We start from the raw sequence: 115,343 nt of genomic DNA, 5'->3' as shown, positions 1-115,343 counted from the left end.
AGAATAATACGCGTTAGTCTGGTCGGGAATATCGGAAAAGGGGATATAATCCTTGCAATTTACGCAATTATAGAAGCCTCCCCCTACCGTGGAGAGGAGCACGATCCTGTCAATTCCCTGCTTCATGGACTGAAGATTAACAAGCAGTGCTTCAACCCCTCCCTGCAGTTCGAACTGAGCCAGGCGCTCGCGCTCCATTAAAAACCGCTGAATCGTCTCATTATAAGCGATATTAGGCAAAATGCGGTTAATGGAGTCGGCGTTATCCGCGATATTTTTCTGAATCGTTGATATCAGCTCCAGTGTATATTCGCTGTTCCGTTTATAAGTGATTCCCCGCATTTGGTCGTAGCTCCATAGAAAAGTTCCGAACAATAACAACAGCATGGCTGCACCGATTGTAAGCAGCTGAACGCGGATGGAATACTTCCGAAGTAAAGTGATCACGCGTGCTCCTTTCGTTTCATGGAAGATATTTCCCTGCAAGCGGAGGAGAACCCGCTTATTAGGATTACGGAACCTATCCCTTTTCAATTCAGTATTCTAGCACATGCTAATCCTTTACCATATATATCATAAGGTTTATCTTCCCCTGTGCTGAAAGCAACATCCGAAGGGAAAACGAGTTCCTGCTGATCAAATCGATCCACTAGCCTGCCCGTTAGTTGAACAAAAGCAGCTGATCACGTTTGGCCAGCTGCTTTAATGGTTTTATTAAGCTACCGTTACCGGTTAGCGTAATGATTTCTATTCCCAATGATTAATACCTCATGTTGCTACAACCAGGTCTTCTCGATTTCGGCAAGCGTTATTGTAGTCGAGCCCTCGTCCGAAGGGTGAATTCCATCCGGAATAAGCCGGTCGAATTCGGAGGGGTTCTCGTCTAACATTCTCCGCCAAACCGGGTAATGATCTATGAGCAAAAGTCCGCGCAAGCGAGCCGTAACTCTGTACACCTGATAATATTGCTCAATCAGAGGACGAATTTCTAGGTGTTCCCGAACCGGCGGATTCATGGTCATCAACAGAATTTCGCAATTCTTGTTGGCAGCACGTAATCGATCAATAAGAGCATTCAGGTTTTCACCGCATTTCGTAATGCTCGTCTGATAAGGCAAATAAGAGTCATTTATAGCGAATTCCAGAAAAACGGCGTCGGGAGCGAAAGCGATAACACGTTCCTCCAAATGTTCGAGTCCCCAGCCCGACCATTGTGCAGCTTTGGCACTGTTGGTCAACTTAACTTGCCCCGGAAACCGGCGATCCAGAATTTCCTTTAATCCGCTGACCCAAGCGCCGCCTTCGGTTAGGCTGGTTCCATAAACGACGATGTGCTGATGTTTGCCGTTTTCCAAATTGCTGATTGTTGCCGATAGGCTCATACCGCTCAGCTCATCCTTCCATTTCTGATTAGATAAATTTTTTTTTGCTTATTCTATTCGCCCTTGAGTCACGCAATCCTGCCCGTTAGAGTGAGTTCCTGTAAATACGAATCAGCTTCGCTTCCACTCGCATCTCATCTCCAAGCATCCATCTTGGAGCCTAGCAGTCAATCGCCCGTTCATCTTTAACATGAGACTATAGGCAATGGATAACCCCAAACCAGTTCTTCGGCTCGATCTTGACCGATCCGCTGTGTAGAAGCGATCAAACAGTTTGTCTATGTCTTGCTCACTTAAGTTGTCCGCTTGATTCTTGATGATAAGCAGAATATTCCCTTCATTCTCCTTCAAACCAATCGCTACAGTGCCTGTCGTATGACGGATCACATTACTGATTAAATTTTCGAATACACGTTTGACTGCAGACGGATCCACGTCGGCAATGAGCGGTTCCTCCGTTATTTGTAGGTCGGGTTCTATTTGGTTCTCAATAAATTGATCATAAAAACCGGTCAGCACCTCCCACAACAATGCATTCATTTGCACCGGTTCAAGCTTAAGGTGATACTCTGTAGATTGCACAAGAGACAACTCGAAAAACTCATGCAGTAAGGTATGTAATCGATCAGCAGTGGCTCTGATAATAGACATATACTCCTGTCGTTTCTCGTCCGTGACAGAACTGACTTCCAATAATTTGGTATATCCGATAATAGCCGTTAGCGGTGTTCTCAAATCATGGGACATATTAGCGATCGCTTGTCTCAATTCGCGATCACTGCGTATTCGATCCCTGTTCGACTGGACCGCCAGATCGATTAATTGATTGATATTTCCAGCGAGCTCTTCGATATCTTTGTCCAGTAAAGCAATATCGACCTTCTTCCCGCTCAAGCCTTGATGAAAACGTCCGACCTGGGCCGATAAACGTCTCATTTCTTTCTTGATCCATACAAGACGAAGGAGAAAAATGAACATAAGCAGAACTGCAGTGATCGTTACATAGATCATTTTTCTCCACCTCACGGCCTTTATTTAATCTCTTTCCTGTTAAACACCAAATTCCCGCACAACATCAGAACTAGAAGGGTGCTTATTCCAACCGACAAAGACTGGATGATATCAGCGTCGGACATCCTGATTCGGAAGGAATCAATAAGATGATGGAATATTGAATAATGATACAATGTTTCCAAGATCCCCGGCAGCGGTCTCAGAACTTCTGCTACGGAAATGAATAATGCGATTACGACGGAGATAATTATGGTTTTCCCGCTATCTTCCACAAGCAGCGCGATCAGCATCAACAAGGCAACGAGGGCCATCAAATGAATGAGGAACAAACCCAGTGCTCTTGCCAAGTAGCCCAATGACGACGGGTTTGTCATTTCGCCAAATCCAAACAATAGCTTTCCGCCCATGATTACAATTAACGGGCACACCACAGCCAGAATCACGGAACCGAGTGCCAATATGACGAGCTTAGCTAAAAAGATATGACTTCTGCGATTCCCGCTCATGACCATGTTCTTGACGACCCCTATCGTAAAGTCATTCGCAACAAAAAATCCGGCCAATGTGCACAAGAATAACATGAAGTAGAACGGGGTTGTAGCCAGCGCAAGGGATGAGAACTGCTCCAGTCCCGCATCCATGAACAAGTTATTCATCTTCCACCATCCGATGGTGATTAAATAGTGCATGAGGGCAAAAACAACGGTTACCGTGATGGTCAGTGTCCAGAATACTTTATTCTTGCTGAGTTTGAACAGCTCCGCACGTAATAAATTAATCATGAAGTTCTCCCCCGACCCGTTTGGTAAAATAACTTTCCAAGTCATCCCCGCCTGGCGCAAAATATTCGATGACCAGACCGCTGCTTGTCAAAGCCATTGATACCCTTCTGACATCGTGATCGAGGCTGTAAAGCTTGATCGTGCCATCCTGCAAAACTTCATAATCGGGTGTGCCCAGTTCCATTTCGAGAACCGTTGCTGCCTTGCTTGGATCATCGACCCGGATACGAAGATGCTGTCTGCACTTCTCATTTAAATCTTCATGGGTCAATTGCTCTAACAGTCTGCCTCTATGAATAATGCCGTACTTCGTTGCCATCTGATGAAGCTCGCTCAAGATATGGCTGGAAATCAGAATCGTTAGTCCCATCTCGCGATTCAGCCTCTTGACCAGCTCTCTAAGCTCCACGATGCCTCCTGGGTCAAGGCCATTTGTCGGTTCATCAAGTATAAGCAGCTCCGGGTCACCCAACAAAGCGATAGCCAACCCCAATCGCTGCTTCATGCCGAGTGAAAAGTTCTTTACCTTCTTCTTCCCCGTATCCTGCAGTCCGACGAGCGCAAGCGTCTTCGCTAAGCACGCCTTGCCAGGGATCCCCCGGAGCAATCGATGGACTTCCAGATTATCGTGGGCCGACATATCGGGATGTAATGCCGGGCTTTCAATGATCGCTCCTACGCGCTTTCGGGCTTCAATCAACCCCGCTTCATTGCTTTCCCCGAACAAGCTGACGGTTCCGCTCGTTGGCCGGGCCAGCGCGGTCACCATGCGCAGCAACGTACTTTTGCCTGCCCCGTTCTGCCCGATAAAACCGTATATATCACCTTTTTCGACAACCATGTTAACACGTTCAAGGGCGGTCTGTTCTTTGTATTTCTTTGTCAGGTCGATCGTTGTCAAAACAGATTCCTTCACTGGGAGATACCCCCTCTGATCCGATGATACATTCGTGTCCCGGTGATGGACACGGCACATAGGAAGATGACGAACAATAGAATCGCCAAGGCCGGCCACAGGCGGAATACATCCAGGATCGTCGTACTGTTATCCTGTAATTCCGGGACGATAAACAGTAACCAACCGATCCCCGCGATCGGAATGATTTGCGGGATTAACCGCAGATAATAGCGTAGAGCTGAATAGTGTCGGCGTCGATCGGACCACTTCTTGCCGCGCAGGATCCCCCTGATTCCCAAACCAGCATACAGCAACGTCAGTAATCCAACGGAGAAATCAATAATTGTCGGTATTGGTGTCTTCACTGTGGGCGCTTGTCCTTCGGTGAGTCGGATAATGCCGTCGCTTATCGCATACGCATGCTCGAAAGTGGTGGTGAAGCTATTAAGCATGACCGCTACTGCATAACCGCTCTCTGGTACGATGGTTTGTTGAGCCTGATAGCTGGATAAGGCTCCGCTATGCTGCACGCGTTTCGGCGCGATATCCGAAGCGCTGAGCGACCAGCCTAGTCCATAATGCTCGCTTCCGGGTTGCGGGGAATAGGAATCGTCCAGCAAGGATTCGGATAATAATCTTTCTCCGGATGCGCTTACGCCGTTACGGGTGTGCATCGCAAGCCATTCTCCCATATCCGCCGCTGTCGTTACGATTCCCCCCGAACCGGTGAACATTTGCTCCATTTCGGATATGGAAATTGCCGTTCCGAAGGCCGTAACATACCCGCGCGGCAGCCCGGGAACCGAATCGCCAGAGTTCACGGGCGAGAGGGAATCGTCCATGCCGAGCGGAGAGAACACCTTCGTGTCTAGATACGCAGCGAACTCCATGCCGCTTACGTTCTCCACCAGCCATGCCAGGATCCAATAGTTCGCATTGCTATAGGAGTACCGCTCACCAGGATCGGACTGGAGCTGCCACTGGTGCACACGCTTGACGCCTTTTTCCAAGGTATCCGCCTTGGACACGATGGTCGGGGTGGATATCCCGGAAGTATGGCTAAGCAGATGGCGGATGGTGACTTGCCCGAATCTTTGGTCGTTCATCTTCAGATCGGGCAAATGCTGGACGATCGGATCGTCCAGTCCGAAAGCTCCTTCATCTATGAGCTGCAGTACGGCAAAGGCGGTAAATGATTTGGAGACGGAACCGATTCTTAGTAAGGAATGCTCCGTCAGGGGTTTTCCTTCGGAATCATGCCCATAGCCTTGCGCATGGGCGATCCCGCCATCCTTGACGATAACAATCGACGCGCCTGGCAGCCCGTTTCGATTCAAATAACGTTCAACATAGTCGTCCACTGCGCCCTTGTCGAGAACAGACGCGGCATGGGTTGACGGAGGAAGATACAGAAACGGGGCCAAAAGCGCTATTGTTGCTATTATTGCGATTAAAATCTTTTTCATTGCACATTCTCCTATACGATATGATGTTCTTTCATTCTAAACATCAGATCCTAATAGGATATTAACCAACATCTTAAGAAATCATTAATTCATCCTCTCAACCGATATCCCATTCCCCAGATAGTCTCAATATACTCGGCCTCCGGGTTTGCCTGCGCTAGCTTCTTTCTTAAGTTGCTCATATGTACCGTAATTGTGTTGTCATCACCCAAATAGGCGTCCCCCCACACCGCTTCAAATAGATTCTGCTTTGTAAATACTTTCTTCGGATAAGACATGAGGAGTTCCAGCAATGTAAATTCCCTCGCAGTCAGCACCACATCGGAACCGTTAACCGTGACCGCCTTCGTATCGCTATCCAAATGAATGTCCTTGTACGTCAATTGACGGATCAGATCGGGTTCTGCTGCACGTCTATATCTGCCGAGATGGATGTCGATTCTGGCCGCTACCTCTTCCACATCAAATGGCTTAGTAATGTAATCGTCCGCTCCCATTCTTAGAACGGCGACTTTGGACTGCTGCTCGTTTTTGGCCGATATAATGATAACCGGCAGGCGGCGATCCGGTCCCAACTTCCGAAGGATTTCTTCCCCGGCAAGACCGGGAAGCATCAGATCGAGCAATACCATGCTCCACTCCCGATCATTGGCCAAATACAACAAAGCTTCTGTGCCGGAAAAAACCGGCTGCGGTACGTACCCGCTATTGGTTATGATCTCGCATAATAACTGATTAATTTCATTATCATCTTCGATAACCAATATTTTTATTGTTCCATTCATAGCATTCACTCCATTAATCGAGACTCTTTCCGATGGTTTCGAGATGTTCTCCTTGACCGTGCCGAATACGTATGATTTCCCTTAACCGTCTGCCTAACATCAAATCGATATTAGTATTCTATGATTATATAGTTCGATCACTTTACTTGAAATCCCCCCATATATCTTCTCTATTATGTAGGATAAACCATGCAGGACCTCAGAAACGAGAGACAAAGCGGCGTTGCCAAGGCGTCTCAACAGCACGCGGTGTGTAGTGCTGGCGAATATAGTCGATAGCTTTATGATTTGGTAAGCCATCAATCACAGCGAGACAGGCTAATGCAGTACCCGTTCGTCCAACCCCTCCCCCACAGGCGATTTCAACCCGTTCAACTTCAGAGCGAGTCCATGCTTCGCGAAGCGCGTCGGCGGCTGCAAGCTTGTTTTTTGGCAGCCAGAAATCCGGCCAAGGAATCCAGCGGCTTTCCCAGGTAACGGGCGCTGGTGGTCGCCCGAGCAGATAGAGTGCAAAAGTGGGTTGAAGCCCTTGGGGAAGAGGATGTCTTAGTGCTCGGCCGCGGACAAGTCGACCTGAAGGAAGGCGCAGCACGCCTGGCGATTCGGGGTTCCATGTATCATTCATAATGTCACGCTCCTAAGGTAAAATTTTAGAATCAGGATAACATCTTCTTTGCTTAAGGATTAATAAGTTACACGTTTAATCACAAATATACTTTCATCAAACAGTCCACTTGTAATTAGATGTGGCGGACGTTTGGAACGAATTTCTGGATCCGGATGTTGTTTTGAACCAAATGTAAACTCTACAGGCTGATTCCCTTTAACTTCTACAAAGACATCCAAACCTTGTTTTGGAATACCTGCTTGTTTGTAATAAAAAGTTTCCATTGATTTAGCTATGGTAAAGGATTCTTCACCAACTTTTATTTTTTGAACACGACCACCAGGTATGGACAGATACATGTTTTGCACATCGGTTCCACCTGTAAATCGAAAATGAATGATTTTATTTCCTTGTTTTGTCTCTGTCTTTACTAGCTTTATTTATGGCATTTGTAATATATTGGTTGTTAGTCATAATTGATCCCTTCTTAATGTTATTGGCTTGCTTTTTACATGCGATTTGCTATGAAGCAAACGATTAATTTTTTGAATGTAATACGCCTTCAGAAGGGAATTGGGTACAACTCAGTTCCATGGTTGTAAATATCATATTGAATAAGAAAAAAACAAACCAATGGTTCATCTTACATTTACCTTACTTTACGGTAAGGTAGGTTATTTAGAAAAAAGTACGCACTGTCGTCCCTTTGCCAATAAGGAAGGTCCTAATTAAAATTTTAAGGGTCAAGCGTGCGCCCACAGGCTGAAGCCCGGGCAACCGGCACGCCGCCGCTCCCTCATATCCGGACGGAGATCCGCGTAAAAAAAGACAGCCCTAATGGGCTGCCTTCATTCCCTCGCTATGAGACTCTTACTTTTAAATAACGCTTCTCGTTATGTCTAGCGAATCTGTTTAAACGAAACTACCGTTTGGGCTAGTAGCCGAAAAGAGTTTTGATCAAATTACAATACAGGATATATCCGACAAAGCTAATGTAGGTCGAAGACCTCCTAATCATGAGTAATATCTACGTTCGATTTGTCGCTCGTAGCATCCCATGTTCATGAACACTTAGCAGTTAGCTATATTTCTAAACGTATTATATTATTCTGCCCGTTAGTTTAATAAATGGGCGTCTACCGTCGTTGATGAAAAATGTATCGAGAATGTTATTCCGTTCTTGTCTTGTTCTTGACAATTAGTGAATATGAGGCAGAACCCCCTCCAGATAAGGGCAGTCAGCTCAATACAATTGCGGATTTGCTGAACAGGAAGCGATATTGACTACAGTCATCGTTCATCCTTCCCATTCGAATGGATCGTGATAGCTACTGCGAGGATGGATGGATCAGCATGGATTTGAGAGGCACCATCGAATCCTGCGGAACGTAATAATTGAATTTGTTTTCGCTGATCTGCCCAAGCAGCTGGCGGCGTATCGGATCGGCGTCCTTCAGCAGGCTCTCAGACGCCGAATGATAGTCGATTGGACGCATCCAGATCGGGCTGTAGCCGAGGAACAGCTGTCTTCTTGTGAATGCGGAACGATTCGGCGAACCAGCATGCCACAAGTTTTGGGCGAACACGAAGACGTCACCTGGTTTTCCGCACACTTGTACCTCCCCGTCAAGCTGCTGGCGCACATCCTTGTGATTCGGGTTGTACGGCTGCTTGTGACTACCCGGAATCACTTTCGTATTGCCGCGATCCGGCTCCGACATATCGCTCAAAATATAGCAAACCTTAATATAATAGGTTGCTGTCAAGCCGTTAATGACAGGAAACTGCGGATGCGGACCGTCTTGATGCCAATCGATAAAGCTGTGCGTGGCCGTTTGGGCTTCGCTTGGATTCGGTTGTCTGATCGTGAGGTGGGAGATGTGGAGCTGAATGTTGTGGCCAAGCAAATTAACGATTAATGGAAGAATGGCAGGCTGATCGATTAATGCAGCGATCTCGGCATGGCGTTCTACGCTGTTATAAATATTATGTGAAAGCGCTTCTGGTTCCATCAAGACAATTTCGTCGATCGCGGCATTCAGCCGACTCACCTGTTCCTGCGACAAAATATCTGGTATAACCAAATACCCCTGTTCATGAAATTGCTCCATTAATTTCGGTATTTCCAAATGGGCTGTCTTCATCCTTTATACCTCCTACTTGTATTTTATTTAATTATATTTGGCGAACCATCATGTTATAATGTAAGAAAAATCGATTTTCCTTGTATATAATTTCAATCTATGAAAAGGTGTTGTCATGCAATGGAGTTCAGCCGATTTCTGGATCCCGATCTGCAATACCATGTCTACGTGAAGGATACCCCTCAATTTCAGAAAACGCATGATACGTATGATCATTGGGCGTTGTTCATCGTCGAAGAAGGCGCTTTTAATTACAGAATGGGCAGCCAAAGCGGAAGGGCGGTCAAGGATGACATCGTGTTATGCCCGCCCGATCTAACCTTCTACCGGCAAACGGATGGTTTATCGTTCCATCTCATGGGGTTTCAATGGATCAATTCCCTAGAGGAGCCGCCGCGAGCGGCGGACTTTCCGACTTTCGGCAAACTTCGGCTATTGAACAACAAACGCTTCCAATCCACCCTCTCTCAATTTCGCGAAGCCCAATACTTGCATGCAGGGATTGGTCATACGTACAAGAAACATCTTCTCAGGGATCTGCTCTATTTGCTTCAGATCGAGCAATCCGAGCAGCATACGATGACCTTGTTCAGCGAGGATCCGACCCTTGGGCGAGCCCTGCATCTGCTTCAGCAGCAAGCAGAATTCGGCCTATCGTTGAAGTCGGTCGCTGTGGAGCTTGGTCTTACCCAGGTTCAACTGACAAGACTGTTTACACGCGAGTTCCGCATAACGCCAAGCGCCTACGCGACTAATCTTAGAATGGACAAGGTGAAGCAGCTCCTTGTTTACTCTTCGCTTACCCTTGCTCAAATCGCTGAGCACTGCGGATTTACCGACGAACATCATTTAAGCAAAAGCTTCAAAAAACTGTGCGGCGTCAATCCTTCGTCGTACCGAAAAACACATAGCGTATGATGAACAGGCCGACCTGCATCGAATGAGGTCGGCCTTTCGTTCCCGTTATTTAGCCCCCGTAACCGAGCGCCTTAAGCTGTTCCATGGCGCTGTCCACTAACGCTTTGTAGTTCATAGACGTTTCCAGCGTCTTGATAAAGTCATCGTATTCGGTCAATGGACGTTTATCGTAGATAAACTTCGCGATCTCCTCTTCCATGTACCGGTTCGCATCGGCTGGGTTATACCCTTCCGGATTGTCGACAAATCCGTTCAACGCTTCAATACGGGGTTGATTGTTCGCGAATTCGATTGCAGCCGATTGTGCGGCGAACTTCGCTTGCAAATACTCCATTTCCGGTCTGCCGGTGAATTGGTACAGCCAGGAATGGCCAACCTCGCCCGCTTTGTCCGTCATCTTCGGCTTGCCGTCCTCAAGTGTGAAATGCGTATCCTTCACCCCGAACTGCACGAGAAGCGAGCCTCCGTCCGGATTCGAAATATAGTTGAGCAGATCGAACACCCGCTGCAGTTTCTCAGGGTCTTTCTCAAGCGCTTTCGGAATGGCATATCTCCCAGGCGCCGCGCCGATATCCCATGAACCGTCGAATTGTCCTCCTGTACCCGAAGGAGCGGCGATTTGCAGCCATTCCGCATTCGGATTAACGGTTTTGATTTGTTCCACGAACTGCTCCTTCGTCATGTTCGGCCAATCAATATAGACGATGCCTGCCTGCCCTTTGATCGCCTTCTCTTGATGCTGCAATCCGCTATTGGCGAGCAGCTCCGGATCAACCGATCCGGATGCGATCATGTCCTTAATAAAGGCCAAAGCATCCTTCATTGCCGGTTCATGCAGCGCATTGACGACTTTGCCGTCCTTCTCGTAGAAGTTGCCTGGCATTCCGACGCCGAAGGCTCCGAAAACGGTCGAGAATGCGCTCAGCTTGCCGCCCGTTAGACCGAAGGTGTCCGGCTTGCCATTTCCATCCGGATCGTTCTTCGTGAACGCTTCCGCTACGGAAGCCAGCTGCTCCACGGTCGTCGGCACTTCCAGCTTCAGCTTGTCGAGCCAATCCTTCCGGATCCATAAGGTGTTGTAAGGGATTTGCGGAGATTTGGAGATGCTATATACTTTCCCGTCGACCATCCCCTTCTTGACGCTGTCCTCCCCTATGAACGCTACCGTTTGCTCCAGCTTATCCATATACGGCGTCAGATCGAGCAGCAGCCCTTGCTTGGAAAATTGAATTAGCTGCTGCCGGTCGACCATGAACAGGTCGGGAAAGTTCCCCGAGGACATCCGAACGTTTAGTTGATTGTTGTAATCGTCCGCTGCTGGATACACGGTCAGGTTCAGGTCGATATTCAGCGCCTTATCCAATTCCTGCTTAATCATGTCTTTATCGGGCGACGGAAGATTGTTCCCCGTCTCGATAATGTCGAGCTTAACCGGTTTGCCGCTAGGCTGCTCCGTCGTTTCCGCTCCGGGCTTGGCGGAAACGCCCGAATGGTTTCCCGGATTATCGCTGCTGTTCCCCCCCGAACAAGCCGTAAGCATGGCTCCCGCTAATGAAACGGCTACTAGCAAAGTCCCTAATTTCTTCATGAACTTAACCCCTCTCTGAATGGTTTCATCGGTTAACCTTTAATCGAACCAAGCAGCATCCCTTTTGTAAAATGCTTTTGAAGAAACGGATAGATCACGATGACCGGTAAGCTCGCAATCATGACGGATGCCATCTGCATCGTCTGCGTTGGCATCATATTTTCCGCGTTCTCGAGCGGCTGCTGGCTTTGCATCAGAATTTCCCGGACGACGACCTGCAGTGGATACAGCGTGCGGTCGGTCACATAAAAAATCGCTTGAAAAAACTCGTTCCAATGGCCGACCAGGTAAAACAAGCCAACCGTCAGCAAGACAGGTACGGAAAGCGGTGTAACGATTTGCAGCAGGATGCGGAACTCTTTGGCTCCATCCATTCGGGCCGACTCGAACAGCTCCTCCGGCAGCCCTTCAAAAAAGCTTTTCATAATAAGAACGTTAAAGCTCCAGATTGCATTGGGCAAAATCATCGCCCAGATAGAATCGAGCAGTCCCATCGACTTAACGACCAGATAGGTCGGAATAAGCCCTCCGCTGAACAACAAGGTGAACACGATCATGAGCAGAAAAAAGTTTCTTCCCGGCAAATTCCGGCGGCTGAGCGGGTACGCCATCAGTCCCGTCAAGACAAGATTGACCGCTGTTCCGATCACCGTAATGAGAACGGTTATTTGGAACGCCTTCGGAATATTGGACTCCGTCAGCAGCGTGCGGTAAGCGGAAAACGTAATTTCCTTCGGGAACAATATGAATCCGCCGTTACGCAGCACTTCTCCGAACGGAGTGATGGAAACGGATACGACATAAAGGATAGGAAGAATGGCGACAAGTCCGCATAGTCCGAGAATAACGTATATAATTGTGTTGAAAATTTTATCATCGAGGCCTCTTACCATATGCCCTCACCCCATTTCTTAGCCACACGGTTAGCACCTAGCACAAGGATGAGTCCGATGACCGATTTGAACAATCCGACTGCCGACGCCAAGCTGAAATTAAGCTGCTGCAGACCGGTTCGGTAAACCCATGTGTCGATGATGTCCGCAACCGGGTACACCTGAATATTGTACAGAATGTAAATTTGATCAAAGCCTGCGTCTAGCAGATGGCCAAGCTTCAGAACGAACAGCAGGACGATAATGCTTCTAATGCCAGGAAGCGTAATATGCCAGATCATTCGCATTCGGCTCGCACCATCCACCTTCGCCGCCTCGTAAAGCGTCGGATCGATGCCTGCCATCGCGGCTAAATAGATAATCGCACCCCAGCCGAGATTTTGCCATACCTCCGATCCGACCAGTATGCTGCGGAAATATTCCGTCGAGGTCAGAAACGGGATCGAGCTTCCCCCCGCTTCTACAATCCAGCGGTTGATGAGACCGCCGTTCTGGGAGAAGAGCGTCAAAAGAATGCCGAAAATAATGACCCAAGACAAGAAGTGCGGCATGTAGGTCAGCGTTTGTACGATCGACTTCAGCCAGCGAACGCGGCATTCGTTCAGCAGTACGGCCAGCATGATCGGTGGCAGCGTCCCCCATAACAGCTTGTAGAGGCTGATCAACAGCGTATTGGTCAGCAGCTGGCTGAAGTAAGGCGACTCGTAAAAGCTCTGAAAATGCTTATACCACGGATCAACCCACGAGCTGCCCGTTATGCCGTCCAGGATCGCAAAATCTTTGAAAGCGATAATGACTCCGTACATCGGGAAGTACCGAAATATGACAAAATAAATAATGCCGGGCAGCAGCATGACGTAAAAGGCTTTAAACCGCCAGGCTAACTTTAAAAACATGAGCAGCCTTGTCCGCGGAGATAACCGTATCCGAGGGGCTGGCGTTAGGCTATGATTGGCTTCCATCGTATCCCTCCCTAGTTTGAATGCGCTTCCAATTAAGGTAAGTATAAAGGTCCTGACGTCTCCTCGATATACACAAAAACGTAAAAAATGTAAGCATTTCCTTCATCATCATTAACATCGATCATGGATCCATCTGCATCAATATCAACGATAAATGAGTAAAGGCTGTCACGAATGGTCTGAAGAAACCACGTAACAGCCTTGGTATCGTTTATGGTTAACGCCAAATACCTAATCGTTCGTCGCTTTCCGTCAGGGCGGGCATATCGACGCGGACAACAGTTCCTGCCCCTTCCGCGCTGCCGATCCGCAAGCCGTACGTCTCTCCGTGATGGATCCGAATCCGCTCATGTACGTTCCGCAGCCCGATGCCCGTAAACCGGTACATGGAGCCCTGCCCACCGTCCTGATTTTCCAACAGCAGCCTCCTCCGCTTCTCCTGCCTGATGCCTATCCCGTTATCGCGCACATAGAGTCTCAGAATCCCCTTCCTCAGCCCGCCATTCACGACGATAAGCCCGCCGTGATTCGGCGTTAGTCCATGGAAGAGTGCATTTTCTACGAGCGGCTGCAGCGTCAGCTTAAGGATGCGATACTGCAGAAGGTCAGGATTGATGTCAATCCTAAACCGATATTGCTCCCCATAGCGCACCTGCTGAATATGCATGTACATTCGCAGCCCTTCCAGCTCCTCCTCAAGCGATACGTATTCCGATTGCTTGTCGAAGCTGAAGCTCAACAGCTTGACCAGCGATCGAATCGTATCGCGCAGCTCGTCGATCCGCTGCTGCTTTGCCAAGCTGCTTATGCAGGCAAGGGTATTATAGAGAAAATGGGGTGCAATCTGGCTTCGAAGCATCTTCAGCTCATATTCCTTCTTCTGCTCCTCCGCATTTTTCGTCTTTTGGAGCAGGCTCTGAATCCTCTCGAGCATGGCATTGTAGCTCTGCGTTAGCCTGCCGATTTCGTCCATTCTCGTAACAGGCAGCTTCGCCACAACCTCAAAGTTGTTAAGACGGTCCATCTTCTCGACAAATCGGCGAATCGGATGTGTGAACGATCGGCTGAGCAGATACGCACTGATCAGAAGCATAATGATCCATACGATACTCGCGGTCCGGTAGTTGTTGTTCAGCCTCTGAAGGTCCTGATAGAAATAATCCTCTTCGATGAACGCCGCAAGCGACCAGCCTAGACGGTTTTTGGTCGACTTCACGGCAACGAGCGGATTCAAGGAATCCCCTTCTATGCCGCTTACGCCGACTTTGAGCAAGGCGAGCTGCCCGCGAAAGCTCTCCTCCAGCTTCGGCGGATACGAGGCGGCTTGGAAGGGGAGCAGCTTATCGCGGGAATCCAGCCGATTAATGACGCTGCCTTCCTTCGTGAACAGTATATAAGATTGATAGATCATCGGCGCAATACGCTCCGTGAGCAAATCGAGATTAAGTTCGGCGACGACGACACCCTTCACCTTTTTGCCAGCATCCGCAATAGGCAGTACGTAAGCAAGCGTTCGCCCCGACATTGGCGAATCATAAGGTTCGCTCACGTTAATGGCCCCGTAGTTAATAAGCGCCAGCTCATAGAGCTGATTCAGATTTGGATTGCCGATGATGTCATAAACGACCTGTGAGCTTGCAAATACTTGGCCGTCAGCTCGAATCATGTACAACGTTCTGGCGATGGAGTTGTTAATTCCCGCAAACTTGCGAAGCGTCTCGACGGCTGCCACCTCATTTCCTTCCTCCAGCAAATCGGCGCGGGTCGAGAGTAGCAGCAGCATATTTTCCACATTGTCCAAACTTGCATCGATATATTGATTCGTCCGGCTGACGAGCAGCTCTGCATCGCGAATGACTTGATTCTGAAGCAGACTTTCAGCCTCGTTGAGGTTTCGCCATGCAAGCACTTGAACGAGCAGCAGCGTCACGATGAACAAATAAATAAACTGCTTGGTAGCGAGACCAAGGCTGGCATACCAATGAAACAGTTTCGTCATTATCCCCCTTCTTTCGCGCCCGTTCTCACGCTCCCGTGCTATCAGCCATTCCGTTTATAGTCCGTCGGCGATACCCCAGTCCAATTTCGAAACGTAACGGTAAAATAGCGGTAGCTCGGAATGCCGACCTCTTCCGCGACCTCATATACCTTCTTATTCGAATGCCTAAGAAGCTCAATCGCCTTCTCCATACGAAGACGGGTTATATACTGATTGACCGTACTCCCCGTTTCCTCGCGAAACAATTTGCTGATATAATGTGGGCTCAGCCCTACCTGCTCTGCGATAATGGGCAGCGAAATCGGCTCCTTGAGATGGTCTTTGATCCATTGCACCGCCAAACGAATCTCAAAGCGCGAACGCGACTTCCCTAGCTCGGCAGCTTCCATATCCTGAACCATATTGGCGATCATCTCAGCTAACGTTCCTGCGTCCATTAAAATCCCCATTCGGGCTGCGCTTAACTCAGCGCCCTCTTGCTGCCTGTGCCAATCAACCTGCCAATGGAGTATCCGTTCCTTCAGTTGACTTGGCTTCACTCGCTCTGCGATGCACCAATCCCTGAACTCGCCAAGCAAGCATTCCTTCAAGCTCGCAGGAGACAATGATGCTTTTCTAAGCAGCTCGTTTAATTCCTTCGTTTTCTTTTCCGTCAGATCCGTTAGAGGCAACGAATGCTGCGCGTACACAGCGCTTTCCTCGGGACATCGGTCGTAAAACAGCGCAACTTTCCACTCGTTCGAATAGGCGAGCGCCGATGCAATTTCTTCCTTCGATGTGAGCGGTTGGCTAAATAGGGCACATACTGTCGCGCAGCGCTCCTGCTTGGGCTCTTTCCGATTCAATAGCTCCGTCAAGTGTTGAACGAACGTGCGGAGTGACTCAAGAACAGCATGGGTAGGAGTTCTGCCTTCAAGCAGAACAAAATATTCCCGCTCCCGTACCATCAGCCAAGTCAGCCAGTTTGGATCCCTTTTTTCCTCCTCGGTCAGCCTCTGTTGAACCGTGTCTTTCACAGGCAAATAGCCTAATGGAGGAATGTCTAGCTGAAGTCGTACCAGTCGAATTGGACGATCTACGCTTAGCGTCATCGATTGCCAATCGGAGCCGGCTGGCTCTTGCCCGTGAAGCAGCTTGCCGAATAAGGCGGCTTGCAGCTGCCTCTGTTCCCTTCTCGCATGCTCCTGCACCATGCGCTCCTTGACGACCGCAGCTCTCGCTTTGTCCATCGCCTGCTTAAGCTCTTCTTCCTCCAATGACACCTTCAAAATATATTCAAGCGCTCCAAGACGGAGCGCTTCTTGTACGTAATGAAAATCGCTGTGACAGGTTAACAAAATGATCTGTACGTTCGGGTGCCGCTTCCGGAGCTCCCGAATGAGAGCAATACCGTCCATAACCGGCATCGTAATATCCGTTATCACGACATCTGGCGTGCGTTCAGCACATAGCTGCATCGCTTCCGAGCCGTTGCTCGCTTCCCCTATCCATTCGGCTCCGCACGCCTCCCATGGAAATACCCGAAGCTCTTGCCGCAGAGGAATTTCATCTTCGACGATCAATACGCCAAGCGGCTTTATGGCCATGATATCCTCTCCTTAATGCCCATAAAATGAAAGCGCTGTCAAATATTTTATTCCATTATAGAGCATAGACTCTTATTTCGGCAACCTCCGCGCGTGGTCCTCCATTCGTTTCGTCGATCCATAATCTAATCGTATGTGACATGATGGAACGGCTGAGCTTATGCACTTTTTTGCGCTTATGGTTGTGCTTTTCTTCAGCCAGCGTGACCCATTCCTCACCAATGAGCGCCTCTATCCGATAAGCTCGGACGAGCTCGGGAATCGCTTCGAAAGCGGTGCGATGATGGTGCAAATTTATTAAGTCTTCATTAACGTCGTCGTTAAAGGTGACGTGGACCTCGGCGATCGATTGCACTTCAGCCCACTCCAGCTGCAGCCATTCCGGATTGCCTGGAGACATCGGCTCGGACATCCATAAATGCGGACCGGCGAACGGCCGAATATACCCGTCCGTCACCGCTGCGGCAGCGTACGCTTCCGTATTTGGCGTAACCTGCAAACATAGCGGCTTACGGTTCCAACGGCGCATGCTCCACTGTACGACCGGTTGATCCGGCTGACGATCCTCTAAAAGAGTCGAGACGATCGGCTTTGGCCCTTTCTCAAAGCACAGCACGCCGGTCATCGGAGAATCCGATCCGTGAAGTTGAATCGCTTCGTTTGCTTTAATAATGAGGAATGCATTGCAGGGTGCATTGGGCTGCCAAACTAAGTCCAGCTTAGCCCACTGTCTGGTACCTTCGGCTACTGACACCGATGCTTCAGCCACCATCTGCTTTGGCACGTAATTTTCACCTTTTTCCGTATGCCACAGCTCCACTTCAAGAGTAGCAGCCTTTGCCGCATCGATCAGCAGCGCCACTGATTCAAGCGAGGGATTCACGGGAAACAGGATGCCCAGTTCTTTGTCCAACGGGTGTGTATAGGTTGAGTCCGTCAGCGACACTTTGGTCATGGTGCTGGATGCCGTAATGCGGGCCGATTTGGCGAGATCGTAAGGGTCGTCTGCCGCGATCCCGATAATCGACGCATCCTGCCTGAGCATCGTCTGCTGCAGGTCGTTCATATGGTCACGGTGCAACACACGCGGCGATATCCCTTTCTGCACGCACAGTGCGGCACCGCTTCCGGCTGCTTCGCCGATGACGGCACAGGTTGCCATTACCCTCGTCGTACCGAATGCGACGTGAGTTGCGCTGATATCGCGGCCTGCGAACATCAGATTAGTGACGTTGCTGGAGTACAGACACCGAAATGGAATATGATAGATGCCGTCCGAAAATAAATGCTTTGAACCGCTCTCTGTCGAATACATGCCTTGCGGCGGATGAAGATCTATCGACCAGCCTCCGAAGGCGATGCGATCGGTGAAGGGCACCTGCTCGATAATATCGTTTTGGTTCAACATATAATCTCCTGTGAATCGGCGATACTCCCGTTTGCCAGGGAGCGACCCGACCCATTCCAGCGTCATGCGATCGGCATCGAAATTGCCGGAGTTTTTGATATAATCCCATACCCCGTAAATGACCGACCAGAGCTCATCGCGTATTCGTTCATTATCATGCACCGTATCCAGCTCGCCGCCCCATTCGATCCACCAATAGTGGCAGCCTGAGTCGCCGCTGCGAATGACCCGCTTCATCGGGATCGCCGTTTGCGTAATGTCCTTCGCAAAGCTCGGCGGAATGTACTTGACCGGCCGATCGGCTTCCTTCGTATAGAACAGGAGCGTGCTGCCAAGCGTAATATCGTCCGCCGTCTCCGGTGCCCAGTCCTCGTTGTATTCCTCTGCGGCCTCGCGGCCGATCCGATATTTAGCGCCTGCCAGAAAACCCGCAAGGCCATCTCCTGTACAATCTATGTACATATCGCTTTCAAACCGGATTTTCCGCTCGGAGCCCATCATCCAGCCCGTGACCGACTTAATGATGCGCTCCTCCTCCGTGCCCTCCGCTTCGACCTCGTGCACATCCGTATTGAGAAACAAGGCAATGTTCGGCTCTGCTCGGACCGTCTCGAGTACGACGAGATCCCATAAATACGGATTTCCATCCGGGTTCCGGAATTGATTCTCGACGAACATTTCTCCCATGATGCCGGTTTCTCTCGCGTAACGCTGCGTACCATGCGCCGTAGCACCGCATACCCACACCCGTACCTCGCTGCTAGAATTGCCTCCGAGTACGGGTCTGTTGTTCACGAGCGACACGGTTTGGCCAAGACGTGCCGCTGCAACGGCAGCGCATACGCCAGCCAGGCCTCCGCCAATAACGGTAATGTCGGATTTTACTAATTCAAACTTCAATCGAATCCCCCCATGCCTAGAATTACTATCATCTTAATCGAGGGGGTCGTTATTTAACATGCACTGCGCTATCATATTGGCATATACTTTATTTCATTCTGGAGGCTGATTGCCGTGATGATGTTACATCGAAGCCCCATCCTATATCCTAGTCTAATGCATCATGTCTTTTGGAATCATAAGAAGCAATTTCAATACAGCGTGGACACCTACGGACATTGGGTTCTATTTGCGGTGGAGGGCGGCAGCTTCCGTTATGGGATCGGCGATAGCGAAGGTACGGCGCAGATGGGCGACGTCATCGTTTGTCCGCCGGGCATCGATTTTCATCGCGACGTTATCCATGCGCCGTCCTTTCATTTCATCGGATTTTCGTTAGGCTTTATATCGGGAGAGGCGGTTGAAGGGCAAGAGGCAGTGCAGGACGTCCACCATCGTTTAGCGGCTTCTGCCTACAAGCCCGCCGTCGCGCATAAGGAGAGGTTTGCCGATAATTTGAGATATTTCAAGAGGCAGGACGAAGCTGCCGCGGAGATCGATCAGCGGAGCTATTGGCAAAACCATGCGCTGAACGATATTTGGCTCTTTTGTTTGCAGTCGATAGCGGTCGGTGTGGTTGGCGATGACAAAAAACCTGCCGATCCTCTGATGGAACAAGCACGGCTCTATATCCAGCAGAACGCCTATAAGGACATGAGCTTACTGGTGCTTGCGGACGAGCTGGGCATCAGTCCCGTTCAGCTCACCCGCAGATTCAACCGAAGTGTGGGGATGACGCCTTCACGCTATTTAAGCCATATTAGGCTGGAGCAAGCAAAGTCCTTGCTCGTCGATACCCATCTGAATTTAGAGCAGATCGCATTAGCTTGCGGCTTCAACAATGGGTTCTACCTCAGCCGCGTGTTCACGAAGCTGATGAAAGTCAGTCCTTCCGCTTACCGGAAAACGAACCGGGTCTAATGCCTGCCACTTGACATCTGCAGCCGTCGATGAAGTCATATCGGTAATGTAACATTGTTCTTGTAACGGTACGACACGATTAAATACAAGACGATCACCGGTTCGGAAGAATGCGAGAACGCGGTATATGAAGCGCTGATGGCCGGTATCGCTTGATCGACACCGCCGCCGGTTATCTAAAACGAGGAAGCGGTCGGACGCGCGATCAAGCGCAGCGGCGTACCGCGTGAGGAGCTGTTCATCACAACCAAGCTTTGGGTTCAGGATGCCGGTTACGAGAGTGCCAAGCTGGCGTTTGCCACATCCTTGAAGAAGCTACAGCTCGACTATCTCGATCTATATCTAATTCACCAGCCGTTCGGCGATTACTACGGCGCTTGGCATGCGATGGAAGATCTGTACCGCGAGGGCAAGATCAAGCCGATCGGTGTCAGCAATTTCCTGCCCGATCGTCTGATGGACCTCATCGTGCATTACGAAATCTTGCCCGCGGTCAACCAGATCGAGAGCGTCGCTTTTATGAAAGAGCAGGGAGTGCGGCACCGGTCGTGGGCCCCGTTTGCTGAAGGACTTAACAACTTGTTCGGCAACGAAGTGCTGGCCACAATCGCAGAAAAACATAACAAGTCCGTAGCCCAGGTCGTGCTTCGCTGGCTTGTTCAGCGTGGAGTCGTTGCTATTCCAAAATCGGTGCGCAAAGAGCGGATCGTTGAAAACTTCAACCTTTTCGATTTTTGAGTTGAGCGCAGACGATATCGAACAAATTTCTAATCTCGATACGCGGAAAAGTCTTTTCTTATCATACCGCGATCCGAAGTAGCCAAGATGATGGGCAATTGGAGAGTAGATCTGTAAACCTAGATCGAACCGTAAACTTACTCTCATCTATTAAGAACGGACAGGGCGGGGTCCCCTTGTCCTTTTTCTGTACTTGATTGCAAATTTCAAGAATAGTGAACCTGTATCCTGATCTTAGGCTGCATTAAATCATATACCTATTAAAAAACACAGGAGTTCAGATTGAAAACTTTGCAGTAAAACTAAGTACACGATTTTTATGAACAAATTAGACCATGCGAAAAACTCATTTTGGACCATCAATGCATAATGTAATGATCCAGAAACGTATTTCGAAACTTCCCTATTGGATCGTATCGAAGCAGCAACTGACGGAAATCCGCTAACCGCTCATACCGAGCCTGCATCATTTCCGGTTCCATCGTAAACAGTTTCGCCCAATGTGGGCGTGCTCCAAACGGTTCGAGTTCACGTTCTATAAGCGGAAGTAACTGGCGCACGCGCTCCCAATCCGGCTTCCATGTAAAATGCAAACCAACACTGTCTTGTCGGTAGCATGGACTCATCCAGTAGGTATCCGAGGCAATAGTTCGTATCTCGGAGATGAAAAGCAGAGGCGCAATTCTATCACTAAGTTTACCTAGCGCACGCATCGCTTCGACCGCATGCCGTCTCGGAACGAAATATTCACTTTGCAGTTCGTTGCCCGCGCTGGGGGTAAATTCCATGCGAAAATGAGGCAACCGTTCGTACCATGGTCCAGGAACGCTTAGCTGCTCGCTACAGTTCACCACAGATTGACCAGGTACCATATGCCGTTTTTCCGGAGCTGGCAAAGCCTCGAAGAAATCGGAAGATGCCTCGTCCTCCCCGTTATTTCCCACCTTTCGCTTAACCCACACTTGATTGAATATGGGCTCTGCCCAATCCGTAAACAAGCTGACGCTGTATGCTGAAGATAAAATTTCGTCTATGCCATGATCCAGTGCAGAAAAAGGAAGACGATCATATACGGTCTGACTTACCTGAAACGAGGGTACTAAATCCAGTTTAAGCTTTGTGACGACTCCCAGTCCGCCAAGTCCGACGACCGCCCCATCGAACTCGGGGTCTATCCCCCGCGTGAGGACCGTAACTTCTCCATCCGCTTTCATTAGCTCGATAGCACGTACAGAAGACGCCAAGCTTGCATTAAGATCGCCCGAGCCGTGCGTGGCTGTCGCCACGGCGCCAGCCACGCTTATGTGCGGCAGCGATGCCAAATTATGCAGCGCATAGCCATGATCATCTAAATATCGGCACAGTTCGCCATACCGAATGCCACCATCGACGGTTACGGTTCTCTGTACACGGTCGAGATCGATTACCCGATTCATCTTTCGAAGCGAAAGATGGCAGCCCCCGGTGTCGGCAATCCCGTTAAAAGAGTGACGCGAGCCGAGCACGCGTATGCTTGTACGGCTAACTACCAGGTCCTTAACCTCTTCTAGATTTTTGGGCTCAAGCAACTCCATCGAACAGTAGCGATAATTCCCAGCCCAGTTCAGCTTATCTCCCATATGAACTCTCCTATTTAATATGCTGGTTTTGTCTTAAATCTATTGATCATTGGTTTACCTGATTGTCCAAATACAGTTCTTATCTGTCAAACTGAATCGGTACTCATAAACTTTAATAAACACAGGCTATCGCATCTTTGTGTTGATTTACCAGTAATCAACAGGTAAGTCAACTTAAAACTAGGTATTCGGCATCGTGTTCCGCTTTCCTGCCCGTTAGCTTAATGAAAGTGTATGGAAACATAGCTAGATACTTATCTAATCTCTGATCTTGTAGTTGCAAGCATGTAGGGCATTATGTCGGTTCAACTATAAGTTAGATTGTTTCGGATTGGATTATATTGCTACGGATATTTCAAGAATGAAGAATCGGCTGAACCCCTCACCCCGCTGCACTAGATGTGGAGCAACAGCTCTATCCACCCCGCCTGGCATGCCGCTATGGCTTTTGGATCAAATGCTTTTCCTTGTATTCCTGCGGTGAACAGCCGGTAGCCTTTTTGAAAAAACGAGTAAAAGAGGAGGCGGTTTCGTAGCCCACACGGCGGGCAACTTCACCGATTCGGAGATTCTCGCTATGAAGTAAACGCTTCGCTTGCATAAGACGGGAGGAGTCGATAAACTCCGTCAGATTGTTTCCGGTTTCCTGTTTGTAGATGCGGGATAAATATGACGGATTCAAATATACTTGTTCCGCCAATCGCACCAACGACAGGTCTTCATCCAAATGATTCCGAATGAATTCCTGCAAAAAATCGATGATATGATCCGCGCGTTTTTTCTGCTCTACTTTTTGCATGTCAAACAACACAGACGATAACTCCGTCAAATATAAGGAAGCTTCGCTCCAGCTGTCAAAAAAATCGATCCGCATCAGTCTGTTTTGACCCACCTGAGCTTCAATTTTCTCATTGAGTGCCCATCGATTGATATAGGACATCAAATATAAGGACACGGTGTAATAAATTTCCTGGGCAAAAGCATTATTCTTCGTGCGAACGTCTCTGATAGGAGCAAGAAGCAGCTCCAAGGCTTCAAAATACTTACTCCTTTGTCCTGCCTCCAGATATTGCTCGATAAGCGAAAGATCGTTGGACTTAAGCACCCGCGCAAGCCTTTCTCCTTCGAGATCCTCTTCCTTCAAACCCTGAACATTGCCTGCCTCATCGGGTTCATCATGACTAACCACATCGTCGATCAGAAGAACTGTATTTTCGAGTCCGATCCGGTAATTGAGCAAGTGGTGGAGCGAGTGATACTTATTGGAAACCGTTTCCCACCCATCCGCTTGGCTGCCGATTGTAAAGCTGATCGGAATTCCGATATTTTCCTGGCATGCCGACTGGATGACCTCCAATATTCCTTTAAGGAACGACACTGTTTTATTGAACGTCTGCAGGATCGTCTCCGCATTCTCAATACCGGTAGCGGACAACGACTCCTTAGGCTGAATAAAAATCACGAATCTGCGACTATCATCCAGCACAATCACAAAATTGACACGGGTGGCTAAGTACCTGTGCATGATTTGACGTACGGCATAGATTTGCTGCATCTTCTGCATATAACCGGTAGAGTCGGGGAATTTGTCGATCTTGCCCACGACCAGGGCAACCGGCCACTTAACATTCAGCGGGATCGACAATTCTTCGAACTGTGATTGGCTGGCTTGCAACCCGCGGCTGCCTTTTAACATGCCTAGAAGATAATCTTCTTGAAACAAATTCAGCGCGATGTTTATTTGCTCTTTGGCCTCCCGGATCAGATCTTCCGTTTTAATTTCCTGGCGGATTTTTGATACGGTCTCTTCGACCACTTGAATCACTTTGTCGATATTTTCGGTCTTTAAGATATAGCTGACATCCTGATACTGAATCGCTTTGTACACATATCTGAATTCACTGTGCCCTGTTAAAAAAATAACTCTGCACTGAGGCCAGCTTCGAAAAATCTCTTCCATTAGCTGCAGACCGTCAATATGGGGCATATCGATATCGGTCAACACGATATCAATTCTTGTTCGGTTGAGCCACTCGATGGCTTCTTCTCCACCGTAGGCTTTATAGACATCGAGATCCAAATGGTCAAATCCTCGAAAAATTTCATAAAGATGATTCACTATGATCTCTTCGTTATCAACAATCAGGAGTCTGTACATCCCTTACACACTCGCTTTCGGGTCAAGTTGCAGCGTCACCTTCAAGCCGCCCATTGCGCTTCGTTCCAAAATGAGGCCGTGTTCGTCGCCATATATCAAACGAAGCCGGCGATGAATGTTAATCAGACCTGAGGTCTCGATATTGGTCGAATCGTAAAGGAGCTTTTGGAGCGCGGATAATTTGGATTCCGGCAGATCCGTTCCGTTGTCCTCTACGATAATACGCAAAGCGCGATCGTCCTGCTGAAAGCGCATTGTGATCAAGCCTTTGACTTTGGTTTGTTCCACAGCATATTTGAATGCATTTTCAAGAATCGGTTGAAGAATCAATCTAGGCACCTGTATTTCCTTGACCTCATCCGGAAGATCTTCAAAATGGATCGTCAGCCGGCTCGGAAAACGCATGAACTGAATCTCGCTATAGGTCCGTGCGTGCTCTACTTCCTCACGCAGCGGCAAAAAATCCGAAGCATTTCTTGTAATAAACTGAAAATAATCACCCAGCAGCTTAGTAAAAGGGATTAAATTATCGTCCCCTAGTTTGGCCATCGTGTTAATCAAAAATAAACTGTTATATAAAAAATGCGGACTAATTTGCGATTGCAATTGCTTTAGCTCCGCCCTCTGGTTTAGAATTTTCTGCTTGTATACCTGCTCGATCAATGCAGATACGTTCTGTACCATCGAATTAAAGCCTTGATAAAGATAACCGAACTCGTTTTTGCTGTTTACGTGGATCGAGACGTTAAAATTTCCGCTCTCGACGTGTCGGAACGATCCGACAAGCTTACGCATGGGCTTATGAATTAAGTTATAGGTGTAGATAGAGTAAAACAACATAATCATTGCGCCTGCACCGGTGAATACCCACAGCCAGATATAAAAATCTCGCAACGGCACAAAGATGAGCTCTTGGGGAATATAACGCAGTAAGAGCATATTCAAATAATCCGATTTGACAGACACCACATACATTTTCTGACCGTTTATGTTGCTGTATATGACGTTCCCGCTCTTAAGTTCATGGTAGTTTCCCGCCAAATCTTGTAAACGTACATTTGCATCGTTGCCTTTGCCGCTAATGACGATATCGTGCGTGAGATCAATTAAAAAGGATCCGCTGTTGTCGTAAGTATGAAACTGGCCCAGCGCCTCTTGAAACGCCGTCGTATCGAGTTCAATCTCGATCATGTACTTTTGAGGCAAGCCGGCATTTCCGGTATGTAGAGTGGTTATGTAAAGATTATTTTTGTATTGTACCAGCTGCGCGCCAGTTTCCCCCGCCGGAACGCGAATCTGATCGAATTTGTTCATATCGATCGGACTTACGGTAGCGGTGGAGGAAATGGTTTTTTGAATCGGCAAAATGTGTGCGCTTACATTTGAGGTGTAGGAGCTGCTGTTATGAATAGTGACGAGACGCTGATGGAGCTTTCGCATGCTTTCCATGATTTCATACTCGTCCATGATGGAATACCGTACCGCGAGTTTGCCCAGGTATTCATCTGTCAAGCTTTCGTGTTGCAAAATTTTAATGCGTTCGATCTCCTCCTCCAGGCTTGTAAGATAAAACGAAACCTGTGCAGTCGAAGAATTAATAATTTCATTTTTTACGGTGTTCAGGCTCCAATTGTACATATAGATGCCCAAGAAAATAATTAGGACGATCGCCAATAAGAAGGACGCGATCAATCGTGCGAAAATGCTGTTCTTGATCTGCCCTCCCTCCCTTATTCACGATTATTATTACGGGAAACGAGGTCGGCCTTTCGTGTTTATCCCTTCACGCTCCCGAGTACAATTCCTTTGACAAAGAAACGCTGCAGGAACGGATACACGCAGATGATCGGCAGAGCTCCAAGGAAAATCTGGGCCGAACGCAGCGTCTTATCCGAAATGTCCGCCATCAGCTTGGCCTCTTCCGGCGTCATCGTGGCTAACGAGCGCTGAACGACGATCGTCTGAATGTAGCTCTGGATCGGGTAATGGCTGGGATCGTTCATATAGATTAACCCATCGAACCAGCTGTTCCAGTGCGTGACCAGTGAAAATAGCAGAATGGTCGCAAGAGCCGGCAAGGATACCGGAACGTAAATCTGACACAGCGTTCGCCAATGTCCGGCACCATCGATAAACGCGGCCTCACTCAGTTCCTTTGGTACTGCTCGAAAAAAATTCAACAGCAAAATGACACTGAATACAGGAATCGCAGTTGGGAAGACCAGCGCCCAGATCGTGTCGATCAACCCGAGCTGTTTGACAACCATATACGACGGAATTAATCCAGCCCCAAATATCATTGTAATAAAAAAGGCCCATGAATAAAAGGTGCGCAGCCGGAATTCTCCCTTTTCTTTCGAAAGTGGATATGCGACTGTAGCGATCAAAACGAGATTCAGCGTCCCTCCCAAAGCGATGCGCTCCAGGGAAACGAGCATCGATTGCCAAAAGGCTGAACGATGTGCGACAAATTCATAGGATTTCAACGTAAATTCCTTCGGCCACAAGGTTACGGTTCCTGTTGCAGCGACAGCGCTGGAGCTTAATGACACGGCCAGGATGTGTATCATCGGAATCAGACACAGCATTCCGACTGCGATCAAGAATATACTATTGCACACAACAAACCAATCCAGCCTCTTTTTTACAGGCATATCAGTCCCTCCTTAGAAAATCCTGTAGTCCGCAACTTTATACGCGATGTAATAGGAGACGGACACGAGAACAAGCGCGATAACGGACTTGAATAATCCTACTGCGGTTGCAACCCCGAACTGCGCATCCAGCAGTCCGATGCGGTACACGAAGGTATCGAGAATATCCCCGCTTTCATATACCATCGGGCTGTACATGTTAAAAATCTGGTCAAATCCGGCATTCAGCAAATTACCCAAATTAAGAACCATAAGCAATACAATAACCATCTGCATCCCAGGCAGCGTCACGTGAAGCGTCTGCCTCCAACGGCTCGCTCCGTCGATTTGCGCCGCTTCATACAGGTTCGGATTGATGCTTGTCAGCGCGGCCAGATATATGATGGTTCCGTATCCAAACTCTTTCCATACGTCTGTCAAAATCATGGTGTTTGGGAACCACCGATTGTCCCCAAGGAAAAAGATCGGTTCAATCCCGAACGATTGAAGCGCCCGGTTGACCAAGCCGTCATTCGGTGACAGAATTTCGATAAAAATTCCGCCCAATACTACCCAGGATAAAAAATGGGGCAAGTAAATGGCGGTCTGCACACCTCTCTTCAATGCCATATGCCGGACCTCGTTTAATAGAATAGCAATCACAATGGGCACAAGCAGTCCTAGAATGACTTTCATCATCGCGATATAAAACGTATTCCACATGATGTTATCGAAGCTCGGCAGGTTCATTACATATTCGAAGTTGCGCAGACCAATCCAATCCTGATCGCCGAACAAACCTTTCGCCGGTATAAATTTTTGGAACGCAATAATGATTCCGCCAATGGGAAGGTAATTGAATACTAGCAAAAATAGAAAACCCGGCAAAATCATAACATGCAGAGGCAATTCCCTTTTCCAGCTTCTTTTTTGCATCATAAATCACCCGTTTCTTAAGATGAGAATGAGGAATGGAAAGGATGCCCTTGGTCAATGCAGCATCCTTTCTCATGGTCCTAGGCACTTATTTTACAGATGCGTACCACTCATTGACTTCTTTGGTCATATCGGCTCCCCCAAGCGTATTCCAGTTCTCTACAAACTTGTCGAACTCATCAATCGAAGTGGCGCCCATAATGATTTTGACAAACACCTCGGTTTCCAGTGCTTTTAGTGTGGACTGCTTTTCCGCCATGGTTTGGGTAGGCGGTCCGGCAAACGCCTCAAGCATGAAATGGTCGTTCTCCAGGTATTTCACGCTATGCTGGAACACGCCGTCTTCCCCATAAATTTTAGGCCATCCCCATAAAGTGGTTTCTCCATTGTTGAAGGCTTCCATATTTTTCTGAATCGACAGTGCCTCACCGGTTAGCTGATCCAAGGTTTTATTCTTACGCGCCTCCTCGATTTCCTGGAACGCATTCACGTTTTTAAATGGTGGGTAGGGTTGTACCGGCGAATATTTCCACACGCCTACGCTGTCATTGGCGGAAGGCATATAATAATAATCGAAATCTCCGCTTTCTCCCCAATTCAACTCAATGTGCAAATTAAACATTTTCACCAAGGCTTCCGGATTGGAAAATCCTTTTCTGACGACCCAGAACTCCGATGCAGCAAATTTCTGAGGTGAGAGCACCGGTTCCCCGTCCACCGAAACCAAGGCGTAGCCTTTCCAATCTGCACCCGGATCGTTCTGATAGTTGCTGATGAGCGGGTACATCGGATTCCATTGTTGCCCGAACTCCATGCCCACCTTGCCGGCGGCTATCGTCTCAGCCACCTTGCCGCCGTCCTTAACTCCGAATTCCTTGTCGATTTCACCGGCCTTATACATCGAAGACAGCGCTTTCAATCCCTCCTTTACTTCAGGAAGCGTACTGCCCCAAACCAGATTTCCCGATCCGTCATCGATCCACATGTTCGGGTACGCGTGGTATCCGGCAAAAAATCCTTCCAGCCCCATGGCTCCGCCGTACAGATCCTTCGTAATGGCTAGACCGTAGGTGTCATTGACCCCGTTCCCGTCCGGGTCCTGCGTGGTAAACGCTTTACTGATTGCAATCACATCATCCATCGTTTTGGGCTCTGTAAGCCCGAGTTTCTCTAACCAGTCGGCACGAAGCCAGATAAATACACCGTCTCCGTATACCTCCGGCGGACCAAGGCCCATCATCTTACCATCAACTGTAGCGGCCTGGAGGACCGCAGGCCCTTGCACCGAGTACAATTCCTTTATTTGGTCAGAAGCATATTTGTCCCAGTACGGTGTGAGATCCTCGATCATATCTGCTTCAGCCATCTGTTTCATTTGAGCGGCTGTGACGCGAATCATGTCCGGAATATCCCCAGATGTCAACGTTACGTTAACCTTTTGGGTATAAGCATCCCCACCGCTGACCGTCCAATCGTATTTTACGTTGATTCCTAGTTTTTCCGAGAACGCTTTCAACCAACGGTTGTCTTCCACTGTTTCGCCAGGTGTTTTGGGTATGATGTTATCCTGCATATCGTTGTCTACATCGCGGGCAAATCGAATCGTAAGCGGTTCTTCATATTTGCCGAACGGTCCTTCCGCTGCGGTGGCTCCCCCTTCAGATGATTTGCCTGAACTGCTTCCTGACGGATTGGTCGACTGTGGATTGTTTGAGTCGGAACTACATGCGGCGATCGCTCCTGTTAAAAGTATTGTCGCTAAGATGAGGACGACTTTCGGGTAAACCCTTCGTTTCATGCTAATAACCCCCTTGAAATCGTTTTTGCTTTGAATCACGTTTCATTTTAACCCTGAAATTTAGGGATGAATACAGGCGAGCTGTTACATTTCTAACATTTGTTTACGCATTTGTCCCACCCCATGCTCGCAGTTTTCAACAAGTTTATCATTTTTTTACAACCTCGTTCGGGAGCATGAAATCGGGTTGAACCGTTAAAATGAAAGCGCTATAATGGAACATCGCAAGGAAGTTCACAGGTCTGGCAACATATATTATTCCGAATGGAGAGGAAGGCAATGGCGTTACTGTTCATTGATTCAGGGCGGCAGTACGGAAAAATCAACAAAAATGTTTACGGGCATTTTTCAGAGCATTTGGGACGAGGTATTTATGGCAGCATTTATGTCGACGAAAACAGCCCAATTCCCAATATCCGCGGGTTACGCACCGACGTTGTGGAGGCATTGCGGCATATCCGGGTGCCGGTGCTGCGCTGGCCAGGAGGATGCTTCGCTGAATATTACAATTGGAAAGACGGCGTCGGTGCTGAGCGCAAGCGCATCGTGAATGCAGGCTGGGGCGGCGTGGTAGAGGACAATTCATTTGGCACCCACGAGTTTTTGGATCTATGCGAGCAGATCGGCTGCTCGGCTTATATCGCGGCCAACGTCGGCTCCGGTACACCGAGAGAAGTGAGCGAATGGATTGAATACATGACCTTTGACGGAGACTCGCCAATGGCGAACTGGAGACGCCAGAACGGCAGGCACGAACCGTGGAAGGTTGAATATGTCGGCATCGGTAATGAGAATTGGGGATGCGGCGGGCAAATGCGGCCGGAATATTATGCCGATGTGTACAAGCAATTCAACACTTATGTTCGCAATTACGGCAATCATCGGATTTTCAGGGTTGCTTGCGGTGCCGATGGTAACGATTATGCCTGGACGGAAACTTTGATGCGCGAAGCGGGCACCCATATGAATGGATTGTCTCTGCATTATTACACCATGCCGGGATATTACAAATTTGACGAATATCCCGAGGAGCGCAAAGGTCCGGCTCTGGAGTTCGATAAGCCGACATATTATCGAACCCTGCGCCGGGCGTTGTATATGGATGAATTAATTACCCGGCATAAACATGTCATGGATCGCTATGACCCCAAAGGCGAGGTGTCGATCATTATCGACGAATGGGGAACCTGGCATGAGGTGGAGCCTGGGACTCACCCGGCATTCTTGTTCCAGCAAAATTCGATGCGAGACGCCATTGTCGCCGGGGTGTCCCTGAATATATTTAACGCCCATAGCGATCGGGTTCAAATGGCCAATCTGGCACAGCTGGTCAATGTGCTCCAATCGGTCATCCTGACGGAAGGTGAGGAAATGGTGCTCACACCGACGTACCATGTATTCGATCTCTATAAAGGGCATCAAGATTCGACACTGATCGAGAGCTATATCCAGCAGCAGCTAACGGGTACAACCGATGCCGAGGTGCCGGCTCTGCACGTCAGCGCATCGAAACGGGCGGACGACCGCGTTCACGCCACAGTGGTGAACTTGTCCGCAGATGAGTCACAGCAGCTCCTTTGCGTGTTAGATGGTCAAGCGTTTTCCTCTGCCGAAGTTCGTTACATTTCTGGGACCATGACGAGCCACAACGCGTTCGGACATCCCCCACAGGTCGAAATAAAAAAGATGCCGGTCAATCCAATTAAGGACAACCGTCTGGATGTGCACCTTCCTGCCTGCTGCGTTGCTGAAATCGTTTTGTCTTAATGCAACCATGCTAACTAGTGGCCGAGTTCGTTGATTTGTCGATAGCTCCACTTTCCTACACATGAGACGGTGGTTTCTTACTTGAGTCTTCTGAAAATGCTTGAATTTTGTAATTTATTTGCATCATAAATGCACCCCTAGAATCATCGGAATCGCCAGGAGATTCCAATGTCTATTCTAAGGGGTGCACTTAATGGTCTGATACCGCCTGTGGAGAGGTTGCCCAGAAATTTTGGCCCGTCCGGCATTGTTGATAGCCACAATCACCAACTTGATATGGTCTTTATATGGTCTTTATATGCTGACGTGCTCCTGCCGTCTCCTACCTTCTCTACAGCTTGCCTCCCTGGTTCTGGCCCTGAATACAACAGCCCTACTCCAAGCATGTCCGAGCGGTATCCCGAGATCTTTGTCAGCGTTACGTTGAAATTGCGTTTCAACTGCTCTCGCTTTTCTTTTTCAATTTGAGTGTTTTTAACCCCTTTTCACAAGATCCTCTCTGTTCACGATAGCATCAACAATGCCTTTGGATGCTTTCGAATGATCTCGATGATTGCCATTCACATTTCTTTATATACAAAATAATCAAAATCAGCGTGTTTCCGAGTCCCGCCAAGATCTTGCACGCAAAGACCGATGAAGGTTCCCGTAAACCGGATATATTCAGGGGATTCATCCGACAGATGCGTGATATCGAACCATCCGCCTGCCGGATGCCAGGACGGATCATCATGTAACCCATAGTAAAAACAGGCACGGTCATGATCGATCACAACCTTTAACCGGATCCCGTTCACCGATTTCAACGGGATATCCTCCAGCAGCTCGTCGTATAACCCGTATCGCGACTGAATGATTCCGAGGCACACTCCTTTCTCTTCGTGATACGTTATTCGTAAATAAAGATAGTCTTTCGTATCGTAATACAGAATCAGCCCTGCCATTTGCTGCGGATGGTCCGGTTCAAACTCCAGACAAGTTTCGGCTTCACACGCAGAACCCTGCTGTCTTCGGGCGACCATGCTTTGCCTGTGCGTTGAGCTCATCGACTCCATGCCGCGCAGGCGCAAGTAACCGGAACGTTCCCCAAGGCTCAGCCAAGTCGGATCCGGCGGAATACGAAGCGTATTCCAATCGCTCCGGAGCATGGGTTGATCAAAGTGGTCCATCTCCGGTGCCGGTTCAAAAGGGTGTGGCTTGATTTTCGGCGCAGGCACCTGAACCTCGGGATAACGGTCACCGCTCGCAAGGCGCAGCCAGCCGTCCTCGCTCCAAATACATTGCTGCAGAGCCGTCTCACGGCCAAGTGTGCAAAACTGTACATTGACGGGCCGGCCGACCAGGTGGGCCATGTACCATTCACCGGTGTGCGTTTCGACGAGACTACCGTGACCGGCCTTCTGGAGCTTTAAATCCGGTCGGCCGTATGAAGTCAGAATCGGATTGGCAGGATCGACTTCATAAGGTCCCTCTAACGTGCGGGAGCGTGCTACCGTCACCGCATGCTCGTAACCGGTTCCCCCTTCAGCCGTTATTAAATAATAAAAATCGTTATATTTGTACAGATGCGGCGCTTCCGTCAGCCCTAATTCTGTGCCCTTGAATATGTTAACAGCGGGCCCGATCAGTTTTTGTTCCTTAACGGAAAATTCCTGGAGCACGATGCCCGAGAACCGGTTCTTTCCCTTACGGTGATCCCAAATCATATTGACCAACCACTTGCGTCCGTCCTCATCATGAAATAAGGATGGATCGAATCCGCTGCTGTTCAAATACACCGGCTCGGACCAAGGGCCTTCGATATCCGTTGCCGTCACAAGGTAATTATGGGTATCTTTAAAAGCGCCGATCCGGCTTTTGACATCCGTGTAAACCAGGTAAAACACACCGTTGTCATAGCTAAGGCAGGGAGCCCATACTCCTCCGGAATCGATGTTGCCATCCATATGCAGCTGCGATGTCCGGGTCAGTGGAGATTGTATTGGCTTCCAATGAACCAGGTCCCTGGATTGGTGAATCCGTACGCCCGGGAACCATTCAAAGGTCGACGTGGCGATATAATAATCTTCCCCCGCCCGACATATGGACGGATCGGGATGAAAACCGCGAAGAACGGGGTTCGTGATCATATGCATGAAGCAACCTCCGGTATGAAAATGATGTTTGTACAAAAATGTTTGATTTCAATGCCAGCCCAGTGCTTTTTTACCGGCTTCCAGAGCGGTTATGATCCGCTCCACATCGTACACATTCCCTCTCCATGTTCCTCCACTGACGGACTGCAGCGCAGCCCACAGCCTGGTGTCATCCGGCAGAGCTTCATCAGGCCGCATATCCGGGTGGAAGGGCCTTTGTGCTAAGATGAGAGCTCCCTCCTCTGGCGAAACCTCGATTTCCCCTTCACCGACAAAATTCATGCTGCCTTCCAGCGTGTTGCGATCCACGACAATATCGATCAAGTCACCGTTCCGAAGCTTGCCGATCGGCCCGCCTGCCAGCGCTTCGGGGCCAACATGGCCAATGCACGCCCCGGTGGAAACACCGGAAAACCGGGCATCGGTAATGAGCGACACGTATTTGCCGAATGGCAGATACTTCAGCGCAGACGTAAGCTGGTAAGTCTCCTCCATCCCGGTCCCTGACGGCCCCCGCCCGAGAAGTACGACGACGTCGCCTGCCAGAACACCGCCAGTCTTAATTGCACGGATCGCTTCGCGTTCGGTTGTAAACACTTTTGCTCTTCCTTTGTGACGATACACGCCATGGTTATCCAGTACCGTAGGGTCGATCGACGTGGATTTGATCACAGAGCCCTCCGGAGCGATATTCCCTGTTGGAAATGTCACGGTAGAGGTAATGCCAAGACGCTGCGAATACTCAACGCTCATAATGGCACTGTCCGGATCTATCCCGTCCTTCTCCTTCAGCTGCTTCCGCAGCAGATGACGGCGTTCCGACGATTCCCACCAGTCGAGAACCTCGCTCAGCGTCGTACCTGTTACGGTAAGCACGGACTCATCCAGTACGCCAAGCTGCCTGAGGTGAAGCATCACTTCGGGCACGCCTCCAGCTTGAAACACCCGAATGGTCGGGTGGAAGATCGGGCCGTTCGGCAGGGCGCTGACCAATCTCGGCACATCTTTGTTGACCTGGATCCAGTCCTGCACCGCAGGCACGGTTAAACCGGCTGCATGGGCAATGGCCGGAATGTGAAGCAGCAGGTTGGTAGAGCCGCCGAACGCGGCATGAACAGCCATCGCATTGCGAATCGCCGCATCGGTGACAACGTCCGCCATTCTCAGCCCTTCGGACTCCATCACCATCAGTGCGCGTGAGGATTGGCGCGCCATTTCGATCCAGATCGGCTGCCCGGAAGGCGCAAGCGCGGCATGCGGCACCGTCATACCCATCGCCTCGGCGACGACCTGGGCCGTTGCCGCCGTGCCCAGAAACTGGCAGCCTCCCCCCGGTGTAGAGCATGCCCGGCAGCCAAGCTCCGCCGCCGCTTCAAGCGAGAGTTCGCCGCTGACGTACCGTGCGCCGATCGTTTGAATTTTGCCTGCATCCTCTCCATCGACAGGCGGCAGGGTGACGCCTCCGGGAACGATCACTCCGGGCAGCTTCGGCATGCCTGCAAGCGCAAGCATCATCGCCGGCAGACCTTTGTCGCAGGTGGCGACGCCGATCACGCCTTTGCGCGTCGGCAGGGAACGAATCAGTCTGCGGAACACGAGAGCGGCATCGTTCCGGTACGGGAGCGAGTCGAACATGCCTGTCGTGCCCTGTGATCGGCCGTCACAGGGGTCGCTGACATATCCGGCAAACGGTATTCCGCCGCGGCTCGCTATCTCTTCCGCCGCAGCCTTCATGAGCAGGCCGACCTCCCAGTGGCCCGTATGGTAACCGAGGGCTGCAGGACTGCCGTCCTCATTGCGAATTCCGCCCTGCGTGCTCAGGATCAGAAACTGTTTTCCGTTCAATTCCCCGGGCTTCCAGCCCATTCCCACATTCTGGGACATGCCGAACAAGTCGCCGCTCGGAGCGTTCCGCAGCAAATCATCGGTTAAAGGCAGACGTCCCGATGCCCCGGGAGCTTGCGCTATAATATCGAAACAATTTGAGTCCTTCTCCCCCATAATCGACATAATCGGTTCGTGCATGGCACCCTCCTGCAACTTATGACTTTACGAAGACTGTTTTGATGGTAGTGAAAAACTCGATTGCCGCTTGACCCTGTTCCCTGGAATGCGAGCTTGACATCTTCATCCCGCCGAACGGTGCCTGCAGCTCTACGCCGGCCGTTTCCGCATTGATCCTGACCAATCCGGCATCCATATCCCGGATGAAAGACAGCATTGCCCCGACATTTTGCGTATAGATGGAGGCACTCAAGCCATAGTCGCTGTCATTGGCCGTCTTTATGGCTTCCTCCAGGGAATCCACTACGATCAACGCAAGCACAGGGCCGAAGATTTCTTCCCGGGCGATGGACATATGCGGTTCGACACCCTCAAATACGGTCGGCTGGACATAAAATCCATCTTCAAGCCCTGGACCGTCCGCTCTTTTTCCGCCGGTCAGCAGTACGGCACCTTCATCCTGCCCTTTTTGAGTATAGCTCAGCACCGTTTCGAGCTGTCCTTCGTTCGCGCACGGGCCCATCCAGCTTTCGGATGACATGCCGTCGCCCAATCGGATCTCCCGGATTTGCGACAGGAGCTTTTCTTTAAAGGCTTCATATACTTTTCGTTCAACAATGACCCGGCTGGTGGCGGTGCATTTCTGGCCGGTGGATTTCAAGCCGCCGCTGATGGTGGCATCGACTGCCAAGTCCAGGTCGGCATCTGCCGCGATAATGATCGGATTTTTGCCGCCCATTTCAAGTTGATACTTGGCCCCGCGTTCCAATGCGGCTGCGCCGACACGCTTTCCGACTTCGTTGGAACCCGTGAACGTGATCCCGTTGACATCCGGATGCTCGGCAAGCGCAGATCCGATCACCGATCCTCTGCCGCATACAAGATTGAGAACGCCTGCCGGAATTCCCGCTTCCTCAAAGCATTCCATGATTTTGGCTGCCGTGACCGCTGTTTCCTGTGCCGGCTTTAACACAACCGTATTGCCGTAAATCAAAGCCGGGGCCGTCTTCCAAATCGGAATCGCTACGGGAAAATTCCATGGAGCAATCACGCCCACAACACCAAGCGGTACCCGAGTCGTAAACATCAGTGCTTCGCTGTCCGTCGAAGGAATGACATCGCCGACTTTTCGCATCCCTTCACCGGCGTAATATCTTAGGATCGCGACGCCGCGCATCGTCTCTCCCTTGGCTTCGGCTAGCGTTTTGCCCATTTCCCTCGTCATCGCCTCGGCAACTTCCTCGGCCCGGCGTTCCAGCACATTCGCCGCCTTGAACAGAACATTGCCGCGTTCCGCGCCGGTTAATCTCCGCCAGGCTCGGCCAGCTGTTTTGGCCGCTGCGACAGCACGGTTCAGATCCTCTATACCGGAAACCGGTACATAACCGACTACCTCATTCCGATTCGCCGGATTGATGCTGGGTTCGGTTTCTCCGGACGCAGCCTTTATCCATTCTCCGTTGATATAGTTCCTGTATACTTGCTCTCCCTGAAATGCCGTCATGGAAATATGTCCTCCTTATTAAAAACTAATTTGATAAGACACGGTTCACCAGCGTTCCGATACTGCTGATCGAAATGGCAATCCGGTCCCCGGGCTCAAGCGTAAAATCATTAGGCGGCACAATGCTTGTGCCTGTCAAAAGCACCGTACCATCGAATAAATCGTTGTCCTTTGCCAAGAACGAGACCAGCTCATCCAGCTTTCGGTTTAATTCACTCGTACTCGCCTCGCTCTTAACGACAATGCGACCCTCGCGATAAATCTCGCAGACGATGCTGAATGCATATGGATTCTGTACCGTTTCCGCAAGCCGGATGGCCGGTCCGATGGAACAGGAATTGCGCCATATTTTTGCTTGCGGCAGGTACAGCGGGTTCTCCCCTTCGATATCGCGGCAGCTCATGTCATTGCCGACGATATATCCCACAATGCTGCCGTCTGCCCCAAGCACCAATCCCAGCTCAGGCTCAGGGATCTGCCATGTGGAATCACTGCGCAGCGTGACGGCCTCGTTCGGTCCGATGGTGCGGGCAGCCGTGGATTTGAAAAAGATCTCAGGCCTCTCAGCCTCATAAACTTTATCGTAAAATGTCTCCGCATCCAGTTTTCCATCCGTTGCTTCATAATTTCGTGCTTCGCGGCTTCGTTGATACGTTACGCCTGCCGCCCATACCTCCGGTGCTTCCACTGGCGTGACAAGGTGCAGAGAAGTCCAGTCACCAGCCAACTCATTCACCGGACTAAAAGCGCTTTCAACCAGTTGGACAGGAGAGATCCCACGCTCCCTGGCTTGATGGATCAGAGTCATAAAATCCGGCTGTGGCAGACGATAGACTCTTTCATCATCCGTAACTGCTGCCAGCCGCTTCTGTTGCCCGTCCAGAAATCGAATTATTCTCATTCAGGCTTGCCTCCCATTTCCCCTTTGGGTTGATAGTATTACCTTAGCATCACAGATGGTCCCTGACGATGTGCTAATCATGACGTCGATTTATCCTTTTCACGCATTGTAATTCTGTTAATATAAATGTATCCGTATCTGGAATTCAGATTTTTTCGAGGAGGTTGCTGTGACCAAGCTTTCAGAAGCTGTATATTTAGGCCGTCTGCCCGATGTTCGGATGTCTTTTCAATTATTAGGACTGCACGCAAGAAAGGTGGATTCCCACTGGACTTATCCGTCTCATGAGCATTCCATGTATGAGATCCACTGGTTGATGGATGGCGAGATGAACATGGTGGTCAACGGACAGTTGTACAGACAGTCCGCCGGAGACCTGTTGTTCATCCATCCCGGTATGACTCATTCCTGCACCGGCGCCGGAACGCAGGGCTTCACTTACTTTTCCGTTCATTTCAGCGTACACGATACTTCGTTTTGCAGAGAACTCAACCGCTGCAAGGACATTTATTATTCGGCCGATTCGGCATTGGCCCAGGGACTGTCTTCCTCTCTATCTACATTATTTGATCTGGCCAGAGAGCACTTGTCCAGCTCATTACCGGCCTTCAAACAGATGAAAGTGCATGCAGCCGTCTTTGAACTGCTCGGCACCCTGGTCGGCCAGTTGTCTCAGAACGTATCCGTAACCTTGACAAGAAAAGAAGCCATTGCCCGTCAGGTGGCCGACCAAATAGAGGACTCCGTGCGATATATTCATCTTCATGGTGAAATTCAGGAAAGCGAGCGAACCTGGATCCAGGACATCGCCAAGTCGCTGAATCTTAGTCCCTCCCAGATCAATCGGATCTTTCGTGAAGTGTACGGCAAAGCACCTCGCAAGTTCTTGTCAGAAACCCTTTTGGGCGAAGCTCAGCGGCTGTTAAAGCAAACGGATTTAAGCATGGACCATATCGCGATGATGCTAGGATATAAGACCAATGCGCATTTTAGCCGCCAGTTCAAGCGGTGGACAGGGATGGCGCCCAGTGAATACAGAAACTGAGTCCAGCAACGGTCATTAGCTTATGCCGGATCAGTAACCTCATGAAGAATGCGTATCACGAGCAATAAAGTTAATTGTTGCTCTCTCATCCCTTTTCTGGGTGAACGTGTAAGACCGGCCGGCTTCTCCCGTAAACGAAACGGGGTCAAGTCCAGGAGCTTCCAATCGGCACGGACCGGAAACCGCGCAGGTCACGACCGCTTCAGTTACCTGTCCCTTCGTCCAGGTGAAATTCAAGGTGAAGCCACCTCGTGCCCGCAGTCCTCTGACTTCCCCATCACTCCAGCTGTCTGGCAAGGCGGGCAGCAGCCGGATCCGACCGGCGTGGCTTTGCAGCAGCATCTCGGCAATACCCGCCGTGCCGCCGAAATTACCGTCGATTTGGAATGGTGGATGGTTGTCGAAAAGGTTAGGCAGCGTGGAGTGATGGAGCATTGCTCTTACGTTTTCGTATGCCTTGTCGGCATCCAACAGCCGAGCCCAAAAGTTGATAATCCACGCCCGGCTCCAGCCGGTGTGTCCGCCGCCGTTATCCAGCCTGCGTTCCAGAGTCGTCCGAGCCGCTGCGGCCAGCTCCGGCATGGAATCCACGTTAATGCCTTCGCCCGGATAAAGCCCGAATAGATGGGAGATGTGGCGGTGTCCGGGCTCCACCTCCTCGTAATCCTCCATCCACTCCTGAATTTGTCCATATTTGCCGATCTGCGGTTTGGGCAGCCGTTTCAAGGCGGCAGCGAGCTCCTCGCGGAACGCCTCATCCCGCCCGATAATTTCTCCGCTGCGGATGCAAGCCTTAAACAGGGCTTCGATAATCTGAAAATCCATCGTGGCCCCGGCGCAGAGAACCCCTGTCTCGCCACTTGGCAGCCTGTAGCTGTTCTCGGGGGAGACGGATGGACAAGTTACCAGAACACCCTCGTTATTTTCCACCAAATAATCGAGCAGGAACAACGCCGCCTCCTTCATCGTCTCGTATGCCCGCGCCAGAAAATATCGGTCCTGACCGAATCGGTAATGCTCCCACAGATGCAGGCACAGCCAGGCGGCGCCCATCGGCCAGAAGGAAGCGGGAAGGTACGTATCCTGCGGGGCCGTGTCCGCCCAAATATCCGTATTGTGATGCGCGGTGAAGCCCCGGCAGCCGTACATGACGCCGGCCGTAACCCGCCCGGGCTCCCGCATCCGTTCGATCAGCTCGAACAACGGCTCGTGGCATTCGGCCAAATTGCAGTTTTCCGCATGCCAATAATTCATCTGCGTGTTAATATTGATCGTGAATTTACTGTCCCATGGGGGAGTAAAGCTATCGTTCCAGATGCCTTGAAGATTCGCGGGCAAAGAGCCCGGCCGGCTGGAGGCAATGAGCAGGTAGCGCCCGAATTGAAAATAGGTCGCGATCAGGCCGTGGTCTTCCTCGCCGTGTTGGAACCGCTTCAACCGTTCGTCGGTCGGGAGCGCGGCTTTGTCCGGATTCTCGGGCAGCTTCAGTTCGACCCGTCCGTACAGCTCGCGGTAATCGGCGACATGCCGGGCTAACAGCTCGGCATACGGAACTCGGCTCAACTCCTCCAGCCGCCGTTTGCCGTCAAGCTCCGGGTCGGGATGCCGGAACGTCGTTCCGGCGGCAAGCAGCAATGTGACCGAGCTTGCGCCGTCCACCAGCAAATACTCGCCAAGCGTGCGGCAGACGCCGCCTTCCGGGACCGCCTTCAAGACGGCGCTTAAGGAGCTGCCTCCTTCGCCGCCGCAATCCCCGCGCATGACCAGCCCGCTCGCCTCCCATTTGTCCGTCTTCTCCACGTACCTCCAGTTCCGGCGGTTGAACCGGGCTTTGAACGTGACCGCATCCTGCTTGTCGGCGGTGATGCGGATGACGATCGCCTGATCCGGATAACTGGCAAACAGCTCGCGCGTATACCTGATCCCGCCGATCCGATAGCTGACCCGGGATACACCGCGCTCCAAATCAAGCTCCCGCATGTAATCCTCGGCAAGCTGGCCATGCTGGCCGAACGACAGCAGCAGATCGCCGAGCGGCACATAGTGCCGCTGCGCTTCGGGCAGCCCCGCCATCGTCATCGCCGCCAGCTCCTCCGCTTCCTGCAGCCTGCCTTCCATAATCAGCTTGCGGATCTCGGGCAAATGGGGCAGCGCATCTTCGTTGTTGCGGTCGCGCGGGCCCCCGTACCATACCGAATCCTCGTTAAGCTGCAGCTTCTCCTCGGCCGTACCGCCGAAGATCATCGCGCCCAGCCGGCCGTTTCCGATCGGCAGCGCCTCATTCCATTCGGCCGCCGGTTTTCTATACCACAAGCGATGCTTCAGTTCCATGCCATTCAAACTTGTCATACTTCTCCTCCAATCCGCTATCGCTATTTGAACTAGTTCAGCTCCACCAACGCCTTGATCACCTTCGATTCCGGCAAGAGCCAGCTGTCGAACCTGTCGATCATGTCCTCGAGCGAGCTTCGGTGGGTAATGTAATCGGCGATGTCAATGCAGCCGCCGGTTATGGCCGCAATCACCCGCTCGAAGTCCTCCCGCGTCGCATTACGGCTGCCCTGCACCGTCTTTTCGCGCGCGTGAAAATCGGGATCGTTAAAGGTAATCGTGCTTTTTACCAACCCGACAAACGTCTAGGAACCGCCGTGGCCGACGAGCCCAAAGGCGCTTTCCATCGACGAGGCGCTGCCCGTACGGCCGTTTCGCTTAATTTCAGAGTGAATTCGGTTTCCTCGATCTCGGCGCCGCCTGAACAAGAATCGTATGGCCGATGCCGTGTCTCTGCAAATGCGGTTTGAGACCGGAAGGCAAATGGTCGCGGTAAAGCACCGGAATTTCGGGCGTCATCCATCCGTAATCGTTGCGTTCGATTTTCCAAAAATGCTGATGGGCGTCAATGCGCATCGAACACAACCTCCATTCCACCTTGTTGTAACATCCGATAACCGAATAGAAATTGCCGAATCCCGCATATTTGTACCTTTTTTTGATGTCACGGTCCCAAATCGAAGATCACTTAAACGCCGAACTTTAAAAATAATGAAGACAAGAGCCCCCGCGTTCTGAGCGAAGACTCCTGTCTCCAAGAAGCCGGGCTTATCGGGCCACGGTTTATTTCGATATTGTCGATGAATCGTAAGCAGCCTGCATGATTTCAATATAACGCGGCATGTTCAGACCCTCCAGCCCTTTTACATAATCATCCCAATCCTTATCCAGGCTCTTGCCACCGGTGATGAACAGCAAGGCGTTCTGGTCAATATAGTCCTTGATGTTCGTCTGCATCATGCTGGCTTCGTCGGCAACCAGCGGGTCGACCCATAGCGCCCAGTGCGGGAAGATACCTTGCGGCTCCTTGCCTTCCATCAATAGCGTTGCCTCGTACAGGCGGCGTTCGTAACCGTCATCGGCGTAAATATCTGTGCCCTGAACCTCGGCATCGCGGTATGCCCGGTGATGGTTATATTGGGTTAATGCTCCCCAATTGTCATTGCGGGGCTGTTCCCCGGGTTCAAGCGGGATCGCTTTATAGAGCGGCTCCACTTTATCGTTCAGCGCGATTTCTCCATCCTGCGGCTTGCGCCAGCTTTTGCCTTCTTCACCGAGGTAGGAAAGCATCGCGCCTTCTTGCGTGTAGAAATAGTCCAGCATTTGAATGGCGGCGATTTGGGCCTCTTTGCTCGCTTTATTCGTCAGGACGAAGGATGCGCCCGGATCAATCGGATAGTTGAATGTTGCATAATCGACATGCGGTCCTCGCAAAGGCGGAAGCGGGTTATAGTCCTTGCTGTACGGCGCGTCTTCTCCCGTCGTCAGGAACAAGGCGGGATGCATGCCGGCCCCGGCGCCCAACAGCTGTGCGTCCGCGTTATCCCCGATTTTTTTGTACGCGCCTGCATTTTGCGTAAAGGCTCCCGGGTCAATGAGCCCCCCATCATAAAGCGATTTGATGTAGGCCAGCGCTTCCCGCCATTCCGGTTTGTTCGCGGCGGTGTCTACCTGGCCCTCCTTCATGATGAGATACGTTCTGTCGTCGTTGTATATAAAGCCGTTCATAAGGTACGGGATTACGTGAACGCCGAAATTTTCGACGGATCCGCTGAGCGGCACTTCGTCCGCCTTGCCGTTGCCGTTCGGATCCTGTGTCTTGAAGGCCTCGAGAACCGCTTTGAATTCTTCCGGCGTCGTCGGCTGCGCAAGCCCGAGCTGATCAAGCCACTTCGTATTGATCCACATTTTATTCGGGTAGGAGCAGTGGAAGCATTCGTTTAAGCCGGTCAATCCGTAAATATTGCCATCCGGCGCGGTGTTCATCGCTTTATAATATTCGTTGTTCTCCAGCACTTCCTTAATGTGCGGAGCATGCTCATCGATCAGGTCGTTCAGCGGGATGATCACTCCCTGCTGTCCGAACTTCAATAAGTCCGTCTGCGAGAAACGGTCTACCCATGGAATAAGCATATACAAATCCGGATAGTCCCCGGACGCGAGCGAGATTTGCCGTTTTTCGGCCGCGCCGTCAAACGGAACGGTTGTCCAATTGAATTTGATGCCGAATTGCTCTTCCATTTTTTTCGTAAACTTGTTGGTTTTCAGATCCATATCCGATCCTTGATGGGCAAAAACGTTGATCGTTACCTTCTCGCCGGAGTCCGGCATGCCGCCTTCCTTCCCTGCGCTTCCCGGGTTGTCATTTCCGCCGGAGCATCCGGCAAGCACAAAACTAAGCATCAGTATGAGAACAAGCAGACGAGTTGCTTTTTTTCTCAAATCAATCTCCCCCTCATGAATTGGTAATGCAACATAACGGGCTCTGCCCACGATCAGCCCTTCACGGAGCCGATCAGCATGCCTTGCACGAAATAGCGCTGCACGAACGGATAGATCACCAGCACCGGAAGGCTTGCCACCACAATAAGCGAGTATTTCATGAGCTCGGCCATTTGCTGCTGCTTCACCATCTCCCCGGCGTCCATATTGCCCGTTCCGCTTCCCAGGATGAGAATGCTGCGGAGAATAAGCTGAAGCGGATAGAGCGATTGCGATTTCAAGTAGATCAAGGCATCGAAATAGGCGTTCCACTGCCCCACCGCGTACATAAGCGAGAGCACGGCGATAATCGGTTTGGCAAGCGGAAGAACGACGCTGAAAATGTAGCGGATGTCGCTGCACCCGTCGATGTCTGCCGCCTCGGAAAGCTCATCCGGGATCGAGGTCTGGAAGAAGGTTCTGGCGATAATGACCTGCCATACCCAAACGGCATTCGGAATGAGCAGCGCCCAGCGGGTATCGATCATGCCCATCGATTTGACGACCAGATAGGTCGGGATCAACCCGCCGGAGAACAGCATGGTGAAAGTAATGAAAACCATAAGCGGCGTGCGGCCGAAGAATGACTTTTTCGACAGCGGGTAAGCGACCATGATGGTCAGGGATACGCTGATGAACGTACCGGCAACGGTATAAAACAGCGAATTGGCATAGCCTGTCAGCACCTGGCCGTTTCGGAACACCGCCTCGTACCCTGCCAGCGATACGTCGACCGGCCACAGCCACACCTTGCCTGCAGAGACGGCGCTTGGACTGCTCAGGGACGAGCTTACGATGTAAATAAGCGGATACAGGACGGCAATTAAAACCAAGATCAGCAAGATGTAGGTCACGCTCAGAAAAATACGGTCCCCCAGCGACTCCTTGATCCTCACGCTCCGTCGGCTTCCGGAATGGGCCCGCAATGCGTTCATGTCACTCACTCCTTTTTGTGAAATTTACCAGAGGCTGGTATTGGATGCCCGCTTGGCAATGGCGTTGACGACTAGGAGCAGCACCAGATTGATCAATGAATTGAACAATCCTACCGCCGTGGCGAAGCTGTAGTTCGCGTTCAGCAATCCGATTTTGTACACATACGTGGAAATGATCTCGGACGAGGACAAGTTCAGCGGATTCTGCAATAAGTACATTTTCTCGAAGCCGAGTGCCATGATGTTGCCTACACTGAGAATCAGAATGATGACCGCGGCCGGCAGAATGCCGGGAAGATCGACGTTCAGGATTTTCTGGAACCGATTGGCGCCATCCACTTTGGCCGCTTCATATAATGACGGGTCCACTCCCGCCAGAGCAGCAAGATAAATCACCGCGGAATAGCCCATGGTTTGCCATACGTCGGACAGCACGTAGATCGTGCGGAACATGCCAGGCTCTCCAAGATAATTGACCGCTTCAAAGCCAAGCGCGCCAGCAATGGTATTCACGATCCCAAGACGCGGGGACAGGAACAGCATGATGATGGACACCATGACCACCGTGGAGATAAAATATGGCGCATAGGTGACCATCTGCACGGTTTTTTTGAACCTTGCGCTCTTCACCTCGTTCAAGGCCAACGCCAGCAGAATCGGGATCGGAAACCCGACGATCAATTGATAGAACGAAATGTACAGCGTATTTTTGATCAGTGTCACGAACGCAGGGTTGCGAAAAAACATCTCGAAATACTGTGTGCCGACCCATGGACTCCCCCAAATCCCTTTCATTACGTTATAATTCTTGAATGCTAGCACGGTGTTTGCCATAGGCGAGTACTTGAAGATGATGAAGTACAAGACCGGCGGAATGACCAGCAGATACAGCTGCCAATGTCTTCTGAAGCTTCGATAGGCGGCTCTTCCGATTTCCGAGCGCTTGCCGCTCGGGGCTCTGACCGTTTTGGACTTGGAAAATAGAGTACTCAGTTCCATCCCTCCTTCGATGAGTAGCTGCCAATGAAGCCAGAACTTAATTTGGCAGCGCTTTCTTGTGCGTAATCATAAAATTGCACGCTCGGCTTCGTAAAGGCACACTTTCTCCCTTGCCGTACAATTTCGGAAACGGATGCTTTCCAAGCCTTGATTTTACTAGGTTTTTCATTAGGCGGATTCGATTAAAAAGCGTCCGCCAACACGTTCGATCCCCTTCGATTAAGCAGACGGCTGACCTCCTTTTACGTAAAAGATTGGCGAGATCGCCGTCTCCTTAATCGGCCATTTGCCGGAATGTGCTCGGCGACACGCCGCGAACCCGCTTGAAGGCCCTCCGAAATGAATGTGCGCTGTTATACCCCACCTGCGCGGCGATCTCGTCAATCGTCAATAGGTTCTCCTGCAGCAGCTCGGCCGCCTTGCCGATCCTCACCAGCTCAACGTAGTCCGAAGGATTCGTTCCCGTATGTTCCTTGAACATTTGGGAGATATACTTTTCGGGCTTGCCAATATGCTCCGCGATACGATAAAGCGTCAACTCTGCGTCGGAGTAACGCTCGTGGATATAGCGGATGATCTCACCCACGGTCTCGGCATGCATGTCGCATTTTTTCTTCCGGACGTCCATGCAGATATCATGAATGAGCTTCCCGAATCTGTCCCTGAGCTGATCGACCCCGTCCGTCGTCGTAACGGCCGCGATCTGTTCCTTGATATGGTCGGTCAACGACTCGTCGTGGAATATTTTTTGTTCGGCCAGCTTCAAAAAGGTTCCCTTGAGCTCCGTCACAAACTGCTGCGTCATATCGTACGACAGCTCCCTTTCTTCAAAGTTCCGGCTGAACAGCTGGTCAAGAAGGCGGCTTGTTTCCTCCAGTTCACCCGCCTTAAGCGTATTGAGCATACGCTGTTCGGATTCAATCGGATAATAGTACAGCTCCGTTGCTTTCATCGCATCCTCGAACCGGGTGATGCCGACTGCCCCAGTGTGGACGGCATATTCCAACGCTTGCTGCGCTTCGTTGAACGAGTCAGCTACGCCGTTCCACGCGTCGAACACCGAACCCAGCCCGATCGTGATCGACAATCGATGCTGCCGATATACGGTATCGACCAGTTCGAGCAAACCGGCTTCCAGGCGACGATGTAAATCGTCCAGCGGCTCTCCGGCAAGCGCATGCACGAAAGCGATCTGGTCCGAACCCCAGTCCGTAACCAGCACATCGGGTTCCAGCCGGCTCAAGCCCTGCCGGACGATCAACCTTGCGACGCTGAGTTCCTGGATGATTTCCTCACTGTCAGCGCTGCCATATCCGGCAACTTTTAGAATCCCTGCACGTCCATGCTCGCCGCGGAGGCGGACTCCGGTTTGACCGGAGACCGCCTCGATCTCGCGCAGCGTATAGAAGTCGCCTGTCAGCAGCCGCTTGATAAACGCATCCCTAAGCAGCGGGAGCTGATCGTTCAGTGAAGACTCCAGCAATTCATTGTTTGCGATCAGCGCCGCGATATTGCCGGCCAGAAAATCATACTCGTTACCGATCTTCTCCCGAGAAATGTGGTTTTGCTCGCGAAACACGGACAGGAGCGAATGGAGCTTAGCACTGTGCCGGTACGCGAGCACAAGTCCGATCAGCAAACCGATGACCAGCGCAGCCAGCGTAAACGTCGTCGTGACCCGCTGGATTTTGTCGGCCTTCGTCAACAGCACCTGCTCGGGTATTCCGGCCATATAGGTCCACCCGTTCAGGTCGGACCGGATGGAAATCAACAGTCTGCCGTCGCCCGTTGGGCTGACTTCGCCGTTTTCGTCTCCCGGAGCTTCGGTGAAGCGCTTGGCTTCCTCTTCGCCGATGCCGCGGGACAGGATCAAGCTGCCTTCCCGGTCCGCAACCACCGCCCAGCCGCCGTATTGGTCCACGATGTTTTGCAGCAGGCTGCCCATATGATCTTCATCGATCATAACGCCGATCATCGCCTGTGGATTGTTGAAGCTGTTAAGCGGTATCGACTGGAGAAACGTGACTGCCGGTATTTCGACAAACACCGTATCGCGGATTTCCCGCCTATATTTCTTAAGCGGAATCAACTCATTTAGATGAGGTTTCTTTAATACGGCCTCTTCCCATTCCTCGAACGTCATTCCTTCAAGCCGATTCGCCTCGTAATAATGCTCAGGCCGGTAATAGACGGTGCTCGGCGTAATAATGGCGTTATAATTGCGTATGTAGATGAAGAAATTGGACAGGTAATCGTTCGTGCTGCTGTACATGGACAGACTGCGCTGCATCCTCCCCAAGCCGTAAACGTTGTTGCTGTCGAGCGGCTTGGGATCGGCGATCAGACGATATAAATCCTGATTGATCGCAAGCTGCTTCGTGAAGGCTTCCACCTCCACCAGATGCCGCTCGATGATCTCTTTTCCCAGATTCAATGAACTCAGACTGTTTTCGATCGAGCTTGATTTTGCTACTTCAATCGAAGCCCTGTACGATGCATAACCTGCGATTTGGGGGATTAACAGCACAATCAGGTAGGAAATCAGAAATCTGCGGAACACGGGGGAGAACTTGGACCATAAACGCTGCATATGTACCCTCCTCAATAGAAAGCGTTTTCAAAACTGAAGCAATTCGATGATACACTTGACTGTTCGCAAGAAAAAGGTACAATTCCTTCCTCGGAGTACAATTGCATACGATATGGCAATAGGCTAGGAGCGAAAGGACGCAAATTCCTTTACGAGGCAATATGATCAATCAGAGCTAATATAAACATTAAGGGGTTTGGCAGGAACCACTGCGAGCTGTGTGTCGGCACTTCGTGGATTTCCTTACTGATTACCAGCCCAGAACAAAGAGCTGCCCTTCCAAGTCACCCTTGTGACTTGAAGACAGCCCTTATCATACGCTTTGTTAACAGTACCGTAAACGATGTGTTACCGTCCGAGTACACCCACAAAAGTCGTAACGCTTTGCGCGGGAAGATGAGCCCAGAAATTGCTCCCTGTTACATTGAGAGACGTTCCTGGCTGGAGATTGCTGCTGCTGCTCGTGATCCATCGGGATACCTGCGAAACGGATCCATTCTGAAGGACAAAGTTTTGATTGACCCCGGAGTTGTTCCGGTTTATGGCAACGATAACGATTTTGTTGTCGCCTTTATAGGCTGATACGTAAACGTTCGTTTCTGGATTTTTCGAAGCATCCACCCTGATATAGCCGGGACGGACAAATTTGGAGAAATGAGCCATATTGTAGCCGCGTTTGCTGATCGTGCCGTCCTCTTTCATCGGACCGTAGGATCTGCGGATATACCACCATACGTAAGCTTGAAAATCTCCCTCTACCATCGCGTTGTGGATATGGTAGGACACATCCAGGGCTTCGGGCCAGCGATCTGCCGAGTTGTTTTCGCTGTTCGGGTAGTACACCTCGGTCATCCAGAGGTCTTTTCCCGCTCCTTTTTGTTTGAATAGTGGATACGCGAAATTACTAACTTGGGTACCGTATAGATGAGCGCCAAGAATATCCATATTGGCAAGCGCCTGGGGATCATTTAGAATCGGGTCCGACATATTTTTCAGATATTGGAATGATTCCGGTGCGATCACTCTGCTGTTGATCGATCCGGCATTTTCTTTCATAAAGCGAAGCATTTCCTGCGGCGTCCACCACGTCCAGTCATGCGCATAATCGGGCTCGTTCTGGACGGAAATCGCGTAGAGATTCACGCCATTGTTTCTCATGTAGGTTACGAAATCGTTAAGATGCTGGGCATAAGCGGCATACTTGTCGTAACGAAGTCGCTTTGCCGACGTATCGCCGTTGCGGTTGAAGGTCTCGACCATGTCGGCGGGCGGATTCCATGGCGAAGCGAATACGATAGCTCCAAGGGCAATCGCTCGTTTGGCCGTATCCAGTTCACGGTACCACTGATTTCGGTCTTCGTGCACGTAGATTCTTAATATCGAGAATCCTAACTGGTTGTTTCCGTTTCCGAATGCGGTTTCTCTCTGTGCTGCCGTCAAATCTCCGATCCATGCCGGGTGGTTGATGCCTCCGAAACCGCGTATCACTTGTTTCTCCGACGATACATTCACAACGGCGTCGCTGGCTGCGGCAACATCGCCAGGTGCCGCCATGAGAGACAACGCAAGGACAAGGGCCAAACATGCACTTATGGCTTTCTTATAACGTGAAATCAAGAAACGATTCATGAGACTGCTCCTCCCAAAATTTTTTTTTTGGATTCGTGTCAGGATGCACTCGGTTGAATTCATATCCGACCTTTCAATTCCACTCCATCCCTTCCTCAGTTAGCAATCGCTTTATCGCTTTGGAAGCCTCGACGAATAGTTGGGGATTGGTGAATCCCTCGAACCTTCCAGCGGCCCGCAGATGCGGCTCCAAAGACAGAAAGCCGGAATACCGCCTGCGGCTAAGCTCTTGAAGGAGCAGACGTAGCTCGCCGTCTCCATCGCCTGCGGGCACGACCATCCCCTTCCCCATCATGGCGTCTTTGACATGGATATACGCCGTATAGTCGCCGACCAATGGGTAGGCCTCGCCTACGGGTTTCACGCCGCACTGCACGAAATTCGCCGGATCGAATGCCGCCCGCAAATGGGGGGACGAAACTGATTGAAGCAACTCCAAGCATCGCTCGCCGGTGTCTCCGTAAATATGGCTTTCGTTCTCATGAAGCAGTACAATGCCTTCCTGCTCTGCCAACTGAGCGAGCCGAAGCATGCGCCGTATTACCTCTAGCCGATACTTCTCGTGGTCTCCGTCGGGAATGTAAAAGGAAAACACGCGGACATAAGGCGCCTGGAAATACTTAGCCAAACGAACGGCATGCTTGGCATGTTCGAGATGAGATTCAAAGTCGTCGGTGATTTGGATTTTCCCGATCGGCGATCCGATTGAGGAGACTCCGACCCCCCGCTGCGATAATCGTTCTTTTATGCCAGACAACTCTTCTTCCGTTAACTGCAGCACGTTTTTCCCCCATACGCCTCGAAGCTCAAGATAACGGATGCTTTCGGATTCAAGGACATCCAGCTGTTCCTCCAAATCCTGGGAGATCTCATCCGCAAACCCGGTTAACGTGATCATTCGACCATTCCCTTTCTTAGCTGAAAATTTCGATAATAGCAAGCGGCGATTCCATGGTAAAATTACAATCCAATCACAGGTTGTAAAAGTTCATTAGGACGTTACAATTTTTTTAAAAGGAGGCGATTTTCGCATGGAGCTTGAATATCACCCTCATCTCGTACCGAATATCTTTCTGTTCGTAGACCGTAAATGTTATCCGGATTGGAAAATTCAGAAGTCCCGAATCGGATTTCATGATTTGACGTTCGTTGTTGAGGGCCGGGCAAACTACTACATTGACGGCAAAAAATTTGCAGTCGAAGCAGGCGACCTGGTATACGTTCCCGGAGGAAGCGTACGAGAAGCCCATACATGTAAGGAGTCGCCCATGCATGCGTATCCGTTCAATTTTTTCTGGGCCGATCCGCATAATTATATCCGGCTTCCGTTTGGCGTGGTCACAAAGAAATTGATCACCAAGGAGATTCTTGCCTACATCCGTGAGTTCAACCTCGTGTGGATGAATAAACAACCGTTTTATATGATCCATGCGCGCGCATTGTTCGAACTCATTCTCCATCGGCTGCTCCGCTGCATGCATCGCCAAACGACGATGCAGATGGATCCGCGGATCAAGAAACTGACAGCATTCATCGAAGAGCACTATGCGGAAGACTTGACGTTAAACGATTTTGCCGAGCAGCTCAATCTCCACCCCGTCTACCTTGGAAAACTATTCAAGCTGAACACCGGTTCGACCTACAAGGAATACCTGCAGCGCGTTCGCGTAAATAATGCTGAAATCATGCTGGCGACCGGCAATTGTACTGTTACGGAAGCCGCGGAATGCTGCGGTTTTTATGACCTTTCCTATTTCAGCAAAGTGTTCAAGGAATCGAAAGGCTATCCTCCCTCTGCCATTAAGAGGCATTAATCGAAATCGCTTTCCAACACGAATGGCTTTTCCTGAAGCCGCCCTCCTAATCGAAAGAGGATGCGAGGGCAGCTGTTATGCTTGACGATCCCTGCTCACTTTTTCCAAACCGCATCAATCGCTGACTGGAACGGTCCTTTATATTTCTCGACGACCGTCGAAACCGGGATGCCTTCCATGATTTCCCCTATAAACTCGTAATAAGGCATCGATGGATATCCGCTGTCGGTATCGATCACTTTAATGCTCTCACCGGCCATCTTGGCATTTTCAATATCGTCCTCGTTGCTGAATAAAGTCTCCAGCGTAGATTGTTTCGGATAGTCGTAGATCGAGTCGATATCGTTGATTTTCTCATAAATGTAGACCAGACGTTCGGGATGCTCCACCGCGCTTGGAATCGTCAAGTAGTTTGGGATCGTATTATGTGAATGATAACTTGCTGCGCTTGGCCCTTTCGGGAATGGGAGAAAGCCGATATCGTAATCCGGCATGTCCTTCTTGAAGTTTTCCATTTCATAATCGCTGCCTGCAAACATCAATGTGTTGCCTTGGCGGAAAAATTGGCCCGGCTCGGTCCAGTCTCCCCCTTCCGTTGGTCTCCCGACCGCCTCGGTTGCAAGGCGCGACAAGAAGTTCAGCACTTCCAAGGTTTTAGGATCATCAATGCCTTGCTTATCGAGAATGACCAGATTCGCTTCGTTCGAAGCCATTGCAGGAACCAGCAGGGAAGCGGTTGCAAGACCCCAAATATCCAACTTGCCGTCGTTATTTGAATCTTTGTTCGCTTCTTTCGCGACTTGAATGAACGTATCCCAATTCCATTTGTCTTCGTTCACGTATTCCTGCAACGGCTTCATGCCCAATTGATTCATTAACGTGCGGTTATAGAAAATGCCGGATGACGCGCCGTTGATCCCCGTCCTGAACCCGTAGCCCCTTCCTTCGTATTGGGAGTACTCGTTCGTATACTGCTGGATGAATACCTTCTCATTCTTGGCGTATTCATCCACTGGCGCGAACAAACCTTGATTGACCAGCGTCGGAATCATCCATGGCCTTGCAACCCGGATGATATCGCCGATCGGTTCGCCCGCTACCAGCGAAGCTGTCACCTTGTCCTGATACTCGCCGAAATCCACGGTTACGTATTCCATTTTAAAATTATGCTTTTCCATTAACTCTTCCAAATTTCGTTTCCGATTAATGTTGTCAGGGTTGTCTTCCTGAATGGACTCGTCATACCAGGACACCCATTTGATGGTGCTGCCGCCCATATCAAAATCCATTTCCGGCGTACCGGTTATGTCTTCCTGGCCACTTGGTTGGTCTGCCGGTTCCTCGTCTTTCACTGCAGGCTCGTTGACGGCCTCATTCGCTATGCCGGGTTCGCTCGACTTCAGATCACCGCCCGAACCGCTGCTGCATGCCATCATGAACACCAGAATCAGACTGCAGAACAGCAGGCTGATCTTTCGCATCCACATGCGTTATTCCCCTCCCTTGGTCATGGCTGCATTCATGTTGCAGCGCTTACATTTTGTAGCTACCAAGATCATATAACTGCTTGCGTTAACGGACCAGAGAGAAACTAAACATGATTTGTAATTACTAAAAGTGTTGATGCTCTGGGCAACGCAAAGGGCCGGAAAGTGGAAAGCGCATGAGCGTCGGCTAGACGGTGTGCCCAATCTAAATTCATCATTGGCAAAGGATTAACCTCGGGTCACGTCGTCAAAACGCAAAAGAAGCGCTGCGTACCCGCACACGGGAACACGGCGCTTCTTTTGTTCTTCATGTTCAACAATTCGCACAAACCCAGAAAAGTTGTTGTTCCGTCATCCTTCCACCAATGCTTCCACCTGCACATCCAGGTATACGGACGCAAGCGCTGGATTCAGGTCCTTCTCTTCCGTCAAGCCCAGCATTGGTTCACCGTCAACGTCGAAATGCACGCGACGGAGACCCGAGCAGCGGGGTTGGCCGATGCCTGGACGAGCGTGATATACGCTCCAGATCGTTCCTTCCTCGTCCTTCACATAAGAATTGTGTCCTGGCCCGTATTCGCCCGGCACGCTTCTGGAGGTTAGCAGTGGGTAATTTCGCTTCGTCCATTGGTTCGGGTCAAGCAAATCAGCGTCAGAATTGACGCTGAGCATGCCGACGCAATACGTGGCATCGACCAGAGCACCGGATATCGTCACGAAGATCCTCCGGTCTGTCATGAGTGCAAAGGGCCCTTCCTCCACGAACGTTTGATTGTTCGCCCAGCCGTAATCGGGCTTGGACAGCAGGACAGGCTCCGATATCAGTCTCCACGGTTCCCTCGGATCCGCCTCGGCGATATAGATCCACGAGCCCAGGTCATGCGGTACCAATTCCCTTTGCGCCCAGAGCACATATAAACGGCCTTTCCGCTCTAATACGGTCATGTCCAGCGTTATGCCGGCTTGAAACAGCGGGCTTCCGTCATTCCTGGCGACCCGGATTGGGGTCCCCCAATCCGCAGCCATTCTCGGATTGCCGCCATTCTTTAACCGCATAACATGCGATTGAATGTCTTTGAATTCGCCGCTGCTGCCGGCAAGAAAAATATACAGATCGCCGCCGATGCCATGAAGTTCAGGCGCCCACAGAAATCGCTTCAGATGATCATGCATGCCTGTATCCAGGATTTTGGTTTCTTCTGCCGAGACCAGACCGAATATGGAATCCGCCTCCCGGATCGATATCGTATGGTTGCCGTCGGCATCATTGGTCGCGACAAAATAATACCTTCCGTCCCACTGCGCAATGCAAGGGTCGGCACGGTTCGTCGCCATCGGAAACGTATAGCGATCCTGCCGAATGCTTCCAGAAATGCGATAAGTTCCGGGACGGCTCCAATCGATCTCGGACGCATCCCACTCAATCGGCTTGATCGCGGTTGTGCCATCACTGTATATCGCCGTCACTTTAACGGCTTGTAACTGTTCTTTGGACGTAACGGCCACACGCTCCGGCAGTTCATTGCGCACATGAACCGGTACCGTAAGCTTATGAATCAGCCTCTGAGCCACGCCTCGCGATACACGTATCGCATTGCGGGGCACTGCTCCTTCAATGTCGACGCGTCTCGGGCTTAGCGTGAAAGCTTCGCACGGCTTCGGCTTGGCAGCGTCGTCCGGGCATGTCACGTCCGCCATTTCCCTTTGATAATACCTTCCGTCTTCTTCACGCCAACGAAGGATATACCTTCGGGATGCATGTTCATATTCGCACATGATATCTTGTACATGAAGCCCGTTCGTTAGGTTCAACAGACCGAGCTCCCGATACTGCAGCAAGTCCGGGGAAGTGAACAAAAGCACCGAGCCCTTGCTCTGCTGATCGGGAGAACCGTCCGCTTCCGTCCGAATGGCCAGTACGCCAAAGTTTCCGTCAGCCATGTGGAACAGGTACGGATTCTTCAAACTCTTGGCGGACAGCGTGGCGTTTGAGAGCTCGGCGGCTTTAGCGAACAGCACCCCCGAGTTGTGATTAAGCTCCCGATAACTCATCCCGTCTTCGGTGTAAGCGAGATGCATGCTATATGCAAGCTTCGGGGAATAGATTTCCGGTTCAAGCGGTTCTCTCGTATAGCAGAGAACGCTGAGAATTTCATTTTCCATACGCTGCTCCTTCCCTCCTAACGGATAAGGCTTTTCAAGAATAATCTCTTCCAGCTTTGCAGTCGGCTTCGAGTAATGAATATTCACTCCGATCGTCCCGCCGAACATGAACGTTATATGAGACTCCGACAGCTTACATCTCTCAAATCTCCATTACGGAAATGGCAATTTTACCGATCTCAGTATCCGCCTGTTTGATCGTACTAGTCATCAGCCTAGATCTATCGCAGGAATGGATGTTGATCGGCTGGACACACAGAATATTTTATTTTTCTCTCTTCACTATAATTTTGTACGCGTTACTTTGAAGTAAATTTGATAAGGTTCGTACCCGATATCCCGAATTCGTTTGAACGTGATGGCAGGTTCCTGGTTGACTGTCTTGAAGAAATACCGCCAACTCCCCCATTCACGTTCATTTTCGTTCTCGATAGCGGACGCAATATTCTCATCCCTCATATAGAGCTGCTGTTCTGATTCGCACAAGCCTGCCAACACTTCTGGCCCGTATCGGAAGGCACCTGTTCGTTCGTCGTCCGGTAGCGGAACAAACCGAATGCCGATTGGCAGCATAATCGAGACGGTATCGCCTTCCTTCCATTCTCTGTGAATGTCATAGAAGTTCTCGCTGTCCAGAGTCGTCCCCTGCAGAACGTCATTGACGTACACGGATGCTCCCGCCATGATCCACTCAGGTATGCGGAAGCGGAGCGTGAACGTTGTCGGTGCGGCAGCAGATACGATGAAGTCGTATTTGCGAAAAGTAGGTATATTTTCATTTATCGACGCTGTATCATTAATAGCTTGGTACCCGGCCGTGTTAGACGAGGATAGGAGGCTACCGCTCATTTTGTCCTGCGTCTGTACGATACGTATGAGGGTTCCAGCGATACTTGCGTCCAACTCGGAATCGAAATATTGACTGATATAGACGATATCCCCGTCCTGATAATAAATTCCCATGTTCCAGGCCGCATTCGCCTGAACCATCGTGCCGTGGCAGCAGAAGAAGCTGTCGGTTTCCGTGCTCCACTCCTTGCGCAGACCGGCCTTCATGGGGAGGAAATAGGTCAGCAGGCCGGTTCTAGGATAGTTATGCTGACTACCAGTCAAACCATATTCCTGATAATAGGATTGCGCCATAATGCCATTGTATAGATTGTACTCGATATATTGCGCGTAGGTAGGGTCGCCAGATTGACGAAATAAGAAATCTGCTAGTCGGATCATGTTATAGACAGTACAATGCTCCTGATTTTTGTCACCTAGGCGGGCCTTCATCTTCATCTTCGGCATCCAGACCTCTCCAGCGGTTTGACCGCCTGTCGCAAGGCTTCCCCTTTCCGTTACAGCGCAATTCCAATACGCTTGGACGATGGACAGCCACCTGTCGTCTCCGGTAACCTCATAAGCTCTCGCACAGCCGAGCACTTCCGGTATCGTAGTGTTAGCATGCATATTCGTAAGCGGATCCTTGCCCTCCAGCAAGGGTTGAAACAGCCGACTGCGATAATACCGGTCTAACAGCACACGATATTTGTCCGCTCCGGTTATGTGCAACAGATCGGCCCAAACCTCAAGCATTCCGCCTGTCTCCACATCGAGAATATCGTCGAATTGCTCTCTTGTGAATGTGCCGCTCCATTCGACAAACCAGTCCGCGAACCGATCCACGATATCCAGGGCCTGCCGATTACCGGCATATTGCCAGGCATCGACCAACCCCATTAATATTTTGTGCAAATTGTATTGGGGCGCCCAGATGCTTTTTCCGCTTGCAATCCAGTGCAGATATTTTTCGGGAATCGGACCGACCCACTGACCGCCGTTATCGCGTTGGCATTCATGCAATTCATGCACAATAGCATCCAGTTTGGCCTTTAATTCGATGTCGCCGCTTTTTTCATAATGCAACGCCGCACCAGACAACCAATGACCAAGAAAATGGCCGCGCAATTGGCAGACCGGCGTTTCCCAACCGCCGTGCGCACCTTCGGGAATCGTTCTTCCATGAAATCTTCCGGCCTCCAAATGATAATTAAACAACAGATGACCGCTGTCCAGCTTCATCAGATAGCTTCTGTTCGCTCGTTCCCTGCGAATCAGTTCTTGCTCTTTCAAAATGACCTGTTTGCCTCTCAATGCTTTCATTGAGTTCCTCCTTTCGATATGTCGGAATCTTTCAGCCCGGATACCGCAATGCCTTTAATAAAGTACTTTTGTCCTGACATAAACAGCATAATAGGCGGAACGAGAACCATCGTGGCCGCCGCCATCAACAACTCCCATTGAGCTGTGTAATAGCCAATAAATTGCTGCAGGCCAAGCGCCAGCGTGAACTTAGATTCCTTGTTGATGTAAACAAGCGGGCCCAAAAAATCGTTCGACACACTCAGAAACTGAAACAGCGCAACCACAATGACGGCCGATTTGGATAAAGGAAAAATAACATGCGTGAAAATGTAAAAATAACCTTCTCCGTCAACAAGAGCTGCTTCGTCAAGTGATTTAGGGATCGTTCTATGAACTGCCTTATTAATATAATGTTAAACGCTCCGCCACCGAACCAGGCTGGCAAAATCAAAGGCAAATAACTGTTGGATTCGACCACCATTTGCCGAGAAAAGTCGGGATAAGCGTGACAGCAGCCCTCTAACTTACCCATCGCTCCAGCTGTTACGCAAAACGGACAGCAGACGGATCAAACCAGCGAGGAGTGGTGGAGCATCGCTCTTACGTATTCGTAAGCTTTGTCGGCATCTAAGGGTTGTACCCAGAAGTTGATGAACCACGCTCGGCTCCAGCGGTATGTCCGACGCCGTTAGCCAGCCTGCGATCCAAGTCGTTCGAGCCGCTGCAATCAGCTCGGGCGTGGAATTCACGTTAATACCTTCGCACGGATAAAACGCAAACAAATGAAAAATGTGCGATGACCCGGCACCACTTTCTCATAATCATCCATCCACTCCCGGCTGGCTGGAGGTAATAAGTAAATATCGGCCGAATTGAAAATAGATTCGATCAGCCCGTTATCCTCTCAGCCCTCCCTTAAACCGTTTCAGCCTGTCTCCGGTCGACAGCGTGTTTTTTTCCCAGGCTATCTTGCAGACTTAGGGTCACCCGGATGAACAGTTCAGTGTAATCTTTACTATGTCGGGCAGCAGCTCAGAATAGGAAACTTGGCTCAATTTCTCCAACGTTCATAAAGATCCATCTTTGTGTTTTCCATATCGTCTATTTCACAGTAAGCATCTGGCGGCGTCATACCACCACGGAAGGGTCCCTCTTGCGGGACATGCCGCGCTGGGCGGAGATCAGATTGTAGTAAATTCCCTGCTTCTTCATCAATTCTCGATGCGTGCCGATTTCGGCGATCCGCCCCTTGTCAAGGACGATAAGCCGGTCGGCATTTCGCAGCGTAGAGAGACGATGCGCGATAGCGATCGTCGTGCGATTCTTCGTCACCCGTCTCAGTGCCTCCTGGATGGCCGCTTCCGTCTCGATATCAAGCGAAGCCGTCGCCTCGTCCAGAATGAGGATTCTCGGATCGTTCAGCACGGCCCTCGCGATGGCGATCCGCTGACGCTCGCCTCCCGACAGATTGTTCCCGTTCTCTTGCAGCCTCGTGTCGTAACCGTCAGGCAAGCTGATGATAAAATCGTGCGCGTTGGCGATTTTGGCCGCCTCAATAACCTCTTCCGGCTTCGCGCCCGGCTTCGAGTATTGAATATTCTCCGCGATCGTCCCGCTGAACAGGAACGTCTCCTGCAGCACGACTCCGATCTGCGAGCGCAAATCTTCCTGCCGGATCATCCGGATATCGATATCGTCGATCCGAATCTCCCCTTCGTTCACATCATAAAAACGGGAAATCAGATTGATCGTCGTTGATTTGCCCGATCCGGAATGGCCGACGAGTCCGATCATCTCCCCCGGCTTCACGGTGAGGTTGATTTCCTTCAGAACAGGCTCATACGATCGGTAACCGAAAAAAACGTCGCGGAACTCGATCGAGCCCCGAATCCGGTGGCCCACCGCGTTCTTTGCATCGATGACTTCCGGCTGCTCGTCGATCACCGAGAATACACGATGCATTGATATGACGGCATTCGCGATCCAGCGCGGCATGAACATCAACCAGGAGATCGGCCCGAATATCATTGCGGCGTAAGCGCTGAACTGAATCAGTTCGCCAACGTTCATTTCCCGGCCGATAATCATGTAGCAGCCGATCATGAGGACGAGATATTGGCCGATCTGAATCAAATAATTCGAGATCGGCGATAAAACGCTGTACAATTGCTCGCTCTTGATCGCGGCTGCGGCAAATTCGCCGTTGTATTTCCGGAATCTGCGGATTTCCCGCTCTTCCTGGCCGAACGCCTTCACGACCCGAATGCCGCTTAGAACGTCGTGAAGAAATGAGCTCGCCTTATCGGAGATTCGCCACTGCTTGTGAAACAGCTTGTGCAGCACGTGTCTCCAAATTTGGTAGTGCAGATAAGCAACGAACGGAGCGGGAAGGAGCACGACCAGCGCTAGCCGCCAATCGGCGGTAAAGAGCAGAGCCGCTGACGCAACCAGGATGATCAGTTGGTAGATGGCCGTTGTGCACATCTCCTGAATCAAATGACGGATGCGATCCGTATCGGCCGTCACCCTGTTCATCAGGTCTCCTGCTCGCTGGGACGTCAAAAATCCGAGCGACATGTTCTGAATCCGATCGAATACCGTTTTGCGCAAATCGGCCGCAATGCCCGTACTGACGCTGGCCATGATCCGGTTTTTGGCGATGCCGAGCAGCTCGCCGAAGGCCAGGGCGAACAGCATCCCGGCGAGGGCAAGGAAGAACACCCTAACGTTCGCTTCTTGCCCGGCGGGGGGTAGCAGCGCAGCGTTGACGAGTAACTTCTGGAAATAGGGTCCAGCCATCGCCAGTCCCGAAGCGACGATCAGAACGCCAAGCCCAAACATTAAGCCTCGCCAGTGCCTTCTCGACACGAGAAGCAGTCGTTTGAAAGCGGCTGTTCTGCTCATGCATCGGGGACACACCCGCGTACCCGGGACGAGCGATCGTCCGCAAGCTGCACAAACCGGATCCGCTTCATCATGATAAATACGGATGGGGCGAGCGGCAGCCATGTCATTCAAGATTTGGGCGATATAGCCGTACCTGGCCGCATGCTGCATCGTCACCCGGACGACGATTCGCTTCGTCTCGTTCTCCGTGGCTTCGAGCACTGCATTGCCAACGAACGGCACCAGCTTATAATCGCTGGCGTCCGCGATGTTTCCCTCGTCTCGCACCTGGCCGTCTTGCACATAGGCCCAACTGCCACCGCCGATCGCAAGATAGCCTTCCACCCGCCGCCCTTCCAGCGACAGGTCGGCCGGGACGCAATAAGCGATCTCCGCTCCGACGACTTGCCGTACCGCCGCTAGATCCTGCTCTGAAAGCGTGAAATTCAAATTCATCGATTTTCCTCCGTTACCGCCGTTTACAATCTCATTTCGACCATTCGGTATTCCTTGTCGCTCAGACGGTCCACCTGCGGGATGACGAATCGGTTTCCGTCGACGTCGATAATCAGCAGGCGGTTCTCCGCGGCGAACTTGACGTTGCCGCTGCCGTTTCGCACCGTAAACCGGCACAGTCCGGCAGTCGTTGCAACTTCCCAATAGGAATAGCCGAACTCCTCGGTTACGGCAATAACCTTTGTTATTTCCGGCGTAAAATAGCGGATTATCATCTGCCTTTCAATCAGGGAGGCCGTGCCTTGGGGAAAATCGTCAAGATGGCGGATCATGCCGATCTCCTTGTTATCCGCCGTACGAATCGACAAGAATGAGCGCTGGTTCGTATGCGGAAAGGAACAATGCACGTAAACCGGCGAATGCACTTCGCCCCCGGTACAGACCGATAGCATACGTCCGTTCGTCTTCGTGAAATCCGTATTGCCCGGGGTCAAATATCGGATGCCCGCCGCATCCGCCAGCTCTGTCCCCCGATGTTCGTCCATCGTCGTCATGCGATGATCTCCCCCTTCATTCTGAGCGCTTCGTCATGTTTGCGGACCAGTTCCCTATAGACCCCCTCCATCGCCATCAGCTCGTCGTGTGTTCCCGCTTCGACGATGACGCCTTTATCCATCACAACCAAAAAATCGGCTTGCCTTAACGTGGACAGCCGGTGGGCGATCGCGATCGTCGTCCGTCCTTTGACAAGCGAATCAAGCGCCTGCTGAATTTGCAGCTCCGTCTCCGTATCGAGCGAGGCGGTCGCCTCGTCTAGAATGAGCACCTTTGGGTTGTGCAGCACGGCCCTGGCGATCGAAAGCCTCTGCTTCTCCCCGCCGGACAAGCTGTAACCGCCCGATCCGACCTGGGTATCATAGCCGTCCGGCAGCTTTTCGATGAAATCGTGCGCATTCGCGATTTTGGCCGCATGCAGAATGTCCTAAGCCTGGCAATCGGGATCGGCGTACGCGATATTTTCGGCGATGCTGCCCGAGAACACATAGACATCCTGGGATACGATCCCGATATGACGCCGCAGTGAAGCTGTCGAAAGATCCTTGACATTGACGCCGTCGATCCGGATTTCCCCCTCGGTTACGTCGTACAATCGCGACACCAGATTGACAAGCGTCGATTTCCCCGCACCCGAATGGCCGACAACGCCGATCATCTGCCCCGATCTCGCGTAAAAGGACACCTGCTTCAAAATCGGTTTGTTCGGCTCATAGCCGAACGAAACGTTATCGACCACGATATCGCCTTTCATCGCCGGCAAATGAACGGCGCCAGGACGCTCGGCTACATCCGGCACGGCATCCTGGATCTCGAAGATACGCTGCGCCGCCGCCATGCAATTGGACCACCAGCCGACGATATTGTTCATGAACTGAATCGGCCCGTACAGCATCATCATATAGTTGACGAACGTCAGCACGGCGCCGAACGACATCCGGCCTTGCATCACGTACCAACCGCCGAACGCCCAGATCAAGATCCCGCCCGCCTGCGTCAGGAAATTGAGCACCGGGAACACGGTTCCGCTCAATTTGTTGAAACGCTGTTCGGCCCCGGAGAATGCATCGTTCGCCCGCTGAAAGCGGCGGATCTCCACCTTTTCTTTACCGAATGCCTTGACGACCCGCGAGCCGCGAACCGAATCGCTGATGATTGAATTCAGGGCGCTCACCCTGCGGTGCCTTCGCCAGGACAAGCGCCACAGCTTCGGAAACGCGCTCCGGACAAGCCAGAGGACCAGTGGCATCGGCAGCAGGCAAATCAGCGTAAGCCGCCAATCCATCCAAAGAAGCACGGCGGTGATGCCGATGATGTTCAACGCATTTACTATGAAATAAGAAAGCCCGTCTACGAAGAAATATTGCAGTTCCTGTGCGTCGTTATTCACTCGGGTCATGAGATGACCGGTCTGCCTACGCATGAAAAAATCGAGCGACAACCGTTGCAACGCGGTAAATACGGCCGATTTCAAATCGAATGCGACCTTTGCCGCCAGTTTTGCGATAATGGTGCCGAACAAGACCCCGAATAACAGCGATAGCGTTCGGAATGCGAGAATGATCACAATGACAAGACCGATCTTCCCCGCAAAAGCGCCACTTCCGGCAACCGCCTGATCAAAGAGCACCGTGCCTTGAAAATAAGGAATGACGAGACCGGTCGCCGAATTGAGCAGCATAAACAACACGATAAAAAAGATGGACAGCTTATACTTGCCCGCAAACGACAGCAAACGTGCGAAGACGGCATGCCTCTTCATGCATTTCGGGCAAAATGGCCTGCCTTCTTCAGGGTACATCAATCCGCATGTCGGGCAGGAAGCCTCAACCGATTCCTCCCCATGGTCAAAGTGCTCATACAACTCGTTTTTCTTCAATTTATCGAAGGCTTGCGCAAACCGGACGGCCTGATTCGTTTGACCGCTTGTAAATGCACCGATTATTCGCTCCTCCTGCTCCTTGGCAACGACCATGCCGGAAGCGACCAGATTGACGATGGTCAAGGCTTCCAGTCGTTCGAGGGGAATGCGCTCCCAAGCCCAATCGCCGGAACGATCTTGCCCCGGCTTGCCAGCGTCCTTGCTCCTTCTGGCTGCATAACCCGAAAACGTCTTCTCCTTCGAAATGTTGGTGCCTCGAAAGATGTGGAGATATTCCCGGGACAAGACGAGATAGCTGTCTGCAAATCCGCCGTCCGGCAACCGGTCGCACGCCATCCAGTGCACCAGATCCGCAGCTTCGGTGGTACCGTTTCGGTCCAACATGGACACGATGTCCTTCGGCAGTAACGTCATGATTTTACCCTTTCGTTCATTTTGGCTGAAAGTAAAAAGCCCGGCCAAATAGGCGCAAGGCTTCCTTCAACATTAGTTATCTTTAAAAAGGAGCTGGGAAAAATGATACAAATCGTTCTTCCATACGGGCCAATCGTGCCCCCCGCTTTCCTCAAACCAAATATGAGGAACCTGGTGCTCCGACAAATACGCATGCGTCCGGTCGCTTATAGGCTTAAGATTGTCTTCGTCACCGCATGACAGCCACAGCAATTTAAGCCCTGACGACGTTTCTTCCGGATTCGGGACGAGCTGTTCCGGCGATTTCGTATTCGGAGCCGGAGAAAAAGCGCCAATCCATGCGAAGCGGTCAAGATGCTTCAAGCCGATATTCAAGGATTGCCCTCCGCCCATGGATAACCCTGCAATCGCGCGGTTTTCCCGACCCGTCGATACTGAATATCTCGACTCGATATAGGGAATCAGATCGCTTAGCAGATCGAATTCGAACGTCTCGAACGCTTTTATTTTGTCCGGATCAAACAGGTCCCCTTCCGCCCGATCGTTTGGCATCGCACGGCCATTGGGAAACACGACGACCATGGGCGCGAGTTTCCCGTCCGCATATAAATTATCTAGGATCGTCTGAGGATCGCCATGACGGTACCATTCGGCTTCATCACCTCCGATGCCATGCAGCAAATAAAGAACGTTGTACACGTTGTCTTCCGCATGCCCTGGAGGCGTGTAAATCATCGCCTTTCGATCATTGCCCACCGTTTCGGATGCATATCCCACGGTTTCCATTTTTCCCCTGTCGATATGTTCCCGCGGCCGATCGTATCCAGCCAATGCCGGTGCCGTCTCCTTCATATTCCTCTCCCCTTCTTATTGAATTAGCGCCGGTTAATGTCCAATCAGGCTTACCCTTGGAACTTTAAGCTATCGCAATCCTACGGGACGTAACCGAAGCCCAGAATTGTGAACCGCTTATCCTCGCGCCCTTCCGCCATTTTGATCTCTACCGCATGTTCTTCTGACTTGGACTCGTTGTATAAAATCACGGCGCTGCAATGCGTCCAATTGACGTCATGCGGATCAGCTGTCTTCTTCAGCTTCCCGTCTACCCAGATCTTCGCGGTCCCGAATTCCCGGCTTCCCGAATCTTTATAAACAAGGATAAGACTCATGCTCCGGATGGTCATCTTAAAGCTGTGCTCGCCGGAATCAGCCGTGTGCATCCAGTTATTCGGAAATTGCGGCGTGCCGTATGCATGATCGTCCAGCTCCGCCATTTGCAGATCCATGTCGGTGTCCGAAAAACCGCCAGGATCAATGCGGGCGATGCGATCGCCATTCCTGCGATCGAGCAGCTGCGTTAAGGCGAAGTCATTTCCGATCAGCGGAGGCTGCACATATGTCAGGTCTTCCTCGTCGATGGAGGAACGATCGGTTACTTCAAATAACCAGTCCAAACAATCGGCCATCACCCGATGGCCTGCATTGGTTGGATGATAAATGTCGTAGAAAAACTGTCTTTTCGTAATCACGTTCCCTTGCTCCTTGGTCCATCGGAACTGATCCGTGACCGCATCCTTCACGCTGACCATCGGAAGATTGTAATGCCAACCGACCGGGGCCAGGCGGTCTTGAAGATTCCAGTCGTTCACGAAGACGCTGAACAGCAAAATTACCGCGGGCTTGTGATCGGCGCGAAGAGCCTTGAGCACCAGGCTCTCGTAACAATTTCCTTTCGTTTCGTCGCCGGCGTCGTTGACGGCAAACTCGATAATCACAATATCCGGCCGTACCTCCCCTTCTCGAAGCACATCCCGATCATAGCGGACGATGCCCAGCTCCGACGGCGTGCCGCCTACGCCTGCTTTGACTAGACGAATCGGGCAATCTGCGGCCGGTGCAAACCTTCGCTTGAACAGGTCATAGGATTGGTATGCGTAGCATTGGGAATGGAGCGGGACAGCGCCGGCCCCTTGGGTAATGGAACCGCCGATGTAGGCGATGGTTACGGGCTCGCCTCGCTTCGCTTTTTCGATCGCCGACTTTAATCGTTTGTTATGACCCGGGCTTATGAGCGATTTCTTAATCATCTCTTTGTACGCTTGCGATTCCACATCGACCGGCGGGTCGTCTGCAGCCTCGGGGACTTGGTAACCGTCACGAAGATAGAATACGATGCTGGCCGTTGCCAACACGCCCCCTCGCTCAAACTCGAAGACGAATTTGCCGGGAACATCGTCATCCGGATATCGACCCTCGTCGTCATCCAGAACCAAGAGCGTTTCCGTGCCGTCGGTTGGACAGGTTATGCTCAGCCGGGATCCCGTTTCGTATGGATTCGCTTTCGCTTTTCCCCAATTCCAAAATGTGAACAGAGCGCTCGATACGTCCCGTTCATGCGCATGAACGGATATCCCGATGCAGTCCACCAGCCGGCGAAGACCGCTGCTGCTCTTTAGCAGCTCTAGAATGGCTTCATCCGTCACACCCCCGGTAAATCGGGCTTTATCGACGAGCTGGCTCCCGTCTAGGTATATCTCTTGCGTGTACTTTCCATCGGGACGAATCGTCGCTTCGATCATCGTCTCATACAGGATGTACAGTCCGCGACGTTTGACTGCCGGATCCTGCGGCGCCACAGGACCTTCCGTTCCAATTTCCCTTGGCGTGAAATGGCCTGTCAGGGTTCATCCTCCTCCTCACTTTGCCGGCTCTTTTCATACATCGATCGGCTCCTCTTATTTTGGTTACTTTGCTTATCGCTCGGCTTTTTCGTAGCGGAAATAATCGAAGTCGGCATGACCGCCGATGTGCCCGGTCGCATAATAATAAAGCCCGATGCGGTAACCCATAAAGTGATCCAACGTATAGCGCATGCTCAGCTCCCCTCCGATCGGAATCCATTCCGCCCCGTCGACGGAATACTGAAAGAAAGCCACATCTTTGCTGTCCTCAAAATCAAAATCAATTTTCAAGTGCACATCCCTGCCGCGATAAAGAACCCTTTCCAGCTCTATTTCTTCGCCATTCCCGCCGTTCACGCTCATCACTATGAACTTGTCGCCGCTCTCCACAATTTTGACTGCGATGGTGCCGAAATGGCTTTGCAGCGCAACAAGCCCCGCTTGATCGCCGGGCTTCATCCCCCCCGTGTCCAATAAGACACTTCCCGAGCATGTTGGCCCTTCCGTACGCTGCGTCAGCGTATTCCGCGCTTGAAGCACACTCGATGCCAGGCTCCCCGTTGTCAATCTTAGGAAACCGGGGCGTTCGGTCACCGACCATAGCCGATGATCCGGGTTGTGGTTCCACTGCCAATTCAGCGCCAGTTTATTCGATTCGTATTCGAATTCATCGCTGATTACGAGCGGCTTCGCAGCAGCTTGCGGCAAGTCGACTTCAAACCGTTCCGGCACCTTGCCTTCCCTGCCGAACACCGGCCAATCCTCTTCCCAGACTACCGGCACCAAGCACGGGATTCTGCCGACGGCATCATGATCCTGGAACAGCATCGCGTACCACTTGCCATCCGGCGTATCAAACATCCCGCCTTGTGCGATTCCCTTGTTATGGTAGCCGAGATCATCATCCAATACGATTCTTCGTTCATAAGGGCCGAGCAGTTCCCGTGACCGGTAACAGATTTGTCTGCGCCGGCCGTTGCCGAAACCTGCTTTCGGCCATTCAATGAAAAGTAAATAATAATAACCATTGATTCGATAGGCATGGCAGCCTTCGCAGCGCAGTCCGATGCCCTCCACTTCCGTTTGGAACAGCAGCTGGTGAATTCCGTTCGGCTTAAGGGCCTCTGCATCCTCAGTCAACTCGGTGATGTAAATATCCCCGTTGCCGTAGATCACGAACACCCGGTCATCATCGAATAGCAGGCCCGGATCATGCCGCAGTCCATCGATGACGGATCGCTGCCACGGCCCCTGAATGACGTCATCCGTGCGGTACACATAAAACCGTCCGGTATCGTTGCTGGAGAAGCAGACATAGAATTTCCCCTGATGATGGCGAAGGCTGGCCGCCCAAGAGCCTTGCCCGTATATATTCTTGCCGCCTTCCAAACGATGGGCCTCGTTGTCTTCGAGCGTATCGTATACGTAACCAACGATTTCCCAATGCATCAGATCCTCGGAACTCATGATCGGGCAGCCCGGCATGGAATGCATGCTCGTACTGACCATATAATAGGCGTTCCCTACGCGAATGGCATCCACATCCGGCACGTCCGCCCACATGATCGGATTCGTGATCTGCGTCTTGTTCATCTGATGATTTCTCCTTTCAACCCATGGCGACTGCCGAAATACGACTTACGATCGTACATCTTGGAATGTTGTTTCGGGATTGGCTTCCTTCAACAGGTTCCAATAGGATTCCTTCGGAAGATGGTTCTCGTCGAACACGAACGGCCAATTTTTACGGCCCCTTACCGGAAAATGATCCAGCCAGGTATAATCGTCCGCCGCGCCCCAGAAGGTTACGGAAGCGATGCTGCCGCTGTACTCTTTAAGCAGCCGGAACAATTGTCCGTAACGCTCCGCCTGGCGTTCAAGCATTTCTTCCGTCGGCGCCGCCAGATCGGTCCGCTTATCCTCATGCGCGAAAACGGATACGTCAAGCTCCGTTATATGCAGCATCAGGCCAAGGCTGGCATATCTTTCGATGGCCCTGCGGATATCGTCAAGCGATGGAAACTCCAGATTCCAATGAGCTTGAAGTCCGACGCCGTGAATCGGCACATCCTGCTCCTTTAATGATTTAAGGAGCGCGTAAATCTTCTCCCGCTTCTCGGGTACGGATTCGTTGTAATCGTTATAAAACAGCAGCGCTTGCGGATCTGCCTCGTGCGCGTATTCAAATGCCTTGGCGATAAAATCCTCCCCGATCGAAGCAAGCCACGGGGAGGAACGAAGAAGTTCGCTTCCGCTGTCGGCAATGGCTTCGTTCACGACATCCCAGGAATAAATATCTCCGCGATAACGGCCAACCACCTCATGGATGTGCGCTTTCATCCGCGCAAGTACCAGCTCGCGGCCGGCTTTCCCTCCGGAGCTGTTTTGAAATACCCATTCCGGCGTCTGATTATGCCATACGAGGGTATGCCCTCTCACCGCCATTCCGTTCGACTTGGCAAACGATACGATCTGGTCGGCTTGATCGAATGTATATACCTCTTCCGATGGGTGCAATCGCTCGAATTTCATTTCATTTTCCGCGGTAACGCTGTTGAAATGGTGCGCCAACAATTCCTTTTGGGTCACCATCGTGATCGGATTCACGGCAGCACCGATCTTGAAGCTATTTCCATAGGCTTCATGAAGGCTGGGCAGCCTCTTCACATTTATTCTCATAACTCGGCTTTCTCCTTATCAACGTTTTTTTCAGTAAGCAGCATTGAGCTTTGGGTTTATCCATAACCGTCCGCCAGGCTCTGGGAAGACGTCCATTTATCACTCATTCCTCGCCGCCTCAACAACGGCCCAGAACGCCGGTTTGGGCTGATGTTGTTGATCGAACAGCAAAGGCGCATTTGTGCGTGCGACCGGAAAACCATGAAGCCAGGTATGATCATCGGCGATGCCCCAAAAGACGACACCGCTAAGGATGTCCTTGTTTTGGCGGAATGCCTTAAACAACTCGCCATATCGTTCGGCTTGCAGGTTTAGGATTTCTTGCGGGAGATCTTGGCCGTAATCGCTGCGGTCGTTCCAGGCATAAATGTTCATGTCGAGCTCGGTGACGAGATTGTCGAGGCCAAGCTCCGCGAATTTTCGCATCGACGTGATGATGGAATCCACCGATGGACCATAGATGTCAATATGCGTCTGATGTCCGACACCGTCGATCGGAACACCTTGCTCCAGCAAATCTTTCACAAGCTGAAACAAACGGTCCCTTTTTACAGGGTTATCCGTACCGTAATCGTTAATATAAAGCTTCGCTTCGGGTCCTCCGGCTTCCCGAGCCGCTCGAAATGCCGTTGTGATGTAATCGGTGCCGGCAATTTTATACCATTCGCTCGCGCGCATCCCGTCCGGATCCCCGGGTTCAATGACTTCATTCACCACGTCCCAAGACGTAATCTCGTCCTTATATCGGCCGACGATCGTCCTTACGTGGGTATCCAGGCGTACCAGCAGCAATTTTTTGTTCGCTTCCCGGCGCTTGGGGTCTGTCTCATCCACCATCGGTTTGCCTTCCGCATCTTGAAAAAACCACTCGCCAACTTGGGTATGCCAGACCAGCGTATGGAAACGGACTTGCATGTTGTTATCCTTGGCAAATTCCACGATTCGGTCGGCATTCGTCCATATAAACTGGCCTTCCGATGGCTGGATCGCATCCGGCTTCATGACGTTCTCCGCCACCAGCCAGTTGACATGCTTCTTCAGCAGCTCCGATGATGGGCCGTTGGTCTGATTCGGTTCGATCGCGGCGCCGATCGGAAAATCCTCCTTGTAGAGTTCATGAAGCGAGGGAATATCCCGCCGTACAGACGGTTGTACCTGCGGTTCAGTAGATGCGGGTTTGTTCGTACTGGCTGGCGATTCGGCACTCGTATTCCCGTTCAACGCTTCGGAATCCCCCCTTATCTCCGCTACTCCTTCCTCCAGTGTCCCAGGTGCCAGACTTTCAGCGGCCTGCTTGTCGCGGCTGTCCATATAGGACACGATTAAGAGGAGAACAACAGACGCTGTCACCGCAGCTGCCGCTGCCGTTACCGCCCATCGGCCGCGTTTAGGCATACGATGCAAAGCATTACCTCCTTTCCGCTTCGAGCAAGGAAACATGGATTCGGTACGGAACCCAGCCCGAAATGTCATAACTCCATATTAGCGCTTACATTTTTTTGCAACAACCTGCCAAATTGGGGTCCTTCACCCGTCCAATCTCAGGTTGTCAAAATTTCTTACGCGTTCACATACCGGTTATATTCAGTAAGAAGTAAATATCGGTTAGAAATATAAAGATCGGCACATTGTGATCCAGCCTTCCGTTCACCATAATGTTATCAAACCGTATGTAAGCGTTATTACAAAGAAGTTAGGGGGAAGCATTGTGCATGATATTCTGCTTGTTGATCTGGAAACTCATGATGTAGAAACACCGGGAAGCCCGCAGGATTGGAATGATTTGAGATGCTTGCGGTGCCGCTGCGTCAGGTCCTCCTCATCCGCTATGCAATTCGTTGCCTTGGAGCCTTACACGGTAGTAATTATCCATGCGTTCGGTTCAGATTCCGCAGGCATGGAGTTATGCGAACAAATCCGGTGCGTAAGCCGAGTCCCTATCATTGTTGCCGGAGGCAGCACGGACTTTTATTGGACCCGGAAAGCCTTGCAGCTGCAAGTCAACGATTATTTGCCAGCACCGTTCACGATCGAAGAGCTCAGCTCCAGCTTGCAGATGATCACGCCGGCAACCGATTCCGGTGACGGGAATCCGTGTCTTAGAGTGTCCCATGACCATGCGGAAAAGGAGGATCAGGTCATTCAAGAGGTCAAGGAATACTTGGAAGATTCGAAGTATCAAAACGTCACCTTGAAAGAAATTGCCGAGCGGATGCATTTCAACTACTCCTATTTAGTCCAAAAATTCAAGTTCCACGAGAAGATGACCTTTAACGAATATCTGTTGCAGCAGAGGATGGAGAAAGCGAAATTCTTGCTGGTGCACACCGACATGAAGATATACGAAATCGCTGACATGGTGGGTTATAACGATATGGACTGGTTCTATAAAAAATTCAAGTCCTATGCCGGCGTAAGCGCTAACATGTATAGAAAAATGCATGGATCGCAGACAGTTCAGATCGCCTCTGGCCAGCATTAACTTGTACGTACATTATAACCTCGAAACCTAAAAAAGGCGCTGTTTTTTCGGGAGCGCCTTTTTAGATTGCAATCATGTTATTAACGAACAGGCAATATCAGCAATCAATGATGAAATTTCCATGCTTCGAAATCAAATAGCCTCTGATCCCGCTGACCGGTAAATATGAAGTAAAGATGATGGATGCCGGACGCGCCCGAAACCTCTATGGAGAATTCCCTTCGCTGTTCCGTACCGGATGAAGGCGGTACGTCCACCGTGCCGATTCGTTCTCCATCCGGACGATCCAGCCGAAGCTCCAGCTGCCCTCCCGCATCTATACCCGAGACCCAAGCCGTAAACACAGATGCTCCTTTCCCGAAATCAGCATTGGCCACTGCGATCCAATCCTTGTCATGGATGTCCGTGACCGTCAGTATCGGGCCGCCCTGCGAGTCCTCAGCAGCCGTAGACGTATTGACTTGAATTCCGGCATTCCATGCCATCGTTACCGCCTCCGTTCGTTGGAAAGGATTGAGCGGCTGGATCCCTTTCACGCCTTCCATGTCAGCTTCAATCTCCCTGATGGTACCGTCCGGCTCGATATAAACCCGGTTCAGATGGGTGGAGCGATAGCCTTTGGGAACCCCCATGGACTTCGACAGCGTTTGGGCGTGATAGGCAATATACCAGTTTTGTCGGAGCTGAAAGATGACGTGATGATTATTCCCTCCGACCCCGAAGAAATGCCCTGGATTTTTCAATATAGTCCCTTGATACGTCCAGGGTCCCATCGGATGCTCGCTGACCATATAAGCGATCTCGCCTGGAGGAGGACTGTTCTCCGGCCGCGTTCCTCCGGAGAAATTGGAACAGTACGTATAGTAATACCTTCCACCAAACTTGTTGATTCCTGAATCCTCGAACATATAAGGAGCTGGAATCGTGACGGCTTCTCCAAGCACGCTGACCATATCTTCGCCAAGCTGCATGACGCGAGCCGTATCCGGCATTTCGGCTTTGCCTTCCGGAATGCCGCCGCCAAAGTAAATATAGGCTTTCCCGTCATCGTCGACGAGCACGGCGGGATCAAACAACCACGTGACTCCTTCCACGCCTGGCGTGTTTCTTGTGATCAGCGGCTTTCCTATAGGATCTATCCACGGGCCAACGGGGCTGTCGCTCGTGAGTACACCGATGCCGCTGGCATTGTTGGCAAAATAGAGGAAGAATCGATCTTCCCCGTGAATCACCTTGTGCGCGGCCGCTGGTGCCCATGATTGCGTTGCCCATGCGGTAGCGCCGGTCGGTCCTGCAACCTGGATTGCGCCGTGATCGGTCCAGTTGACCAAATCCGAAGAAGAGATGACGGACAGCTTGTTGATCGTGCTGTAGCTGTTGTCCTTGACGTTCCCGTCACCGTCATACTCTAGTGCGTCGTACGTGTTATATAAATAAACGCGTCCGTCTACTGCCAGCGCATAGGGATCCGCGCCGAATTTATGCGAGACGACCGGATTCCCATTTGGAGGAATCTTGCCGATCGCGACCGCATACGGCTCGCTGCGGGTGCTGTCCGCATCCCGAATCGTTTCCATGCTGCTGCCCTGGTCCATCATTTCAGTTCCCGCCTTGCCTGCTTTGATTTCATCACCCATCTTGTCACTCAACTCCTGGTTTAACAGTTTTGGATCGTCTTGGCCACGATTCGCAAGGTTTGCAAAGACAAACATTATGCAAACGAACGCGAATACGGTAGATATGACCAGTAACGGCTTTACGGGCTTCATCCCTGAACACGCCCTCCTCCATCGTTACTTGGCGACCTGTCATTCCCATTACGGGTCGACATTCCGGAAGTGGTCGTAAAAAGTGTACCGCTTGCTAAGCAAGGCAACAACCCGACATTCCATCTGAAAACACCGGACTAATGGTAGGTGGCCGGCCTAATTCACGAGATTGTCCCGGTACTCCTGCGGCGTTAACCCCGTCGCCTTTTTGAAGAAGCGGGTGAAGGAATGGGCTGCATCGTATCCGACAAGAGGAGCCACGTCCCTTACCTTCAAATCCCCTTCCTTAAGCAGCTCCTTGGCTCTTCGGATTCGGCATTTTTCGATATATTCGGAGATGTTGATTCCCCGTTCTTGCTTAAACAAGCGCGATAGATAGGACGGATTGAAATAATATCGTTCGGCAAGATGCACAAGGGTCACGTCCTGATCCAAATGCTCCTCGATATATTGACATACCCGATCAATGACATGCGCCGTTTTGCCTCGTTCATCCATTCGTTTGAAAGCGAAGATGTCTTCGGCCGTTCGCCTCAAATACCGAAAAGCTTCCTTTATGGAATCATGGCCTTCCAAGTCCAGCAGCTTTCCCCGTTCACCGGTAGGATCCTGAAGACCTAGCCGGGTCAGCTTCGCATACAGCACCAGCGCAATAGAATAATAAGCTTGGGCAGCGTGCTGATGAAGATCGTCCACGTTCAGCACGATTTCCGACATCTGCTCCAATTCTTCCATAAATTCATTTTCCCTTCCGGCCTCCAAATGTGCTTCCAAGATGTCCGCCTTATGACTCGCCTCCACTCCTTCCTTGCAGTACGGCGATTTGTCAGAGTCGGTTTGATCCTTCAGAATCATCGGAATTCCGTCGCCCATCTTTAGCTGCTGCAGCCTTCGCAGCCGTTCATACTGTGGTGTCACATCCTCCCACCGGCACGGGAAGCCGCTTATGGTGAATGATACGGTAAGTTCAAGAGAATCAAGGCAGGCTTCCTGGATGAGTTCAAGCGTACCCTCCAAATAAAGAACCAGACGATCCCCGGTTGGGTTCTCGGACCGCGGCTGGAGCAACCATAATAAATCCCCGTGTTTGTCCACGACGCCGATGCTGCGGACATGCTCCTCCATAAAAGAATTCCATATCCATCTTACCGATCGATGGCCATTTTTCTTTTCTGTATATGCTTTGCCTGCTGAATACGCTACGCGGCCAAGAGCTAACAGTACAGGAAGTTTAGGATCCAGCCCAATGTTCAAGGTTTGGAAATCGTCAATCATCGCTTCGTTATCCGCTCCAAGCAAGCTGCTGTCCGCTACGAATTGCCGGAAGTACTCCCCCTGCTCCATCCACTCCAGCGCTTCGATCTGCATGCGAGATTGCTTGAGCCATTCTTTCATGCGGTTGCCGCTCTCGATTTCATGGATAACTTCCTTCACGACCTCCATGACCTTATCGAAACCTTCCGTCTTCAACAAATAGCGAATATTGGGCATCTGGATCGCTTGATAAGCGTAATCGAAATTACTGTACCCGGTCAGAAAGATAATTCTGCACCTTGGCCAAAGAGCGCGAATGCTCTCCGTCAATTCCAATCCGCTCATGCCCGGCATGCGTATGTCCGTCAGAACGATGTCGATTCTCGTGCGCGACATCCAATTCAGCGCTTCCTTGCCGGAGTAGGCCCGGCAAACATCAAGCTTTTCGGGCATCCATTGATGAAATACTTCGAACAAACTGTTCGTAATAATCTCTTCATCGTCGACGACCAACAGTCTATACATGTCCATTCCCCTCCGTCAGCCTGATTCGAATCTGGACTCGCAATCCATTCAATGGACTTCTTGAAAAAACTAATCCGCTGCTTTCCCCGTACGTTAAGGCAATTCGCCGATGGATGTTGATAAGGCCGGTCACTTCAGGGGATTCAGCGGATTCGGATGTCCGTTCAAGCCGCCTGTTTAGCGCTTCGATTTCGTTATTCGTCAACCCGCTCCCATTTTCTTCAATCACGATGGAGGCTTCGTCATTATCCAAATGAAACGCTACATGCAGCAAACCTTCATCCTGCATTTTTTCGAGACTGTGCTCATAGGCGTTTTCGATAATAGGCTGAATGATCAATCGCGGCACCTTGATGGTCTCCATATCCTTCGGCAGCTCCCCGAATTGAACGCGGATCCGCCTTGAGAATCTGAGCTTTTGAATCTCGGTATAAATGCGGGAATGCCTCGTCTCTTCCAGCAATGGAACGTTGTCCGCATCATTGCGGGTAATGAATCGAAAATATTCTCCAAGCATGTTCGTGAACAACTCGATTTGCGCGACATCCCCCGTTTTGGCCAGGGAGCTCAAGATGAAGAAGCTATTATATAAAAAGTGGGGATTGATCTGGGATTGGAGCTGTTTCAGCTCCGCCCTTTGCATCATGAGCTTATGCCTGAAATCCTGATCAATCAAATGCTGCAGCTTGATAAGCATATGATTGAATCGATCGTATAAATAGCCGAACTCATCCCTTTGTCCGTGCCTGATCCGGATATTAAACATGCCATCTTCCATTTTCCTGAAGCTTTGGACAAGCAGGAGCAGCGGTTTATGAACCAGCTTGTATGTCGATACGGCATAGATGGCGATGGCTAAGAGCGTCGTGCCTGCAAACAGCCAGGCCCAGACATAAAATTTACTTAGCGGCCGCTTCACCACCTTGGTAGGCAAGTAGGTGAACACGGATAATTTCAGCTTGTCGGAATACGCCTTATCAATCAGATACCTGCCTGTACCGATCGTTATCAGTTGGCGATTCGCATTTTGGATGGCCTGCACGGCCCCTCCCATTAAACGATCCGCCTCCTCATGGCTGGCCAGAGCAAATCCGGACGGCTCGGAGACGATAAAAGCCCCGCTTTCCGGATATACGCTGATTTGCATCAAGGATTCCCTGAGTTTGCTCGGATCCAGTTCGATCTGAACGATCAGGAACGGCTCTTCCCCTTTTCTAGCTCCGTATTTAGCCGCTACAAGATGGAGCGTATCGTCGATCTGCAAGAGTCTCGCATTGCCGCGCGCCTTTCCTGCTTGGACATTGTTATACCGTCTCGAGTCGAATGGGTTTATCCCGGTCATGGCTGAAATCGTTTTATCCATGCCGCGGATATGAACGAATACATCTTTTATGTAGACACTGCTGTTTTTGATGGAGACCAGTCGAGGCAGCAAATAATGGAGGCTTGCTTTTCTATCGACCGTGCTCATCATCTCCCATGTCAGCGCCATTTTGTTGAGTTCCCCGTCCTGCAAAATATCGTATTGCTGAATTTCCAACCATTCGATTTCCCGGTTCAACCCGTCCAGGTAAGCCGAAAGCTGCGCTTGCGAATTTTTGGATATTTCCTGGCTAGCGTATTGGTAACTCCAGTTATACAGATAAACACCGAGAATGATAAGCGGAAGAATAACGAATAGATAGGTAGCAATCAATCGAATAAAGATGGTATTACGAATGGAATTCACGGGTAACTTAAGCAATTAAACTCCTCCGATGCGTGTGAATATGCTTGATGATTAGCCGCCTGATGGCCTTTGAAGCCAATCATGCTTGCGGGGCTCATGGTTCTATGGACGGCCTTTCTTTTCCTCATGCCATTGATTCACTTCGGCCGTAATGTCCGCGCCGCCAAGCCGATACCATTCCTCGACAAACCGGTCGAATTGGTCAACGGGTTCGCCGAGGATGATATTAACGAAGTAATCATGCTGAAGATTGTCCAGAATGTTTCTTCTTTCGATCATGGTTTCGGTCGGAGCGCCGGCAAATGCATCGAATAACAACTGATCGTTTTTCTCGTATTGGTCCAGGATACTCATCGCACCGGATGACCCGTAGATTTTTTCCCATCCCCAGTCGGATTCGCTGTTTTCTTTCTTATCCATATACCGATCGATTCGGTCTTGAATGAATCCGGACTCACCTTGTAACTGTGACGTCGAGCCTTTTCGACGCGCTTCGGCGATTTGCCGGTAGGCTTCGAGGTTTTTATCAGCAGGGAAAGGAGTCACGGGAGATAGACCCCACACGGGCGAGGAATCGTTGTAGTAAGTCCCGTACTCGGCCGTTTTGCCCCAATTTTTTTCAAGATGCAAATTGAACAATTTCAGAATCGCTTCCGGGTGAGCAAAATCCTTTCTTACGGCGTAAAAAGAACTTGTGGTAAATTTAAGCGGAACCTTTGGCGCCTTGCCGGAGTCAGTAACAATGGGAAAAGCCTGCCACTCTGCATCCGAATCGCCGCTTCGGCTGGATTGAAACAAGAACGCTCCCCATTGCTCTCCATAGGCCATTCCGATCTTCCCATCGGCTATGAGCTGTTTGGCTTTGCTTCCGTTTTTAAAAATGAATTCACTCTCGATTTCATGGTTGCGATACATATCCTGAAGCGCTTTGAGTGCCTGTTTCACTTCGGGCTGAATGCCTCCGTATACGAGTTTGCCGCTCTCGTCTTCAAGCCATATGTTCGGGTAAGCTCCATAACCGGCCATGAATCCGGTTAAACCCATGACGGGGTCCCACAAATATTGGGTAGCCGCTATTCCATAGGTGTCCTGTTGGCTATTTCCGTCGGGATCCTGTTCTGTAAACGCTTTCGAAATTACCAGGACATCATCCATCGTTTGCGGAGGCAACAGCTCCAATCGGTCCAGCCAATCCGTTCGAATCCACAGAAACATCGCCTTTTCGATAGAGGAATCGGTCTCTGGTATGCCCATCAGCTTGTCACCGATTATGCCGGATTCCAGGGTGCCGCTCCCTTCCTGACGATGAACTTGCCGAGTCAACGCTGAAGCATATTCCTCATAAGCCTGCGTCAGATCCTGGATCAGACCGGCATGACTTAATTGCCTGAGCTGCTGGGCATTGACCTTGACGATATCCGGAATGTCCCCTGAAGCCAGCATAATATCCAGCTTTTTGTGGTATTGTTCGCTTCTCACAGCCCATTTGTATTTGATTTGAATGCCAAGAACTTGTTCGTACAACTGACTCCAGCGATTGTCCTCCAGCGTTTCATCAGGCAATGCCTTTAGAATATCTTCCAAGCCGTCGCCGATTTCTCTAACAAGCGTGACTTCGATCGGCGGATGATAAGCGCTTAATGACTTATCGTTGTATACGCCCTCCCCGCGTGTTTCCGGCCCCCGATTGTGGTCGATACCGCTGCTTTGGTGACAAGACGCCAGTGTTGAACCAAACAGTAAAGCGCTTAGCATGACCTTGGATAAGTTCTTTACGATGATCAGCAACAGATAACACCCTTTCCTATCGATTAATTGTATTATTATACTTTAAAGGACCAGGCCCACAATAAACATTTTTTTACTTTCCATCCCGTTATTTACTTGTTGCTGCATGCAAGCAAAAACCGCCATCCCCTAGATTCGGGGTGGCGGTTTTCATCTTGAAATGTTAGCCTACGATACCGGTACGCTCGATACTTTCCACGAAGTATCGCTGGACGAACAAATAAATGACGATCAACGGAAGGATGGCCAGCAAGATGCCGGTATCCTGCACCATACTCAAATAAAAAGGGTCTGCCTTCGACGGATCGCCGCCCAGCATGACGGACAGATTGTACGGCAGCGATGAAAGCTGGGTGGACATGACCTTGCTTGAAGTCAGATACGTCGTCGTGTAGAAGCTGTCGTTCCATTGCCAGACGAAGGAGAACAACGTCGTGGTAATGACGGCAGGAATCGCGTTCGGCATCATGATGCGGGTAAAGGTGGTTCCGACGCCCGCGCCGTCGATATAAGCGGCCTCTTCCACTTCTTTCGGAATGCCGCGGAAAAATTGTCGGAATATAAAAATGTACAAACCGGCTTTGAGGGAATTGGCCGTCAGCGAAGTCAGAATGAACGGCCAATAGCTGTTTAACAGATTGACGGATTTCCCGGTTATGAGCGGGATCAAGCCCATCAGCGTAAAATCTTTCAGATTCAAGTATATGGGAATGAGAATCGTGGTTGGGGGCACCAGTATCGTCAGGATAACGCAAGCGAACATAAATTGGCTGCCCTTGAACTTCAAACGGGCAAAGCCGTATCCCGCAAGCGCGCAAGAAGCGGCTGTCAAGACCGTCGTCGTCGCCGACAGCGCAAACGTGTTGAAGAGCGTTTCCCAGTAATCCATAATGCGGATGGCATCAAGGAAATTGCTCATCGTAAAATTTTCCGGAATCCATACGACGACCGGTGAATAAAGATCGGCCTTGTCTTTGACGGCCGTCGAGATTTTTTGCAGAATCGGATACAGAATGACAAAGGACAGGCCTGCGATCAATGTTAAACGTATGAAAGACCAGAGCCATCGTTTCCAATGTTCGAGCGATAGCAACCGAGATACCGGCATTGCATTCACCTTCTTCTATTCATGGTAAAAGACCTTTCTGGATACCAAATATGCGCTGATTAATAGGATGATAGTAATGGCTAAGAAATAAATCCAGGCCATCGCTGAGCTAAGGCCGAAATCGAACTGAACGAAGCCCGTGGTACGGATTAACTCTGTCAGCTCATTTCGGGAGAACGAGTCGATAATTGTATAAATCATATTGACCAAGATTAGCGGGCTAACCATCGGAAACGTGATTTTCCAGAAGGCTTCGTAACCCGTTGCCCCTTCCATCTTGGACGCTTCATACAGCTGGGGAGATATCGTCTGGATGCCAGCCAGGAATATGAGAATCTGTACGCCGGATTGGCTTACAATATCATAAATACGATCCACGGCTCCCGTTAAATAGTTTACGATGGTCTCGCTTACGCCGGCTTGAAGCATTAATCGCTCGAGCTCAAAGCTTCCCAAAGCGTTGATCAGCCCTCCGGAACCGGCATTCTGATCATTGATCGCCTGAACGAGGCTGCTGCTTTCCAGGGTCAGTATGACCCCGGAAGCAAGAATGACAGGCAGAAAGAATATCGATCTGGCAAAGGAACGGCCAAGGAATTTCTGATTCAGGACAACAGCCAGAAAGAGGCTGAAAATAACGATCAGGGGCACGTTTACCACCATATTAACAATCGCTTCGGTCAGCATTCGATTAAAGCTGGTGTTGACCGTAAAGGCGGTCACATAATTTTTCATCCCCATTAGGGTAATGCCGATTCCTTCGGAATTCGCGGTTACAGTACTAAAACTGTAGATCAGGGAAGTCAGCAAAGGGATCAGGAAGAAAAATATAAAGCCGAGAAGCCAAGGCATAACATAAGCAATGCCCCATAAAGCCTTCTGTTTCCCATAGCTCCTTTGCTTTCCCCCCAATCGCTGGGTTATGAATTTCACGGCGCTTCACCACCTGTCACATAGCTTTCGGCTTCAATGGTTAGATCGTCAATCGTCACCGGTACATGATTATAATTCACGATGACATAAACGCCGCTCTCATATATCGTCTTGAATACGCCGTCAGCCAATTCGTCATGTCCGATGATCCGATCATGGCGAACCTTTTTCAGAAAAGCATTCACTTCCTCATAGATACGGGCGGCTTCATCGATCCATATCTCGTAATTGGCGGAGAACAAGTCGTTATGCGCTGTGTCCTTTATGTTGTGATTCGGTTCAAAGATCCATTGGAAGTACACGCTGGAACCGTACTCCAAACACTTCAATATATACGGTTTGGGATCGGTATACGCAGTCAGATTGTAGGGTGAGCCTGTGTAATCGATATAACCGCGGACGACCATTTGATAGAACGGGATTTCCGCGTCCTCGATTTTAAACCTGCTGCTTGCCATGGGCGCGTGGGTGATATCGGTTAAGAAAGGCAGCGCATAAGCATTTCCTCCGTCAGCCATGACCTGAAGATTGGCATCTTCAATCTTGTTCAGCGCATCCTGAGACAGCTGCTCGGACTCCGTTCGGTCAATTTGGCGGTGCTTGCGAAAATCGCTATCGAGCTCGGCGGCCAGATCACTCAGCGAAACGGCATTTGCGCCGTATTTGCCATAGTCCTTTAAGAAAGCTTCCGTGTAACTACCTATAAACCGCGGCGATATGACATAGGTCGGCGAACCGGTCCGATCCCGGCGATTCAATGCCGGATTGAATGAATAGAGCTCTGCGGGGACGCCTCGGAGCGTTCTGGCCGCCTCCTTCGTTTCGTTGAACCCGGAACCGGACAATGCGGTAAGGATGGCGACATCCGGATATAGCGTTACCCCATTCTCGTTTGCATAGGATAACAGACGCCGAAGTCCCTTCTCTCCCCCTACCTGCTGGTCAACGGAGACGCTGCCAGGTACCTCATGAGCCAGCCCCTTGTTGAACCAGCCGCTATATTTCAATTTGATGTCATGGATTCCACGCTGGCTCATGTCTGTCAGAATACTTTGCGCTTGTTCAAAGGTCGTGAGCGGCTCCAGCGCCCGATAGGGAATTCCTGCAAAATGCTTTTTCTTATAAATGCTGCCTACGAGCTCCAGATAGAACGGCATATTCTCCCTGTTCCTCTCGGCAATTGCGGGAAGACCGCCATACTGCTCCAAATATTTCCTGTAATAGGCAGCAAGTCCTTGATAGGAAGCCGACTGCTTGCCCACGAAGGCATATCGGACCGTAAAATCGCTTCGCATCGGAGCTTCTTGAAATTTCGGAAGCGAGCGCTGCTGACCGTTCGCATCCAGGCTTAAGTCGCCTTTGTTGATCACCGTGAACGTCGGGTAAACGTAGTTATAGCTGTTCAGTCTGCCGCTAACGTCGGCATTGATTGTCGCGGCCGGAGCCCCTTCCTCGATGATGCCGATAAATGCCCCGGCTTGACGGATGATTCCGAACACCGGCAGCCTGATTTCCTGGCTGATTTCTGCCGTTTCGATGCGGCTCACGGTTCGGTCCGTTCCGTACACGTTCTGTTGGTAGGCTGGATACCGGGTCTTGCCGTTATTAAAATGGATCAGAGCCCCCGATCCGTCCGGAATGAAGATCGAGCCTTTTTCTTCCGTTCCCCCGGCACCGAAGAACCTCAGGAACGATATGGTGTTCACCGGATATTCAGCCGGGAAATCGATGCTGGAAACCGGGATCTTGGCGAGCAGACTGTCGCCGTCCAGCGTGTATTCAACCGAAGCATGAAATACCCGCGGTTCAGGCTTGGTCTGATCCAAATGGTTTTCCTCAATGTCGACCAGCAAATCTTCTTCGGTATACCCGGCATCCTCAAAGGCTTTAAGCGCCCGCTCCAGCTGAAGGCCTTTAAGCGCGCCGTCGGACCGGACATACATCCCCTGTTCCGCATCCTCGGTGTACGCGATTTTCAGCGTTCGCTGGCCCGTGCTGTCCAGCTTGCTTAACAGGTTCTGCTCGAAGCGCGAATTGCTGATCTTCTTGGGCATGTCGTCGATTGTTTTCTTGTCCGAGCCGAACCGGTAGTTTACGCGAACGCCATTTGCAATTTCCTCCATGCCGATTTGTTTATAAGCCACGCTATCGGCGTGCGAATTGACGGAGTTTATTTGTCCGAAACTATTATAAAAATCAAGCTTCAACTGAGAGGACAACAAACTCTTGTTCACGCCTGCAGCCAGCGGATCCGACTCACGCCCGGGAGGATTGCTGTGCCAAACTTCCCTGCTCGCTTTATGCACGACGGCGATCGCCCCCGTCTGATCGTCCGCTAGCAGCTGCAGTTGATCGTTCTCGGCGATGCCTTTCATGCCTTGGACTCTTGGATTGGCGAACGACGCCTTAAGAGTTGAATCGGGTTTAAACGTTTCGGTGAGCCTGTTGACTTGATCGCCAGCTGCCTCATCGGGTCCTTTATCCGTGCATCCGGCCATGATCAGCGCTGTCAGTACACTGGCAGCAAGCAGCATATATCTAGCGAAATTGCCCATTTTTCCTCCTCCTTAAGTTCTCATGACGAATTCTTGATAGATGACGGATATAAAGGCCACGATCTGTTGGACCAAGCTGAAAAACAGCAAACTGATAAAAGCCATGAACCCCATGGCGACCAGGGTCAGCATCATAATTCCGATCGTTTTGGACGGGGAAAACTGATGTACGGTCATATTGCCGATAAACAGCAGATATACGAACCAAAGAACCGCAACGGAGTTGGAAAAATAATAGAAGGCGGTCTCTTGCAGCGAAACGAGATTGCTGAGCCAAATCCATGGAAATTGAATGATCACGAGCGGCAGGAGCGCGAAGCAGGTCGAGGTAAAAATTTCGACGAATTTGCCTTCTCCGTCCATCAAGGTCGTAAGCGACCAGTTGGCCACGCACCAGAACAATACCGGCACGATCACATACACGATTTCCATGAAGCTGTTCATGGTCTCTGGATTGTACACATGGACTAGAAAACCGCTGTACTGGCTCCCCAAAATGTTCGTAACGGCCACCAGGAACAATACGCAAAATGAAATGATCAACGTGAATTTTCGGTTGCGATCGTATTTCAGGTCCCAATAGCCTTCAAAGGGATGAACCATGAGATTTAGGGGGAATCGAATCCAATCCCTGCTCATGCGGAAGCCCCCTTTCTTCGTTCCTTCGCTTTCCGAAGCCTTGCCGCAACAAAAATACCGATTCCGGCTAAGAACAGCACGGTCATGATCAACGGAAAATGCTCTCTCATGACTTCTTTTCGATATAGCAGGAATGCTTTGGAATAGTTTTTCTGATCCAAACTGCGTTTAAAATGCTTCATGGCGTCCTTATAATCGCCTTGACGAAGCAAGGCTTTACCGATCCCCGCATAGGCAAAATCCAGATTGGCATTCATGGCGATCGTTCGATTAAACAACGCAAAAGCGGTTTCTTCCTCGCCACGGTAATAGCTATTGACTGCTTCATTCAGCGTTCGCCCGTACTCGGTCGTTCGGAATACTGTGATTTCGCCCAGCGCTTTATCCAGCACAAGAAAATCCTCGCCGATTCGATCGATGGCGGCCGGCGTATGAAACTGGCCCAATTGGTTCCCCAGCCCGCCGAATACGTACATCAGATGACCGTCCCCGTTGTAAGTGAACACCCGCCCTCGCTTGCCATCGAGAACAGAGTAAATCTCGCTGTCTGTAACATCGATATCGATCAGCTTAGAAGGACCTTCGCTGCTGATGTAAAGAATGTCGCCCTGCGGGTCGGAATACCCTGTTCTTCGTAAAATATCGCTGCCTTGCGCGTTAAGCTTCTTAATGTTGTTCCCCCACTGGTCTCCGTTAGTGGCATAGATGAATCCTTCCGAGTCAATATCCAGATTCGTAAACTCCGTAGGCGTAAACATGACCATCTGGCTGCGCTGCGCTTTGGTCGACACCTGCTTCCAGAAATATTCGATCGGATCGATATAAACGCGATTCGCGCCAATGAAAGTAGTAAACGCCCCTTCGGCGTTGAATTCCATGAACCCGTCAAACACGCCGACAGCCATGACATAAATTCGCTGCGCATGGTCCATTACGACCCGCACGGGTTCGAATTTAAACGAATCTTGCAATAGTTCCGACTCCGGTGAATCGATGATCTTGACCAGCTGAAAATCCGCATCTAAGTGAACCACCCGCTTGTTACCCGTGTCCGCTACAAGCACATCGCCGTCATCCGTCACGAAAATCCCTTGCGGTTGAAGGAATGTATCCGGCTTGCCCTCTCTCGTGAAGGAATCCACGGTGGTTACCAGCTTTAGATCATGGTCCAGCACAACGATCCGATTGTTGCCTGAATCCAGTACGTATACGCGATTGTCGGCGGCGACGTGGAGATCACTCGGCTCTTGGAAAGCCCCCGTCCCCAGGTCCGAGCCGCTGATCCATTCGGTCGCTACATAAGCGGCCGGCGCTGCGACGGCATCGCCCCAATAGGAATAATTGTAGGAGTCCGCGGCGCTCTCGGCGCTTACGTTCCCCGTTCCTGCGCCAACCCCCAATAAGCAGCAGATCAAGATGAGGAGAGGCGTTTTCAGTTTGCGCAAGCTGTTGATCAATCTGGTCATGCCTCCTTTCTAGTCCTTCATCCCTGAAGTGGCCATCGTCTGCATGACGCTGCTCTGGGAGATGATAAAGAGCGTGATGGGAACGATCATCAGGAGAAAAGCAACGGCCGCGCCGACGCCGGCTCGTGCGATTCCGCCTTCCGTGATCTGTCCCAGCGCGAAGTGTAACGTCTTCAGATGCTCGCTGTATATAAAGCTGCCGCCGTCGCTGCCCCAAAGCGCGGGAAATTGCAAAATCATAAGCGTCAGCCAGGCAGGCTTCACGTTCGGCATCACAATGGACCAGTAAATCCGATACTCGCTGGCCCCGTCAATTTTGGCCGCCTCGAGCAGCGCGTCGGGAATTTGCTCCATAAACTGCTTCATCAGGAACAGCCCGAGCGGAAAAGCCAAGGAAGGCACGATGATGGAGGCATGCGTATTGATCCACCCCAGCCAAGACATGACCATATAGTTCGGGATCGCCGTTACATGAGGCGAAAACATCAGGGCGAGCACCACGATGGAGAACAACGCTTTCGAGCCGGGAAACCGGTATTTGGCTAGCGGATAGGCTGCCGCGGACGCCAGCAGAATATGTCCGGCCGTTCCAATGATGGTGATCAATAGCGTGTTTGCGAAATAGCGCGATAAGGGTACCCAGGAATTCCCCATTAACACCATCAAGTCCAGGAAATTATCCATCGTCGGATTGTTTACGAAAAACCGCGGAGGGAAAATGAACAATTCGTCCAGCGGCTTGAATGCGTTGTTCACCGCGTAAATCAAGGGCAATGCCATGAAGGCTCCGAACAAGGCGAGCAGCGCAAACAGCAAAATGCTAACGGGCAAAGAACGGTTCAGCGTTCTCGGCAGCCGGAAATATCGAATCATTTTCGCAGCCAACGTTACTCACCTATCTTTCTCAACATTTTTTGCGTTAACTTGTTGGTCCCTACCATCAGCAGGAACAGGAACGTCGCAATGGCTGATGCGTAGCCGAGTTCAAAGCGGATCGTGCCGAAATCCATCAGATGGGTTACGATCGTGTGCGCCGCATAGTTAACGCTCGGAAACCCGGCGAGCGCGATGGAGATATCCGCGACCGCGAATGCGGTTGTAATCTGCATGACGGCCCCGAACATCAGCTGCGGCCTCATGGACGGCAGCGTAATATACCAGAGCTCCTGCCAACGATTTTTAATGCCGTCCATCGCCCCGGCTTCGATCAGTGACTTGTCGATCGTTTGCAGACCGGCGATAAAAGCCAGAAAGCTGGTGCCCAGGCTGAGCCAAAGCTGTACGATAATCACGATCCATAGAATATAGTTTTCATTCAGAAGCCATTGAATCGGTTCCAAGATAAAGCCGGCTTTCATAAGAAATCCGTTTAAATACCCGTAGCTGTCACCGGAAAAGATGATGAGCCAAATGAAATAAACGTTTCCCGATATGGAAGGCGCATAAAAGACCAGCGTCATGAACGCCCGCACTTTGGGCGACAGTTCATTGATGATCCATGCAAATACAAAGCAGGCGATATAACTGACAGGACCGGTTACGACTGCAAACATCAGGGTGTTTTTCAAGGCGATCATAAAGATATCGTCATTCAGAAATAGTCTCGAATAGTTTTGCCAACCGACGAACCTCGGAAATTCCAGCATGTTAAAGTAAAAGAAGCTTAGGGCAAAGGAAAAGACCACCGGAATAACCGTAAACAGAAAGAAAATAATCATATACGGACTCATCAGCAAATAGTAATGCTTGCTGCGTTTTAACTCATTTATGAAGGAGACCCTACGGCTGTTCCTCTGCACATTCGATTTGGGGCTCTTCACGGTTTGAATTCCTGGTTGCATCGACTACCGCACCTCCCCTGTTAATATGGGCAAATTGAACTCCTTCCGCTTGATCTCGATTTCATCGTTAATGTACAGAATATAATCGGATAAGGCTTCTCGCGGATTTTCGCTGGCATTCACCACTTTTCTAAACGCATTGTCCAAATGCCTGCCCGTGAAATATCCTCCTGGCACTTGCGGAATGCCTCGCACCCATCTCCATTGGTTATTCAAATTCCGGTAATCCTTCACCGGCCATGGCAGCTCCTCCAGCGCTTCGATGTTGGCCGTCGGATAGCGGGCCGCCTCACCCATCAAGCCTTCCATCTCTCGTCCATACGCAATTTGCGTATCCTTGCCGGTCCACCACTTCAGAAATTCCCAAGCGGCCTCTTTGCTCTTCGAATTCTGAAGCAGCATGACGGCGGTCGTATGGCTGGCAACCTCGTGGTTTACGGTGCCGTCCCCGCGTTCAGTGCCCGGCACGATCGTGAAATCCCACAGTCCCTTAATCTCGGGGGCCATAACCGTCAGCATGTTGTACGTCGTGTAATCCGCAATCCCGATCGGCATCTCTCCGGTCCGGAAACGGTTCGGAAAATCCGCTTGAAGCGGGAACTTGTAGCTGGTATAGAACTGCGTCCACTTCTTGAAGGCTTCCATGGAGATGTCGGAATCGAGCGCGCTCTTCGTATCGTTATCGCGGTAGAACTGCCCGCCGTTCTGGTACAGCAGCATCGCGAACGTAGCATTCGGGACCAGGCTTGCATTAGTGGCTTCCAGCGGCAAATAAAATTCCATGTTGTGCTTCTGAAGCACGGAAATCATGTCATAGATTTCTTGCCAGGTCGCGGGCGGCTTTAAACCAAGTTCCTCCAAAATATCTTTCCGATAGAACAACATCGGGAAGGTTTGCTGCTCAGGCAAGGCGTATACTCCGCCGTTATACTTATAAGGCTCCAGCCCGCTGTCGCGAAACCGGGTAACCACCTGCTCGAAATCATCGAATTTCGTCAAATCGGCCGCAGCGCCCCTCATCGCGTAGTTGACCGGCACATCCTCGCCGATTTGCATCGCGACATCCGGACCCTCTCCGGCAAGCGTAGCTGGCAGAAGGATATTTCCCGGAACAAGCCGGAGATGCACCGGAATGCCCGATTCAGGCGTAAACGTGTCGTCGATCAATGCTTTCAGTACTTGGGCCTGATCGCGTCCGGTCGTTACCCAAACGGTAAAGGCGTCTTCTTCATCGCCGGCGTTGCCGATCGTGTCATAGTCTTCCGTGTATGAAGCCACGTAAGCGCCTAACTCATGGCCCGTTATTTCGAGAAACGACGCGTCCGGTTTGGGCAGCTTGCGATCCGGCGAGTGAATGATAAGGTAATCGAGCGAGATGGGCTGCTCTTTAATCTGCAGCATCCAGGTTCCCAGACCGCCTACGTTCACTTTATACGTATCCAAGCGCTTCGCGACGGTTTCGGGATTTTCGGCAAGCTCGTTCAGCTGGTGCACCATCGAATGCAGGACAGCTACCTTGTCGCTGCGCTCGCCCGTAGCCTCTTCCAGGTAATCGGCCACGCTCTGAATGATTTCGGCCTGCTCGGCGAACACCTCCACCATATCCGGAATCCGCTTCTCCAATTGATAATCGCGGAACGGATCCGGCGTATTGGAGGTGATCATCAATATTTTCCGGTACATTTCATTCAGTTCCAGCACGCTGGATTCAATCGTCTGCAAGAGCGGTGCGATCTCGCCAAGAGACACCATCATTCGGACCCGGTGCGTGCCTTTGGTGAAATGGAATAGATAAGGCTCTTCCTCGCCCAGCACATTCATCTGCCAATCGCGGTCGTAATGAAAGCGGATTCGTTTCATTTCCTGAAAAGGAAACTCCCCGTCAATCATAAGGCTGCGGGTGGCGAAGACGCCGCGGAGCTGGTCCTGCTTTTGCTTTAAGGCGATTTGGTATAATCCGTCTTCTTCCACCTCGAACTCCCATTCGATCCATTGCCCCGGCAGCTTCCAGTTGACGCCTCCGATGGTGTTGACTCTGATTTTGGAAACGTCGTAAGGCACCACGGTCGGGCTGGATCTGTCGGATGTTGGATACAAGGTCGGCGACGATTTCCGCTTGGCGTCCTCCGCTTGGATCAGAATGTACTGATCCCGGCTCGGTTCCAAGCCCTCGGACTCAAATTCATTCGCCAGCTCCTCGTACGTTTTCAAGGCATGATCCTGGTACAGCTCGATATAATCAATGGCCATCGGCTCCCGCAAGGACGTTAGCGTAAGCTTTTGCTTGCCCTTGTCAAAATAAAAGGAATACGGCTCATCATAATAGCCATACCGATCGGAGAGCGGCGCAAGCTGCCATGAAGGCTTTTCGACCTGCCTTGGCCGCAGATCGTTTCCCCGGTTATCCTGCCTGATTTCTTCGTCCCGATTTCCCCATACCCTGTCGAATAACACGATATCCGCACCTTTGAAAGGCACCTCGTCATTGATAGAGAACTGTCTTTCGATCGCCGAACTCTTACCTTCAATAGGATAATATCGGATCCGTATATGGTATAAGCCCGGTTCTTCCACGTTCACGTCCCATGTGATGGAACCTACCTCTGGCGTGATCACGGATTTGCCTTCGGAACCGTGTAATTTCTCCGCGATCTCGAATCCCTTCCCAGCGGTTGATACAAAAGACTCGCCTTCGATGCGGACAATGCGGTCCGGACGATTTGCCGATGCATGGGCGTCTAAATACTGGCTGTACCCGTCCTGCCCTTCCGTTTCCATGATCGCTTCAAAGTCGGCGGTCGCTTGAACGGTGCCTTGGTTTGTCGATTTCGAAGGGTAGAAGGCCCATAGAGACAAAAAAAATAGGACGATGACAAGTATGGCGCTGCCGAAACGCTTGTTCCTGGTGTTCAATTTCTCTCCCTCCCACACGGTTAATCCATCCAATGACCGCCCCTGCCGCAGCAATGAGCTCCGCAGGGACGATCGGTCTTCGGCTAATATTCAAGGTCAAGGACCATATACTTCGTCGATGGCCGCTTGAAACGTTGACTTATACTTCTCAACAACGGTGGAAACGGATATCCCTTCATTCAGCTCCCCGACGAAATCGTAGTACTTCAAATTCGGGAATGTATTGTGGTCAAGAATCATCATGTTTGGCGCCACCATTTTGGCGTTATTCAAGTCGTCTTCATTCGAGAATATCGTTTCGTATGAGCCTTGGTCCGGATAATCGTATACGGAATCAATGTCGTTGATTTTCTCCCAGATATACAGCAACTGTTCCGGATTTTCGACGGCTTTCGGAATGGTAAGCGCCTGGAAGAGTGCTTCGGCAGAGTGGTATTCCGTTGCGTTCGGCCCTTTTGGAAAAGGTACGAAACCGATGTCGTAATCCGGCATATCCGTCTGCAAGCCGCTCATCTCATAGAGGGCACCGGCGTACATTAATGTATTGCCTTGACGAAAAAATTGCCCTGGCTCCGTCCAGTCGCCGCCCTCGGTCGGTCTTGCTATTTTCTCGATGGCAATACGAGAAATGAATTGAAGTGCATCCAATGTTGCAGGATCATCGAGATTTTGCTTATCTTCTTTGGTCAGCCCCGTATTGTTGGAATACAAGGCATGGTCCATGAGCGAGGAGTTTGCTAGCCCCCAAGTGTCCAGCTTGCCATCGTTGTTCGTATCTTTGTTGGCTTCCTTAGCCACTTGGATGAATGTTTCCCAGTTCCAGTTATCTTCGTTCACGTACTCTTGAAGCGGCTTTAAGCCAAGCTGGTTCATAAGTGTACGATTGTAAAAGATGCCTTGAACCAGATTTGCTTGGTTTTCGGTAAATCCGTACCCCCTGCCTTTATACGTGTAGTATTCCTTCGTAACCTTTTGATTAAAGGCGATGGGGTTTTGGGTGTATTCGTCGATCGGCCAAAGCAGATCCTGTTTAACCAAGGTAGGCACCGTATAGGTTTTGCCAAGTCGAACGATATCGCCGATCGGCTCACCGGCTATCAGGGAAGCGGTAACTTTCTCTTGGTACTCGCCATAATCGATCGCCACGTACTCCACTTTAAAATTATGCTTTTTCATCAGGTCTTCAAGGTTCTTCTTGCGCTCGATATTGTCCGGGGTATCCTCCGGAATTGTCATATCCCACCAAGAGACGATTTTGATGGTCTTGCCGCCTAAATCAAAATCCATATCCGGCGTTCTGTAGACTTCTTCCTCGCCGCTGTTTTCGGTCTCGTCCGTTCCCTTCGACGTCTCGTTTTCAGTGCCGCTATTCGTCTCCGATTCCACGGTTTCTTGGTTGCCGCTGCTTGGGCTGCCTGAGCCTCCGCTGCAGGCTGCAAGCAGCAGCGCCAATCCTAATAACAGAACCATTAATTTGCGAACACGCATCTTTAATCCCCCTCAACGATTGATGTTTGGTCCATATTCATCCAAAGTTTAGCGCTTACATTTCCATGCAACAACCTGGGGAAATCGGGATGTTCAACCTGTGAAACGCTAGATAGCCAGCTTGTTCTGCGGCATGTTCACCGATCTTTATAACCCAGCTATGAAAGAAGTAAAGAACGGCTAGCTATGCAAAGAAAAGCACATTGTGAAGAACGGGATCGGGGCAACATAATGAAAGCGTAAACATTTTTGAATGATATTCCGTTTAAGGAAATGTACGGGGGGGGAGTCAACATATCTAAGATGCTGTATATCAATATAAGTTGCTATTCCGAAAGCGACATGTTTCGCCTGCAGGATTGGGGCAAATGCGGGATCAACATGGACATCTGCGAACATGATTGCGACGCATCGCTGCATCTGATCGAGGAGAATGGCTATTCGCTGGCCGTCATCAACATGAACGGCAACCCTACAGAAGGATTGGAACTGTGCGGTCGGATCCGGAGGATCAGCCGATTGCCCATCATCGTCATCGAGGATGCCATGAAATTTGCCGTCATCCGAAAAGCGCTGCAGCTTCAGGTCAGTGATTACTTGCCGAGCACGTTGCCGGCTGAGGAATTGGTGAAGAGCGTAGCAGCTATAAAGGCGAACCATCACCGCACTGAGGATGACGTGATCCACAGAGTGAAGGAATATGTAGGAAAAATGCTTCACGAAAATATTACCCTGAAAGACTTATCGAGCAAATTCCATTTCAACCGCTCCTATCTTGGTCAAAAGTTCAAGAACCATGAAAATATGAGTTTTAACGAATATTTGCTCATCCAGCGCATGGAAAGAGCGAAAATATTGCTGGAGCAAACGGATCTCAAGGTTTACGAAATTGCGTATGAGGTGGGCTATACGGAAATCGACTGGTTCTATAAGCGATTTAAATCCTATACCGGCGTAAGCGCGAACGAATATCGGAAGATGGTCGCCTCCTAATAGTTTTAAGGGAACGCGTCAACTCTCCCAGACTTTGGAGAACTCGCAGCAAGTTTTACAGGCCTATATCGACATTCGAAACCAAACGGACCTCAAGCTCAATTCCATGGTTTACGATGAGTATGCACCAGCCTTACAGCTCCCTCGTTTTTCAGACGGTTGGGAACCGCCTTCGGCGCCGACTCTGCGATGGATTTTCCATCATGTTTTCGATCATGAATCGTACCATGTCGGTCAAATCGGCGTCATCGCACGTCTGAACGACTTTCCCGGCCCCCTCTTCTGAACGTAAATCCGCTCTCTGCTGTCATCTGATTTCTCATCAGGGAAAATAACATGTCAGCAGTTCACTTCAGCTTTTCCATACTTTCAAGTTCCGGAAGTCCCGCTTCCGGACGTTTCTCGATGATCTATTGTACATTCAATGACAAGAACCACAACGGAAATGGCAAGCCATAACCAAATGTTCATTCCATTCCTCCACTCATCCAGGGTTTAAGTGATCTGCGACAAATTCAATCGGCTCGTCTGCCGCCCTCGATGTAATCATAAATATAAAAAGCCGCATTCAGCGGCTGCTTATATTACTATGTTTTTGTTACCCGACACTTAATAACATAAATGACATGAACATGATAATCGAAATATACCGTAGTCGCGATTCCCCATGGTGGAGTGGTTTTCCTCTCGTTACCGGACACTGCTTCTTTGCCAGCCACACTATGATCGGAACTCTACAGCTTAGACCGCCTCGGCCTCCGCTAATGCGGTTAGCAAATGCAGGTCTTTTTCTTGCTGCCGATGCGGCCCATCGACTCGATCTTGCCGATATATTCCGTTGCAATCGGAACTTTGCATGCCGTATCGCCGACATCCACATGCACCTTGCCGACCGACTCTGCGACAGCCTTCGCTTCCTCTGTTAATGCCTCAACGTATGCGCCGACCGAAATAACAAAAGTATTCATAACATAGCGTACCCAGTTGCGCTCACCGTGAATGGTGTCGCGCACTCTGGTTAAATAACTGCGTATCTCCTCCAAGTCGAGCGCTTCGTCTGGCGCAACCGATACATAATTGGCATATGTGCTCCATCCGCTTACAGCGACCAGTTCCTCCGGCGAATCAATCCACTCCACCGCCAGATCATGCGCATACGGACTCTCTGCGGCCACTCTGGCTACTGTATACTCGGCGGGCGAATGCCAATTGGCTCCCGTTACCCAATGCTGCAACTGTTCTTTGGTGATCGTCTTCGGATTGATGCTTAGCCCCGCCAGGTACATCGCATCATAGTTGCCGGAATCATACAACTGCAGAGCGAGTGCTTGGTCTTTTTTCACATGCTTAACGAGCCTCTTCATGTCCCCAATTTTGACGCCAAAGAACGGCTCTTTCGCACCATGGCGAATATAAGTGCTTTTCGTCTGCTCACTACCCATGCCAGCCAATGCTTCCATGATTTCTTCATAGGTCATCTATTATTCACGCTCCTAAACCTATATTAAATCTTCGAGAGGTTCGTTGTCATCATTTTGACTACTATGACCCGAATCTCGCCTTTCAGCCCCCTTGCGATTTGAATTTTTCCTGAAATTTTAACAACTTGTGGTGATACCAGCAAGCTGACACCACCTGCAGCGTGGATCAATAAGAATGATAACATTGGTGATATCGAAAAACAGACCGATTCAATATAGATATCGGTCTGTTTTGACGCAGGAAGAAAGAACGTTATAGCTTCTTGTAACTTAATCCTGATTTACTTAAAACCACTAGCGTCTACGGAAGTACCGAAGGCAACTTGCAAGTAACGCATCAAAAACAGTGATAAATACTCTGCCACCCTTGGCAATCAGGACCAATGGCGGAAGCGTCCGACGGTTCGGCGGCTGAAGTGGGTTGATATCCGACGTACCATGCGCGGGTTCGGTATCAGTCTTCGATAGCCTGATAGACCATGGTCCAGAAGTCGTGGATAAGATGCGCAGAATCCGGAGTGGACATCCCGACCTGGGTGAGCAGGATTCCGATGAGCTGTTTGTCGGGGTCGGCGTACGCCGAGGTACCGCTTCCGCCGTCCCAGCCGAACTGGCCGATTGACGCGTAGTCACCGCGGTAGGTGCGTACGGCCATCCCGAAGCCCCAGCCGCCGTGCTGCCCTTGGCCATGCGACAAATGGACATTGTTTTTGGCCAGGTCGTCCCGGAATGCTTGTTGCTCGGGCGTCAGACGGTTCGTTGTCATCAGCTGGACGGCGGGCCGGGACAGGATCCGTTCGGTCCCGTGCATCCCTTGGTTCAGTAGCATACGTAAAAACGCGTGGTAATCGTCAACGGTTGAGAGCAACCCACCACCTCCGGCTTGAAATGCCGGAGGCTTACTGTAGCGTCCGCCTGCCGCTTCGTCCCACACGATGAACTCTCCGGTCTGCGGATCAGGGACGTAGGCAGGCGGCAGCCGATCAATCTTGCCTTCGGGCACGTAGAAGCCGGTATCCTTCATCCCCAGCGGTTCAAAGATGCGTTCGCGCAGGAACGTCTCGAATGTCTGACCCGTGACCCTGGCAACGAGTACGCCGAGCACTTCGTTGCTCATGTGGTACTGCCACCGCTCTCCGGGCTGGTAGCATAGCGGGAGCGTACCCAGGCGGCGCATCCATTCATCCGGCTCAGGCATCTCCTGCCCTGGCGTATCAAATAATCCATTCTCGAAGATCGCGTTTTGGATCGGTGAGCCCATTAGCGTCATATCCACTCCGAGTCCGAACGTAGAAGTCAACAGGTCCCGCACGGTAATCGGCCGTCGCGCAGGCACCGTGTCGTCCAGCGGGCCGTCGGGTCGTTTCAGCACTTGCCGGTTGGCAAGTTCGGGCAGCCATGTGTCTACTGGGTCGTCGAGATGCAGCTTACACTCATCGAGCAGGATCATCACCGGGGCGGCCCCGACCATCTTGGAAGTGGACGCCATCCGGAATATCGTGTCCTGGCGCATCGGCGCGCCACCGTCATGGCGCATCGTGCCGATCGCTTCGACGTGCGTCTCCCCGTTCCGGCTGACTAGGGCGACGAGCCCTGGAATCTTCCCGGAATCGACATGTTTTGCCAGCACGTCGCGCATTCTGTGCAGCCCTGTTTCGGAGAAGCCTCCACTCTTTTGTTCCATCATCTTTATCATTAAGTTTCCCTCACTTTACTTTTTTTTTTCAGTCCTATTGTTTAAACTCCAAAATCTCTCCTTGCTTATCGCTTTCCTGCAAGCTTGGCATCGGATCCCCTTCCTTAAATGACCGTAACTTTTGACAAATCAGCATCCATGCCTTTCAGTAGAGCAAAGGTTAATTTATCCATCGTTGCACCGTCAAAGCAGATGGTTTTGATCATACGATAGTACTTTTTAGTCAATGTAAACCCCGGATGGAAAGAAACATGATGAAGAGTAGCGCCCTTGAACGAAACGTCGGTTAATGCAGCTTTCTCAAACTTGACGCCGATAAACGTCTGTCCGTCCAAACGTTTCCCGCTCAGATCGGAGTCCTTGAAGTCAACCCCATCAAATAAGCAATCTTCAAACATCGTGTTTCTAAGATCGGTCATCGTTAACGTGACGTCGGTCAGTCTTACTCCTGTGAATTTGGCTCCGTGAAGCTCAGACTTGCTGAAATTCGTTCGTACCAGGATCGTCTTATTGAAGCTTGCATTCGTCAGGTCAAGCATGGATAGGCTGCAGTCCGTCAGATTCGCGCCATCAAAATTGGCTTCCCGTACATCACTGCCCTTAAACGTACTGCCGGTCAAATCTGCGCCCAAAAAGTCGGAACCGTGCAATCCGCTGCCTTTAAACTGTCCTTTATGGGCCGTAACGTCTGCAAAATCGCTTTTCACCAGGTTGCTTGCGCTAAAGTTTGTCAGTGCATGCCGTTCCGGCGAGCGGGTGTTCATAGTCTGATTCATAACATTCACATCTCCTTATAATTAAGTTTTTAACAAGCTTATGAACTGGATCACCTATTCATACCAACCGTTGGTATGAATAGGTTGAAAAATAAGCTGCCTTTCGGCAGTTAGTTTTCTTTGATGATTTCTCTAGCTGACACACGAAATAGCTCCTCGTATCGTTGATACATTTGCTCATCGAATAGGTCAAGCCCCAAGCCTTTCAACATTTCATCGAAGAATCTTACCTTGCGCAACATCATCTCGGGCGAAGCCTGGATGACCTCCGGGTTTAGCCACAGGTTGGTGAGAATGACCAAAGCTTCGCTAAGTTCCCTTGGATAGTCAGTTCGGATCGAGCCGTCACGCATACCCTGTTCGATGATGGGTTGGATATAGACGGGTACGGCTTTTTCGATGATGTTCTCGATCTGCGCCGCCAACAGCTTCGGATTGCGTAAGAGATTCGGCCCGACCGATGCCAGTTCGTTGCGGGCAGCATTGTCGAGGGAGACTTGGGAAATCTTGCGGAGCTTCTCCAAGCCGTTCAGCCCATTGTCATCCCGGATGCCGGCCAGCATTTCGTCAACGCCTTTGAACGCATGATCGATGACAGCCTGCCAGATCTCTTCCTTCGACTTGAAGTGATGGTAAATAGCCCCTTTCGTCAGCCCGCCCAGTTCATTAATGATATCCTGAATGGAGGTTTGCTCGTATCCTTTTTGCATGAACAGGTTTAGAGCCACGGTTAGGATTTGGTTGATTGTTTCTTCAGGATATTTATTTCTTGCCATTTGCCCCCTCCTTTCATACATTCGGTTGGTATGTTACAAATATATCCAATCACTCTTTTGATGTCAACCCCTTTTTTTTAAAAAAACAGCAAATGGTCGAACCTGCTGTTCCTTATTTATAGCTATAGTTTCCAATTACGTCCGTTTTTTTGACTTAGGTTTCGTGAGTTCAAAGCTATGATGCACCATTTCGAAAATATCATCCTCTTCCATGTTACGATCTAAAATAATGGTATTCCAGTGCGTTTTGTTCATGTGATACGCAGGCTTAACATCTTCATAAATGTTGCGTAGGAAATCGGCTTTGTTCGGTTCACACTTGACGTTAAGGCAAAGATGTCCATCGAGGTTAAAAATCATTGCAAATATCTTCTTGTTTTTCTTGTGACGTAAAACAGTCCATTTATCATCAAACGGTTTGTCTTTATAAACATCGGGGTAGGTTAGGCAAAAGGAGATTATTTCCTCCTCCATCATTTTATTTTCCTCCTTGCTAAGAATAAATGTCTTTCTTATATAGAATGGGTATCACTTGAGTTTCCGTTCTTCCTTCCATAAAATAAATATAAGTTGAATCCCTATGATGATAGACACTCAACTTATACTAATTCTATCTTCTTACCGGAGGAATCATGAAACTAGTTGCTTTTTTTCCTTATCGAAATGATGTGAGGAAGATCCTGATCCCTTATTTAAACCAATTGACGGAAGAACAGTGGTATGCAACGCATCCCGCCCATCCCAACTCTATCGCCTGGATCGTTGAGCACATCGCACGCAGTGAAGACGAATGGATTAACGTCATTAGTTTTAAGGGAACGTGTCAACTCTCCAAGACTATGGATCATCCGCAGCAAATTTTACAGGCCTATATCGACATTCGGAACCAAACAGACCTCAAGCTCAAATCCATGGTTTACGATGAATGTGCACCAGCCATTCAGCTCCCTCCTTTTTCAGACGGTTGGGTACCGCCTTCGGCGCCGACACTGCAATGGGTTTTTCATCATGTTTTCGATCATGAGTCCTATCACGTCGGTCAAATCGGCGTCATCGCTCGTCTGAACGGATTCCCCGGCCCCCTCTTCTGAACGTAAAGATCAATTTCGTTTGTTAACGGTAAAGCCGGTTGTTATCCAACGTCGAACGAATTAAGCTACCGGAGCTATAGCCCAAGAGTTTGATCATTTAGTTGGCTAGAACAAGCAGTGGGTACAGTGTAATCGTACAGATATTTACGAATCAAGAAATTTTTTTGCGGCAGCCAAGAAAGCTGGTAAATTATCATCATGCACAAAGTGCCCGGCATCCTGTATCATCACCAATTCACAATTCGGAATAAGCTCAGAAACTTCGCGTAATTTGTTATGAGGAATGTGACTGGAGCCTCCGCCTATAATAAGAGTAGGCATGATAATGTCATTAAGACGCAACCACCAATCGGGATTGGGTTCATTAAGTTGCCGTAAAATCGAAGGCACTACTTGCCAATCAAACGGCAGGGGATCAGAAGGTTTGGCAGGAACTTGGATCGGCTTATCCGCAAAAGGAGGCGGAGTGTCTTCAACGATCAACCGTTCTATCCTCGACGGATAGAATTCCGAGAAAAGATAAGATACGGTTCCCCCCATGGAATGGCCAAGAAGCGTAAATCGTTCCAAATTCATGGCGTTTGCAAAATGAAACAAGTCATCGCACATCAGTTCAAAAGAGTATGTACCTATTCTTGCACTCCCCCCGTGACCCCGCTGATCTAAAGCTAAAACGCGGAATTTGTCTCCTAATGCAAAAGCGACTTGATCCCATGATTCTGCGCTTGTTCCAAGCGCGTGAAGTGCAACAAGCGGCGGTGCAGAAGGCTCCCCGCTCTCGCGATATTGAAAAGTGTGTCCATTCAATTCAATTTGCTTCACACGTGTTTCCATCTCCGCTCATCTCCTAATTTGAGATTTGCCCCTTTTAAACGGTAGACTAGATACAAACTCCCTTCTAATCTGCTTCTTTAGGAAACTGTAGATAAGTAGAAATGTAAATAGAACCGATAGAATTCGGGTTTTTTGTTGATATTATCCATGGGACCATTGACTACAAGTTCAAGCTGTTTACTAGGTGTATCTAAGGTGAGTGCTTCTTCCATGACAACAGGATCATCAGTGCAAGTAATCTCAAAATATAAAAACAATGCAAACGCTCCATTTTCTACTGTTTTTTTAGTATTAGTTTATTATTGAGTGAACATTTAGTCAATATAAAATAAAAACTGGAATCGCGCCAGACATTAGATAATCATCCGAAAGCGTTTTTAACGGAATATTGTACAACCACCAATTTAAAAAATGCTTGTTTGGCCGGCTGCCTTCTTGTTTTTATTGAACTAACGTTACCCGTTTCAATGATCCCTCATACCGAAACAAAGACGTATTTATCCCTTTATTGATGATCCAACGTTCTGTCTGTCTTCATCATTCAGGAGGTTTTTCGTACCGCGAACCACAATTCAACATAATTAAGGCCATCTCTGCCTCCATAGACTTCGAATTCCATCCCATCGACCTGTTCGTAACCTGCTGTTGGAAGCCATTCTGAATAAAAGCGGTGGTATAACGACTCAATGGAATCATTAAATTGATCCCATGTAAACAGTTCGGATGGGAATATAGCCCACGTGTGTGAAGGGATCGTGATTTCCGAATATCCTTCCGTTTTACTGGAATCGCTCTTAAATGAACACAGCATATACGGAAACGTATCCGTTTCGGTTTTTCGATAGCTGCACACTGCATGCACTTTATACAAATCCTTACTCAGATATAAGGTAATTCACCCGCATTGGTAGCGAGTCTCTCTACCTCCCCATTGGCATGGCATTGTTGCCATAATCCCCCCGGTGTAGTCGGTCCATCGCCATCTCCGCTTGTTTGAAACACTCTTTCAATACCAAATACTTGGAAAGATTCCTTGGTTTCGATCCGATAATTCATCGCCTCAACCCCTTTGATTGAAATAAGAAAGGAAAGCCGTGGATATGCTTTCAACGCGACGCTTTCTTGACGAGCCGTAGTTGGATTGACACCATGCATCGATTGAAAAGCTCTCGCGAAAGAAACCGGTGAATCATAACCGTACTTAATGGCAATATCAATCACTTTCGTATCGCTATTCAACAAATCAATCGCTGCAAGAGTAAGCCGTCTGCGTCGTATATATTCCGCCAGTGTAACATCCGTAATGAAGGAGAACATTCTTTGAAACTGATAACACGAACAGCAAGCTTGTCTTGCTATCTCCGTCAGGTCGATTTCTCCGGATATATTCATTTCGATATAATCCAATGCCCGATTCATCCTCGTAAGCCAATCCATTTCTTACCCTCCTCTCCATCGAAGTATAGAGTAACAGCGACTTTGTATCGCAACTTTTTATGCACAAGTAAGTTGGCATTATTTCCTCTACATGATTCGGCAGGGACGGATTTAACTCCTTTATTAATCAAAACTGCCCATAAGCTTAATAAAAAGGCTGTTGAATTCTAATTAGATATGTACCGAATCAGTAATCGGACCAACTTGATGTCCATTACGGTAATAGGCACAAGTTCTTCTCCTTGGCTCGGGACAAAAACTTGTACCGATAAAACAAAAAAGCCGCTAAATTAGCGACTTTCAATGGGACCATTTTTCAGATCCCTCGACATGGACAATGGGACAACGTTTTTGCCCTCCGTCAATTCCATATGGTAAATCCCCCCTAGATTTAGGCAATTATTTCAACCGGCCTCCCTTTTTATTACTTTCCTCCAACATGAAACACACCAATTACAGTTTCACCATCAACATCAAACAGCGGAATATCGTGACCATCTGGTGATCTTCTGTTCTGTATTGCAATGGCTTCCTCGGGTGATTTTGGCAGCTCGCCGTCTAAGTCTTTTTTTAGCACATATCCTGCAGTGCCATCCACACCTATAGCACTAATTAATTCAGGTTCCGTTTTTGGAGAAGTTGCATCTGAGCTAGAACCGTATGTCTGTCCGTTTTTATTTTTAGGATAGTTCATATGCTTATCGCTAATATGAAAAGAACCAATTATGGTTTTCCCATAAACATCATACAGTGGGACGTCACCAGGTTCACCGAGATAATCTTTTTTCAGCAAATACCCTTTAATGCCATTCACACTTCCCGCATGGATTAAATCTGGTAGCATTTCAACGGAGGTGGTTTCTTCAGCAGAACCGTATGTCTGTCCATGTTCATTTTCAGGATAGTTAGGAGAATTTGTGTGGCTTTGACTAGTCGTACTTTTAGCATATGTGTTTTGGAATACCATTACACCTCCTACTAAACAAACTATAAAAACCACACTAATCAATATTCTATTGCTTTTAGAATACATCCTCACATTTTCGCTCCTTTCTCACTCTTCACACTGTAACCGTTCGTCCCGTCATTTCACTCCTTATGCTATACCATATAATGGAAATTACGCAAATCTGCCCATTAGCTTAATGAAATAGCTGTCGAATTACAAAAAAAGCCGCTAAAAATAGCGACTTTCTTTGGGACCATGTTTTTGTCCTCGAGAATTAATCTCCCTTTACTTCATTATCGTTCGGAATTAATTCATACAATGCACGAACATCACAACCGATGGAATCGGCGATCGATATGGCCATTTTGAGTGGCATCACTCTTTTGTTTTCAATAAAGTCGTAAACCCGCTCCGGTTTGAAACGCAAGTCTTTTGCCAGCCATTCCGCTGACTTTCCGGATTCCATCAATCGTTCATTCAGTAAGCAACGTCCTAGTTCAAATTTCAAGCAGCGATGACCTCCCGCATAAGATAATCTTTAACCTTAAGCGTTGTCCATTGCCAGCATGGATATACTTTATAAAGGGCCCATAATGATGAAGTTTCCCATGCGTCTGTCCAATATGTTGGGCGAGTTCCAACGCCGGGCTATCGTCTTCCGTTAGTTTATTGATCCATTCTTTGAAAAAGGAGACAAGTCTATAAGATTTTTACGGCGTCGGCGGCAAAACTACGGCTCCATTCGCCTTGCCGTCAAGGCCAAGAACTTCGATTTCATCAAGGAAGACCCAGACGTTGACCGGGAATTCGACCTTGACGTAGCGGGCGTACACTTTATCGGCTCCCGCTTTTCCCGGTACGCCGTCTGCTGACCCGCTCCATTTCACGAATTCGGCAGAGACAGTATCATGTGCCGGTGGTGGGGAAACGGTCGCCAGTGTACTCCAGGTTTGGCCGTTCGTTGAAACGGAAAAATCGACGTTCTGAGGGAAATAGATGCCGGGTCCTTGATCCTGAAGAAAATGGGCTCTGATGGATCCGATCGATTTGTTGCGGCCCAAATCCAATGTGATGGTGCGGCTTCGTTCCTCAGGGTAGGCGCTTCCCGCATGACCCTGCCACTGCTCGTTACTGAAATCCATTCCGCCGAATAGGCCGTTCGTCAGTTCATTTCCGGAATCGGGATAGTTGCTGTTCGGCGGTCGCGAAATGGTATAGCTTAGACCTTGAGCCAGATTGCTAAGGCCCCAGTCGTCAGACCAAGTTTCCATGAGAACTTGGGCATAGGTATCAAGCACCGTTGCTGCCGGTGCCGATATCAATCCTTGCGCTTGCACGGCAGGGTCGTGAATGTGCGCGAGGAAATCCTGCATATACGATACGGCGTCCTTCGGCTTGTTTTGCTCCAGAAGCTGCTTGATGTTCTGCAAACGATACAACAACTCATTGCCAAAAACCGAATCGATCTCGCTCGATGCGACATAACTCCGTACCAGCTCCTCCATTGTCTCCGGCGTCGGGCTGCTGTCAATCGTGTACGTTCCGTTCAAGAACTGGTACAGCCAGTCGTACATTAAACGCAAGCTTGGGTCCTTGCTAACCCCTAAGTTGTATACAGCATTATTGCCTTGGTAATATGCTCTAAATCCATTCTGCATCAAGCCGGTTTCAACGCCGCTGTTCAAGTATTCGATATAACGATCGCGGAATACGCCCTCCGTCAGCATCCGGTCATCGAACTCAAGCTCGATCGACATCCCATATTGCTTGGCCAGGTTCGCGGCATCCTCCAAACGGTCGGAATCCATTTCGCCGAAGAAATAGTTAGGCTGTAGCGCCACGGCATCAAACCCTACCTCTTTCCACATAAAGCTTTTATAAGCCAAAGAGTGAGGAATCCAGAAAAATTTCAAGTTCATGTCATGAACTTTGCCGCTTACAGCTTTGAGCAAATCCGGACCTGTATCGCTTGTGCTGATTTGTTCTTCCAGCCAATACATGCCGACAAGCTCCAGATTGGAATAGTTCGCCTCCTGCCATCTTTGGCGGACCTGATCGAGCCACCACTGCATCGCTTTTATCCGATTGTCGAGCGCTTTCTCTTTGCCGACAACCGAGTCGTTAAAGCTTTCGGATACCCCGTCACCGTCAATGTCGCCAAAGTCGTTTACGTATTCCCCCGGGTTCGGTATCATGAGTACAACCTTCATCTTATGATCAGGCTGGTGCAGCTTGGCCCCGACTTCCACAGTAGCCTCATTCAGCTGCTGCATATCCCCTGCGGCTGCGAAGGTTTTATCCAAATACCAGTTCCAGTCCTCCAGGATCGTTTGTCCGACGCCGAAGTCACGGCCGGCAGGCGAAGCCAGTCCGAGATATAATATCCCGTCAAAAAGCCAGTCGACAGGCTCGCCATCTTGATTTACATAACTGATATTAGGGATAATCCGTTCTTTGTTCCAATCACCCAAACCATCTGCATATTGTCCGTTATACAGCAGATTCAGGTTCCGGATACCGGCCGTAGCTTCTCCCGGCTCCAAAAAACGAGGCGGTTCGGCAGGAACCTTTACCGCCCCCTGGGCCTTGCCATCCGTCCCTATAATTTCGATTTCGTCAATGTATTCCCATTGCGAAGGATGCATCGTAAAGGTTACTTTAACATAACGGGCATAAGCCAGCTTGCCGTCCGTATTCCCGCCTTTGATACCATCCCGGCTGCCGTCCCATTCAAAGGTTTCCTGTCTTGGCGGTCCTTCCCCCCAGAGCAGCTGGGTGGCGTTATGGGACAGCAGTCCCCAATTTTCTTTATCGTCGGAAACATACATCGAAACGGTTAAAGGAACGAGGATCGAGTTGGCAGGATAGTCTTGGAAGAAGTGAGCCGTAATCTTTCCGATTGACTTTTCCTCACCGAGATCAAAGACGACTTCCCGCGTTTTTCCACGCACATGTCCTACCCATGCCGTGTCGTTCATATCCAAGGTACCGTATTTTCCATCCGTAAGCTTGTACCCGCCGTCTGGACGCGACGCTTCTGGCTCCTCGGACCATTCATAAGGGAGACCGGCCGCCAGATTGCGGAATTGTATCTCCTCCACTGCCGAAGATGCACCCCTCTGGTTTGTATTCGGCGCTGAGGATGCTTGTTCCGCTTCCGGTTCCCCGGCATCCGTCGGCTGATCCGGTGCGAATTGTGGATCTCCTGCATCTTGTCCTTCCATCTGCGCTGCAGCTCCCGCCTGCGCAAGAACCACTTTTGGAACAGGCGATATCGCCTGCACCGCGGAAACCGGGGCCATCAGCAATACGGCTGCCAGCAGGGCGGATCCCCATTTCTTATTTGAAATCATCTGGTCAACTCCTTTTTTACTCTCGAGTGTTGTAGAAATGCCTAAAATCATTACCACATTGTGAAGAATACCTGAATGGATCCCCCCTTTCATGAAATATGGCATCAGCCTCATTTGGAACCGCTTTCAAAAACAAAAATTTCTCATTCCCCATTTCCTTCTTTGCTCGCGAACTTGTGCGGCATCCGGGGTACTCACTTTCCAAGCCCGGACGCCGTGGATGTCCGCCATCATTACGGCGCAGCAAGTGATTCCGTTCAATTTTGCCTATCCCACACACACATCGTTTTGAAGATTTCTACAATTAAACGCCCGCTTCTTCCTTGTGATACATCTCGGTCAGCTTTATGCTTCTGCCTTGCTGTAAACGGGATCGTTCGGAAGCGAAGGCAATCAAATGGCTTTGCAAGGAAGCTGTAGCCGATGTAAGTCCTTGGGACGGGTTGCGATCGAACTTATATACATTTTTAAGGAAAGAGCTCACCATGCGCTCATCGCCTCCGCCGTGGCCGTCTCCCTGCACGCTGCATTTCATTTCAATTTCTTCGCCCGTTGCATAGCGGTACAGCGTAAATGAGCCCTTATCCATGTCGCCGATGATCTCTCCCTGCGTGCCCATAATCTGCACTCGGCGAGTACCTCTCTGGGTTAATCCCGACATAATAAAGTTAGCGTTAGCGCCGCTGGCAAATTCCATATTGACGACCTGATGGTCAACAACATTGTTATCGCAGCGATAGACGCAGCGCCCGAACGGTCCTTCCTTAAGTGCCCGGATAATGCCTTCCTGTGACAAATCGTGCGTCATATAGCGCGCCCAATGATCGGCAGGTTGCTCCAAATACATTTTAATCGCTGAAAAGGCACATTCCCTCTCAGCTTCGCAACCGTCGATGCAGCGGTCCGTTGCACCCTCCGGCGCGTTCTCGGCTTTAAAATGAAGCAATGAGCCAAAGGAGCTGACCGCTGTGCACGGCTCATCCATCAGCCAGGAGATGAGGTCCAGGTCATGGCAGGATTTGGCCAAAATCATCGGGCTTGTTTCCTCGGAATTGCGCCAATTACCGCGTACGTAGCTATGAACCATATGGTGATAGCCTACGTTCTCTGTCAGCTGAATGGTGCCGATGGCACCCAGCTCCCCAGCCTCAATGCATTTCTTGATGCCCGACCAGAACGGGGAATAACGAAGCACATGCGTGACCACCAGCAAACGCTTAAACTTAAGGGAAGCCTGCTCCAGTTCTATGCATTCCCGCATATTCGGTGACATCGGTTTCTCCAGCATGACATGGTAGCCCAGCTCCAACGCTTTCAATGTCGGTATATAATGCATCCGATCAAGCGTGCAGATGATCATCACGTCGGCTATTTTTCCCTGCTCGAATGCTTCTTCCCAAGAATGATAAACATGCTCCTCAGCGATTTCATGAATCTCTGCAAAGCGTTGTCTGCGTTCATCATCCGGCTCGGCTACGGCAACAAACTTCAGCTCATTCGGAAATTTTTCCGCATACGGTCCATAGATGTATCTTCCTCTACTGCCTGCGCCTAATAGTACAGCCGTTAATGTTCTCAATGTTAGTCCCCCTTGCATGTACAATTGCATTATAATTTCATTGTAAGGGGTGACTCCGCGCATCAAAATAGATCATTGCTTACATTCCATATACATTTATTGACCTTGCTGCATCGTTTCGGTGCGGGCCGTCCGAAAATCCTGCGGCGTCATATCATTTTGCTTCTTAAAGAAACGGATAAAGGCAAGCGCTGAATTGTAGCCGAGCTTGGCGGCAATTTCATTGACTTTCATGGATGTATTGAGCAACATGTCCTTTGCAATGACATTACGGTAATCATTTACATATTTAGATAGTCCGATTCCCGTTATTTGCTTGTAAAGCCTTGATAAATAGGATGGGTTCAAGCTGACATAATCCCCAATCGCGGTTAGGGATATATCATCCGCAATATGCTCCTCTATATAACGATGCACCTTATTGACGACCTCCGCCGGCAGCTCTGTCCCTCGAATCGCATTCCATTCAAAAAAGCAGTCCGCGATTTGCCAATAATATGGAATGAGCTCCGTCCATGAAGCGGTCTCCTCCTGGCGGAACAGCATGTCCATATTCATCTGGGTATTCATATAGTCTCGCATGTCTTTATTTTTGTGCAAATGAGCCAGAAATACCGCAGATAGGAAATGGTACAACTCCACCTTGCGCTCATAAGGAGTATCCGGTTCGTTCCAGATGTCTGTCAATTCAATAAACAGATGATTAAACTGCTCGCGGTGATTATTTTCAAGACAGCTCATCAGCAGCTGTACGCGAGCGTGAAAAAAGCTGTCATGATAGCTGTTCACCTTCTCTTTTTCTTCGGACTTCTGAAGATCTTGATCGGTCATGATGACCTCATGGAACAAGCCATGGCCCTGCATAAGACCGTATTTCATCGCATGAAAACGATCCGACAGCCGATTCCATGGGACAGCCTCGCTGCCAATAAGAAAAGATACGGAGAGGCTTAGCAGCTTTTTGCTGGTTGCCTGTATCGTCTCCAAATGGCCGCTCACATAGCGGTATGCCCGGGTCCATTCCATCGTACCGGTATCCTCCGTTATCTCTGAGCCGGCTTTAGGCTGGAAGATCCATACCATTTTGTTCATATCAAATACGACGGAGAAGCAGCGCACATGGGCGGATAAATACTCATCGCCGATATTTTGAAGGGCGTAAGCGAGCAAAGCCTTATCCGGCGCCGTGAACATTTCCTTCCAGGCATCGATCCGGCCAATCAGTAAATAGACAGGCAGCGATGCGTCGAGCGGAATGTCCATTTCCGCAAAAGCGTCCCGAAGCTGCTGCCCCGTCATCGTCTTGCCTTGAAATAAGCCCCAAATATATTCCTTCTGCAAGGAAGGCATCGCTATTCTCATTTTGGACTGGGCACGCAGGATCATTTGAGCCTGTCCCTGCTCCTCTTCAATTTCCTCTATCGCCCGTTCAACGGTATGAATGATCTTCTCGTCGCTTTCCACTTTCAGCAAATAATCAAAGGCGCCAAACGTAAGGGCGTTCTTCGCATAGTGAAAATCATTGAACCCTGTCAATAAAATAACTTTGCACGCCGGCCACTGCGATTTGATTTCCTGCAGCAGCTCAATGCCCTCGATGCCGGACATCTTAATGTCCGAAATCACAATATCCATCCGGTGATGTGACAGCACCTCAAGCGCCTCTTCGCCGGAATAGGCCTTCATGACTTCAAGCGCCAAATGCTCCGTCTTCTCGAACAACTCCAGAAGACCATCTACAATAATCGGCAGATCATCCACGATTAAAAGCCTGTACATGGCGATTCCTCCTTAGCTCATGCTCAGTTTAATAATAGTTTGAAGCCCGCCAAGCTCAGAGCGTGATACGTCAATCCCATACTCTTCTCCATAACGAAGCTGAATTCTGCGATGAACATTAAGCAGGCCGGTTGTCTCCTCCATCTGGTTCGTTGAATAACGCAGCCTCTTGCCAAGCGCTTCGATCTCCTCGTCCGTCATGAACTCGCCGTTATCTTCTACATAAATGTATAAAGCATCATTTCGCAGCTTGCTGTGCACCCATAGCTCGCCCGTGCCGCGCAAATTGCCGAGGGCGTACTTGTAGGCATTTTCAATAATAGGCTGCAAAATCAATCGGGGGACTTCAATCGGCTGGGTTTCGACTTCAAACAGCACTTGGATTCGATCCCCGTAACAAATCGACTGCATCTCCACATAAATGCGGGAATGCTCAAGCTCCATCTCCAGCGGGATGTCGTCATCATGTTGCCGAGTAATGAATTGAAAATATTGCCCGATGTACAAACAGAACTGGTAGGCTTTTTCCTTCTGGTGATCGGATTTAATCAAGCGGCAAAGCACGAAAAAGCAATTATATAAAAAATGAGGATTAATTTGCGATTGCAATCTTTTCAGCTCCGAACGCTGATTGCGAATTTGCTGCTCATAATTTTCCTCAATCAATGTTTTCAAAGATTTCACGGTATCGTTAAAAGCCTGGTATAAATAGCCGAACTCATCCTTCCTGCGGTCGATCAAGATCGGCTCCAGCTCGTTTTGCTGCATGCGGCGGAAGGAACGCACCAGCTTGATCAGCGGTCGGTAGATTAACCGGATTAAAAAATAGGTAAAAAATAAAAAAATTAAAACCGCAAGCGCGCAAGCCCACCAGAACAAAGCTTTATATACCTGCAACGAACCGAGAATCATCTCCTCCGGTATGCTCGTTACCATGTATGAATTCCATAGGCTGGAATACTTGAATACGGTTAGATATCGCTTGTTGTTATAATGAATCGTATCATAGCCCTCATCCATTTTCGCCGCCTGCTTTTCAAAAGCCAGCTGCTTCATCAGATCATGAAATTCAAGGTCGGAGCCGCTATTGATTTCCCAGCCGCGCTCCAGATTAAACAATACGGTCTGGCCACCCCTGCTATTGCCGATTTGCGCTAAGGTTTCTTTCATTTTGCCGGTTGAGAGCTCGACGCCTACCACATAGAGCGGGTCTTCTTTGCCTGCAGGGTACTGCATCGTAATAAACAGCCGGTCCTGCCAATAAATAAAGGGCTCCGTATAAAGCTTCTTGTCTGGCTGCATCGCTTCATATTCTTCCGCATCCAGACTGGTTTCAAAGCTGTTGCTCAGCACCGTGCGCTCGATATGCGGAATGTACGCCTTCGCCTCGCGAATGAACGGACTGGAATTTTTCATTAAATCCAGGCGGTGCTGAATATCCAATATTTTATACGACCGCTCATAGGAGTTCATCTGCTCGCCTGTAGCCGCCACTTCCATTAAATCCCTGTCCATGACGTAGTTAGGCAAATATCGGCTGATCCGGTCTGCTTCCTGATCCAGGGAGTCTAAATAAAACCGCGTCGTATTCAATATTGAATCGGATATTTCACTGCGGATATGATCGGCTCCTTGCTCATTCATCATCCAGGTAAATGCCATAAGCGGCAGTAAGGCCGCCAAAAAGGCAGCCATTATTTTTCTGAATATAGAGGAATCCTGTAAAAAGAATATACTTTTCATCGTTTGTTCTCCTGTGTCTGAGATCTACGACCTTCTTTGTCTATTCTTTTACACTTCCCATTACTATGCCTTTGATGAAAAACCGCTGCAAGAATGGATAGACAATAAGAATCGGGAAAGCCGCTACGAAGATTTGTGCCGCCCTGCTTGTACGATCGGACAGCTGGAGCATGAGTTCCACATTTTCCGATTTAAGAAATCGGAAATCCATCTTAATAATAACGGTTTGCAAGAAAGTTTGCAGCGGATAATTTTCCGGATGATTCATATAAAGCATACCATCGAACCAGCTATTCCAATGTCCTACCATCGTAAACAGCCCCGTTGTCGCCAGTGCGGGCAACGATAGCGGAACATATATTTTCCAAAGTGTTGAAAAATGCCCGGCTCCGTCTATCCGTGAAGCATCCTCAAGCTCCCTGGGCAAATTGCGGTAAAAGTTCAATAGCAGGATGACGTTGAATACGTTAATCGCCATAGGAAACACCAGGGCTCCGAGAGAATCAATAAGTCCCAGGCTTTTAATCGTCAAATAGGTAGGAATGAGTCCGCCGTTGAACAAAATCGTAAATACGAAAATCCAGGCATAAACGGTTCTTAGACGAAACGTATGGCGGTCCTTGGATAAAGGATACGCCGTAACAATCGTTAACAGCATGCTTAATGCCGTCCCAACCACAACCCGTTGAATAGAAATGCCAAAGGCTCTTACATATTCAGGCTTGCCGAACACGTTATCATAAGCCGCCGTTGTAAACTCTACCGGCCACAGCGCAACCTTGCCGGCTGCCGCCGCCGAACCCGAGCTAAAGGAAATCGCCAAAATATGAATGATCGGCATTAAGCATAAAAATGATATAAACGCAAGAAAGATGAGATTGCAAACGAGAAAAGCCCTTCTTCCGAATGAGGGTTTAATAACCACGGTCTGTCTCCTTTCTGAATCACCGACTTTTCCGACATTAGAAAATACGGTAATTCGCTAGTCGGTATGCGAGTACGTAGGATACGGAAATGAAAATAAAGGATACGACGGATTTCAATAAGCCGACAGCTGTGGCAAATCCGAACTGGGCTTGCTGTATCCCCATGCGGTAGACGAAAGTATCAATGATATCGGCACTTTCATAAACCGGCGCGCTGTACAGGTTAAATATTTGATCAAATCCGGCATTCAGCACATTGCCGATATTAAGCGTAAGCATCAAAACGATGATCGGCATCATGCCCGGCAGCGTCACGTGAAGCGTTTGTTTCCAGCGGCCCGCACCATCGATTTCAGCGGCTTCATAAAGCGTAGGATTAATTCCTGTCAACGCCGCCAAATAAACAATGGTCCCAAATCCAAATTCTTTCCATACATCGGAGATAACCATGACATAAGGAAACCAGTTATTGTCGCCAAGAAAGAAGATCGGCTTCATGCCGAACCATCCAAGCAGCTGGTTCAATATGCCGGAGGAAGGAGACAAAATATCGACCAAAATACCGCTCAGCAGTACCCAGGATAAGAAATGGGGCAGATAGACCAGGGTTTGAAACGTTCTTTTCATCCATTCTCTGCGCAATTCATTAAGCAAAATAGCGATGGCGATCGGCACGAACAAACCGGCAACGATTTTCATTACGGCAATATATACCGTGTTAAAAAAGATACGGCCGATATCCGGATAATCCATTAACAGCTGGAAGTTCCTCCATCCGATAAACGGGGAGCCGAACAACCCTTTATTCGGCACATATTTTTGAAAAGCCATCATGATTCCTGTCATAGGAATGTAACTAAAAATAACAATCATAGCTAAACCCGGCAGCAGCATCAAATGAAGCGGCCATTCCTTCTTCCACACGCGCGTCAGACTCTTCATATTCTCACCTCGCTGATTCACTTATCATGCTGTGCATTCCCTTGCTCAAGAACCTGATTGTTCTTAAAAAAAGGAGGGATTGCATAGATTCAATCCCTCCTTTGCGCTACAGATCCTATTGAAGCGATTGATACCACTCGTTAACTTCTTTCGTGATTTCATCGCCGCCAAGCTTCTTCCACTCTTCAACGAATGTATCGAACTCGTCTACGGATACTTGGTTCATCATGATTTTGATGAATATTTCATCACGTTTCTTCGTTAAGATTTCTTGACGGTCTGCCATCGTCGGCGTAGGGGCGCCGTAGAATTTGTTTTGCAGGTATTCTTTGTTTTGCTGGATTTTTGGGTTATGCGATACCGCTCCGTTCGGCCCCGAAATCAGCACTTCCCACCACATATTGATATCGCTACCATCGATAAATTTCATCGCACGTTCATAACGACCCTTCTGGTCTGCAGTTTGAAGAATGCTAGGATCTTTCGTTTCGATCGCTTTCGGCAGAATTTCGCCGTTGTTATCCATCTGTTTGCCTACGCGAAGTGGGTTCAGCAGCCAGTAGTTGTTGCCTTTTTCTTGTTTGTCTTTACCATACAGATAGATTTTTTGCTCATCTGTCGGATCCATCGTATTATCAACGACGATCCATTGGTTCAGCAATTTGATAACGCCTTCAGGATGCTTGGCTTGTTTAGAGATCACATAGTACTCGTCAACACCAAGACCAATTTGATTCAATGTAGGCTTGTTGTCTACGGAAGGGATAGGGAACACTCCCCATTCTTGAACAACCTTCCCGTCTTTCACAGCGCCCTGCACAAGCTGCGCCGGTGTCCAGGAAGCACCAAATACCATGCCGATGCTGCCGTCGTAGATGAGCTCAGCGGCTTTTTCCGTATCTTTAACCGCAAACTCAGGATCGATCAACCCTTTTTTGAACATGTCTTGCAGCGCTGCAAGCGCCTGCTTCATCTCGGGCTGGATATCACTGTTCATCAAACCGCCGTTCCCATCTTCCATCCAAATGTTTTCATAAGCGTGATAGCCGTTCAAGAACGCTCTCAGACCCGTAACGCCTGTCTCGATACTAAATGGGTTTTTGCTGACCGCAATACCGTAAGCTTGTTTTGTGCCGCCAGGATTCTTGGTTTTGAACGCTTCGGCAATTTTTATGAAATCATCCATTGTTTTAGGCTCAGGCAAGCCAAGTTCTTTCAGCCAGTCTGTACGAACGAACAAGTATTGATAGTTGAACGGGTTGTATGAGCTTGGAATCCCCATCATTTTCCCGTCGATCATCGCAGTTTTCATCTGCATGCCGCCGTCCATGGTCAGAAACTTTTTCGTCTCTTCCGTAGCATGCTGATCATAAATCTCTGTCAAATCCATAATCATATCCGCTTCCGTTAGCTCCTTAAGCTGTGCTGCGTTTACAAGCAAGAAATCCGGTAGATCGTTGGAAGCAATCGCAATTTTTACTCTCTCTTTAAATTGGCTTATATCTGCAATCCACTTGTTTGTAATTTTGACACCGATATCTTTTTCATAAGCGTCATACACTGAGTTTTTGTCGAAGTCTTCACCTTCGTCAAATTTCAAGTAAGGATCGCTTGGCGAAACCGTTGAAACCTCAATGATATCCTTGCTGTTTCCTGTGCCTGTCGTTTGGGTCGGTTCCTTGGAATTTCCAGGTGGTTGGTTTGGCTCAGACGACGTTTTGAAGCCGCAGCCTGTAATCGCCAATGCAAGCGTCAAGGAGATCATGACAAGTGCTTTTTTGCTCTTCAAATTTTACCCCTCCGGTACATTTTGTTTAGTTTTCTGCAAATTGTATTGCAGTCTTTCATAATTCCAGTATAGAAAGAAGCCCCCCGCTGTTCTATATACTAGTCTTTACTTTCGTATACACCTCTTGACACCAGGCAAAAAGTAAATAATTACCGTGAATTGACGTTTGCAGCGGCGGCGTTTACTTTTCAATTGAAACACCTCAAAATGTATGTATGAAAGTAAATAACAGTATCTGGTTGAAGGCATCCCTTGTCTATATACTTAGCATATAAATTCATGATTGTCTGGAGGCGTTGGACATAATGAGACTTCATATTGCCTATGACCATCCCATTGCTATCAATGCTTTCGAATGGACCCCTGCCACTTATCGGCAGCCGCCTCATGTGCACGCAAGTCTGGAGATCGGTCTCTGTTTAACAGGGAAAGGCTATTTTTTCTTTGGCAACAAACAATATGCAGCTAATCCTGGCGACTTATTCCTGGTCAATAATGAAGAACGGCATATTGCCCAATCTGCCCCCGACGACCCGAGCCGCTATCTTTTTATTAATTTTGATCCCGCGCTGCTGCTAGCGGAGGAGCCCGGTCTTCTGCTGCCATTCTCCTATCGCTCCACTCATTTTTGCAATCGTATTATGGGCGGCACACCGATCGCCAAACAGCTTACGCCTTGGGTGCTGGCTATAGCGGAAGAGCTGCGGGAGAAGTCCCCGGGTTATTTGGCAATGGCCAAAAGCGCGCTTATTCAGCTGTGCGGTCGTCTTCTTCGACATTACGACGGTTTGCTGACCGATGATGAGCGTCATCATATGGTACATTCCGTTCGCCAGGCGCAATCGCTGGCCGCTTTGGTTGAGCATCGTTACCACGAGCCGGTTAGCTTAGGAGAACTGGCTGATGAACTTGGTATAAGCGTCTCGCGCGTGAGTCGGGCGTTTCTGGAAACGACCGGTTATCGTTTCTCGGAATATGTTTCCTTGCTGCGTGTTCAGGCTGCCAAGCGGGAATTGGCAGGAACGGACAAAGCTGTTGCCGATATTGCATTCGAATGCGGCTTT

Annotated in this window: 84 protein-coding genes and 3 pseudogenes (2 of these 87 running past the window's edge); 10 read left to right on the top strand and 77 right to left on the bottom strand. The window is 50.0% G+C overall.

What is annotated here, in order from left to right:
* The 10 genes from ACETK5_RS11845 to ACETK5_RS11800 form a co-directional block, all read right to left on the bottom strand.
* A protein-coding gene (locus ACETK5_RS11845; protein WP_394055810.1) for a cache domain-containing sensor histidine kinase crosses the window boundary here: on the bottom strand, positions 1 to 447 show its beginning. Its footprint begins 1,359 nt before the window's first position; the window shows 447 of its 1,806 coding nt (coding positions 1-447); it begins with the start codon at positions 445 to 447; its stop codon lies beyond the left edge, outside the window.
* Positions 448 to 776: 329 nt separating this feature from the next.
* The gene (locus ACETK5_RS11840; RefSeq protein ID WP_394055808.1) at positions 777 to 1,382 is read right to left on the bottom strand and encodes an SGNH/GDSL hydrolase family protein; all 606 of its coding nucleotides are present in this window, start codon (positions 1,380 to 1,382) and stop codon (positions 777 to 779) included.
* Between the two features lie 111 nt (positions 1,383 to 1,493).
* A complete protein-coding gene (locus tag ACETK5_RS11835; RefSeq protein WP_394055807.1) occupies positions 1,494 to 2,393 on the bottom strand; it encodes a sensor histidine kinase in 900 nt (299 codons plus the stop codon).
* A 20-nt stretch (positions 2,394 to 2,413) separates the two neighbouring features.
* Positions 2,414 to 3,178, bottom strand: coding sequence for an ABC transporter permease (locus tag ACETK5_RS11830; RefSeq protein ID WP_394055805.1), 765 nt, complete (start codon positions 3,176 to 3,178; stop codon positions 2,414 to 2,416).
* On the bottom strand, positions 3,171 to 4,094 hold the full coding sequence (locus tag ACETK5_RS11825; protein ID WP_394055803.1) for an ABC transporter ATP-binding protein: 924 nt from the start codon (positions 4,092 to 4,094) through the stop codon (positions 3,171 to 3,173). Before ACETK5_RS11825 ends, ACETK5_RS11830 begins: the two co-directional genes overlap by 8 nt.
* Positions 4,091 to 5,542 (bottom strand): serine hydrolase domain-containing protein, encoded by a 1,452-nt coding sequence (locus ACETK5_RS11820; RefSeq protein WP_394055801.1) that lies wholly within the window; start codon positions 5,540 to 5,542, stop codon positions 4,091 to 4,093. Before ACETK5_RS11820 ends, ACETK5_RS11825 begins: the two co-directional genes overlap by 4 nt.
* A gap of 89 nt (positions 5,543 to 5,631) precedes the next feature.
* The gene (locus ACETK5_RS11815; RefSeq protein ID WP_394055799.1) at positions 5,632 to 6,327 is read right to left on the bottom strand and encodes a response regulator transcription factor; all 696 of its coding nucleotides are present in this window, start codon (positions 6,325 to 6,327) and stop codon (positions 5,632 to 5,634) included.
* 199 nt (positions 6,328 to 6,526) lie between these two features.
* Positions 6,527 to 6,952: a protein-tyrosine phosphatase family protein gene (locus tag ACETK5_RS11810; RefSeq protein WP_394055797.1), complete on the bottom strand. Its 426-nt coding sequence runs from the start codon at positions 6,950 to 6,952 to the stop codon at positions 6,527 to 6,529.
* 59 nt (positions 6,953 to 7,011) lie between these two features.
* On the bottom strand, positions 7,012 to 7,302 hold the full coding sequence (locus ACETK5_RS11805; protein WP_394055795.1) for a hypothetical protein: 291 nt from the start codon (positions 7,300 to 7,302) through the stop codon (positions 7,012 to 7,014).
* A 960-nt stretch (positions 7,303 to 8,262) separates the two neighbouring features.
* Positions 8,263 to 9,078, bottom strand: a complete 816-nt coding sequence (locus tag ACETK5_RS11800; RefSeq protein WP_326118764.1) for a phytanoyl-CoA dioxygenase family protein — start codon at positions 9,076 to 9,078, stop codon at positions 8,263 to 8,265.
* Positions 9,079 to 9,198: 120 nt separating this feature from the next.
* Here ACETK5_RS11800 and ACETK5_RS11795 point away from each other — a divergent pair, with 120 nt between their 5' ends.
* On the top strand, positions 9,199 to 9,996 hold the full coding sequence (locus ACETK5_RS11795; protein WP_326113627.1) for an AraC family transcriptional regulator: 798 nt from the start codon (positions 9,199 to 9,201) through the stop codon (positions 9,994 to 9,996).
* A gap of 49 nt (positions 9,997 to 10,045) precedes the next feature.
* Here ACETK5_RS11795 and ACETK5_RS11790 read toward each other — a convergent pair whose 3' ends face one another.
* From ACETK5_RS11790 to ACETK5_RS11765, 6 genes are all read right to left on the bottom strand, one after another.
* The gene (locus ACETK5_RS11790; protein ID WP_394055792.1) at positions 10,046 to 11,584 is read right to left on the bottom strand and encodes an extracellular solute-binding protein; all 1,539 of its coding nucleotides are present in this window, start codon (positions 11,582 to 11,584) and stop codon (positions 10,046 to 10,048) included.
* A 32-nt stretch (positions 11,585 to 11,616) separates the two neighbouring features.
* Positions 11,617 to 12,477 carry a carbohydrate ABC transporter permease gene (locus ACETK5_RS11785; protein WP_394055790.1) on the bottom strand — a complete coding sequence of 287 codons (861 nt, stop codon included), beginning with the start codon at positions 12,475 to 12,477 and terminating at the stop codon, positions 11,617 to 11,619.
* Positions 12,471 to 13,373, bottom strand: coding sequence for an ABC transporter permease (locus ACETK5_RS11780; protein WP_326113766.1), 903 nt, complete (start codon positions 13,371 to 13,373; stop codon positions 12,471 to 12,473). The genes ACETK5_RS11785 and ACETK5_RS11780 overlap by 7 nt, the downstream gene beginning before the upstream one ends.
* 283 nt (positions 13,374 to 13,656) lie before the next feature.
* A complete protein-coding gene (locus ACETK5_RS11775; protein ID WP_394055788.1) occupies positions 13,657 to 15,438 on the bottom strand; it encodes a sensor histidine kinase in 1,782 nt (593 codons plus the stop codon).
* 41 nt (positions 15,439 to 15,479) lie between these two features.
* Complete coding sequence (locus ACETK5_RS11770; RefSeq protein ID WP_394055786.1) at positions 15,480 to 17,024, bottom strand: response regulator; 1,545 nt, start codon at positions 17,022 to 17,024, stop codon at positions 15,480 to 15,482.
* A 55-nt stretch (positions 17,025 to 17,079) separates the two neighbouring features.
* Positions 17,080 to 19,332 (bottom strand): FAD-dependent oxidoreductase, encoded by a 2,253-nt coding sequence (locus ACETK5_RS11765; RefSeq protein WP_394055784.1) that lies wholly within the window; start codon positions 19,330 to 19,332, stop codon positions 17,080 to 17,082.
* Between the two features lie 156 nt (positions 19,333 to 19,488).
* Between ACETK5_RS11765 and ACETK5_RS11760 the strand changes: the two genes are divergently transcribed.
* Together ACETK5_RS11760 and ACETK5_RS11755 are read left to right on the top strand one after the other, a co-directional pair.
* Positions 19,489 to 20,292 carry an AraC family transcriptional regulator gene (locus ACETK5_RS11760; RefSeq protein ID WP_394055782.1) on the top strand — a complete coding sequence of 268 codons (804 nt, stop codon included), beginning with the start codon at positions 19,489 to 19,491 and terminating at the stop codon, positions 20,290 to 20,292.
* 93 nt (positions 20,293 to 20,385) lie between these two features.
* Positions 20,386 to 21,147 (top strand): annotated as a pseudogene (locus tag ACETK5_RS11755) (aldo/keto reductase); the annotation flags it as partial.
* Between the two features lie 242 nt (positions 21,148 to 21,389).
* On the opposite strand, the gene ACETK5_RS11750 reads toward ACETK5_RS11755, so the two are convergent.
* From ACETK5_RS11750 to ACETK5_RS11725, 6 genes are all read right to left on the bottom strand, one after another.
* Positions 21,390 to 22,649, bottom strand: a complete 1,260-nt coding sequence (locus tag ACETK5_RS11750; protein WP_394055780.1) for an FAD-binding protein — start codon at positions 22,647 to 22,649, stop codon at positions 21,390 to 21,392.
* A 439-nt stretch (positions 22,650 to 23,088) separates the two neighbouring features.
* Positions 23,089 to 24,807, bottom strand: coding sequence for a response regulator transcription factor (locus ACETK5_RS11745; protein WP_394055778.1), 1,719 nt, complete (start codon positions 24,805 to 24,807; stop codon positions 23,089 to 23,091).
* A gap of 3 nt (positions 24,808 to 24,810) precedes the next feature.
* Positions 24,811 to 26,499, bottom strand: coding sequence for a sensor histidine kinase (locus ACETK5_RS11740; RefSeq protein WP_100537250.1), 1,689 nt, complete (start codon positions 26,497 to 26,499; stop codon positions 24,811 to 24,813).
* Between the two features lie 83 nt (positions 26,500 to 26,582).
* The gene (locus ACETK5_RS11735; RefSeq protein ID WP_100537251.1) at positions 26,583 to 27,461 is read right to left on the bottom strand and encodes a carbohydrate ABC transporter permease; all 879 of its coding nucleotides are present in this window, start codon (positions 27,459 to 27,461) and stop codon (positions 26,583 to 26,585) included.
* A gap of 12 nt (positions 27,462 to 27,473) precedes the next feature.
* Positions 27,474 to 28,376: an ABC transporter permease gene (locus ACETK5_RS11730; protein ID WP_100537252.1), complete on the bottom strand. Its 903-nt coding sequence runs from the start codon at positions 28,374 to 28,376 to the stop codon at positions 27,474 to 27,476.
* 88 nt (positions 28,377 to 28,464) lie between these two features.
* Positions 28,465 to 30,174 (bottom strand): extracellular solute-binding protein, encoded by a 1,710-nt coding sequence (locus tag ACETK5_RS11725; protein WP_394055775.1) that lies wholly within the window; start codon positions 30,172 to 30,174, stop codon positions 28,465 to 28,467.
* Positions 30,175 to 30,453: 279 nt separating this feature from the next.
* On the opposite strand from ACETK5_RS11725, the gene ACETK5_RS11720 reads away from it, so the two are divergent.
* Positions 30,454 to 31,941, top strand: a complete 1,488-nt coding sequence (locus ACETK5_RS11720; RefSeq protein WP_394057412.1) for an alpha-N-arabinofuranosidase — start codon at positions 30,454 to 30,456, stop codon at positions 31,939 to 31,941.
* 560 nt (positions 31,942 to 32,501) lie between these two features.
* Here the strand turns inward: ACETK5_RS11720 and ACETK5_RS11715 are convergent.
* Genes ACETK5_RS11715 through ACETK5_RS11700 form a run of 4 tightly spaced genes read right to left on the bottom strand, consistent with a single transcriptional unit; the run spans position 32,502 to position 38,485 of the window.
* The gene (locus ACETK5_RS11715) at positions 32,502 to 34,076 is read right to left on the bottom strand and encodes a glycoside hydrolase family 43 protein (protein WP_394055773.1); all 1,575 of its coding nucleotides are present in this window, start codon (positions 34,074 to 34,076) and stop codon (positions 32,502 to 32,504) included.
* A 48-nt stretch (positions 34,077 to 34,124) separates the two neighbouring features.
* On the bottom strand, positions 34,125 to 36,101 hold the full coding sequence (locus ACETK5_RS11710; RefSeq protein ID WP_394055771.1) for a YjhG/YagF family D-xylonate dehydratase: 1,977 nt from the start codon (positions 36,099 to 36,101) through the stop codon (positions 34,125 to 34,127).
* 16 nt (positions 36,102 to 36,117) lie between these two features.
* Complete coding sequence (gucD, locus tag ACETK5_RS11705; protein WP_394055769.1) at positions 36,118 to 37,584, bottom strand: alpha-ketoglutaric semialdehyde dehydrogenase GucD; 1,467 nt, start codon at positions 37,582 to 37,584, stop codon at positions 36,118 to 36,120.
* A 25-nt stretch (positions 37,585 to 37,609) separates the two neighbouring features.
* A complete protein-coding gene (locus tag ACETK5_RS11700) occupies positions 37,610 to 38,485 on the bottom strand; it encodes a fumarylacetoacetate hydrolase family protein (RefSeq protein WP_394055768.1) in 876 nt (291 codons plus the stop codon).
* Positions 38,486 to 38,654: 169 nt separating this feature from the next.
* On the opposite strand from ACETK5_RS11700, the gene ACETK5_RS11695 reads away from it, so the two are divergent.
* Positions 38,655 to 39,530, top strand: a complete 876-nt coding sequence (locus ACETK5_RS11695) for a helix-turn-helix domain-containing protein (RefSeq protein WP_100537259.1) — start codon at positions 38,655 to 38,657, stop codon at positions 39,528 to 39,530.
* A 39-nt stretch (positions 39,531 to 39,569) separates the two neighbouring features.
* On the opposite strand, the gene ACETK5_RS11690 is transcribed toward ACETK5_RS11695, so the two are convergent.
* The 9 genes from ACETK5_RS11690 to ACETK5_RS11650 form a co-directional block, all read right to left on the bottom strand.
* Positions 39,570 to 41,879, bottom strand: coding sequence for a glycoside hydrolase family 95 protein (locus tag ACETK5_RS11690; protein ID WP_394055766.1), 2,310 nt, complete (start codon positions 41,877 to 41,879; stop codon positions 39,570 to 39,572).
* 32 nt (positions 41,880 to 41,911) lie between these two features.
* Positions 41,912 to 42,154, bottom strand: a complete 243-nt coding sequence (locus ACETK5_RS11685) for an MDR/zinc-dependent alcohol dehydrogenase-like family protein (protein WP_394055764.1) — start codon at positions 42,152 to 42,154, stop codon at positions 41,912 to 41,914.
* A 91-nt stretch (positions 42,155 to 42,245) separates the two neighbouring features.
* Positions 42,246 to 42,437, bottom strand: coding sequence for a hypothetical protein (locus ACETK5_RS11680; protein ID WP_394055762.1), 192 nt, complete (start codon positions 42,435 to 42,437; stop codon positions 42,246 to 42,248).
* Positions 42,438 to 42,644: 207 nt separating this feature from the next.
* The gene (locus tag ACETK5_RS11675; RefSeq protein WP_394055760.1) at positions 42,645 to 44,303 is read right to left on the bottom strand and encodes an ABC transporter substrate-binding protein; all 1,659 of its coding nucleotides are present in this window, start codon (positions 44,301 to 44,303) and stop codon (positions 42,645 to 42,647) included.
* Positions 44,304 to 44,356: 53 nt separating this feature from the next.
* Entirely contained in the window at positions 44,357 to 45,277 is a 921-nt protein-coding gene (locus ACETK5_RS11670) for a carbohydrate ABC transporter permease (protein WP_015735508.1), read from the bottom strand.
* Between the two features lie 24 nt (positions 45,278 to 45,301).
* A complete protein-coding gene (locus ACETK5_RS11665) occupies positions 45,302 to 46,276 on the bottom strand; it encodes an ABC transporter permease (protein ID WP_394055758.1) in 975 nt (324 codons plus the stop codon).
* A gap of 274 nt (positions 46,277 to 46,550) precedes the next feature.
* Positions 46,551 to 48,866, bottom strand: a complete 2,316-nt coding sequence (locus tag ACETK5_RS11660; RefSeq protein ID WP_394055756.1) for a helix-turn-helix domain-containing protein — start codon at positions 48,864 to 48,866, stop codon at positions 46,551 to 46,553.
* 348 nt (positions 48,867 to 49,214) lie between these two features.
* The gene (gene xynC, locus ACETK5_RS11655) at positions 49,215 to 50,483 is read right to left on the bottom strand and encodes a glucuronoarabinoxylan endo-1,4-beta-xylanase XynC (RefSeq protein ID WP_394057410.1); all 1,269 of its coding nucleotides are present in this window, start codon (positions 50,481 to 50,483) and stop codon (positions 49,215 to 49,217) included.
* A gap of 85 nt (positions 50,484 to 50,568) precedes the next feature.
* Positions 50,569 to 51,393, bottom strand: a complete 825-nt coding sequence (locus tag ACETK5_RS11650; protein ID WP_394055754.1) for a sugar phosphate isomerase/epimerase family protein — start codon at positions 51,391 to 51,393, stop codon at positions 50,569 to 50,571.
* Positions 51,394 to 51,526: 133 nt separating this feature from the next.
* Between ACETK5_RS11650 and ACETK5_RS11645 the strand changes: the two genes are divergently transcribed.
* Positions 51,527 to 52,309, top strand: a complete 783-nt coding sequence (locus ACETK5_RS11645; RefSeq protein WP_394055753.1) for a helix-turn-helix domain-containing protein — start codon at positions 51,527 to 51,529, stop codon at positions 52,307 to 52,309.
* A gap of 95 nt (positions 52,310 to 52,404) precedes the next feature.
* Here the strand turns inward: ACETK5_RS11645 and ACETK5_RS11640 are convergent, their stop codons facing one another.
* The 13 genes and pseudogenes from ACETK5_RS11640 to ACETK5_RS11580 all read right to left on the bottom strand — a co-directional run bounded on the left by ACETK5_RS11640 (position 52,405) and on the right by ACETK5_RS11580 (position 71,040).
* Entirely contained in the window at positions 52,405 to 53,796 is a 1,392-nt protein-coding gene (locus ACETK5_RS11640; RefSeq protein ID WP_394055751.1) for an ABC transporter substrate-binding protein, read from the bottom strand.
* A gap of 351 nt (positions 53,797 to 54,147) precedes the next feature.
* Entirely contained in the window at positions 54,148 to 56,046 is a 1,899-nt protein-coding gene (locus tag ACETK5_RS11635; protein ID WP_394055749.1) for a family 43 glycosylhydrolase, read from the bottom strand.
* A gap of 195 nt (positions 56,047 to 56,241) precedes the next feature.
* Entirely contained in the window at positions 56,242 to 58,110 is a 1,869-nt protein-coding gene (locus tag ACETK5_RS11630) for a beta-L-arabinofuranosidase domain-containing protein (RefSeq protein WP_394055747.1), read from the bottom strand.
* On the bottom strand, positions 58,107 to 58,475 hold the full coding sequence (locus ACETK5_RS11625; RefSeq protein WP_394057408.1) for a carbohydrate ABC transporter permease: 369 nt from the start codon (positions 58,473 to 58,475) through the stop codon (positions 58,107 to 58,109). Before ACETK5_RS11625 ends, ACETK5_RS11630 begins: the two co-directional genes overlap by 4 nt.
* A gap of 141 nt (positions 58,476 to 58,616) precedes the next feature.
* Positions 58,617 to 58,841, bottom strand: a complete 225-nt coding sequence (locus ACETK5_RS11620) for a hypothetical protein (protein WP_394055745.1) — start codon at positions 58,839 to 58,841, stop codon at positions 58,617 to 58,619.
* A 379-nt stretch (positions 58,842 to 59,220) separates the two neighbouring features.
* Positions 59,221 to 61,434, bottom strand: coding sequence for an ABC transporter ATP-binding protein (locus ACETK5_RS11615; RefSeq protein WP_394055743.1), 2,214 nt, complete (start codon positions 61,432 to 61,434; stop codon positions 59,221 to 59,223).
* Between the two features lie 23 nt (positions 61,435 to 61,457).
* Positions 61,458 to 61,988: a DUF1854 domain-containing protein gene (locus ACETK5_RS11610; protein WP_394055741.1), complete on the bottom strand. Its 531-nt coding sequence runs from the start codon at positions 61,986 to 61,988 to the stop codon at positions 61,458 to 61,460.
* A pseudogene (locus ACETK5_RS11605) lies at positions 61,985 to 63,751 on the bottom strand (ABC transporter ATP-binding protein). Before ACETK5_RS11605 ends, ACETK5_RS11610 begins: the two are co-directional and overlap by 4 nt.
* Positions 63,752 to 64,357: 606 nt before the next feature.
* Complete coding sequence (locus ACETK5_RS11600; RefSeq protein ID WP_394055739.1) at positions 64,358 to 65,137, bottom strand: alpha/beta hydrolase; 780 nt, start codon at positions 65,135 to 65,137, stop codon at positions 64,358 to 64,360.
* A gap of 80 nt (positions 65,138 to 65,217) precedes the next feature.
* Positions 65,218 to 66,966 (bottom strand): SGNH/GDSL hydrolase family protein, encoded by a 1,749-nt coding sequence (locus tag ACETK5_RS11595; RefSeq protein WP_100537269.1) that lies wholly within the window; start codon positions 66,964 to 66,966, stop codon positions 65,218 to 65,220.
* Positions 66,967 to 67,038: 72 nt separating this feature from the next.
* Entirely contained in the window at positions 67,039 to 68,559 is a 1,521-nt protein-coding gene (locus tag ACETK5_RS11590; protein WP_326118732.1) for a glycoside hydrolase family 43 protein, read from the bottom strand.
* A 45-nt stretch (positions 68,560 to 68,604) separates the two neighbouring features.
* Positions 68,605 to 69,645 carry an endo-1,4-beta-xylanase gene (locus ACETK5_RS11585; RefSeq protein ID WP_394055737.1) on the bottom strand — a complete coding sequence of 347 codons (1,041 nt, stop codon included), beginning with the start codon at positions 69,643 to 69,645 and terminating at the stop codon, positions 68,605 to 68,607.
* A 99-nt stretch (positions 69,646 to 69,744) separates the two neighbouring features.
* Complete coding sequence (locus ACETK5_RS11580) at positions 69,745 to 71,040, bottom strand: endo-1,4-beta-xylanase (RefSeq protein ID WP_394057406.1); 1,296 nt, start codon at positions 71,038 to 71,040, stop codon at positions 69,745 to 69,747.
* A gap of 313 nt (positions 71,041 to 71,353) precedes the next feature.
* On the opposite strand from ACETK5_RS11580, the gene ACETK5_RS11575 reads away from it, so the two are divergent.
* Positions 71,354 to 72,127 (top strand): helix-turn-helix domain-containing protein, encoded by a 774-nt coding sequence (locus tag ACETK5_RS11575; protein WP_394055735.1) that lies wholly within the window; start codon positions 71,354 to 71,356, stop codon positions 72,125 to 72,127.
* Between the two features lie 104 nt (positions 72,128 to 72,231).
* Here ACETK5_RS11575 and ACETK5_RS11570 read toward each other — a convergent pair whose 3' ends face one another.
* The 13 genes from ACETK5_RS11570 to ACETK5_RS11510 all read right to left on the bottom strand — a co-directional run bounded on the left by ACETK5_RS11570 (position 72,232) and on the right by ACETK5_RS11510 (position 92,135).
* Positions 72,232 to 73,896: a glycoside hydrolase family 43 protein gene (locus ACETK5_RS11570; RefSeq protein WP_100537273.1), complete on the bottom strand. Its 1,665-nt coding sequence runs from the start codon at positions 73,894 to 73,896 to the stop codon at positions 72,232 to 72,234.
* Positions 73,897 to 74,052: 156 nt separating this feature from the next.
* Positions 74,053 to 75,675: a response regulator transcription factor gene (locus ACETK5_RS11565; RefSeq protein ID WP_394055733.1), complete on the bottom strand. Its 1,623-nt coding sequence runs from the start codon at positions 75,673 to 75,675 to the stop codon at positions 74,053 to 74,055.
* Positions 75,668 to 77,419, bottom strand: coding sequence for a sensor histidine kinase (locus tag ACETK5_RS11560; RefSeq protein WP_394055731.1), 1,752 nt, complete (start codon positions 77,417 to 77,419; stop codon positions 75,668 to 75,670). Before ACETK5_RS11560 ends, ACETK5_RS11565 begins: the two co-directional genes overlap by 8 nt.
* Positions 77,420 to 77,506: 87 nt before the next feature.
* Positions 77,507 to 79,159, bottom strand: coding sequence for an extracellular solute-binding protein (locus ACETK5_RS11555; RefSeq protein WP_394057404.1), 1,653 nt, complete (start codon positions 79,157 to 79,159; stop codon positions 77,507 to 77,509).
* A gap of 196 nt (positions 79,160 to 79,355) precedes the next feature.
* Positions 79,356 to 80,300, bottom strand: a complete 945-nt coding sequence (locus ACETK5_RS11550) for a carbohydrate ABC transporter permease (protein ID WP_326113598.1) — start codon at positions 80,298 to 80,300, stop codon at positions 79,356 to 79,358.
* Positions 80,301 to 80,315: 15 nt separating this feature from the next.
* The gene (locus ACETK5_RS11545) at positions 80,316 to 81,233 is read right to left on the bottom strand and encodes a carbohydrate ABC transporter permease (protein ID WP_096773854.1); all 918 of its coding nucleotides are present in this window, start codon (positions 81,231 to 81,233) and stop codon (positions 80,316 to 80,318) included.
* Positions 81,230 to 83,788: a DUF5696 domain-containing protein gene (locus tag ACETK5_RS11540; RefSeq protein ID WP_394055728.1), complete on the bottom strand. Its 2,559-nt coding sequence runs from the start codon at positions 83,786 to 83,788 to the stop codon at positions 81,230 to 81,232. Before ACETK5_RS11540 ends, ACETK5_RS11545 begins: the two co-directional genes overlap by 4 nt.
* Positions 83,789 to 83,800: 12 nt before the next feature.
* Positions 83,801 to 84,427: a Yip1 family protein gene (locus ACETK5_RS11535; RefSeq protein WP_096773856.1), complete on the bottom strand. Its 627-nt coding sequence runs from the start codon at positions 84,425 to 84,427 to the stop codon at positions 83,801 to 83,803.
* Positions 84,424 to 85,884, bottom strand: coding sequence for a hypothetical protein (locus ACETK5_RS11530; RefSeq protein ID WP_100537280.1), 1,461 nt, complete (start codon positions 85,882 to 85,884; stop codon positions 84,424 to 84,426). Before ACETK5_RS11530 ends, ACETK5_RS11535 begins: the two co-directional genes overlap by 4 nt.
* Before the next feature lie 18 nt (positions 85,885 to 85,902).
* A complete protein-coding gene (locus ACETK5_RS11525) occupies positions 85,903 to 86,766 on the bottom strand; it encodes a carbohydrate ABC transporter permease (RefSeq protein ID WP_207797501.1) in 864 nt (287 codons plus the stop codon).
* Positions 86,767 to 86,780: 14 nt separating this feature from the next.
* Positions 86,781 to 87,734, bottom strand: a complete 954-nt coding sequence (locus tag ACETK5_RS11520) for a carbohydrate ABC transporter permease (RefSeq protein WP_100537282.1) — start codon at positions 87,732 to 87,734, stop codon at positions 86,781 to 86,783.
* Between the two features lie 3 nt (positions 87,735 to 87,737).
* The gene (locus tag ACETK5_RS11515) at positions 87,738 to 90,647 is read right to left on the bottom strand and encodes an extracellular solute-binding protein (protein WP_394055725.1); all 2,910 of its coding nucleotides are present in this window, start codon (positions 90,645 to 90,647) and stop codon (positions 87,738 to 87,740) included.
* Between the two features lie 96 nt (positions 90,648 to 90,743).
* Positions 90,744 to 92,135 (bottom strand): ABC transporter substrate-binding protein, encoded by a 1,392-nt coding sequence (locus ACETK5_RS11510; protein ID WP_100537284.1) that lies wholly within the window; start codon positions 92,133 to 92,135, stop codon positions 90,744 to 90,746.
* 342 nt (positions 92,136 to 92,477) lie between these two features.
* On the opposite strand from ACETK5_RS11510, the gene ACETK5_RS11505 reads away from it, so the two are divergent.
* Complete coding sequence (locus ACETK5_RS11505) at positions 92,478 to 93,128, top strand: helix-turn-helix transcriptional regulator (protein WP_394055723.1); 651 nt, start codon at positions 92,478 to 92,480, stop codon at positions 93,126 to 93,128.
* Between the two features lie 770 nt (positions 93,129 to 93,898).
* Here the strand turns inward: ACETK5_RS11505 and ACETK5_RS11500 are convergent.
* The 5 genes from ACETK5_RS11500 to ACETK5_RS11480 all read right to left on the bottom strand — a co-directional run bounded on the left by ACETK5_RS11500 (position 93,899) and on the right by ACETK5_RS11480 (position 98,334).
* Positions 93,899 to 94,606 carry a DNA alkylation repair protein gene (locus ACETK5_RS11500; protein ID WP_326118724.1) on the bottom strand — a complete coding sequence of 236 codons (708 nt, stop codon included), beginning with the start codon at positions 94,604 to 94,606 and terminating at the stop codon, positions 93,899 to 93,901.
* Positions 94,607 to 95,063: 457 nt separating this feature from the next.
* Positions 95,064 to 96,293, bottom strand: a complete 1,230-nt coding sequence (locus ACETK5_RS11495) for a serine hydrolase domain-containing protein (protein ID WP_394057402.1) — start codon at positions 96,291 to 96,293, stop codon at positions 95,064 to 95,066.
* Between the two features lie 116 nt (positions 96,294 to 96,409).
* A complete protein-coding gene (locus ACETK5_RS11490) occupies positions 96,410 to 97,081 on the bottom strand; it encodes a pentapeptide repeat-containing protein (RefSeq protein ID WP_394055721.1) in 672 nt (223 codons plus the stop codon).
* Positions 97,082 to 97,191: 110 nt separating this feature from the next.
* Positions 97,192 to 97,857 carry a TetR/AcrR family transcriptional regulator gene (locus ACETK5_RS11485; protein ID WP_394055719.1) on the bottom strand — a complete coding sequence of 222 codons (666 nt, stop codon included), beginning with the start codon at positions 97,855 to 97,857 and terminating at the stop codon, positions 97,192 to 97,194.
* A 135-nt stretch (positions 97,858 to 97,992) separates the two neighbouring features.
* On the bottom strand, positions 97,993 to 98,334 hold the full coding sequence (locus tag ACETK5_RS11480) for an MmcQ/YjbR family DNA-binding protein (protein ID WP_394055717.1): 342 nt from the start codon (positions 98,332 to 98,334) through the stop codon (positions 97,993 to 97,995).
* A 155-nt stretch (positions 98,335 to 98,489) separates the two neighbouring features.
* Between ACETK5_RS11480 and ACETK5_RS11475 the strand changes: the two genes are divergently transcribed.
* Complete coding sequence (locus ACETK5_RS11475; protein ID WP_394055715.1) at positions 98,490 to 98,948, top strand: DinB family protein; 459 nt, start codon at positions 98,490 to 98,492, stop codon at positions 98,946 to 98,948.
* Between the two features lie 144 nt (positions 98,949 to 99,092).
* Here ACETK5_RS11475 and ACETK5_RS11470 read toward each other — a convergent pair whose 3' ends face one another.
* The 11 genes and pseudogenes from ACETK5_RS11470 to ACETK5_RS11415 form a co-directional block, all read right to left on the bottom strand.
* Positions 99,093 to 99,782, bottom strand: coding sequence for an alpha/beta fold hydrolase (locus ACETK5_RS11470; protein WP_100537290.1), 690 nt, complete (start codon positions 99,780 to 99,782; stop codon positions 99,093 to 99,095).
* A gap of 541 nt (positions 99,783 to 100,323) precedes the next feature.
* Positions 100,324 to 101,219, bottom strand: a pseudogene (locus ACETK5_RS32495) (AraC family transcriptional regulator).
* Positions 101,220 to 101,643: 424 nt separating this feature from the next.
* Positions 101,644 to 102,252: a hypothetical protein gene (locus tag ACETK5_RS11455; RefSeq protein WP_326118719.1), complete on the bottom strand. Its 609-nt coding sequence runs from the start codon at positions 102,250 to 102,252 to the stop codon at positions 101,644 to 101,646.
* Between the two features lie 190 nt (positions 102,253 to 102,442).
* The gene (locus ACETK5_RS11450) at positions 102,443 to 102,676 is read right to left on the bottom strand and encodes a transcriptional regulator (protein WP_100537293.1); all 234 of its coding nucleotides are present in this window, start codon (positions 102,674 to 102,676) and stop codon (positions 102,443 to 102,445) included.
* A 202-nt stretch (positions 102,677 to 102,878) separates the two neighbouring features.
* Positions 102,879 to 105,521 (bottom strand): DUF4855 domain-containing protein, encoded by a 2,643-nt coding sequence (locus ACETK5_RS11445; RefSeq protein ID WP_394055708.1) that lies wholly within the window; start codon positions 105,519 to 105,521, stop codon positions 102,879 to 102,881.
* 304 nt (positions 105,522 to 105,825) lie between these two features.
* Positions 105,826 to 107,100 (bottom strand): Gfo/Idh/MocA family protein, encoded by a 1,275-nt coding sequence (locus ACETK5_RS11440; RefSeq protein WP_394055706.1) that lies wholly within the window; start codon positions 107,098 to 107,100, stop codon positions 105,826 to 105,828.
* Between the two features lie 96 nt (positions 107,101 to 107,196).
* Positions 107,197 to 108,879, bottom strand: coding sequence for a response regulator (locus ACETK5_RS11435; protein WP_394055704.1), 1,683 nt, complete (start codon positions 108,877 to 108,879; stop codon positions 107,197 to 107,199).
* A 12-nt stretch (positions 108,880 to 108,891) separates the two neighbouring features.
* Complete coding sequence (locus ACETK5_RS11430; protein WP_394055703.1) at positions 108,892 to 110,622, bottom strand: sensor histidine kinase; 1,731 nt, start codon at positions 110,620 to 110,622, stop codon at positions 108,892 to 108,894.
* Positions 110,623 to 110,662: 40 nt separating this feature from the next.
* Positions 110,663 to 111,547 carry a carbohydrate ABC transporter permease gene (locus tag ACETK5_RS11425; RefSeq protein ID WP_127592939.1) on the bottom strand — a complete coding sequence of 295 codons (885 nt, stop codon included), beginning with the start codon at positions 111,545 to 111,547 and terminating at the stop codon, positions 110,663 to 110,665.
* A 37-nt stretch (positions 111,548 to 111,584) separates the two neighbouring features.
* Entirely contained in the window at positions 111,585 to 112,490 is a 906-nt protein-coding gene (locus tag ACETK5_RS11420; protein WP_394057400.1) for an ABC transporter permease, read from the bottom strand.
* A gap of 115 nt (positions 112,491 to 112,605) precedes the next feature.
* The gene (locus ACETK5_RS11415) at positions 112,606 to 114,279 is read right to left on the bottom strand and encodes an extracellular solute-binding protein (protein WP_394055701.1); all 1,674 of its coding nucleotides are present in this window, start codon (positions 114,277 to 114,279) and stop codon (positions 112,606 to 112,608) included.
* A 305-nt stretch (positions 114,280 to 114,584) separates the two neighbouring features.
* Between ACETK5_RS11415 and ACETK5_RS11410 the strand changes: the two genes are divergently transcribed.
* Positions 114,585 to 115,343 carry the 5' portion of a helix-turn-helix transcriptional regulator gene (locus tag ACETK5_RS11410; protein ID WP_394055699.1) on the top strand. The gene runs 90 nt beyond the window's last position, so the window shows 759 of its 849 coding nt (coding positions 1-759); it begins with the start codon at positions 114,585 to 114,587; its stop codon lies off the right edge, out of view.

The organism is Paenibacillus ilasis (assembly GCF_043195395.1).
Classification (GTDB): Bacteria; Bacillota; Bacilli; order Paenibacillales; family Paenibacillaceae; genus Paenibacillus_AQ; species Paenibacillus_AQ lautus.
Note: the sequence above shows the minus strand (reverse complement) of the source record. Positions and strands in the feature narration are given on the sequence as shown.

Coding starts and splice junctions, on each gene's coding strand:
- ACETK5_RS11645 (WP_394055753.1), top strand. CDS start 51,527: ATGGAGCTTGAATATCACCCTCATCTCGTACCGAATATCTTTCTGTTC.
- ACETK5_RS11480 (WP_394055717.1), bottom strand. CDS start 98,334: ATGATGGAGGAGGAAATAATCTCCTTTTGCCTAACCTACCCCGATGTT.
- ACETK5_RS11775 (WP_394055788.1), bottom strand. CDS start 15,438: ATGACGAAACTGTTTCATTGGTATGCCAGCCTTGGTCTCGCTACCAAG.
- ACETK5_RS11590 (WP_326118732.1), bottom strand. CDS start 68,559: ATGAACAAGACGCAGATCACGAATCCGATCATGTGGGCGGACGTGCCG.
- ACETK5_RS11730 (WP_100537252.1), bottom strand. CDS start 28,376: ATGCAAAAAAGAAGCTGGAAAAGGGAATTGCCTCTGCATGTTATGATT.
- ACETK5_RS11745 (WP_394055778.1), bottom strand. CDS start 24,807: ATGTACAGACTCCTGATTGTTGATAACGAAGAGATCATAGTGAATCAT.
- ACETK5_RS11550 (WP_326113598.1), bottom strand. CDS start 80,300: ATGCCGGTATCTCGGTTGCTATCGCTCGAACATTGGAAACGATGGCTC.
- ACETK5_RS11580 (WP_394057406.1), bottom strand. CDS start 71,040: ATGCCTAAACGCGGCCGATGGGCGGTAACGGCAGCGGCAGCTGCGGTG.
- ACETK5_RS11500 (WP_326118724.1), bottom strand. CDS start 94,606: ATGACCTATGAAGAAATCATGGAAGCATTGGCTGGCATGGGTAGTGAG.
- ACETK5_RS11420 (WP_394057400.1), bottom strand. CDS start 112,490: ATGAAGAGTCTGACGCGCGTGTGGAAGAAGGAATGGCCGCTTCATTTG.
- ACETK5_RS11800 (WP_326118764.1), bottom strand. CDS start 9,078: ATGAAGACAGCCCATTTGGAAATACCGAAATTAATGGAGCAATTTCAT.
- ACETK5_RS11835 (WP_394055807.1), bottom strand. CDS start 2,393: ATGATCTATGTAACGATCACTGCAGTTCTGCTTATGTTCATTTTTCTC.
- ACETK5_RS11770 (WP_394055786.1), bottom strand. CDS start 17,024: ATGGCCATAAAGCCGCTTGGCGTATTGATCGTCGAAGATGAAATTCCT.
- ACETK5_RS11785 (WP_394055790.1), bottom strand. CDS start 12,477: ATGGTAAGAGGCCTCGATGATAAAATTTTCAACACAATTATATACGTT.
- ACETK5_RS11640 (WP_394055751.1), bottom strand. CDS start 53,796: ATGTGGATGCGAAAGATCAGCCTGCTGTTCTGCAGTCTGATTCTGGTG.
- ACETK5_RS11435 (WP_394055704.1), bottom strand. CDS start 108,879: ATGTACAGGCTTTTAATCGTGGATGATCTGCCGATTATTGTAGATGGT.
- ACETK5_RS11475 (WP_394055715.1), top strand. CDS start 98,490: ATGAAACTAGTTGCTTTTTTTCCTTATCGAAATGATGTGAGGAAGATC.
- ACETK5_RS11610 (WP_394055741.1), bottom strand. CDS start 61,988: ATGACGACGATGGACGAACATCGGGGGACAGAGCTGGCGGATGCGGCG.
- ACETK5_RS11795 (WP_326113627.1), top strand. CDS start 9,199: ATGGAGTTCAGCCGATTTCTGGATCCCGATCTGCAATACCATGTCTAC.
- ACETK5_RS11840 (WP_394055808.1), bottom strand. CDS start 1,382: ATGAGCCTATCGGCAACAATCAGCAATTTGGAAAACGGCAAACATCAG.
- ACETK5_RS11660 (WP_394055756.1), bottom strand. CDS start 48,866: ATGCAGCGTTTATGGTCCAAGTTCTCCCCCGTGTTCCGCAGATTTCTG.
- ACETK5_RS11525 (WP_207797501.1), bottom strand. CDS start 86,766: ATGATTCGATATTTCCGGCTGCCGAGAACGCTGAACCGTTCTTTGCCC.
- gucD (WP_394055769.1), bottom strand. CDS start 37,584: ATGACGGCATTTCAGGGAGAGCAAGTATACAGGAACTATATCAACGGA.
- ACETK5_RS11820 (WP_394055801.1), bottom strand. CDS start 5,542: ATGAAAAAGATTTTAATCGCAATAATAGCAACAATAGCGCTTTTGGCC.
- ACETK5_RS11445 (WP_394055708.1), bottom strand. CDS start 105,521: ATGATTTCAAATAAGAAATGGGGATCCGCCCTGCTGGCAGCCGTATTG.
- ACETK5_RS11495 (WP_394057402.1), bottom strand. CDS start 96,293: ATGGAACAAAAGAGTGGAGGCTTCTCCGAAACAGGGCTGCACAGAATG.
- ACETK5_RS11830 (WP_394055805.1), bottom strand. CDS start 3,178: ATGATTAATTTATTACGTGCGGAGCTGTTCAAACTCAGCAAGAATAAA.
- ACETK5_RS11690 (WP_394055766.1), bottom strand. CDS start 41,879: ATGACAAGTTTGAATGGCATGGAACTGAAGCATCGCTTGTGGTATAGA.
- ACETK5_RS11540 (WP_394055728.1), bottom strand. CDS start 83,788: ATGGGCAATTTCGCTAGATATATGCTGCTTGCTGCCAGTGTACTGACA.
- ACETK5_RS11780 (WP_326113766.1), bottom strand. CDS start 13,373: ATGTTTTTAAAGTTAGCCTGGCGGTTTAAAGCCTTTTACGTCATGCTG.
- ACETK5_RS11565 (WP_394055733.1), bottom strand. CDS start 75,675: ATGTATAGACTGTTGGTCGTCGACGATGAAGAGATTATTACGAACAGT.
- ACETK5_RS11615 (WP_394055743.1), bottom strand. CDS start 61,434: ATGAATTTGAATTTCACGCTTTCAGAGCAGGATCTAGCGGCGGTACGG.
- ACETK5_RS11535 (WP_096773856.1), bottom strand. CDS start 84,427: ATGAGCAGGGATTGGATTCGATTCCCCCTAAATCTCATGGTTCATCCC.
- ACETK5_RS11720 (WP_394057412.1), top strand. CDS start 30,454: ATGGCGTTACTGTTCATTGATTCAGGGCGGCAGTACGGAAAAATCAAC.
- ACETK5_RS11470 (WP_100537290.1), bottom strand. CDS start 99,782: ATGGAAACACGTGTGAAGCAAATTGAATTGAATGGACACACTTTTCAA.
- ACETK5_RS11600 (WP_394055739.1), bottom strand. CDS start 65,137: ATGAAGGAGACGGCACCGGCATTGGCTGGATACGATCGGCCGCGGGAA.
- ACETK5_RS11650 (WP_394055754.1), bottom strand. CDS start 51,393: ATGATCACGTTAACCGGGTTTGCGGATGAGATCTCCCAGGATTTGGAG.
- ACETK5_RS11490 (WP_394055721.1), bottom strand. CDS start 97,081: ATGAATCAGACTATGAACACCCGCTCGCCGGAACGGCATGCACTGACA.
- ACETK5_RS11485 (WP_394055719.1), bottom strand. CDS start 97,857: ATGGCAAGAAATAAATATCCTGAAGAAACAATCAACCAAATCCTAACC.
- ACETK5_RS11665 (WP_394055758.1), bottom strand. CDS start 46,276: ATGGAACTGAGTACTCTATTTTCCAAGTCCAAAACGGTCAGAGCCCCG.
- ACETK5_RS11505 (WP_394055723.1), top strand. CDS start 92,478: ATGTTTCGCCTGCAGGATTGGGGCAAATGCGGGATCAACATGGACATC.
- ACETK5_RS11725 (WP_394055775.1), bottom strand. CDS start 30,174: ATGAAACGAAGGGTTTACCCGAAAGTCGTCCTCATCTTAGCGACAATA.
- ACETK5_RS11750 (WP_394055780.1), bottom strand. CDS start 22,649: ATGGGAGATAAGCTGAACTGGGCTGGGAATTATCGCTACTGTTCGATG.
- ACETK5_RS11815 (WP_394055799.1), bottom strand. CDS start 6,327: ATGAATGGAACAATAAAAATATTGGTTATCGAAGATGATAATGAAATT.
- ACETK5_RS11630 (WP_394055747.1), bottom strand. CDS start 58,110: ATGAAAGCATTGAGAGGCAAACAGGTCATTTTGAAAGAGCAAGAACTG.
- ACETK5_RS11430 (WP_394055703.1), bottom strand. CDS start 110,622: ATGAAAAGTATATTCTTTTTACAGGATTCCTCTATATTCAGAAAAATA.
- ACETK5_RS11520 (WP_100537282.1), bottom strand. CDS start 87,734: ATGCAACCAGGAATTCAAACCGTGAAGAGCCCCAAATCGAATGTGCAG.
- ACETK5_RS11735 (WP_100537251.1), bottom strand. CDS start 27,461: ATGCCTGTAAAAAAGAGGCTGGATTGGTTTGTTGTGTGCAATAGTATA.
- ACETK5_RS11585 (WP_394055737.1), bottom strand. CDS start 69,645: ATGAGAATAAATGTGAAGAGGCTGCCCAGCCTTCATGAAGCCTATGGA.
- ACETK5_RS11555 (WP_394057404.1), bottom strand. CDS start 79,159: ATGCTAAGCGCTTTACTGTTTGGTTCAACACTGGCGTCTTGTCACCAA.
- ACETK5_RS11670 (WP_015735508.1), bottom strand. CDS start 45,277: ATGAACGCATTGCGGGCCCATTCCGGAAGCCGACGGAGCGTGAGGATC.
- ACETK5_RS11510 (WP_100537284.1), bottom strand. CDS start 92,135: ATGCGTGTTCGCAAATTAATGGTTCTGTTATTAGGATTGGCGCTGCTG.
- ACETK5_RS11790 (WP_394055792.1), bottom strand. CDS start 11,584: ATGAAGAAATTAGGGACTTTGCTAGTAGCCGTTTCATTAGCGGGAGCC.
- ACETK5_RS11570 (WP_100537273.1), bottom strand. CDS start 73,896: ATGAAGCCCGTAAAGCCGTTACTGGTCATATCTACCGTATTCGCGTTC.
- ACETK5_RS11710 (WP_394055771.1), bottom strand. CDS start 36,101: ATGCACGAACCGATTATGTCGATTATGGGGGAGAAGGACTCAAATTGT.
- ACETK5_RS11700 (WP_394055768.1), bottom strand. CDS start 38,485: ATGAGAATAATTCGATTTCTGGACGGGCAACAGAAGCGGCTGGCAGCA.
- ACETK5_RS11810 (WP_394055797.1), bottom strand. CDS start 6,952: ATGAATGATACATGGAACCCCGAATCGCCAGGCGTGCTGCGCCTTCCT.
- ACETK5_RS11715 (WP_394055773.1), bottom strand. CDS start 34,076: ATGCATATGATCACGAACCCCGTTCTTCGCGGTTTTCATCCCGATCCG.
- ACETK5_RS11760 (WP_394055782.1), top strand. CDS start 19,489: ATGCATCATGTCTTTTGGAATCATAAGAAGCAATTTCAATACAGCGTG.
- ACETK5_RS11455 (WP_326118719.1), bottom strand. CDS start 102,252: ATGTATTCTAAAAGCAATAGAATATTGATTAGTGTGGTTTTTATAGTT.
- ACETK5_RS11680 (WP_394055762.1), bottom strand. CDS start 42,437: ATGCGCATTGACGCCCATCAGCATTTTTGGAAAATCGAACGCAACGAT.